Raw genomic sequence first — 115,343 nt, forward strand, 5'->3', positions numbered from 1 at the left:
GATCAACGCGACCGACGAGCAGAAGCTCCTCGCGCTGATCACCGCCAAGAACACCGTCCTGAGCGACAACGCCCGCGCCTACATCCTCAAGCTCATGGGCAAGGTCGTCTCCTCGCAGCGCTGGGGCACCCCGGCGGGCGCCCCGTCCGCCGTCAAGATCCACGTCAAGAACGGCTGGCTGCAGCGGTCGACCCACGGCTGGCGCGTGCACAGCATCGGCGCGTTCAAGGGCGGCGGCCACGACTACACGATCTCCGTGCTCACGCACGGCAACAGCACGATGAACTACGGCGTCGCCACGATTCAGGGGGTCGCCAAGGCGATCCACAAGGACCTCACGCCCCGTGCGGCGTCGGTGAGCAGGTACACGCCCACGAATCAGCCCCGTGAGGCCTTCGTGGCGGTGCCCGGGAACTGACGTTTGTTGCGGCGGGATGAAATCCGCGTCCTGCCGCGTTGGGTCTCTCGGCAGGTCAGGTCGACGGGAGGCAGCACGTGGCGCAGCAACGGGGTGGGGCCGGGCCGGAGAATTCCGGCTGGGCCAAGCGGCTCACCGGGTACGCGTGGCGGTATCCGAAGGACGTCGTGCTCGCGCTCGGCTCCTCGCTCGGCGGCATGGCCGTCATGGCCCTCGTGCCGCTGATCACCAAGGTGATCATCGACGACGTCATCGGACAGGACGGCCAGGGCGGCGGCCGGCCCATGGCGCCCTGGGCCGGCGCGCTCATCGGCGCCGCCGTCATCGTCTACGTCCTCACCTACATCCGCCGCTACTACGGCGGCCGCCTCGCCCTCGACGTCCAGCACGACCTGCGGACCGAGATGTACGGCACGATCATGAAGCTCGACGGGCGGCGGCAGGACGAGCTGTCCACCGGGCAGGTCGTCGGACGCGCCACCAGCGACCTCCAGCTCATCCAGGGCCTGCTCTTCATGCTGCCGATGACCATCGGCAACATCCTGCTCTTCGTGATCTCCCTCGTGATCATGGCGTGGCTCTCCCTGCCGCTCACCCTCGTCGCCCTCGCCGTCGCCCCCGCCCTCTGGTTCATCGCCCGCCGCTCCCGCTCCCGGCTGCACCCCGCCACCTGGTACGCGCAGGCCCAGGCCGCCGCCGTCGCCGGCGTGGTCGACGGCGCCGTCAGCGGCGTACGCGTCGTGAAGGGGTTCGGGCAGGAGGAGCAGGAGACCGGAAAGCTCAGGGAGGTCGGGCGCAAGCTCTTCGCCGGACGGCTGCGGACCATCCGCCTCAACGCCCGCTACACCCCCGCCCTCCAGGCCGTCCCCATGCTCGGCCAGGTCGCCATGCTCGCCGTCGGCGGCTGGCTCGCGGTCGAGGGGGACATCACCCTCGGCACGTTCGTCGCCTTCTCCACCTACCTCGCCCAGCTCGTCGGCCCCGTGCGCATGCTCGCCATGGTCCTCACCGTCGGACAGCAGGCCCGCGCGGGCGTCGAGCGCGTCCTCGAACTCATCGACACCGAGCCGAGCATGGCGGACGGCACCAAGGAGCTGCCCGCCGACGCCCCCGCCACCGTCGAGTTCGACGACGTCGGCTTCGGATACGAAGACGACCGACCCGTCCTCAGCGGCCTCTCCTTCGAGATCCGGCCCGGCGAGACCCTCGCCGTCGTCGGTTCCTCCGGCAGCGGCAAGTCCACCGTCTCGCTGCTCCTGCCGCGCTTCTACGACGTGACGCACGGCGCCGTCCTCATCGGCGGCCACGACGTGCGCCAGCTGACCCTCGACTCCCTGCGGTCCGCCATCGGGCTCGTCCCCGAGGACTCCTTCCTCTTCTCCGACACCGTGGGCGCCAACATCGCCTACGGCCACCCGGAGGCCACCCGCGAGGAGATCGAGACCGCCGCCCGCGCCGCCCAGGCCCACGGATTCATATCCGACCTGCCCGAGGGGTACGACACCAAGGTCGGCGAGCAGGGCCTCACCCTCTCCGGCGGCCAGCGCCAGCGCATCGCGCTCGCCCGCGCCATCCTCACCGACCCCCGCCTCCTCGTCCTCGACGACGCCACATCGGCGGTCGACGCGCGCGTGGAGCACGAGATCCACGAGGCGCTGCGGGGTGTGATGGCGGGGCGGACGACGCTTCTCATCGCCCACCGCCGCTCCACCCTCGGCCTCGCCGACCGCATCGCCGTCCTCGACGAAGGCCGCCTCGCCGACCTCGGCACGCACGACGAGCTGGAGGAGCGCTCCGCCCTCTACCGGCGGCTGCTTACCGACCCCGACGAGCTCGGCGGCGTCTCGCCGGGCCACGCCCTCCCCGCCGACCTGCCCGAGGACACCTCCGTACGCGACGAGCTCGACGCCGAGTTCGACGCGGAGCGCGGCATCACGCCCGCCCTGTGGACCGGCGACCGGGAGCCGAAGGACACCACCCTCGCCGGGATGCCGTCCACCCCCGAACTCCTCGCCCAGGTCGAGGCGCTGCCCCCGGCCACCGACACCCCCGGCATCGACGAGGCGCGGGCCGTCACGCCCGAGGAGTCGTACGGGCTGCGCAGACTGCTCGGCGGGTTCGGGGTGCCGCTCCTGTTCAGCCTGCTGCTCGTCGCCGTCGACGCGGGCATGGGGCTGCTGCTTCCCGTCCTGATCCGGCACGGCATCGACGAAGGTGTCAACGAGCTGGCGCTCGGCGCCGTCTGGGCCGCGGCCGGGCTCGCGCTCGCCGCCGTCGCCGTGCAGTGGGTGGCGCAGACCGGCGAGATGCGGATGACCGGAAGGACCGGCGAGCGGGTCCTCTACTCGCTCCGGCTGAAGATCTTCTCGCAGCTCCAGCGGCTCGGACTCGACTACTACGAACGCGAGCTGACCGGGCGCATCATGACCCGGATGACGACCGACGTCGACGCGCTGTCCACGTTCCTGCAGACCGGCCTCGTCACCGCGTTCGTCTCCGTCGTCACCTTCTTCGGCATCATGGCCGCCCTGCTCGTCATCGACGTGGAGCTCGCCCTCGTCGTCTTCGCGACCCTGCCGCTCCTGATCGTCGGCACGTACTTCTTCCGCAAGGCCAGCGTGAAGGCGTACGAACTGGCCCGTGAGCGCGTGTCCGTCGTCAACGCCGACCTCCAGGAGTCCGTCGCCGGGCTGCGCATCGTGCAGGCCTTCCGGCGCGAGCGCGCGGGCGCCGAGCGGTTCGCCGAGAACAGCGACAGCTACCGCAAGGCCCGCATCCGCGGCCAGTGGCTGATCTCCGTGTACTTCCCGTTCGTGCAGTTCCTGTCGTCCGTCGCCGTCGTCGCCGTACTCATCGTCGGCGCGGGCCGCGTCGAGGCGGGCACGCTCACGACCGGCGCGCTCGTCGCGTACCTCCTCTACATCGACCTGTTCTTCGCACCCGTGCAGCAGCTGTCCCAGGTCTTCGACGGCTACCAGCAGGCGTCCGTCTCGCTGGGCCGCATCCAGGAACTGCTCCAGGAGCCCACGTCCACGGAGGCCGCGAAGGAGCCGCTGGAGGTGCTCTCGCTGCGCGGCGAGATCGCCTTCGAGGACGTCGACTTCGCGTACGCGGCCACCGGCGAGGGCGCCCCCGAGGAGGCGCTCAGCGACGTACGCCTGCGGATACCCGCCGGGCAGACCGTCGCCTTCGTCGGCGAGACCGGCGCGGGCAAGTCGACGCTCGTGAAGCTCGTCGCCCGCTTCTACGACCCCACCGGCGGCCGCGTCACGGTCGACGGCACGGACCTCCGCTCCCTCGATCTCACCTCGTACCGCCACCGCCTCGGCGTCGTGCCGCAGGAGGCGTACCTCTTCGCCGGCACGGTCCGCGACGCCATCGCCTACGGCCGTCCCGACGCCACCGACGCACAGGTCGAGGCGGCCGCCCGCGCGGTCGGCGCCCACGACATGATCGCCACCCTGGAGGGCGGCTACCTCCACGAGGTGAGCGAGCGGGGCCGCAACCTCTCCGCCGGGCAGCGCCAGCTCATCGCGCTGGCCCGCGCCGAACTGGTCGACCCCGACATCCTGCTCCTCGACGAGGCGACGGCCGCCCTCGACCTCGCCACGGAGGCGCAGGTCAACCAGGCCACCGACCGCATCGCAGGCAAGCGCACGACACTCGTCGTCGCCCACCGGCTGACCACGGCGGCCCGCGCCGACCGCGTCGTCGTCATGGACCACGGCCGGGTCGCGGAGGACGGCACGCACGAGGAACTGCTCGCGCTCGACGGGCGGTACGCGCGGCTGTGGCGGACGTTCGTGGGGGAGCCCGTCGAGGCGGCCTGAGGCGGCAGCGGACAGCACAGGGGGGGAGGGCACGGGACAGCGCGGGAAAAGGTGAGGTTCTCCCGCAACCGCAAGGGGCCCGGGCTGCGTCCGTACACCAGTACGCTGAGGCAGGAGTGGCGGGAGGGGCAACCGTGAGCAGTGAGCGGAGCAGTGGCCGGATACGACGGCGGCGGCTGACGCTCGGCACCGCCGTGCTCGCCGCCGCCGTGCTGCTCGCCCTCGCGGGCCCCGGCACCGCCTCCGCGGAGGCCGTCACCGGCCTCTGCGCGGGCCGCAAGGTGCGCACGCTCCCCTTCAGCACCGGCCGGGTCGACGTCTTCAAGACCCGCGGCTACGTCTGCGCCGTGGTCTTCGCCAAGCACACAGGGGCCCGCAAGACGATGTCCGTCAGCGTCCAGGCCCGCGGCAGCCGGCCCGCGCGCGACAAGGGCCGGTACTCCCACCACGCGGGGCCGGTGACGGTCCACGCGGGCCACCGCTGCGTATGGGTGAAGGGGAAGATCGGCAGGCACGGCGTCAGTTCGGGCTGGATTCTCTGCTGAGCCCGAGTGACCCGATGGGCGAACTCCCCCTGGTGCGGACCCAGTTGCTCCGTTAGGTTCCGGGGCATTGCTGTGTCGACAGGGGAGGGTGCATGCGCAAGACGCTCAGATGGGTGCTGTCGCTCGTGGTGCTGATAGGCACGGCGGGCGCGGCCGGAGCGACGACGACCGGGCCGGCCACAGCCGCGGAAACGGTCACCACAGACATCAAGGACAGGCTGCTCGCCATACCCGGCATGAGCCTCATCGAGGAGAAGCCGTATCCCGGATACCGCTTCTTCGTCCTCGACTACACCCAGCCGGTGGACCACCGGCACCCCTCCAAGGGCACCTTCAAGCAGCGCCTCACCGTGCTGCACAAGGACACCAACCGCCCCACGGTCTACTACACCAGCGGCTACAGCGTCTCCACGAACCCCGGCCGCCGCGAGCCGACACAGATCGTCGACGGCAACCAGGTCTCCATGGAGTATCGATTCTTCACGCCGTCGCGCCCCGACCCCGCCGACTGGTCCAAGCTCGACATCTGGCAGGCCGCCACCGACCAGCACCGCATCCACCAGGCCCTCAAGCCCATCTACGGCAAGAAGTGGCTGGCCACCGGCATCTCCAAGGGCGGCATGACCGCGACGTACTACGAGCGCTTCTACCCGCGCGACATGGCGGGCATCGTCGCCTACGTAGCGCCCAATGACGTCGTCGACAAGGAGGACTCCGCCTACGACGAGTTCCTCGCGGGCGTCGGCACCAAGGAGTGCCGCGACCGGATCCAGGCCGTGCAGCGCGAGGCGCTGGTGCGCAGGGAACTGCTGTCGGCGAAGCTCGCGGCGTACGCCGGGTCGGAGGGCTACACCTTCAAGACCGTCGGCACCCTGGACAAGGCCTTCGAAGCCGTCGTCATGGACCTGGTGTGGGGCTTCTGGCAGTACCAGCCCGCCGCCACCGCCTGCGGAAAGATCCCGGACGCGGCCACCATGACCGACCAGGCCCTCTTCGACTACGTCGACTCGGTGGGCGGCTGGTCCTCCTACACCGACCAGGGCCTCGCCCCCTACACGCCGTACTACTACCAGGCGGGCACCGAACTCGGCGCGCCCACCATCGCGCAGCCCTGGCTCGGCGACCTGAGCCGGTACGGCTACCAGCCGCCGCGGAACTTCGTGCCGCGCGAGATCCCGATGAAGTTCAAGCCGCACGCGATGCGGGACGTCGACCGCTGGGTGCGGCACAACGCGCACCGGATGATGTACGTGTACGGCGAGTACGACCCGTACGGCGCCGAGAAGTTCCGCCCGGCGCGGGGTGCCGAGCACGACAGCCATGTCTTCACGGCGCCCGGCGCGAACCACGGGGCGACCGTGGCGCAGCTCGTCGCCGACCAGAAGGCGAAGGCCACGCAGCGGATCCAGACGTGGGCCGGGGTGCCGTCCGACTCGGGCAAGCCGCTGGCCGCGTACGACAAGAAGCTCGACCGGCGTGACGTGCGGGAGGAGCGGACGCTGCGGCCGTAGCGCGGGGTTCTTCTCGGGAGGGGGCCGACGCACCGCGTCGGCCCTTTCGCGCGTCGGCCCCTACAGCCGTACCGCGCATCCCACGGGGCGTTTCCCGTCCAGGGTCACGTAGAGCCGCGTGGCGGCGGGGCACGCGGTGCGGTCCGGCACCGCCGACGTCACGCGGTACTCCGGGCGCCGCTCGCCCGAGCCGTCGCAGGCCGTCTCGCGCACCTCCCCACGCCCCGCGCCGTACACGCAGTCCCCGACGAGGGTCCGCGGACCGCCGCCACCACCGGGGTCACCGGGATGCGGTGGCTCCAGATTCCGCATGCAGGCGTAGCCCCGCGGGACCGCGCCGTCGCCGTCCTCGTCGACGGCGGGCCTGCTCTCGCTGATGTGCAGCACGAAGTCCGTGCGCGGCGGGCACGCGGGGCCCTGCCACGCCGTGCCGTCGTGGCGCGCGACGACCCGCGCGACCGCCCGTTCACTGGTGCAGGGGACCTCCGTGGCCGTCTCGCGGCCCCGCGAACCGCAGTCGCCCAAGGCGAGGAACACGGAGCCGGTGGGGCGGGAAGTGGCCGGGTCGGAGTCGGAGCCGCCCGATTGCCGGCAGCCGGTCAGGACGGCCGGCCCGGCCAGCGCGGTCAGTGCCGCCGTGACGGCGACCAGCAGTGTGCGGACGCGGGCAACCATGGCCATCCCCCCGATGCGCGCACCCCAGCCTGGCCCGCCGGAGCGGGCGCGCGCCAGGCACGCGGGGGGCTTTCGGTCGCTCGGGGGTGGCGCGCGGGCGGTGCGGCGTACGGCTCAGTACGTCAGGCCGTACCCGATCGGGTACAGCACCTGCGCCGGGTCGTCCGCCCGCCGCACCGGCACGGGGAGCCGGCCCCGGGGCGCGGCCCGGCCCGCGATGACCCGTGCGGCGGCACGCAGTTCGACGTCCGTCCAGGAGTAGGAGGCGAGGGCGGCGTCGACGGGGGGCAGGTGGGCGATGTCGTACGGGTTGCGGATCGCGAGGGTGACGACGGGGAGGCCGGTGGTCCTGAGCGCCGCGACGAGGGTGGCCTGGCCGGCGTCGTCCGGGTGGTCCGTCGCCCGGTGGGTTCGGGCGTGGGCTTCGGCGTGGGTGTCGGTCAGGGCCGTGTTCGCCGCCTGGGTGTGGTCCCTCGTGGTGGCGTGCGTGGTGATGTTGTACGTCGTCACGAGGACGGCGTCCTGGCCTCCCTGTGCCGCCGCCACCGCCTTCTCGATCGCCGCCTCGTCGGGGGCGGTGCCGGTGGGCAGGGCCGTGGCACGGAAGCCCAGGGCGTTCAGGGTGTCCGCGAGGACCGTGGTCGGCGGGCCCGTGGTCCCGGACGGCGAACGGGGGTCGGCGCCGACCACCAGGATGTTGGGGTGGGTGGCGGGGGACAGGGGGAGGAGGCCGTCGGTGTTGAGCAGGAGGGTCGTGGTGGCTTCGGCGATGCGGTCGGCCGCGGCGAGGTGGGCGGGGGTGCCGATGGCGGTGGGTGCGGGAGCGGGGTCGTCGTCGCTCAGGAGGCCCACTTTCGCCTTCATGCGGAGGACGCGCAGGACCGATTCGTCGATGCGGTCCTCCGTCAGCTCGCCGTTCCTGACCGCGTCGATGACCGCGTGCCACGCGACGTCCGGGCGTGGCGGGTTCAGGAGCTGGTCGGCGCCCGCCTTGAGGGCGAGGACGGCCACGCGGTCGTCGCCGTACTTCGTACGGACGCCGCGCATCGCGAGGGAGTCCGTGGCGATCACGCCGTCGAAGCCGAGCTCCTCGCGCAGGACGCCGGTCAGGATCGGGTGGGAGAGCGTCGCCGGGTCGCCCGACGGGTCGAGGGCGGGCACCACGATGTGCGCGGTCATGACGGAGTCGACGCCCGCGGCGATCGCGGCGCGGAAGGGGGGCGCGTCGTAGCGGTCCCACTCCTCGCGGGTGTGGTGGATGTGCGGGAGCTCGGTGTGGCTGTCGTCCGTCGTGTCGCCGTGCCCGGGGAAGTGCTTGGCGGCGGTGGCGATGCCGGCGCTCTGATAGCCCTCGATCTGCGCGGTCACGAAGCCGGCGACGGCCTCGGGGTCGGCGCCGAAGGAGCGTACGCCGATGACGGGGTTGGCGGGGTTCACGTTCACGTCGGCGTCCGGGGCGTGGTCCTGGCGGATGCCGAGGGCGTGCAGTTCGGCGCCGGCGATGCGGGCGGCCTCGCGGGCGTGGTCGTGCGAGCCGGACGCGCCGAGGGCCATGGCGCCGGGGAGCAGGGTGGCCGGGGCGCCGACGCGGGCGACGACGCCGTGCTCCTGGTCGACGGAGATGAGTACGGGGACGGCGGGCGAGGCCTTTCGGATCCCCCGGGAGAGCTCGGCGATCTGGTGGGGGTCGCGGGTGTTGTTGGCCCAGCCGAAGTAGATGATGCCGCCGAGGCGGTAGCGGGCGATCAGCTCGGCGGCGTCGCGTACGCCGAGCTCCCGGCGGTTCGTGTCGATGTCGGCCTGGTCGGGGTCGGTCGCGCTGTGGCCGTACACGTGCATCACGAAGAGCTGGCCGACCTTGTCCTCCAGGGGCATGGAGCCGACGAGCTCGCGGAGCCTGCGGTCGCTGTCGTCGGACTGCTGCACGTGGGGCTCCCGCGGTTCGGAGGAAACTTTCAGGAGTTACGGATATCCCGAAGATTTCTGCCGGTCAAGGGAGGAGCGCGAGGGGCCGTCACCGGCGCTGTTGAAGGGGGGCGCACCGGTGACGGCGGGCTGCCGACCGCGGGCGGCGGAGAGGGTGGTCAGCGTTCGCAGCCAGCAGCGATGCCGACACCGCCTCGCGGAGACTCACCGGCAGCGTGCCGGTTGGACGACCGGGACACCCGAAGGGTTCCCGACTCGGCCCGGTATTCCGGAAGTCGGGAGTCAAGAGGGCCAGTGTGACTGGAGGGCGTGGACCGTTTCGGCGATGGCGGGGCGGCGCGAGGCTCCCGTGCGCCACAGGGCGTAGAGGCGGCGGACAGGGACTGGGTCCAAGGGGACCGTGACCGCGCCGGGCGGAATGGGGCCGCGGCCCAGGCGGGGGATGAGCGCGACGCCGAGCCCCGCGGCGACGAGCGCGACCAGGGTCGGATTCTCCTCGGCCTGGTGGGCGATGTCGGGTTCGCACCCGGCCTCGCGGAGCGTGCGGATCAGCCACTCGTGGCAGACGAGTCCCGGAGGCTGCGTGATCCAGCGCTCCGCCTTCAGCTCCTCGCGGCGTACGGACTCGCGCCCCGCGAGCCGGTGGCCCTCGGGGACCACGAGGTCGCAGATGTCATCGCCGATGAACGCCTGTTCTACGCCGGGCGGCGTCGGGAGCGGCGCGATGTCCCAGTCGTGGACGACCGCCACGTCGATCGCGCCCTTGGCCACGAGGTCGACGGACAGGTGCGGGTCGATCTCCGACATGCGGGCGTCCAGGGCGGGGTGCCGGCGCGCCAGGTCGGCCAGGACGGACGGCAGGAGCCCTCGCGCCGCCGAGGCGAACGCGGCGATCGTGAGGCGCCCCGCGGGCACCCCGCGCCGCTCCTCCAGCTCGGTCTCGGCACGTTCCACGATGGCCATCAACTGCCGGGCCGTATCGGCGAGATGAAGTGCCTCCTCGGTGAGGGCGACGCCTCGGCCGCGGCGCTCAAGGAGCGTCGTGCGGGTCTCCCGTTCCAGCTTGGCTATCTGCTGGGAGACCGCGGACGGCGTATAGCCGAGCGCGGCCGCGGCCGCGCCCACCGTGCCGTGTACGGAGACGGCGTGCAGCGCGCGGAGCCGGGCGAGATCGAGCACGGGAGCCTCCCCATTCGTCAGCGATTCGTAAGCGTTGCTTCATCCAATCATGCAGAGATTCGCGCTGGTCCTACATGATCGCGGCGGGTGATCCTCGACGCATGCGACCCGCACACATCTGTCTGGCCGTCCTCGTCGCCGCCGTCTGGGGCATCAACTTCGTGGTGATCGAGGTGGGGCTCGGCCACTTCCCGCCGCTGCTCTTCTCCGCCCTGCGCTTCCTCGTGGCGGCGCTGCCCGCCGTCTTCTTCGTGGGGCGGCCGAAGGTGGGCTGGAGGGCTGTGGTCGGTGTGGGCCTCGTGCTCGGCGTGGCCAAGTTCGGACTGCTCTTCATCGGGATGGACGCCGGGATGCCCGCCGGCCTGTCCTCGCTCGTGCTGCAGGCACAGGCCGTGTTCACCGCCCTGTTCGCCTTCGTGCTGCTGGGCGAACGGCCCGGCCGCGTACGGGTGGTGGGCATGGCCGTCGCCCTCGCGGGGATCGCGGTCGCGGGCGTCGACGAGGGCGGGACCGGGCCGCTCACCGCCTTCGCGCTGCTGCTGGGCGCCGCGGCCTGCTGGGGCGTCTCCAACATCCTCACCCGCAAGGCGTCCCCGCCGGACGCCCTGAACTTCATGGTGTGGGTGAGCACGGTTCCGGTGCTGCCGCTGCTCGCGCTCTCCCTGCTCTTCGAGGGGCCGTCCAGGGACCTCGCCGCCCTGCGCTCCCTCGACTGGTCGGGCGCGGGCATCATCGTCTACGTCGCCTGGGTCACCACGGTCTTCGGCTTCGGCGCCTGGGGGTACCTGCTGCGGCGCTACCCCGCGTCCACGGTCGCCCCGTTCTCCCTGCTCGTACCGGTCTTCGGGATGTCGTCGGCCGCCCTGGTCCTGGGCGAGTCGGTGAGCGGGCCGCGGTGGTGCGCGGCGGCGCTGCTGGTGGGCGGGGTCGCGCTGACCTCGTTCGCGGGGTCGGGCGGTCCGGCCCGCCCCCGGGTCAGCCGGAGCGGGACACGAGCCGTGACAGGAGTTCACGGCCCGGACCCAGCAACTCCGGCAGCGGTGCCGCCTCTTCGTACCAGCGCTTCTCGTACTCCCAGCACAGCCACCCCTCCCACTGCTCCGCGCTGAGCAGCGCCACGCACTCGGCGAGCGGCAGCGCGCCGGCGCCGAGGGCCAGTGGTGTCGTGTCGTCGGCGGACGCGATGTCCTTCATCTGGACGTAGCCGAGGTAGGGGGAGAGCGCGGCGAAGGTGTCGGCGACGGACTCGCCGCCGAGCCAGGTGTGCATCACGTCCCACAGGGCGCCGACCTGGCGGTGCCCGACGGTGCCGAGGACGCGGGTGGCGTCGGCACCCGTGCGGTGCGAGTCGTGGGTCTCCAGGAGGATGCGTACGCCGGCGTCGGCGGCGTGCCGGGCGGCGGTGCCGAGCCGCCGCGCGGCCGTCGCGTCGGCCTCCGCCGCGCTCTGTTCGGTGCCGCCGCCGGGGAAGACGCGGACGAAGGGGGCGCCCAGGTCGCGGGCGAGGTCGACGAGGGACCGTATCTCGTCGAGGACGGGACCGTCCTCGACGGGCGCCGCCACGCGCGCGTACCCGGCGATGCCGAGGATCTCGACGCCGGCCGCCTTGAACTCGGCGGCCACGTCGGCCCGTTCGACGAGGCCGAGCCCCGGGTGTACCGGCTCCTCGGGGTGCGCGCGGAGCTCGACGCCGTGGTAGCCGTGTTCCGTGGCGAGCCGCAGCACGTCGGGGACGGGCAGGCCGGGGACGCCGAGGGTGGAGAAGGCGAATCTCATGGTCCCGACAGTAGGCGGCGCGCGGGCAAGGTCAACCCCGCCTCGGCGGGGGCGTCACGCGGGCCGCCCGTGCAGCCGAAGCAGCCAGTCCTGTCCCACGAGGTCGACGCCGAAGGAGCGGTGCGGCTTCTCGGAGACGAGGACGAAGCCGTGCCGCCGGTAGATCCCGCGGGCCGCCGCGAGGACGTCGTTGGTCCACAGGGTCAGCTCGCGGTACCCGACGCCTCGCGCGAACTCGACGCACGCCGCCACCAGTTGGTCCCCGATGCCCAGACCCCGCGCGTCGGGTTCGACGAGCAGGAGGCGCAGCCGGGCCGTCCCCGGCGCCTCGTCCCGTACGCACATCACGCACCCCACGGGCCGCCCGTCGAGCTCGGCGATCCACACCCGCTCCAGGTGGGGGTCGTGGTCCTCGGCGAAGTCGGCGACGATGCGGGCGACGAGGCCTTCATAGTCGGTGTTCCAGCCGAACTCGGCCGCGTACACGGCGGCGTTGCGCTGCACGATCCACCCGAGGTCGCCCGGGCCCGGCTCCCTGAGCAGGACGTCCGCGCGCTTCCCGCGGCGGCGGGACCGCCCGCGGCCGCCCCCGAGGATCTCCCGCACCGTGCGCATGGCCGCCGCGAGGCGGGCCCGGTCCGCGGCGGGCACCTCGGCGAGCAGCGAGCCCACGGTTTCCCGCGACCGCTCGTCGAGCAGCTCGGCGGCGTCGCGCCCGCGCGCGGTGAGCGTGATGCGCTGACGCCGCGGGTCGGCCACCGAGGGCGCCCGCTCGACGAGGCCGTCCCGCTCGAACTTGGCGAGCAGCCGACTCAAATACCCGGCGTCGAGGGAGAGTTCGGCCCGCAGGTCGGCCGCGTCGGTACGCGCCGCGTGCGCCAGTTCATACAGGACGCGGGACTCGGTGAGGGTGTACGGGACGTACAGGTGGCGGCTGTAGTCCAGCGCGCCGATGAGGTTCGTATAGAACCGGTTGAACGCGCGCATCTCCTGGACCGGAGCACGCGACACCGACCGCGCCGCGGCTTCCTGAGGGGGCTTCGTCATACGGATCACTCCGGGTCACCTTTGACTGAGTCAACGGTACGCCGGGGGGCCGGGGGTGGGAAGCCCCGGCTCGGCCGAACGGCTCAGCCGAGGTCGCCGGCCTTGGGGAATCCGTCGGTCCTTACGGTGATCTCCCGGCCCGTCAGCGGCAGGACCAGCTCCTGCCCGAACGGGACATCAGTGGCGTCGTCATAGGTTCCGGTCCTGGTCGGGCCGCGGTGAACGGTGCAGGAACCGGCCTCGGGGTCGATCACCACATAGAGGGGGATGCCGCACTCGGCGTAGAGACGGAACTTCTTGGCGAAGTCGTTGTCCCGGCTGCTCTTCGAGACGACTTCGAGCACCGCTTCCAGGCTGTGCCACTCGAAGCGGCCACGGCTGTTGCGCTCGGCGCCGGGCGCGATGATCGCCAGGTCAGGGGCGTAGCCGTACTGACTCGACGGGAAGTCGATCATGACGTCGGAGAGAATGTCGCCGTGGGAGGCGAGCTGCTCCTTGATCTGTGGGGCCGCTTCGAGGATGACCTTCCACTGGTACTCGCCCTGCGGCGTCATGATGATCTTCCCCTCCGTGATCTCGACGCGGTAGCCGCGGGGAAGATTGACGCCGTCGAGCACGTCCCAGGCGCTGGGTGCATCCATGACCATGACTGCCATATGAGCCTCCTTTTCCCGGTGATGTCAACGACATCGAAAGGTCACGGACACGGCGTCGAGCAGGGGACACGGGCGCCCCCGGCAGGGGGCGCCGGCCGCCTCACAGGAACGCCAGCCGTGCCCCCAGCGCCGCGAACGCCACCGCGAAGGTGCGGCGGAGCCAGCTCACCACGTGGGGGCGGGAGATGACGTGGTTGCGCATGGCGGCGGCGAACCGGCCGTACGCCGCGAAGACGAGGAACGTGATCAGCATGAAGTAGGCGCTCAGCTCCGTCATGCGCAGGGCGGCGTACGGCTCGTCCGTGCTCACGAACTGGGGCAGGAACGCGAAGAAGAACAGCGTCAGCTTCGGGTTGAGGATGTTGATCAGTACGCCCGTCAGGATCGTGCGGCCCGCCGAACGCGGCTCGCTCTCCTCTTCGGCGGTGAGCTCGCTCTTGTCCCGCAGCGTGCTCCACGCCATGTACAGCAGATAGGCCACGCCCAGGTACTTGAGCGTCTGGAAGGCGACGGCGCTGGTGTTCATCAGCGCCGCGAGGCCGGTGATCGCGGCCACCATGTGCGGGACGACACCCAGCGTGCAGCCGACGGCCGCGATCACCGCGGCGCGGGTGCCGCGCGAGAGCCCGGCCGCGATGGTGAACAGGACGCCGGTGCCCGGCGTCACGCAGACGACGAGGGAGGTGAGCAGAAATTCCATGCCCCGACCCTCGGGCCACAATGGCTCCATGAACAGGTCCATTGGATCTCCTTCCCACAGGTCCATAAGTGCGGGCGGGGCCGTCGACTTCCTCCAGCTCGACACCGGGGACGCCCCTCGCGGCGGGCTCTCCGACTGGCTGGCGCGGCAGATCAGGAGCGCGATCGCCGACGGCCGCCTCACCGTCGGCAGCAGACTCCCCGCCACCCGCACCCTCGCCGCCGACCTGCGCGTGTCCCGCGGCGTCGTCACGGAGGCCTACCGGCGCCTCACCGAGGACGGCCACGTCGCGGGGCGCGGCCGGGGCGGCACGGTGGTCGTCGCCGTACCGCACGTGCCGGCGACGGCGCCGGGAGGACCGGCGACCGTGCTGCGAAGCCCGGCGGCCGCGCCGCGAAGCTCGGCGACCGCGCCGCGAGACCCAACGACCGCGCCGGGAGGACCGGTGGCTTCCGGGCGGAAAGCGGTCGGCGAGGCGGCCAGGAACCTCTTCACGGACCCGCCCGACCTCGGCGTCTTCGACGCCATCCGTGCCGCGCCCGCCCGCATCGACCTGTCACCCGGCCTCCCCGACCTCGCCGCCTTCCCGCGGGCGGCCTGGCTGCGCGCCGAGCGCTCCGTGCTCGGCGGGCTCTCACCGGCGGACTTCGGCTACGGCGATCCGCGCGGCACGCCCGCCCTGCGCGGCGCCGTCGCGCACTGGCTCTCCCGCAACCGCGGCATCCTCGCCGACCCGGACGACGTGATGATCGTCAACGGCACGGCCCAGGCACTGCGGCTGCTCGTCGACGTCCTGCGCGCCGACGGGATCTCCGGCGTGGCGGTGGAGGAGCCAGGATCACTCGGCGTACGACAGCACCTGCGGCCGCTCGGCACCCCGCCCGTCCCGGTCGACGCCCACGGCATCCGCGTCGACGCGCTGCGCGCCACGGGGGCGCCGGCCGTCCTGCTCACGCCCGCCCACCAGTTCCCCACCGGAGTCGTCCTCGGCGGCGAACGGCGCCGCGAGCTGATGGACTGGGCCCGCGACGGCGGCCTCGTCATCGAGGACGACTACGACGCCGAACACCGCTACGACCGGCCCGCCGTCCCCGCCCTGCGCGCCCTGCTCCCCGAACACGTCTGCTACGCGGGCAGCGTCTCCAAGCTCCTCGCGCCCGCCCTGCGCCTGGGCTGGCTGCTGGCCCCGCCCGCGTACCGGGAGGCGCTCGTGGACGCCAAACGCCTCATCGACCTCGGCAGCCCGGCCCTGCCCCAACTGGTCCTCGCCCACCTCATGGAGTCGGGCGACCTCGAACGCCACCTGCGCCTCATCCGCAGACACCACCGCAGGCGCAGGGACGCGATGATCGGGGCGATCCGGGAGCACCTGCCGGGCGCGGTGGTGCACGGCGCCGCGGCGGGCCTGCACCTGATGATCACGTTCGGTACGGAGGCGCGCGGAGGCCCCTACGGCGGGCTCCGCGACGCGGAGCTCGCCACCGCGGCCCTCGCCCACGGAGTCAAGGTCCACCCCTTGTCGTGGCACACCCAACGCCCCCAACCCCCCGGCCTCGTCCTCGGCTACGCGGCGACGAGCACCGCGGAGATTGCGGAGGGGGTGGCGGTACTGGGACGCCTGGTGTGAGGGCCCAGCCACCTCCTCACCCCCGCCACCGCCCCCGAACCCCCTACCGCGGCCCCGCCGTAGACCCCCGCACCATCAGCTCCCCGTGCACCGTCGCCACCCCGCCCGGGGGCGGCTTCTCCTTGCTCATGGCGATGCGGCCGGCGCGGGCGCCCGCCTCGTGGAGGGGGAGGCGGACCGTCGTCAGGGCGGGGACGGCGTCGATGCTGAACGGAAGGTCGTCGAAGCCCGCCACCGACACGTCCTCCGGGATGCGCAGGCCCTTGTCGCGCAGCGCCGCGCAGGCGCCGAGCGCCACCGTGTCGTTGGCGGCGACGACGGCCGTCAGATCGGGGGCGCGGCGCAAGAGTTCGTCCGTGGCGTCGTAGCCGGAGCGGCGGTCGTACGGGCCGTGCACCGTCAGCGCCGGGTCGTCCGCGATGCCCCGCGCGGCGAGGGCGGCGCGGTGGCCCTCCAGGCGGTGCCGGGTGGTCGTACGCTCCTCCGGGCCCGCGATGTAGCCGATGCGGCGGTGCCCGAGGGTCAGCAGGTGCTCCGTCAGCTGCTGCCCGCCGCCCCGGTTGTCGAAGGTGAGCGCCACCGCGTCGGTGTCCGGCGAGGGCGGCCGGCCGCACAGCACCACCCGCGTGCCGGCCTCCGCGAGGCGCCGCAGTTTCCCGGCGATCGCGGCGGCGTGCCCGGCGTCCTCGATCGCGCCACCCGTGAGGATCACCGCGGCGGCGCGCTGGCGCTGAAGGAGCGTGAGGTAGGTGAGTTCGCGCTCCGGAGAGCCGCCGGTGTTGCAGACGACGGCCATCCGCTCACCGCCCGCGCGGCCGCCGGGCCCGCCGATCTCGGACTGCACCGCGCCCGCCATGATCCCGAAGAAGGGGTCGGCGATGTCGTTGACGAGGATGCCGACCAGGTCGGAGGTGGCCGCGGCGAGCGAGCTCGCGGGGCCGTTCAGGACGTAGTCGAGGTCGTCCACGGCGCGCAGGACGCGCTCGCGCGTGGCGGCCGCCACGGGGTAATTGCCGTTCAGTACGCGGGAGACGGTGGCGGGCGACACCTGCGCGCGGGCCGCCACGTCCGCCAGGGTCACGGTCACGTCGTACTCCTCCGGTTGGCCATCACGTAGTCCTCCGGTCACCCATCATGCGGTCCTCCGGTCGAGCACCACGTAGTCCTGCGGTCGCACGTCACGCCGCCCTCCGGCGCACGTCACGCCGCCCTGCGGTCGCACGTCACGCCGCCCTCCGGTCACCCGTTCGCCCTCGCCCCGTCACCGCGCTCGACCAGAACCCTTGTCCGAACCTTGTCCGGCAGGCTAGCTTGCCCCCGAATAGAAAGCGCTTGCTACGCTCCTACGGAGGGACTTCCGTGACACGCAAGACGGTGCGCATCGCCATGAACGGCGTCACCGGACGCATGGGCCACCGCCAGCACCTGGTCCGCTCGATCCTCGCCCTCCGCGAAGAGGGCGGCCTCGATCTGGGCGACGGCACCGTGCTGTGGCCCGAGCCCGTCCTGGTCGGCCGCAGGGAGCACGCGCTGCGCGCCCTCGCCGCCCAGCACGGCCTTGAGCACTACTCGACCGACCTCGACGCCGTGCTCGCCGACCCGACCGTCGACATCTACTTCGACGCGCAGGTCACCTCCGCGCGCGAGGACGCCATCAAGCGGGCCATCGCCGCCGGGAAGCACGTCTACACCGAGAAGCCGACCGCCACCGGGCTCGACGCCGCCCTCGGGCTCGCCCGGCTCGCCGAGGACGCCGGCATCAAGCACGGCGTCGTCCAGGACAAGCTCTTTCTGCCGGGGCTGCTGAAGCTGAAGCGGCTCATCGACGGGGGGTTCTTCGGCCGGGTCCTGTCCGTACGAGGTGAGTTCGGATACTGGGTCTTCGAAGGCGACTGGCAGCCCGCCCAGCGCCCCTCCTGGAACTACCGCGCCGAGGACGGCGGCGGCATCGTCGTCGACATGTTCCCGCACTGGGAGTACGTCCTGCACGAGCTGTTCGGCCGCGTGCGCACCGTTCAGGCGCTCACCGCCACCCACATCCCGCAGCGCTGGGACGAGCGCGACAAGCCCTACGACGCCACCGCCGACGACGCCGCCTACGGCATCTTCGAGCTGGAGGGCGGCGCCGTCGCGCAGATCAACTCCTCCTGGGCGGTGCGCGTCAACCGCGACGAGCTCGTGGAGTTCCAGGTCGACGGCACGGAGGGGTCGGCGGTCGCCGGGCTGCGCAACTGCCGTGTGCAGCACCGGAGTGCGACGCCGAAGCCCGTCTGGAACCCGGACCTGCCCGTCACCCACTCCTTCCGCGACCAGTGGCAGGAGGTGCCCGACAACCAGGCCGACGGCTTCGACAACGGCTTCAAGGCGCAGTGGGAGCTCTTCCTCAGGCACGTGTACGCCGACGCGCCCTACCACTGGGACCTCCTCGCGGGCGCCCGCGGCGTGCAGCTCGCCGAACTGGGCCTGAAGTCCTCCGCCGAGGGCCGCCGCGTCGACGTCCCGGAGATCGCGCTGTGACCCGGCCCCCGCAGGTGCTGCTGCCCGCCGCGGGAGGCGGCACGCGCGCGTACACCCCCCGCGAGGTGCCGCCGCGCACGACCGCCGGCGGCCCCCCGCTCACCTCCCGCACGGTCTTCTCGGCCGCCCACGTGGTCGCCGACCCTTACGCGGACGTGTCACCGGACGGCCCCGCCGCCGTCGACTGGGACGCCACCCTCGCCTTCCGCCGCCACCTCTGGGCGCACGGCCTGGGCGTCGCCGAGGCCATGGACACCGCCCAGCGCGGCATGGGCCTGGACTGGGCGGGCGCGGCCGAGCTGATCCGCCGCTCGGCCGCCGAGGCCAAGGGGGTCGGCGGGCGGATCGCGTGCGGGGTGGGAACCGACCAACTGACCATCCCCGCAAGCCTCCCGCAGGTCAGGGACGCGTACGAGGAACAGCTCGCCCTCGTCGAGTCGGCCGGCGCGCAGCCGATCCTCATGGCGTCCCGCGCCCTCGCCGCCGCGGCCACGTCGCCGGGCGACTATCTGGAGACGTACGGCCATCTCCTGCGCCAGGCCACCGAGCCGGTGATCCTGCACTGGCTCGGCCCCATGTTCGACCCTGCCCTGGAGGGCTACTGGGGATCGGCCGACCTGGACACGGCCACGGACACCTTCCTGGAGGTGATCGCCGCCCACCCCGACAAGGTCGACGGCATCAAGGTCTCCCTCTTGGACGCGGACCGCGAGATCGCCCTGCGCCGCCGCCTGCCCGACGGAGTGCGCTGCTACACCGGCGACGACTTCCACTACCCCGAGCTCATCGCGGGCGACGACCACGGCTTCAGCCACGCCCTGCTCGGCATCTTCGACCCGCTCGGGCCGGTCGCCGCGGAGGCCGTGCGCGCCCTGGACACCGGCGACGTGAAGCGCTTCCGCGCCCTTCTCGACCCCACCGTCGAGCTGTCCCGCCACCTCTTCCAGGCCCCGACCCGCTACTACAAGACCGGCGTCGTCCTGCTGGCCTGGCTGGCCGGACACCAGACGCACTTCACCATGGTCGGCGGCCTCCAGTCGGCCCGCTCGCTGCCCCACCTCGCCCGCGCCTACGAACTCGCCGACGGCCTCGGCCTGTTCCCCGATCCGGCCCGCGCCGCCGCCCGCATGCGCTCCCTGCTCACCGTCCACGGAGTCCCGCAATGAGCCCCGATCCCGCCCCCGCCGCCCCCGCCCCTGCCCCCGTGTCGCTGTCACGGCTGAGCATCAACCAGGAGACCATCAAGCAGTGGTCGCTCCCGGAACTCGCCGAGGGCTGCGTCAAAGAGGGCATCGGAGCGGTCGGCCTGTGGCGGGCGCCCGTCCAGGAGTACGGGGTCGACCGCACCGCCCGCCTGATGCGGGACGCCGGGCTCACGGTGACGAGCCTGTGCAGGGGCGGCTTCCTCACGGACACCGAAGAGACGGCACGCGCGCGTGCCCTGGACGACAACCGCGCGGCCGTCGACGAGGCGGCGGCCCTCGGCACGGGCACGCTGGTCCTGGTCTCGGGCGGCCTGCCGCCCGGCGGCAAGGACCTGGCCGGCGCCCGCGAGCGCGTCGCGGACGCGCTCGCCGTCCTCGGGCCCTACGCCGAGGAGCGGGGCGTGCGCCTCGCGATCGAGCCGCTGCACCCGATGTTCGCGTCGGACCGCTGCGTGGTCTCCACCCTCGGCCAGGCTCTCGACATCGCGGAACGCTTCCCCGCGCACCAGGTCGGCGTGGTCGTCGACACGTACCACGTGTGGTGGGACGACCGGGCGCCCGAGCAGATCGCGCGGGCGGGGGAGACCGGCCGCCTGCACGCCTTCCAACTGGCGGACTGGATCACGCCGCTGCCCGCGGGTGTCCTGCTCGGACGCGGGCAACTGGGCGACGGCAGCGTCGACTTCCGGGCCTTCCGCGGCCTCGTGGACGCCGCCGGGTACAACGGCCCCATCGAGGTGGAGATCTTCAACGAGGGGCTGTGGGCGCGTGACGGGAGCGAGGTGCTGAGGGAGACGGCGGAACGCTTCCGCGCGCACGCGTAGCGGTCTGCTTCCCGCGGCCCCGGTCTACTTCCCGCGGCCGCTGCCCGTGGGGCCCGCGCCACCCTTGCCCTTCGTGCGCGCGGCCCGCTTGGAGAGCACGGTCAGGACCACAGGAATGGCCACCTCGATCGCACGCGTGACCGTCGGCGCGGGAATACCGGTCTTCTTGGAGACCGCCTTGGCCACCGGCTTGCTCAGCTTCGCGAGGACACCGAACATCATTCCTCCTCACTCATGCGTCAAACGCTACCTATGCCCCGCTCTGTCAGCACCTGGAAGCCTGCCGAAAAATTCTCGCAACACCGTGCAACCCTTCGGGCACGACGCGTGTCGTATATGGCGTCAGGGCTTCTGAGGGGGGAAATCCAGGATCTGGGGGGATCCGGGGGATCCGGGGGGATCGCGAGGTTCTGGCAGGGGAGGGGAAACCCGAAGGGGTCTGGTCCACGGGGCCAGGCCCCTTCGAAGCTCCCGAGGGCCGGAGTTGTCCACAGGCCCCGCCCGGCGTGCGGAAGTTGTCCACAGGCCCGCCGCGTTGTCGGTGCCGGGCGGTAGCGTCGGATCATGTCGAGTCCAGCTGCAGCGATGGCGGTGCTTGAGGGAGTCCTTGAGCGCATCACGTACGCCAATGAGGAGACCGGGTACACGGTCGCGCGTGTCGACACCGGCCGCGGCGCCGGTGATCTGCTCACCGTCGTCGGCGCGCTGCTCGGCGCACAGGTCGGCGAGTCGCTGCGGATGCACGGCCGCTGGGCCTCCCACCCGCAGTACGGCAAGCAGTTCACGGTGGAGAACTACACGACGGTGCTGCCCGCCACCGTCCAGGGCATCCGCCGCTATCTCGGCTCCGGCCTCATCAAGGGCATCGGGCCCGTGATGGCCGACCGGATCACCACCCACTTCGGCGTGGACACCCTCGACATCATCGAGACCGAGCCGAAGCGGCTGGTGGAAGTCCCCGGGCTCGGGCCCAAGCGGACGAAGATGATCGCCGCCGCCTGGGAGGAGCAGAAGGCCATCAAGGAGGTCATGGTCTTCCTCCAGGGCGTCGGCGTCTCCACCTCCATCGCCGTCCGCATCTACAAGAAGTACGGCGACGCGTCGATCTCCGTCGTGAAGAACGAGCCCTATCGCCTCGCCGCCGACGTCTGGGGCATCGGCTTCCTCACCGCCGACCGCATCGCCCAGTCCGTCGGCATCCCGCACGACAGCCCGGAGCGCGTCAAGGCCGGTCTGCAGTACGCCCTTTCGCAATCCACCGACCAGGGCAACTGCTATCTGCCCGAGGAGCGCCTCATCTCGGACGCGGTGAAGCTGCTCCAGGTCGACACGGGCCTCGTCATCGACTGCCTCGCCGAGCTGGCCGGGGAGGAGGAGGGCGTCGTCCGCGAGTCCCTGCCCGACCCGGACGGGGGCGACGACATCGTGGCCATCTATCTGGTCCCCTTCCACCGTGCCGAACTGTCCCTCGCGGGACAGCTGTTGCGGCTCCTGAAGACCGCGGACGACCGCATGCCCGCCTTCCGGGACGTCGCCTGGGACAAGGCCCTCGCCTGGCTGTCGGACCGCACCGGCGCCGAGCTCGCGCCCGAGCAGGAGGAGGCGGTCCGGCTCGCACTGACCCAGAAGGTCGCCGTCCTGACCGGCGGCCCCGGCTGCGGCAAGTCCTTCACGGTCCGCTCCGTCGTCGAGCTGGCCCGCGCCAAGAAGGCCAAGGTCGTCCTCGCCGCCCCCACGGGCCGCGCCGCCAAGCGCCTCGCCGAGCTCACCGGCGCGGAGGCCTCCACCGTCCACCGCCTGCTCGAACTGCGGCCCGGCGGCGACGCGGCGTACGACAAGGACCGGCCGCTCGACGCCGATCTGGTCGTCGTCGACGAAGCCTCGATGCTCGACCTGCTGCTCGCCAACAAGCTGGTGAAGGCCGTGCCGCCCGGCGCCCACCTGCTCTTCGTGGGCGATGTGGACCAGTTGCCGAGCGTCGGCGCGGGCGAGGTGCTGCGAGACCTGCTCAGTGAGGACAGCCCGATCCCCGCCGTCCGCCTCACCCGCATCTTCCGGCAGGCCCAGGAGTCGGGCGTCGTCACCAACGCCCACCGCATCAACTCCGGCGTCCCGCCCATCACCCAGGGCATGAAGGACTTCTTCCTCTTCGTCGAGGAAGAGACCGAGGACGCGGGCCGCGTGACGGTGGACGTCGCCGCGCACCGCATCCCGAAGAAGTTCGGCCTCGACCCGCGCCGCGACGTGCAGGTGCTCGCCCCCATGCACCGCGGCCCGGCCGGCGCGGGCAATCTGAACGGCCTCCTCCAGCAGGCCATCACCCCCGCCAGGCCCGACCTGCCGGAGAAGCGGTTCGGCGGCCGGGTCTTCCGCGTCGGCGACAAGGTCACCCAGATCCGCAACAACTACGAGAAGGGGCAGAACGGCGTCTTCAACGGCACGGTGGGCGTCGTCACCGCCCTCGACACCGACGAGCAGCGGCTCACCGTCCGCACCGACGAGGACGAGGAAGTCCCGTACGACTTCGACGAACTGGACGAGCTCGCCCACGCGTACGCCGTGACGATCCACCGCTCCCAGGGCAGTGAGTATCCGGCCGTGGTGATCCCGGTCACCACCGGTGCCTGGATGATGCTGCAGCGGAATCTGCTCTACACCGCCGTGACACGCGCCAAGAGGCTGGTCGTCCTGGTCGGTTCGCGCAAGGCTCTGGGACAGGCAGTGCGCACGGTCTCCGCGGGAAGGCGCTGTACGGCCCTGGATTTCAGGCTTTCGGGGCCTCAGGGACGCCGCGGAGCAGGCCCTGGAACATTTTGATCGATCAAACGAGTAGGAAACCTCACACAGCACTTCCGGAACCGGGGCGAAGGGGGCAGGATGAGCAGGTTGGCGGCACTGAGTGCCGCCAATAGGCCCAATGGTCGACCCCGAGTGCACTCTCCAGGGCCAAATGGGGGATGGTAGAGACAGTCAGGGCACCTCGAAGAAGAGGCACAACGTCGGTGAGGGATGACGTGAGCGAGAACGCTAACAACGGTGTAGTACTGCGGTACGGCGACGACGAGTACACCTACCCGGTGATCGAGTCGACCGTCGGCGACAAGGGCTTCGACATCGGGAAGCTCCGCGCCCAGACCGGTCTGGTGACCCTGGACAGCGGCTACGGCAACACCGCCGCCTATAAATCCGCCATCACCTATCTCGACGGTGAACAGGGCATCCTCCGGTACCGCGGCTACCCGATCGAGCAGCTGGCCGAGCGCTCCACCTTCACCGAGGTGGCGTACCTCCTGATCAACGGCGAGCTGCCGAAGGTCGACGAGCTGGCCACCTTCAAGAACGAGATCACGCAGCACACCCTGCTGCACGAGGACGTCAAGCGGTTCTACGACGGCTTCCCGCGTGACGCCCACCCGATGGCGATGCTGTCGTCCGTGGTCAGCGCGCTGTCGACGTTCTACCAGGACAGCCACAACCCGTTCGACGAGAAGCAGCGCCACCTCTCGACGATCCGCCTGCTCGCCAAGCTTCCGACGATCGCGGCCTACGCGTACAAGAAGTCGCAGGGCCACCCGGTCGTCTACCCGCGCAACGACCTGGGCTACGTCGAGAACTTCCTGCGCATGACCTTCTCGGTGCCCGCCGCCGAGTACGAGCTCGACCCGGTCGTGGTCAACGCGCTCGACAAGCTCCTGATCCTGCACGCGGACCACGAGCAGAACTGTTCGACCTCCACCGTGCGTCTGGTCGGCTCCTCGCAGGCGAACATGTTCGCCTCGATCTCCGCCGGCATCTCGGCCCTGTGGGGCCCGCTGCACGGTGGCGCCAACCAGTCGGTCCTGGAGATGCTCGAAGGCATCCAGGCCTCCGGCGGCGACGTCGACACCTTCATCCGCAAGGTGAAGAACAAGGAAGACGGCGTGAAGCTCATGGGCTTCGGGCACCGCGTCTACAAGAACTTCGACCCCCGGGCGAAGATCATCAAGGCGGCGGCGCACGACGTCCTCTCGGCCCTCGGCAAGTCCGACGAGCTGCTCGACATCGCGCTGAAGCTCGAAGAGCACGCGCTGGCCGACGACTACTTCGTCGAGCGCAAGCTCTACCCGAACGTGGACTTCTACACGGGCCTCATCTACCGCGCGATGGGCTTCCCGACCGAGATGTTCACCGTGCTCTTCGCCCTCGGCCGCCTGCCGGGCTGGATCGCCCAGTGGCACGAGATGATCAAGGAGCCGGGTTCGCGCATCGGCCGTCCGCGCCAGATCTACACGGGCGAGGTCCTGCGCGACTTCGTCCCGGTCGAGGGTCGCTGACCCCCGGGCGAACAAGCGGAAAGCGCCCCGCCGCCGATCCCCCCACGGGTCGACGGTCGGGGCGCTTCCCTTTTTCCCGGTGCGGATTCCCCCCACGGGATCCGGCCGGGCGTCTGTGGTTGCCCTGCGGTCTGCCGGGACGCGTACGTACGGGAGGGCCGCTCAAAGCTCCCCGGTGCACGTGCCCCGGCAACGCAATTTCCAGGAACATCCCCCAAGATGTCCCCTGATGTCAGAAGACGTCCCCCAAGACATCTTCCTGCATCGCCCCATTAGACTCTCGTCCCCCCTCAATGGTTACGTTCGGATCACTGTGATCTGCGTCTCTTGCATATGTCCCGTACATGCGCAAGAGCCCCGATATGGGGATTTCGGGAGTGGCGTGAGGATGCTGAAACGACCTTGTGAAGGGGTTATGTGAACGTCCTCAGACGGAGACTGTTGGTGACCACGAAGACCGAGGAGAACGCCATCGCGGCGCCCGCGATCATCGGATTGAGCAGACCGGCCGCCGCGAGCGGCAGCGCGGCCACGTTGTAGCCGAAGGCCCAGAAGAGGTTGCCCTTGATGGTGGCGAGGGTCTTCCGGGAGAGCCTGATGGCGTCGGCCGCGACCCGCAAGTCCCCGCGCACCAATGTCAGGTCGCTCGCCTCGATGGCCGCGTCCGTGCCGGTGCCCATCGCAAGGCCCAGATCGGCGGTGGCGAGCGCGGCCGCGTCGTTCACACCGTCCCCGACCATCGCCACGACTCGACCCTCGCCCTGCAGCCGTCGTACGACATCGACCTTGTCCTGCGGCAGGACCTCCGCGTGGACGTCGTCCGGCGCGATGCCCACCGCGCGGGCGACCGTGTCGGCGACGGCCTGGTTGTCGCCGGTCAGCAGCACCGGCACGAGGCCGAGCGCACGCAGCTCGCGCACCGCTTCCGGGCTGGTCTCCTTCAGGGCGTCCGCGACCGCGAGGACCCCGCGTGCGGTGCCGTCCCAGGCGACCAGGACCGCCGTGCGCCCGGCGGCCTCCGCGTCGTCCCGCAGCTTGGCCACCACCTCCAGGCCCGTCACCCCCGCGTCCACGAGGAGCCGCTCCCGGCCGACCAGCACCTCGTGCCCGTCCACCGTGCCGCGCACCCCGGACCCGGCGACGTTCTCGAACCGCTCCGGCGCCGGCAGCTCCCCGGCCGCGATCCCCAGGCGGTCGGCGGCGCCCGCGGCGACGGCACGGGCGACCGGGTGTTCCGAGGCGTGCTCCAGGGCGCCCGCGAGCCGGAGCAGCAGCTGCTCCTGGGTGTCCCCGGCGAGGTGCACGTCGGTCAGCTCCATGCGGCCCGTCGTCACCGTGCCGGTCTTGTCGAGGACGACGGTGTCGACGCGGCGGGTGGACTCCAGGACCTCCGGGCCCTTGATGAGGATGCCGAGCTGGGCCCCGCGCCCGGTGCCGACCATCAGGGCCGTCGGCGTGGCGAGGCCGAGCGCGCAGGGGCAGGCGATGATCAGGACGGCGACGGCGGCGGTGAACGCGGCGGTCGCGTCGCCGGTGGCGCCCAGCCAGCCGCCGAGCGTGCCGATCGCGATGAGCAGCACCGCCGGCACGAAGATCCCGGCGATCCGGTCGGCGAGCCGCTGCACCTGGGCCTTGCCGGTCTGCGCGTCCTCGACGAGCCGCGCCATCCGCGCGAGCGAGGTGTCCGAGCCGACGCGCGTCGCCCGCACCACGACGCGCCCGGAGACATTCACGGTGCCCCCGGTCACGACGGCGCCCGGGACGGCGTCCACCGGCACGGACTCGCCGGTCAGCATGGAGGCGTCGATCGCGGACGCGCCCTCGACGACGGTGCCGTCGGTGGCGACGGTCTCCCCAGGGCGTACGACGAAGTGGTCCCCGACGGCCAGCTGCCCGACCGGCACCCGCTTCTCCGTGCCGTCCCGCAGCACCGCCACGTCCTTGGCGCCCAGTTCGAGGAGGGCCCGCAGCGCCGAGCCCGCCTTCCGCTTGGAGCGGGCCTCCAGCCAGCGGCCGAGCAGGATGAACGTGACGACGCCCGCGGCGACTTCGAGATAGATCGTCGAGGCCCCGTCGCCAGGCGAGGCCGTGAGATCGAAGCCGTGCCGCATCCCCGGCATCCCGGCGTCCCCGACGAACAGCGCCCACAGCGACCAGCCGAAGGCGGCGAGCGTGCCGACGGAGACGAGGGTGTCCATGGTCGCGGCCCCGTGCCGAAGGTTGGTGAACGCCGCCCGGTGGAAGGGCAGCCCGCCCCAGACGACGACGGGCGCGGCCAGCGTCAGCGAGAGCCACTGCCAGTAGTCGAACTGCAGGGCGGGGACCATCGCGAGCACGACGACGGGCAGCGACAGGACGGCGGAGACGATCAGGCGCTGCCGCAGGGTGTCGGGCTCGGTGATGTCGGCGGTGGTGGGGGCCGGGGTGCCGTCTCCGGCGGGTGAGAGGGGCTCGGGCGGGGGCGGCACGATCTCCTCGGCCGTGTAGCCCAGCTTCTCGACCAGGGCGATCAGCTGGTCGACCGCGACCCCTTCGCCCTCGTCGTACGAGACCTTCGCCTTCTCCGTGGCGAGGTTGACCGTGGCGGTCACGCCCTCCATGCGGTTCAGCTTCTTCTCGATGCGCGACGAGCAGGAGGCGCAGGTCATCCCGCCGACGGCGAGTTCGACTTCGGTCATGACTCTTTGTACTGCTTCCGGGTGGGGGTACGGCGGCGGGCCCTGCGGTGTCGGCGCCGACACCACAGGGCCCGGGGTACCCGGCGGACCGCCGGGCAGACGTCGCGGCGGGCGCCGCGGGCCTCAGGCCTTGGCGCCGACGAGCTCGTAACCCGCCTCGTCGACGGCGGCGCGCACGGCGGCCTCGTCCAGCGGCGCCTCGGAGACCACGGTGACCCGGCCCGTGGCGGCGACGGCCTTGACGGAGGTGACGCCCGCGATCGCCGAGATCTCCTCGGACACCGCGCCCTCGCAGTGCCCGCAGGTCATGCCCGTCACCTCGTACTCGGTGGTGACGGCGCCCTGCGGCGTCTCGGCGGTGTCGGAGTGGCAGGAACCGCTGGGGGAGCAGCAGGAACCGGTCGACTCGGACTCGGCCTGCGGGAGCTCGGTCTGGGCGCTCATGTCGTTCTCCTCGGGGAGGGATGTGTACGTATGCGGCGTAGCGTGCTGGAGGGGGCCCCGGGAGCCCCGGTGGCCTCCTCGCCCCACACTCCGAGACTATACCCCTAGGGGGTATAACTCAACGAGGAGGGGCCGCGGCGGCGGACGCGGCCCCGTGAAGTCAGCCTCTGCGGCCCCGGTTGCCGGGCCGGGCGGCCACCCAGGCCCGGACGGTGTCCGCGTACCAGTAGGGCTTGCCGCCCTCGACGTGGTCGGGGTCCGGCAGCAGACCGTGCTTGCGGTAGGAGCGGACGGTGTCGGGCTGCACACGGATGTGCGCGGCGATCTCCTTGTACGACCAGAGCCTGCGGTCGGTCATCGGTGGCACCTCCCTGCGCGCACCCAGGGCGGCCGGAGAGGCCGACGGGGGAACTGGGTGCGACGCGTGGCGATCACTCAGCCTGTGCCCCGTGCAACGACACAGGGTGACCACAGGGGGGCGACTGTCGACCGCCTGTGACGCAAGCCCCGCGTACGTGAGACATGTGTGACAGGACGGGAGTGTTTGTGACAGAAGAGACGCAATGAGGCTGCTGCTACGCGCCGCACGACCGCAGGTACGAGCGGGTGCGGCGGGCGACCGGCAGCGGCCTGTCCGGGGCGCACGGGTACATGTCCTGCTCCACGATGGCGAACAGCTCCACGCCCAGCTTCTGGGCCGCGCCGAGTACGGGCCCCAGGGCGGGCACCCCGGCGGGCGGCTCGCACATCACGCCGCGCGCCACCGCGGGCCCGAACGGCACCTCCTGGGCCCGCACCTCCGCGAGGATCTCCGGGTCGACCTGCTTGAGGTGCAGATACCCGATGCGTTCGCCGTACGTCTCGATGAGCTTGACGCTGTCGCCGCCGCAGTAGGCGTAGTGGCCGGTGTCCAGGCAGAGCGAGACGAGGTCCGGGTCGGTGGCGTCGAGGAAACGGGTGACGTTCTCCTCGCTGTCGATGTGGGTGTCGGCGTGCGGGTGCACCACGACGCGCAGGCCGTACCGCTCGCGGACCTCGTGGGCCAGCCGCTCGGTCTGGGTGGTCAGTTCGCGCCATTGTGCGGGCGTGAGGACACGGTCCTCCAGGACCTCGCCGGTCTTGTCGTCGCGCCAGAAGGAGGGGATGACCACCAGGTGCTCGGCGCCCATGGCCTGCGCGAGCGCGGCGTTGTCCGCGACGTGGGCCCAGGTCTTCTCCCAGACGGCGGGCCCGTGGTGCAGGCCGGTGAAGACCGTGCCCGCGGAGACCTTGAGGCCGCGGCGGGCCGTCTCCGCGGTCAGTTCGGCCGGGTCGGTGGGCAGATAGCCGTACGGGCCGAGCTCGATCCACTCGTACCCGGACTCCGCGACCTCGTCGAGGAAGCGCCACCAGGGGACCTGCCGAGGGTCCTCGGGAAACCAGACGCCCCACGAGTCGGGCGCCGAACCGATCCGGATGCGGGACAACGTCGTCATTCGGCCAGACTCCAGGCCGTGTCGGAAGAGTGTCAAGCAGTAGTCCGAATGTAAGGACAAAATGTTGACAGGGTTGCTGGGGCGGGATTAGACCTGGGGGCACACGGACGCGACGAAGGGGCGTGCAGGGTGACCGATCCGTACGACGTCATTCCGTACGACGTCATCACGATGGGGCGGATCGGGGTGGACCTGTATCCCCTGCAAGCCGGGGTGCCCCTCGCCGAGGTGACCGCGTTCGGGAAGTTCCTCGGCGGCTCGGCGAGCAACGTCGCGGTGGCCGCGGCCCGCCTCGGACGCCGCGCCGCCGTCATCACCCGCACCGGCGAGGACCCCTTCGGCGACTATCTGCGCGGCGCCCTGCGGGAGTTCGGCGTCGACGGCCGCTGGGTGAGCCCGGTCGCGGACCTGCCGACACCGGTGACGTTCTGCGAGATCTTCCCGCCGGACGACTTCCCGCTGTACTTCTACCGGCTGCCGAAGGCGCCCGACCTGGAGATCCACGAGGCCGAGCTCGACCTCGACGCGATCGCCGCGGCACGGATCTTCTGGATGACCGGGACGGGCCTGTGCGCGGAGCCCAGCCGGTCGGCGACGCTGGCGGCGCTCGCCCACCGCGCGCGGTCCGGGACCACCGTCTTCGACCTGGACTGGCGGCCGATGTTCTGGGCCGATCCGGCCGACGCGCGGCCGCACTACGCCGCCGCCCTCGCCCACGCCACCGTCGCCGTCGGCAACCTCGACGAGGTGGAGATCGCCACGGGGGAGCGCGAACCGCTCGCCGCCGCAGGGGCGTTGCTCGACGCCGGGGTCGACCTTGCCGTCGTCAAGCAGGGCCCCGCCGGAGTCCTCGCCATGAACAGCGCGGGCGAGGCGGCGCAGGTGCCGCCGCTCCCGGTGAAGGTCCTCAACGGCCTCGGCGCCGGCGACGCGTTCGGCGGGGCGCTGTGCCACGGGCTGCTCGCGGGCTGGGAGCTCGAACGGATCATGCGGTACGCCAACGCGGCGGGGGCGATCGTCGCCTCCCGCCTGGAGTGCTCCTCCGCGATGCCGTTTCCCGGCGAGGTCGCCCTGGCAGTGGAAGAGGGGGCCGTCGGATGAATGTGTACGCCCGCCGGAGGCACCGTTCACGGGACTCCGCCCCGGACCCCGCTCCTCAATCGCCGGAGGGGCTGTCCTTGTGGGCACTGTAGACATCGGCTCCCTTGCCCGTACACGGGCCCTGCACCCCGAAGCCATCGCCGAAGCCGCCGCCCGGCGGCGACGGCGGCCGCTGCTCGGGCGGACCGGGCGGCTGATGATCGTCGCCGCCGACCACCCCGCCCGCGGCTCCCTCGGCGCGGGCGGCGTGCCCTTCGCCATGGCCAACCGCGCGGACCTGCTCGAACGGCTCTGCCTCGCACTGTCGCGGCCCGGCGTCGACGGCGTCCTCGCCAGCGCCGACGTCCTGGACGACCTGCTGCTCCTCGGCGCCCTCGACGGCAAGGTCGTCATGGGGTCGATGAACCGCGGCGGCCTCGCGGGCGCCGCCTTCGAGCTGGACGACCGGTTCACCGGGTACCGGGCCGAGGACATCGACCGGCTCGGCTTCGACGCGGGCAAGCTGCTGCTGCGGGTCGACTACGACGATCCGGGGTCGCTGCGGACCCTGCACTCCGCCGCCCGGGTCGTCGACGCCATGGCCGAGCGCCGGCTGCCCGTCTTCGTCGAGCCGTTCCTCACCCGCCGGGGCGGGCGCGACGGCACGGGCCCGCCCCGCAACGACCTGGGCGCCGAGGCCGTCACGCGGTCCATCGCCATCGCCTCCGGCCTCGGCGGCACCTCCGCGTACACCTGGCTGAAGGTGCCCGTCACCGAGAACCCCGACGACATGGCGCGCGTCATGGAGACCTCGACGCTGCCCGCGGTGCTGCTGGGCGGCGACGTCGGGGGAGAGGGCGGGGACGCGGACGCCGCGTACGAGAAGTGGCGCGGCGCCCTGCAACTGCCCACCGTGCAGGGACTCGTCGTCGGCAGGGCGCTGCTCTATCCGCCCGACGGCGATGTGGCGGGGGCGGTCGACACCGCCGTAGGACTGCTGTAGCGGGGCAGACAGGCCGTGGCGGCGCAGGCAGGCTGGGCAGAGAGGCCGAGGAGGCCCACATGACGTACGTACCGAAAGGGAGTGCGGCCGACGGTCCGTACGCCCTGGACATCGATCCGAAAAGGGCCGGGTGGACCTACTCCCACCTGCGCGTCGTCGAGCTCGGACCGGGCGGGCTGCACTCCTTCGCCACCGGGGAGAGTGAATGGATCGTGCTCCCGCTGACCGGCGGCTGTACGGTGCAGACAGCAGACGGGATCATCGAACTGCTGGGCCGCGAGAGCGTGTTCAGCGGAGTCTCCGACTTCGCTTACGTGCCCCGTGACGCCCGGATCCAGATCGCCTCCGGCGCGGGAGGCCGCTTCGCCCTGGCAGGAGCGAAGTGCGAGCGTCGACTCCCCGCCCGCTACGGCTCCGCGCCGGAGGTACCCGTCGAGCAGAGGGGCAGCGGCGGCTGCGCCCGCGAGGTCCGCAACTTCGCCTCCGCGGACGCCTTCGACTGCGACCGGCTCATCGCCGTCGAGGTGATCACGCCCGGCGGCAACTGGTCCTCGTACCCGCCGCACAAGCACGACGAGCACCGCCCCGGCGTCGAGGCGGAGCTTGAGGAGATCTACTACTTCGAGATCGAGGCGCCGGACGGCCGCGACGGATTCGGCTACCAGCGCGTCTTCCCGTCCAGGGAGGGCGGCACCGACGTCCTCGCGGAGGTCCGCACCGGCGACGCCGTGCTGGTGCCGGACGGCTGGCACGGCCCGTCCATCGCCCAGCCGGGCCACGCGATGTACTACCTGAACGTGATGGCGGGGCCCGGCCAGGAGCGGGAGTGGCGGATCTGCTTCCACCCCGACCACACGGAGGGATACCGATGACCAGGCTGACCACGGCCCAGGCCCTTGTGCGCTTCCTGTCCCGGCAGTACACCGAGCGGGACGGCACGCGGCAGCGGCTGATCGGCGCGACCTGGGGCATCTTCGGACACGGCAACGTGGCCGGCATCGGCCAGGCGCTCGTCGAACACGCCGAGGAGATGCCCTTCCACCAGGGCAGGAACGAACAGGCCATGGTGCACGCCGCCGTGGGGTACGCCCGGCAGTGCGGCCGTCTCGCCACCCACGCCGTCACCACCTCCATCGGCCCCGGCGCCACCAACCTCGTCACCGGCGCCGCGCTCGCCACCGTCAACCGGCTGCCCGTCCTCCTGCTGCCCGGCGACACCTTCGCGGCCCGGCCCGCCGACCCCGTCCTCCAGCAGCTCGAAGTGCCCTACGCGGGCGACGTGTCGGTCAACGACTGCCTGCGGCCCGTGTCGAGGTACTTCGACCGCGTGACCCGCCCCGAGGCGCTGATCCCCGCCGCGCTCGCCGCGGTGCGGGTGCTCACCGACCCCGCGGAGACCGGCGCCGTCACGCTCGCCCTGCCGCAGGACGTGCAGGCGGAGGCGTACGACTGGCCGGACGAGTTCTTCGCCGAGCGGACCTGGACCGTCCGGCGGCCGGCCCCGGACCCGCGCGAACTGTCCACCGCCGCGGCCGTGGTGCGCGCGGCCCGCCGCCCCCTGGTCGTCGCGGGCGGCGGCGTCCACCACAGCGCCGCCGAGGACGCCCTGCGGGACTTCGCCGACGCCACCGGGATTCCCGTCGCCTCCACCCAGGCGGGCAAGGGCTCGCTGCGCCACGACCACCCCTCGGACGTCGGCGGCATCGGGCACACCGGCACGGCCACCGCCGACGAACTCGCCCGCGCCGCCGACCTGGTGATCGGCGTCGGCACCCGCTACAGCGACTTCACCACCGCGTCCGGCACGCTCTTCGAGGCGCCCGGAGTGCGCTTCCTCAACCTCAACATCGCCCCCTTCGACGGCCACAAGATGGCCGGCGACACCCTGATCGCCGACGCCCGCGCCGGCCTCGAAGCGCTCACCCAGGCGCTGGACGGCCATCGCGTCGAGCCCGCGTACGCCGTCGAGTACACGGACGGCAAGGAGCGCTGGGAGCGGCGCGTCGACGCCGCGTTCCAGGCGGACGAGCCGGACGCGCGCCCGACCCAGGTCCAGGTCGTCGGCCTGCTCGACGCGTTGGTGACGGACGATGACGTGATCATCAATGCCGCCGGATCGCTCCCCGGCGACCTGCACAAGCTGTGGCGGGCCCGGTCGCCGCGGCAGTACCACGTCGAGTACGGCTACTCCTGCATGGGATACGAGATTCCCGCGGCCATCGGCGTCGCGCTCGCCGCGCCGGAGCGGCCCGTGTGGGCGCTGGTCGGCGACGGCACGTACCTGATGAACCCGACCGAGATCGTCACGGCCGTCCAGGAGAACCTGCCGATCAAGGTCGTCATCCTGCAGAACCACGGCTACGCCTCCATCGGCGGGCTCTCGGAGTCCGTGGGCGGCGAGCGGTTCGGCACCGCGTACCGCTTCCGGGCGCCCGACGGGTCGTACACCGAGGGCCCGCTGCCCGTCGATCTCGCGGCCAACGCGGCCTCGCTCGGCATGCGGGTCCTGCGCGCCGGGACCGTCCGTGACCTGCGCGAGGCGCTGCGCGAGGCGCGCGGTGCAGACCGTCCCACATGTGTCTATGTGGAGACGGAAACGGCAGACACAGTGTCGGGGCCGCCCCCGGCACAGGCGTGGTGGGATGTGCCCGTGGCCGAGACGGCGACCCGGATGTCCGCGGTCAAGGCCAGGGAAGAGTACGACCGGCACGTCGCAGCCCGGCGCCGCCACCTGTGAGAGTAGGGATGCTTGTCATGACGAAGACCGTCAATCACTGGATCGGTGGAAAGCCCGTCGAAAGGGCTGAGGGAGCGTCGGGTGCGTACGGCCCGGTGACCGATCCGGCGACCGGCGTCGTCACGACGCGGGTCGCGTTCGCCTCGGTCGACGAGGTGGACGCGGCGGTCGGCGCGGCCCGCGAGGCCTTCGCGACCTGGGGCACGTCCTCGCTCGCCAAGCGCACGGCGATCCTCTTCAAGTTCCGCGCGCTGCTCGACGCCAACCGCGACGCGATCGCCGAGCTGATCGTCGCCGAGCACGGCAAGGTGCACTCCGACGCGCTCGGCGAGGTCGCCCGCGGCCTGGAGATCGTCGACCTGGCCTGCGGCATCACGGTGCAGCTGAAGGGCGAGCTGTCGACGGAGGTGGCGTCCCGCGTGGATGTCGCGTCGATCCGCCAGCCGCTGGGCGTCGTCGCGGGCATCACGCCCTTCAACTTCCCGGCCATGGTCCCGATGTGGATGTTCCCGCTGGCCATCGCGTGCGGCAACACGTTCGTGCTCAAGCCGAGCGAGAAGGACCCGTCCGCGTCGATGAAGATCGCGGAGCTGCTGAGCGAGGCCGGTCTGCCGGACGGCGTCTTCAACGTGGTGCACGGCGACAAGGTGGCGGTGGACCGTCTCCTGGAGCACCCGGACGTCGCGGCCGTCTCCTTCGTCGGCTCCACCCCGATCGCCCGCCACATCCACGCCACGGCCGCCGCCAACGGCAAGCGCGTGCAGGCCCTGGGCGGCGCCAAGAACCACATGCTGGTCCTGCCGGACGCCGACCTGGACGCGGCCGCCGACGCCGCCGTCTCCGCGGCCTACGGCTCCGCGGGCGAGCGCTGCATGGCCATCTCCGCCGTCGTCGCGGTCGGCTCGATCGGGGACGAGCTGGTCGCCAGGATCAAGGAGCGCGCCGAGAAGATCAAGATCGGCCCGGGTACCGACCCGACGTCGGAGATGGGCCCGCTGATCACCGCCGCCCACCGCGACAAGGTCGCCTCGTACGTCACGGGAGCGGCGGCCGAGGGCTGCGAGGTCGTCCTCGACGGCACCGGCTACACGGTCGAGGGCCACGAGGACGGCCACTGGATCGGCCTCTCGCTGCTCGACCGCGTCCCGACGACCGCCAAGGCCTACCAGGACGAGATCTTCGGCCCGGTCCTGTGCGTGCTGCGCGTCGACACGTACGACGAGGGCGTGGCGCTCATGAACGCCTCGCCGTTCGGCAACGGCACCGCGATCTTCACCCGGGACGGCGGCGCGGCCCGCCGCTTCCAGCTGGAGATCGAGGCGGGCATGGTCGGCGTGAACGTGCCGATCCCGGTGCCGGTGGGCTACCACTCCTTCGGCGGCTGGAAGGACTCGCTCTTCGGCGACCACCACATCTACGGCAACGACGGCACGCACTTCTACACGCGCGGCAAGGTCGTCACCACGCGCTGGCCGGACCCGTCGGACGCGCCGGCCGGGGTGGACCTGGGCTTCCCGCGCAACCACTGAGGCCCGCCCGCAGGGGCGGCAGGGGTGCGGTTCTACGATGCGTGTGCACTGCATGAAAGGCCGTGAGCATGCCGCACATCGACATCGACTACGCCGACACCCTGTCCGGCGTCCTGGATCTGCCCTCCCTCGTGGCGGAGCTGCATCCCCTGGTCGTGGAGCGGGTGGACTCGGTCGGGGTCGGCAAGACGTTCTGCCGCTCCTCGGAGGCCTTCGTGGACGGCAGGCCCGACGCGCCCTTCGTGCACGTCACCGTGGGCCTGCTGCCGGGGCGCGGGCCCGCCGTGAAGGCGGAGCTCTCCGACGATGTGCTCGCCCTGCTCGGCAAGCATCTGTCGGGGGTGGAGGGCGCGACGTACTCGGCGGAGGTCCGTGACCTCGATCCGTCCTACCGGCTCCATCCGATGCACTGACCGGTGCCGTTCGGTGACAGTACGTACAGCAGGGCCGTCCGGATTCCGGACGGCCCTGATTCTTTTTTGACGCTCCGCTTGCGGTTCCCGTGCACAGGGTGCAATTCGGGCAGCTAAAGCCCCCGCGTTCATACGCCTGCAATATGAAGGTCATCTTCGGTGGCGGCATGTTCATTGAGGCCCGCCTCGGCAAACTCTTGGGAATGCGAGGCGACTTGGAGTGGGGCCGTGCTGCGGATTCCGTAGGTAAGTGACCGTTGACGTTCCGGTTGTCCCCGGGGTTCGATGACGCGCCGGGAGCCACAGAAAGACGCAGCTCAACCAGGTTTCGGAGGCGATAGGGCTCCCGCCGCACCCCTCACGCATCTCCTGCCGCACGAGTCGATCGGAACCGCGCTCCATGACCGATACGCTTCGCCCGCCCCAGTCCGCCACCACCGAAGCCCTTCCGGTGGCCCCTCCGGTGCCGGTGGCCGTCCCGGGCGATCCCCAGAAGCTCAAGCGTTCCATCGGCGTCGTCGGCGGCACCCTCCTCACGCTGTCGTGCGTGACGCCCGCCTCCACGCTCTTCGTCGTCGTCCCCGACCTCTTCTCCTCGCTCGGCACCGCCACCGCCCTCACCATCGCGATCGGCTCGCTGCTCTGCGTGGGCGTCGCGTTCTGCTACTCCGAACTGGGCACCCTCATCCCCAGCGCGGGCGGCGAGTACGCGATGGTCTCCACGATGGCGGGCCGCCTCGCCGGCTGGCTCGTCTTCGTCCTGTCCCTGCTCGTCGTGATGATCGTGCCGCCCGTCATCGCCATGGGCACGGCCGACTACCTGGCCCCGGTCGTCCACCTCGACCCGTCCTACGCGGGCGCGGGCGTCATGATCTGCGCGACCCTCGCGGGCCTCCTCGACCTGCGCGCCAACGCGTGGATCACCGGCATCTTCCTGGTCCTCGAAGTCGTCGCGGCGGGCGTCGTGGCCGTCCTCGGCTTCGCCCACGCCGAGCGCGGCCCGGGCAGCCTGGTCGACCTGACGGTGGCCTCCGGCTCCGGCTCGGGCGGCTCCGGCGGCGTCGACACCGTCACCGCCATGCTCATCGTCTCCGGGCTCGCCATCGCCCTCTTCGTCACGCAGGGCTTCTCCACGGCCGTCTACCTCTCCGAGGAGATGGAGAACCCCCGCCGCAACGTCGCGCGCACCGTCCTCGCCACCCTCGCCATCTCCGCCGTGATCATCCTGGTGCCGGTCATCGCCATCACCATGGGCGCGGAGAGCCTCACCGCGCTGACCGAGGGCGACATCAGCGCCATGGTGGCCGCCTGGTCCAACTCGGCGGTCGGCACGTTCGTCAGCCTCTGCGTCGCCCTCGCGATCATCAACGCGGGCATCGTCATGGTCATCCAGAACTCCCGCGTCCTGTTCGCATCGGCCCGCGACAAGGCCTGGCCCTCCCCGGTCAACAAGGCCCTGTCCAAGCTCGGCGCGTCCGGCGCCCCCTGGATCGCCACGCTGCTCGTCGGCGTCCCCGGCGCGCTCCTCTGCTTCGTCAACCTGGACACGCTGTACGGCGTGACCGGCGTCTCCGTGACCGGCATGTACCTGCTGGTCGCCGTCGCCGCGCTGCTGGCCCGCCGCGGCACGCACGGCCATGCGGCGGCCTGGCGGATGCCGCTGTGGCCCGCGGTGCCGGTGGTGCTGATCGCGGTGCTCGCGTACGTACTGAGCCGGCAGGAGATGGCGTACCTCGGCTGGACCGGCGGGATCGTGGTGGCCGCCACCCTGTACTGGGCGCTGTACCTGCGGCCGCGACGCGACACGCGGTGGCTGGTGAGCGTGCCGGAGGACGGCCAGGGCTGACCCGGAGCGGCTGCGCGGCGCACCTCATCCGCCCACGCGCCGCTCCACCTCCGCCCAGTCCGCCGGGTCCAGCTCGACGGAGGCCGACCCGCCGAGCAGGTCACGGTCCTTGAACCCGCTGGACGTGGAGACGCACACCACGGGCCCCTCCACGGCGGTGGCACCCAACTGCCGGTACCCGGCGAGCCCCGCCGCGGCGGACAGCTCCGGCCACAGCCCGCCCCGCGCCAACTCGTCCCGCGCGGCCACCATCTCCGCGTCCGTCACGAGCAGCGCCGCGCCCCCGCTCTCCCGCACGGCGACGACCCCGCGGTACCCGCCCACCGACGAACTGATCGCGTACGCGGCCGTCTCGCCGACCGGCACCGCCGTCGCGGGCACCCCGTCCCGCAGCGCCGCGGCGAGCGGGCCGCCGACCGCCGGCTCGCAGGAGTACAGGCGCGGCACCCGGTCGGTCACGCCGAGAGCGACCAGCTCCGCGAAGCCCTTCCAGACGCCGAAGAGGAGCTCGCCGTACCCGGTGGGCAGGAACACCGCGCCCGGTACGCCGAGTTCGAGGTAGATCTCGTACGCGAGGGTCTTGTACCCCTCGGGTCCGAACGCGTGCCCGGTGTGCGTGGGCGTCACGTTGCTGACGGGGTGGTAGCCGAACCGCTCCACGATCCGCCGCAGCAGCGGCCACCGCGCGTCCACGGGCACGGGCAGCACCACGGCGCCGTACGCCCGCAGGAACGCGTCGACCGCGGGCGGCGTGTCCGCCGAGGTGAGCACGGCACAGCGCAGCCCCGCCCGCGCCGCGTACGCCGCCGCCGAGGCCCCGTGGTTCCCGGACGAGGCGACGACGACGCCCTCCGCGCCCGCGCCGACCGCCGCGCTCACGGTGACGCGGTTGATGCGGTCCTTGTGGCTCCAGGTCGGATTGCGGGACTCGTCCTTGATCCAGAGGCCGTCTCCGAAGGGCACGAGGGGCGTGCCGCCCTCACCGAGCCCGGGCGCGTGCAGCGGCGGCAGGAGCGGGGCCCACCGGTCGTGACCGTGCGCGGGGCGGGGCGCGGCGGTGAAGAGGTCGGCGGGCACCTGGTCGTAGGCGTAGTCGACCTCGACCGGATACGACACGGTGTCCGTACTGGTGACCGGACACCCGGCCGTGAGCGGCGGCCACAGCGGGAAGCGGACGGCCGGATCGCCCAGCGAACGCTGGCCGGTGGCGAGAGAGGCGGAGCCCAGGGATGTCATACCACCATGGTGGTACGCGGGGCGCGGAGTCTACTCCCCGGGGAGGCCGGGGGGTTCAGACCGGTGGCTGCCGCCAATGTCGGTCCGCGCCCGTACGGTGGACGGCATGGATCTACGACTGCCCAGGCCCAGGTTCCCCGTGCCGCGCGGTCCGCGCCGGCTGCTCGCCACCGCGGCCGCCGTCGCGGTCCTCGCCGGCGTGGGCACGTGGTCGGCGGTCGCCTCGGACGACGGCCCCGCCGTGCGCAGGGCGGACCGCGTGGTCGACACCGGCGGCGCCCGGATCGACACCTCGTACTTCACGGCGGGTGACCCGGACGAGAAGCGCCCCGCCGTCCTCATCGGCCACGGCTTCGGCGGCAGCAAGAGCGACGTGCGCGAGCAGGCGGAAGACCTCGCCAAGGACGGGTACGCCGTCCTGACGTGGTCCGCCCGCGGCTTCGGCCGGTCCACCGGCAAGATCGGGCTCAACGACCCCAAGGGCGAGGTCGCCGACGTGTCGAAGCTGATCGACTGGCTCGCGACCCGCCCCGAGGTGCGGCTCGACAAGGACGGCGACCCCCGCGTGGGCGTCACCGGCTCCTCGTACGGAGGGGCGGTGTCACTGCTCGCCGCAGGCCACGACAAGCGGGTGGACGCCATCGCCCCCCAGATCACGTACTGGAACCTCGCGGACGCGCTGTTCCCCGACGACGTCTTCAAGAAGCTCTGGGCCGGCATGTTCATCAACACCGGTGGCGGCTGCGAGAAGTTCGAGAAGCGGCTGTGCGCGATGTACGAGCGCGTCGCCGTGGCGGGCAAGCCCGACGCGGAGGCCCGCGAACTGCTCGCCGAGCGCAGCCCGGCCGCCGTCGGCGACCGCATCGAGGTGCCGACGTTCCTCGCCCAGGGACAGACCGACTCCCTCTTCCCGCTCGGCCAGGGCGACGCCATCGCCAAGGCGGTACGCGCGAACCACGCACCCGTGGCCGTCGACTGGATCGCCGGCGGCCACGACGGCGGAGACCGCGAGCGCGACCGCGTCGAGCAGCGCATCGGCACGTGGTTCGACCGCTATCTGAAGGACGACAAGGGCGTGGACACCGGCCCGGCGTTCCGCGTCACCCGCACCGGAGGGATGGACTCCACCGACGGTGCGGCGCGGCAGCGGGGCGCGAGCGACGACCGCTATCCGGGCCTGCGGAGCGGGCCGCGCGCGGTGCCGCTCGGCGGGCGCGAGCAGACCTTCGACAACCCCGCGGGCGCGAGCCCGCCCGCGATCTCCGGGCTCCCCGGGGCCGGCGGCGGCTCGCTCTCCCGGCTCTCCTCCCTCGGCGTCGGCGTCTCCCTGGACTTCCCCGGCCAGTTCGCCAAGTTCGACTCGAAGCCCCTCGACAGCGACCTCCGCATCACCGGCACCCCGACCGTGCGCGCCCACGTGAAGTCCTCCAACGGCGACGCGGTGCTGTTCGGGAAGGTCTACGACGTGGGGCCCGACGGCAAGCAGCAGGTCCTGCCCTCCCAACTCGTCGCCCCCATGAGGGTGACGGACGCGAAGGACGGCAAGGACGTCGAGCTGACCCTGCCCGCCGTCGACCACGAGGTGCAGAAGGGCCACCGCCTCCGCCTCGCCCTCTCCTCGACCGACCTCGGCTACGCATCGCCCGTCGAGCCCGCCAAGTACACCGTCTCCCTGAAGAGCGACCTGAAGGTGCCGACCGCGCCCGGCGTGGAGACCGCCGCCGCACCGCTGCCCTCCTGGGTGTGGTGGCTGCCCGCGGCCGGGGCGGTCGTCGCCCTCGCCCTGCTCGCCACCGCGCGCAGGCGCACCACGGCACCGGCACCCGACCCGGAGCTCGCCGAAGTCCCCCTCCGGATCACCGACTTGAGCAAGCGGTACGCCAGGTCCAGCGACCGGTACGCGGTCCGCGACGTCTCCTTCACCGTGGAGAAGGGCCAGGTCCTCGGCCTCCTCGGGCCGAACGGCGCGGGCAAGACCACCACCCTGCGCATGCTCATGGGCCTCATCAGGCCCGACGCGGGCGAGATCCGCGTCTTCGGCCACGCGATCAGGCCCGGCGCGCCCGTCCTCTCCCGCGTCGGCGCGTTCGTCGAGGGCGCCGGATTCCTGCCCCACCTGTCCGGCCGGGAGAACCTGGAGCTGTACTGGAAGGCCACAGGACGCCCCGCCGAGGACGCCCACATGGAAGAGGCGCTGGAGATCGCAGGGCTCGGCGACGCCCTGGCCCGCGCCGTGCGGACGTACTCCCAGGGCATGCGGCAGCGCCTCGCCATCGCCCAGGCCATGCTCGGCCTCCCGGACCTGCTGATCCTCGACGAACCGACCAACGGCCTCGACCCGCCGCAGATCCGCGAGATGCGCGAGGTCATGATCCGGTACGCGCGCGGCGGCCGCACGGTCATCGTCTCCAGCCACCTCCTCGCCGAGGTCGAGCAGTCCTGCACACACCTCGTCGTCATGGACCGCGGACGGCTCGTCCAGGCCGGCCCGGTCGCCGAGATCGTGGGCTCCGGAGACACGCTCCTCGTCGGCATCGCGACGGACATCCCCGACCCGCTCGTCGAGAAGGTCGCCGCGCTCCCCGGCGTCGCGTCGGCCGTGCGCGCCGACGACGGCATCCTGCTGCGCCTGGACGGCACGGAGCACGCCAGTGCCGTACGGCTCCTGCCCGAACTGGTCCGCCTCGACGTGCCCGTGGAATCCATGGGCCCGCACCGCCGCCTCGAAGACGCGTTCCTGACCCTGATCGGAGGCACCGCATGACCGCCCCCACCCTGGAGCGCCCGACCGCGCCCGGCTACCGCGCGGGCCGCACCCTGCCCCTGCGGGTCGAGGCGGCCCGCCAGCTGAAGCGCCGCCGCACGCTCGTGATGGGCGGCATCATGGCGCTCCTCCCCGTCGTGCTGGTCATCGCGTTCGCCGTCGCGGGCGGCTCACCGGGCTCCCGCAGCGGCGAGGTGACGCTGATGGACACGGCGACGGCGTCCGCCACGAACTTCGCCGCGACGTGCCTGTTCGTGTCGGCGGGCTTCCTCCTCGTCATCCCCGTCGCGCTGTTCTGCGGGGACACGGTCGCCTCCGAGGCGAGCTGGTCCTCCTTGCGCTACCTGCTCGCCGCGCCCGTGCCGCGGGCCCGCCTGCTCTGGTCCAAGATGGCCGTCGCCCTCGGCATGAGCGCCGCCGCGATGGTGCTGCTGCCGCTGGTCGCGCTGGCGGTCGGCGCGCTGGCGTACGGGTGGGGGCCGCTGGAGATCCCGACCGGCGGCACCCTCCCCGCGGGCACGGCGACCCGGCGCCTCCTGATCGTCGTCGCGTACGTCTTCGTGTCCCAACTGGTCACCGCGGGGCTCGCCTTCTGGCTGTCGACGAAGACCGACGCCCCGCTCGGCGCGGTGGGCGGCGCGGTCGGCCTGACCATCGTCGGCAACGTCCTGGACGCGGTGACCGCCCTCGGCAGCTGGCGCGACTTCCTCCCCGCCCACTGGCAGTTCGCCTGGGCCGACGCGATCCAGCCCCGGCCGGAGTGGGGCGGCATGATTCAGGGCTCGGCGGTCTCGGTGGCGTACGCGCTGGTGCTGTTCGCGCTGGCGTTCAGGGGGTTCGCGCGGAAGGACGTGGTGAGCTGAGGCGGACGGGGTGAGCTGAGGCGGACGTGGTGAGCTGAGGTGGGGCCGCCGGGCCCCGGGGACGCCGTGCCCCTCACCCCTCCCGGCCCCCGCACAGCTCCCGCTCCGCCCGTACCGGGTCGTTCGGGAAGCGGAAGGAGGTGAGGTCGGCGGCTCCCGTCAGGTTTCGCCAGAACCGGCCCGCCGTCAGTGGCGCGCGCGTGGCCGCACGCAGTTCTGCGAACGGGGCGCAGCGCAGGGCGCGCCGGGCGGCGTCGACGCGGGCGGGGTCCAGCCCGGCGGGCAGGTCGCCGGGGACGCCGCGCTCGGCGACGATCCACTCGTCGGGGAGCCGCTTGTCGTGTCCGACGCGGCCGACGAAGCCCTCGGAGTGGGCCGCCAGCGGGTAGGCGAGCCCGATCGGGTCGAGGGCGGCGCCGGTCAGCGGGATCACGGAGCCGCTGAAGCCGAGCGTGTTGTAGACGCCGGTCACACCGGGCTGCCGGGCCGTGACCGGAGTCTGGGCCAGGAGCAGCGTGGGCGCGCCGGCCCGCACCCGGTCCCGTACGAGTCCGGCGTACGACTTGTTGCCCGGATGCCCCGCGAAGTCGTGGTGGAGGGGGTGCGGCGCGGCGTTCTGCCGTACGTACACCCCGCGTTCGTCCGCGACACCGCTCCGCCCGATGTACCCCTCGTACGGCACCCGCAACGCGCCCGCGCACACCGCGGCCCACACGCCGGCCACCACGGCGACGACGCTCCACGCGCGCGTGACGGGCACGAGGAAGACGGGCAGCAGCATCAGGAACAGCCCGGGCAGGAACATCCGCCCGTGCATGAAGTCGCCGCCCACCTTGATGACGTACGCCCAGCAGAGGGCACCGGCGACGAGGGGCGCCACGAGGGGCGCCACGAAGGGCGCGGCGAGAGGGACCGCAGCCGGAGGAAGTGCTGTGCGGCGCCGCCCGGCGACGAGCGTGGCGTACACGGCGCCTCCGCCGATGGCTACCAGCGGCACCCACAGCACGTAAGGCCCGGCGAAGTCCGAGAGGTAGTCGAATCCCCGCCCCCACAGGCTCCGTGACGCCTCCTTCGTGACACCGGGCAGCGGCATCAGATGCCCGTAGTACCCCATGCGGAAGATCTCGTACGAGACGGGCAGCGCACCCGCGACCCCGGCCCCCGCGAGCACCCCCCGCCGCGTGGTGGGCCGCACGGTCACCCACTGGGCGGCGAGGAAGACGGCCGACACCAGCGCGAGATCGGGCCGCACGAGGGGGCCGAGCCCCAGGACCGCACAGGTCACCGGCGAGCGCGGCCGCGTGACGAGGGCGAGCCAGGACCCCGCGATCCAGCAGGTGGCGAGGCCGGTCTCCAGACCGGAGGTGGCGAAGTCCCAGACGGGCGGCAGCGCGAGCAGCACGAGGGCGCCACAGGGCAGCAGGAACCCGTTCCCGCCGCGGAGCGGCAGCGTCCCGTGGAGCCGGAGGACCGCGAGCGAGGCCAGCGCGAACCCGGCGACGGTGAGCAGCAGCCCCCCGTACATCGCCACCGTCGCGATGTCGGCCCCCGTCGCCCCACCGGCGACGAGCAGCCACTGCCACAGGGTGCCGGTGGACGATTCGGCGCGTTCCCCGGGGTTGAAGACGGGACCGTTGCCCGCCAGCACCTGCCGGACCGTACGGACGTAGATGTGCCCGTCATCGGACATCCACCGCCGCTGGAACCCGGCGACGCCGATGACGAGGGCCGGCAGCAGACAGGCGGCGAGCCGGACGCGGCCCCGCCATCGCTCGGGCGCCGCTCCGGGCGACGGCCCGGCGACGGTTTCGGACCCACGGACGGACGCATACGCAGAGGTCGTCATGACCGCTACATCGGCGCAGGTCAGCGACGGCTTGAGCCACGCACACCCGTCCGCACATCCGTCTGCTCGACCGCCCGGACGCTCAGGTGCGCGGAGCGGAACGTGTCCACCCCATTGAGTTTTCCTTACGTGTCAGTAAGTTGACCGACGAAGCACGCGCCGAGCACCTGCACATCCGCTGAGAACCGGAAGCCGGGGAGCCGTCATGGGCGTACGCAAGGACCTGAAAAGGGCACAGCGCCGCAGCGACCTGGCGGACCGTGCCGAAGTCGAACTCATCAGGGACGAACACGGCACCGTGCGCGAGGCCCGCACCGCCCCGCTCGTGGCGCCCGCCACCACGGGCAGCACCGCCGACATCCCGTTCACCAACGCCGTCGAGGCCCCCGACGCCGTGGTCCTGCGCCGCAAGGAGGGCGGCCAGTGGCGCCCCGTGACGGCCGCGGCCTTCGCGCGCGAAGTGACCGACGCGGCGAAGGGGTTGATCGCGGACGGCCTCGAACCGGGCGGCCGCGTGGCGCTGATGTCCCGCACCCGTTACGAGTGGGCGGTCCTGGACTTCGCGATCTGGGCGGCGGGCGGCCAGACCGTACCCATCTACGCCACGTCCTCGCCGGAACAGATCGAGTGGATCATGCGCGACTCGGGCGCCCGCTTCCTCATCGCCGAGACGGCGGAGAACGCGGCGACGGCCGAACAGGCGCTGGCCGCCCTCCGGTCGTCGACGGCCACGGACGTCGCGGCCGCCGACCCGCCGCGCATCCGGCACCTCGACGGCGGCGCGATGGCGGAACTGACCGCCCTGGGCAGGGCATTGCCGGACGAGGAAGTGGCCAAGCGCAGAGCGGCACTCACCCCGGACTCCATCGCGACGCTCGTCTACACCTCGGGCACCACGGGCCGCCCCAAGGGCTGCGTCCTCACGCACGGCAACCTGCACGCGGAGGCGGCGAACACCGTCGACCTCCTCCACCCCGTCTTCAAGGAGATCACGGGACAGGTCGCCGCCACGCTCCTCTTCCTGCCGCTCGCGCACATCCTGGGCCGCAGCATCCAGATCGCCTGCATGCTCGCCCGCATCGAGCTCGGCCACTGCCCCAGCATCAAGCCCGAGGAACTCCGCCCGGAACTGCGGGCGTTCAGACCGACCTTCATCGTCGGCGTCCCGTACCTCTTCGAGAAGATCCACGAAACCGGCCGGGCGACCGCCGAGAAGATGGGCCGCGCCTCCTCCTTCGACCGCGCGGAGCGGGTCGCGGTGCGCTTCGGAGAGGCCTACCTGAACAAGTTCCTGGACAAGAAGGGGCCGGGCCCGTCGCCGGCCCTCTACGCCGGCTGGGCGCTCTACGAACTCCTCGTCTACCGCCGCATCCGCAAGGAGGTCGGCGGCCGGCTGCGCTACGCGATCAGCGGCGGCTCACCCCTGGACCGCGACCTCAACCTCTTCTTCTACGCCGCCGGAATCATCATCTACGAGGGGTTCGGCCTGACGGAGACCACGGCCGCCGCCACCATCACCCCACCGCTCAGGCCCCGCCCCGGCACGGTCGGCCTGCCCGTCCCCGGCACGGCGGTACGCATCGCGGACGACGGAGAGGTGCTGATCAAGGGCGGCATCGTCTTCGGCTCGTACTGGAACAACCCGGCCGCGACGGACGCCGTCCTCGCGGACGAGTGGCTCGCCACCGGCGACCTCGGCGCACTGGACGACCACGGCTACCTCACGATCACCGGCCGCAAGAAGGACATCATCGTCACCTCCGGAGGCAAGAACGTCTCACCCGCCGTCCTGGAGGACCGCCTGCGCAGCCGCGCCCCGGTCGGCCAGTGCATCGTCGTCGGCGACAACCGCTCGTACGTCGCCGCGCTCGTCACCCTGGACCCCGAAGCGGTGCGGCACTGGCTCACTGTCCGCAAGCGCCCGGCGGACACACCACTCGCGGAGCTCGCCCACGACCCACACATGATCGCGGAGATCCAGAAGGCGGTGGACCACGCGAACTCAGCGGTCTCCAGGGCCGAATCGATCCGCAGGTTCGCGATCGTGGAAGGCGAGTTCACGGAGGACAACGGCCTGCTCACCCCGTCCCTGAAGATCAAACGCCATGCGGTGACGGCGGCGTACGCGACGGAGATCGAGGCCCTCTACGGCGGCCGCGGCGGCTGAGGCGCACGGCGAGTTGGTGAGGCCAGCGGCGCCGCTGGCCTCACAGGGGCAACGCCCGGGCGGGCGGCCGGAGTTCCCGCAAAAGGGACGCCTCTCGATGCCCCCTGCCGGGTGGTGCGGCTTCAGCACGGGACCAAAGTCCCGTCCTTGATCTCATTCGCGTAACCCCGGACGATCACCTTTGGTCGACTTCTACACGTGTGTAAAAGTATGCGCGGCACCCCGGGCGGGGATCCCCTTCGAGGGCTCGGGGTGCCTTCGTATGCACAGAAACGGGAGGGACCCATGAAGAAGAGCACACGGACGGCGCGGCGCACGGTCGGCGGCCTCATCGCGGCGGTGACGGCCGGAGCCGTACTCGGGGCCACGGCCCCCGCGGCCGTCGCAGGCGAGGCGCCGTCGACGGCGGCACGGGCGGCCGCCGTGGTCGAGAAGGCGACCGGAACCGCGGATCTGACCGCGCTCGACGGCCGCCGGGGCAGCGCGCGGACCGACGAGGGGAACGTCACGGTCACCGCGCCCGCGAAGGCCGACGGTGACGTGCTGATCGACGCGCCGAACGCCGACGTGTCACTCGGCGTCACGAAGGCGGGGGGAGTCACCGGCGTCGCGGCCGGCGCGGGAACGGTCGTGTACCCCGACGCCGCACCCTCGACGGACATCGCCGTGCAGCCCACGGCGGACGGCGCCGCCCGCACCCTGGTGACGCTCAAGGACCGGAAGGCCCCGACCACACACGACTTCTCGCTGACGCTCCCCGACGGGGCGCGGCTGATGGAGGACGGAGAGGGTGGCTTCCTGATCGCCAAGAGCCACGGCGAGGACACCGAGGTCCTGGGCGCGATCGACGCCCCGTGGGCCAAGGACGCCAACGGCAGGGCCGTGCCCACCCGTTACCGCCTCGACGGCGACAGGCTGACGCAGACGATCGACGCCGACGCCGACACCGCGTTCCCGGTGGTGGCCGACCCGAAGGTCTCGCTCGGCTGGTCCATCTACCTCCGCTTCAGCAAGAAGGAGGTGAAGGACATGGCCAAGACCCCCATGTACCACTTCGCGGCGACGGCCACCGTCATGGCCTGCGCCAAGATCCCCAACGCGGTGGCGGCGGCGGGCTGCGGCGCCGCCCTGACCGCCCAGGCCGGCTCACTGCGCGGCCAGATGCAGGACGCCGCCAAGGCCAACCAGTGCGTGGAGTGGAAGGTCAGCTACGTGGGCGTCATCACCAACTGGAAGCGCTACAAGTGCTGACGGCGAACGAAGAGAGGAACAGGAACACAGAGATGGCCCCGAAGGCGAGCATGAAGACGAGCACGAAGATGAGCGCGAAGAAGGACCTGCTGGTCCTCACCGTCACGTACCTCGCGCTCGTGGCCGTCGCCTGGGCAGTCATGGACTGGAACACCGCCCGCTGGATGCTCCTGCTGCTCCCGGTACTGCTGGCGGCCCGCGCCCTCACGCTCCGAGGCCGGGGGAGTCACCACACCCCGAGGTGACCGACCCCCGCACGCTGCCCGGGGGACCCGGGGGGCGTGCAGGGACGGCACCCATGGCCCGGCCGAGGGCGGCGCCCAGGACCGTCACTGCCCGTACGTCATGGCCGTACGCCCTGGGATGGAGCGGGCCTCCCCTGGGGTGGAGCCGCCCTCCGACTCCCAGGCCTCCGTACCGGTTCCGGTGCGGAGGCCCGCCCCTGTGGCGGCCGTGAGCTGTCCCGCCGCCTCGGCCGCCATGAGGGCGCTGCCCGCGCGGCGGTCCTGTGGGTCGCAGGCCGCGGCCATGAGCCGGGCGGCGCCGTCCGCGTCGGTCTCGGGAGGGATGATCAACAGGTCCCAGCGCCCTACGCGGTAGGAGCGCAGCATGAGTTGGTGGGCGTCCTGCTCGTCCAGGAACCACCCGACGTTGACCGTATGACCGTGGACCGGCACCCTGTGCGGGATCACCGGCCAGTGGGTGGGATTGACCGTGACGCGCGTGATGCGTCCCCACGGCGCGTCCAACCGGTCGCACAAGGCGGGCAGTTCACGGTTCAGATCCCGCGAGCGGGGCCACCAGGCGCCGTCGACCAGCCCGGACGAAGGACCCGGTGACGGCCCCGTCGGCCCCGACGGCTTCAAGGAGAGGCGGGCGGGCGCGTCGTCGGCGGTGAGGGTGCCCAGGGGGGTGGGCGGGGAGCGTCGTTCGGTGATCACCATCATGGTGTCGACCTGTCCCCGGGCCCGATGCACACGACCCGGTGCTTGGCCGAGGGAGATACCGGCAGAGGAAGCCGGTCAAGAAATGCCCTCGGTACTGTCAGCGTACTCCGGTGGAAGCCCGGATCACGGGTGCGCGACGGCTCCCTGGCTCCTCGGCTTGCCAGGCCCTGGCTCAGGACGCTTTCCGCCCGTCTTCGGCCCGGGCCTCCGCTCCCGTCTCCGCAGGCCACCGGACGGGCATCCGATCACGGCCGCGTCGGGGCTGGCGGGGGAGGCGCGCCGCGTGGCGAAAAGCCCTCGCTGCCTCCTGTCTCCGGCCGTGCGGTGTGCTTCGCTGGCGAGCCCCGAAGGCGGAGCCCGTGGGGCCGGTGGAGGCCGTGGAGACCGCGGAGACCGTGGAGCTCGCGACTGAGCCGGGCCCGGAGATAAGGAGGAGGGCCGTCAGCATGTCCCTGTCGCCCTCGTCGCTCCTCACGCCCCTGCTGGCGGCCGCGTCCTGGCTGACCAGCCCGCTGTCCCCGGACGACTATCTCGGCCTGCTCGACCCGCTGCTGTCGGCGCGGCATCCCGCGGGCCGGGTCACCGCCGTGCGGGCGGAGGGCCCCGCGGCGGCCACCCTCGTGATCCGGCCCGGACGGGGCTGGGCGGGACACCGCCCCGGCCAGTACCTGCCGGTGGGCGTGGAGATCGACGGCGTACGACATTGGCGTACGTACTCCCTCACCTCCCCACCGGACGCGCCGGACGGCACCGTCGCCGTCACGGTCAAGGAGGACCCGCGCGGCCGGGTCTCCCCGCACCTGGTGCGCCGCACGCCGCCCGGCACGGTCCTGCGACTGGGCCCGGCCCAGGGCGAGTTCGTGTTGCCGGACCCGCCGCCCGAACGGGTGCTGTTCGTGACGGCCGGCAGTGGCATCACGCCCGTGATGGGGATGCTGCGCACCCTGGCCCGTCGCCGTCAGGCACAGGCCCCCGACGTCGTACTCCTCCACAGCGCTCCGACACCCGAACAGTGCCTTTTCCACGCCGAACTGACCGACCTCGCGGCCCGGTCGCGCCGGCTCACGCTGCACCTGACGTACACGCGCACGGACGGCCGGCTGACCCCGGACCGTATCGCCGGGCGCTGCGCCGACTGGCGTGACCGGGACGCCTGGGTGTGCGGTCCACCGGGGCTCCTGGCCGCGGCGGAACGGCACTGGGCCGAGCGGGGAGACCATGAGCGACTCCGCCTGGAGCGCTTCCGTCCGGCTCCGCTGCTCCCGCCCGGCCCCGGAGCCACGGGCGGCCGGGTGCGGTTCGGCCGCACCGGCGTCGAGGCGGACGCCCCGGCGGCCGTGCCTCTGCTGGCGCTCGGTGAGGCCGCGGGCGTGGTGCTGCCGTACGGGTGCCGTGCGGGCGTCTGTCACGGCTGTCTCGTCCCGCTCGTGGACGGGAGGGTCCGCGATCTGCGGACCGGTGAAGTGCACGGCGAACCGGGCGGCTTGATCCAGACCTGTGTCAACGGAGCCACGGGCCCACTCGTCCTGGACGTATAGGACCTCCCGAGGAGGCAACTCCCATGGCCACCACCACCCCGACAACAACGACCATCCCCGTCACCGCCGAAGAGACCCCGGAAGGGACGGAAGAGGCAGGCGAAGCGGCACGGGAATACGCCGCACCGCACGCACCGCACGACGCGCACGCAACGCACGCCGCGCGCATCGAGGAACCAATCGAGGAACTGGGAGCGGAACTGGACCGCCTCCGCGCCGAGATCATCGCGGCGCGCGGCAAGGACGACGCCCGCTACATCCGCAAGGTGATCGCCGTCCAGCGCGGCCTGGAGACGGGCGGCCGACTGGCCCTGGCGGTCTCCCTGTTCCCGCCCGCCTGGCTCGCCGGCACCGCCATGCTCACCGTCGCCAAGACGCTGGAGAACATGGAGCTGGGCCACAACGTCCTGCACGGCCAGTGGGACTGGCTGGGCGACCCGGCCATCCACTCCACCACCTGGGAATGGGATTTCCTCACCCCCGCCGACGCCTGGAAGCACACCCACAACCACCTGCACCACACGTACACGAACGTCGTGGGCCGCGACCGGGACCTCGGCTACACCGTCCTGCGCATGAGCCCCGACCAGCCCTGGCGCCCGTTCCACCTGCTCCAACCGCTGTACGCGGGGCTGCTGGCGCCCGTCTTCGAATGGGGCATCGCCCTGTACGACCTGGAGGCCGACGCGGTGCGGGACGGCCGGAAGAGCCCGCGCGCGTTCCTCGTCGACCTGGCGGAGCTGCTCGGCAAGGCGGCACGCCAGTCCGCCAAGGACTACGTCCTGTTCCCGCTGCTCGCCGGCCCGTCCGCGCTGCCCTGCCTGCTCGGCAACCTCACCGCCAACAGCGCACGCAACATCTGGGCGCACACCATCATCTTCTGCGGCCACTTCCCGGGCGAGGTGCGGACCTTCACCGAGGAGCAACTGGAGGGCGAGAGCCGCGCCCAGTGGTACCTGCGGCAGATCCAGGGCTCGGCGAACATCGAGGGCGGCCCCCTGTTCCACATCCTCACGGGCAACCTCAGCCACCAGATCGAGCACCACGTCTTCCCGGACCTCCCCAGCAACCGCTACGCCGAGGTGGCCCCGCGCCTGCGCGAACTGTGCGAGAAATACGGCCTGCCCTACGTCACGGGCCCTCTCCGGAAGCAGTACACATCAATGTGGCACCGCATCCTGCGCCACGCGCTGCCCCGCTGACACGCACTGCCCCGCTGAACCGGCACTCCCTCAGCGCCGGCGACCACCCCCGCGGCCGGACCATCCGGACCCCACACCGGCCGAGTGCGCGGCGAGGAGCGCGAGCCCGACCAGCATGAGACTCGTCGGACTGAAGACCGCCTCGGTCGACGTCTCGGTCGCGTGGATGACGAAGGCGATGACAAAGAGCACGGCCGCACCGAAAGCCAGCATGTGTGTCCTCCTGCCGATGAACGGCGAACCACAGGCCACTCCGGTGGCTGCACCGCTGGCAGCCGTGTACCCCGCCGCCCGGTGATCAGGCAGCCGAAACCCCACCCCCGGACAAACGGAAATCTGTCCTGACTGGGGTAGACATTCGGCTGTGGTGTGGTTACGTTTATCTCGTAGCTGAGATCGACCCGGGCCCGGCAGACACGAACTGCCGGGCGGTAGTACAGGCAGTACCAGGCAGTACCAGTAGTACGCAGGACGGTGCGGCGGTGGAGTCTCGAAGCCAGAGCGTTGCAGGACGGCGACGGGGCTGACGGCCGGACCGGGTGGCCCGCAGTGATCAGGGGCCGCCGTGAACAGATAGTTGATCAAGAGGGAAGAACGGAGGAGCTGAAAGCCATCAGGATCGCCCGGGCGGAATGTAGGCCCGGGTACCGCAGGACATCGTTAGTGAGGTGGTCTCCGGTCACGCAACCGCGATCCCCGCAGTGCCCATCCGTTCTCGGACGGTCACGCGGACACAGAAGGCCGGCGCAGCACTAGGGCCGGCAGATGGTGTGAGCAGTTCCTTCGGGGCCCGGGTGCCAGTACGGCACCCGGGCCCCTCGACGTATGCCCAGAGAGGCGTGATGACAGCAGACCATTCCTTCGGCCGTCTCGACGACGATGATTACCCCGCCTACACGATGGGCCGGGCCGCCGCCATGCTCGGCACCAGCCAGAGCTTCCTGCGCGCCATCGGGGAAGCCCGCCTGATCACCCCGCTCCGATCCGAGGGCGGCCACCGCCGCTACTCCCGCTACCAGCTGCGCATCGCCGCCCGCGCCCGGGAACTCGTCGACCGCGGCACCCCCATCGAGGCCGCCTGCCGCATCATCATCCTTGAGGACCAGCTCGAAGAAGCCCGGCGCATCAACGCCGAATACCGCCGCGCCGCCGAAGCCTCCCCGGCAGCCGCGCTCTGAGGCGACCATCGAGCCACGCACACGCAATGAGGCCCGACCGGCACACGCGCCGGTCGGGCCGCCGCGCGGAGGCGCTTGCTGTCGCAGCGACGTGCCCCCGGACATGAAGAAGCCCCTCACGCGTTTCCGCAGGTGAGAGGCCATGTGCGCCCCCGGCAGGACTCGAACCTGCGGCCAAGCGCTTAGAAGGCGCCTGCTCTATCCACTGAGCTACGGGGGCCGGGTGTGGCCGGGTGGCAGGGGGTTCGGATGTGGGGGTGATCCGTGACCTTGCCGGGGACAAGGATAGGGCTCCCGGGGCCCTGTCCCTGGTGCTTCGCCTCCGCGCCGTGATGTGGAGGTTCGGTGAAGCGGTCCTGATAATCGCAGGCAGGTGCGAATCTCGCATCGCTTTTGGCGTCTCGCGCCCCGGGTGTTGTGCACTCGTTATGCCTGCGCCCCAGTCGCCCCTTCCATCCCCTGTGTCCGATCGGCGCGCAGAGACGCCCATATGCTTCAGAAAGCCGCCAAAATTGGGCATTCTTCGCATGTGGTGACCTTGGACGTACGGCCTCAATTGCTTGACGCACTCTCCGCCCTGCGCGAGCGTGTAGCCGCCGCACGCTTTCCGCTCCCCCTGCCAGGGGCGCCACGCGCGCGTGCCAACCGGGACGAGTTGCTGGCACAGCTCGATGACTATCTGGTGCCCCGGCTCAGGGCACCCGAAGCGCCCCTGCTCGCCGTCATCGGCGGATCCACCGGCGCCGGCAAGTCCACCCTCGTGAACTCCCTGGTGGGGCGGCAGGTCAGCGAGGCGGGTGTGCTGCGGCCCACCACGCGTACGCCGGTGCTCGTGTGCCACCCGGACGATCACCACTGGTTCTCGGGGATGCGGATCCTGCCCGACCTCACGCGCGTGTGGGTGCCCCGGCAGGACCCCGGGGAGGGCGGCGACGGGGACGACGAGGGCGACGGCGAAGAGGACGTACAGGCGCTCGTCGGCGAGGACGAGCGGGCCCTGCGGATCGAGACCGCGCACAGCATGCCACGCGGCCTCGCCCTCCTCGACGCCCCCGACATCGACGCGCTCGCCGCCGACAACCGCGTCCTCGCCGCCGAACTGATCTCCGCGGCCGACGTGTGGGTCATGGTCACCACCGCCTCGCGGTACGCCGACGCCGTGCCCTGGCATCTGCTGCGTACCGCCAAGGAGCACGACGCCACCCTCGTCACGGTCCTCGACCGCGTGCCGCACCAAGTGGTGACCGAGGTGTCACGGCAGTACGGGGCGCTGCTCGCCAGGGCGGGCCTCGGCGACGTGCCGCGCTTCACCGTGCCCGAGCTGCCCGAGTCCGCGGGCGGCGGCGGGCTGCTCCCCGCCACCGCCGTCGCCCCCCTGCGCGCCTGGCTCACCCACCGCGTCCAGGAACCCACGGCCCGCGCCCAGGCCGTCGCACGCACCGCACGGGGCGTCCTGCGGTCCCTCGACTCCCGGCTGCCGGAACTGGCGAGCGCCGTCGCCGCCCAGCACGCCGCCGCGCTGCGGCTCACCTCCGCCGTCGACGACGCGTACGAGAACGAGCACGCGCGCGTGCACCGGCGGCTCCAGGCGGGCGGTGTGCTGGCCGGTGGCGCCCTGAAGCGGTGGCGCAGCTACCCGCTCGACTGCGGGGCCGGGGAACTCCTCGACGCCATCGCCGAGAGCCTGGAAGCGCTGCTGCTGTGCGCCGTCACCGCCGCCGACGAGCGCATCGACGAGGCCTGGCGGCGCGAACCTGCCGCGGGCGCCCCGGGCCTCGCCGACCGCGACCCGGAGGCGGAGAGCGCCGAACACCGCATCGGGATGGCCGTCCGCAGATGGCGGCGCGTCCTGGAGGAGTACGCCGAGGACGAGGTGCGCGGGCTGGAAAGGGTCGACAAGAACGCCCTTCCCGACCCCGAAGTCGTCGCCGCGCTGCTCGCCACGGCGCTGCTCGGCGGGCGCCGGGCGCGTTCGGCCGGCGAGGTACTCGCCGAGCGGATCGGCGCCCAGGGTGCGGTCCGGCTCCTCGACCGCGGCGGGCGCCTGCTGACCGAGTACCTGGAGAAGGTCCTCGCCGCCGAACGGGAGCGGAGGCTCGCCCCTCTCGACGCCCTCGAAGTGCACTCCGAACCCCAGGCGGAGCTCATTGCCGCCCTGTCCGTACTGCAGAAGGAGAGGTGACCGCGGTGACCGCTGTCACTGATCACGCCGATCGCGCCGATCACCCCGGCCCCGGCGACCGGACCGACCACGAGAGGCGCAAGGAGTCCCCCGGCAGCGAGGGCGGGGGGGAAAGGGCCTGGGACGACGGACTGATCGCGCGGCGCGTTGCGGGCGGCTCACGGGGCTCCCGCACGGGCGCGGACAGCGGTACGAGTACGAGTACCGGTACCCGCAGCGGCACCAGCATCAGCACCGGTACTGGCACCGGCGCCGACACGGGAATCCGCTCGTACGCCCCCTCAAGCACCCCCACTTCTTATGAAGCACCCCTGCGCGCCCGGCTCGACGCGCTCCGCGAACTCGTCGGGCTCTCCCGCACCCGCCTCGACAGCGGCACGCTCGCCGAGGCCGGCCGGATCCTGGACGAAGCGGCCGCCCGGCGCAGGCTCTCCGAACGGCACACCGTCGTCGCCATCGCGGGCGCCACCGGAAGCGGCAAGTCCACGCTCTTCAACTCACTCGCCGGTGTGATGATCTCCGACACCGGCGTGCGCAGGCCCACCACGGCCGCACCCATCGGATGCAGCTGGACGGACGGTGCGGCGGGGCTCCTCGACCGGCTCGGGATCCCCGGGAGGCTGCGCCGCCGGCCGCTCCAGGGTCCCGGCGCCGACGAACTCCAGGGCCTCGTACTCATCGACCTGCCCGACCACGACTCGGCGGTCGGCGAGCACCGCGAGCAGGTCGACCGCATCCTGGCCCTCGTCGACGCCGTCATCTGGGTCGTCGACCCCGAGAAGTACGCCGACGCGATGCTCCACGAACGCTATCTGCGGCCCATGGCCGGGCACGCCGAAGTCACCTTCGTGGTGCTCAACCAGATCGACCGCCTCCCCGGAGACGCCGCCGACCAGGTCCTCGACGATCTGCGGCGGCTCCTCGACGAGGACGGCGTCGCGCTCGGCGAGCACGGGGAACCGGGCGCCACAGTGCTCGCGATCTCCGCGCTGACCGGCGCGGGAATGGGCGAACTGCGCGAGACGCTCGGCCAGTTCACCCAGGAGCGCGGCGCGGCGGCCCGCCGCATCTCCGCGGACCTGGACGCCGCCGCGGAACGGCTGCGTCCGGTGTACGTCTCGGAGGCGCGCGGCGGCCGGAACCGCGGGCGGATCGGGCTCAGCGAGGAGGCGCGCGACGAGTTCGCCGACCAGCTCGCGGAAGCGGTCGGCGCCACCGCCGCCGGGGACGCGGCGGAGCGCGCCTGGCGCAGACACGCGGGCAAGGCGTGCGGCGACCCCTGGCTGCGGCTGTGGCGCCTGTACGAGGCCCGGCGCTCCCCGCAGGGCGTCCTGACGCCGACCGCCCACGTCCCCACCGACGAGGAGGCGACGGCGCGTCAGCGCGTGGAGCAGGCCGTGCGCACGGTCGCCGACCAGGCGGCGACGGGCCTGCCCGCGCCCTGGGGCCAGGCGGTGCGGGAGGCGGCGGTGCGCGGCGCCGAAGGGCTGCCGGAGGCGCTCGACGAGCTGGCGGTGACGGCGGGCGTGCCGACCGGGCGGCCGCCGCGGCCCGGCTGGTGGCCGGTCGCGGTCCTCGCCCAGGCGGCGATGACGCTGCTCCAGATCGTGGGCGGGCTCTGGCTGGTGGGGCAGATCATCGGGATCGCCGCGCCGAACCTGGGTGTGCCGGTGCTGCTGATGCTGGCGGGGATCGTGGGCGGCCCGTGCGTGGAGTGGCTGAGCCGGATGGCGGCGCGGGGGCCCGCGCGCCGGTACGGCTACGACGCGGAACGGCGGCTGCGGGATGCGGCCGCCGGATGCGGGCGGGCGAGAGTCCTCGATCCGGTGGCGGCGGAGCTGCTGCGGTATCGCGAGGTCAGGGAGCAGTACGTGCGGGTGACGGGGGCGCGTTCCTCGATGGGGTGACGGAGTTTTCCACAACCGGGTGGTTGCCCACAGGGCTCAGCGGGATCGGCGGGACCGGTGCAGTCTGAGATCGCGGCCGTGAGAGCGCGGCGGCGGACACGGACGAGCGGGGGAGAGGTTCGACGATGAACGAGACCTTGGTGACGGTGGTGGGGAACGTGGCGACGACTCCGGTGTACCGGGAGCTGCCGTCGGGACCGGTGGCGCGGTTCCGGCTCGCGGTGACGTCGCGGTACTTCGACGCCGCGAAGAACACGTGGAACGACGGACACACCAATTTCTTCACGGTCTGGGCCTGGCGGGCGCTCGGCACGAACGTGCAGGGATCGGTGTCCGTGGGTGAACCGGTCATCGTGCAGGGCCGGTTGAAGGTCCGCGACGAGGAGCGGGGCGGGCAGCACTGGACGTCGGCGGACATCGAGGCGGTGGCCGTCGGACACGATCTGTCGCGCGGCACCGCCGCGTTCCGCCGGGTGGGCCGGGCCAACCCGACGCTGACGGAACCGACGACCGGTCGGGACGAACGCACCGCCGGGGAACGGGAGAAGGAGCCGGCGCCGACGGGGTGACGGATCGGCGAACCGATGGCGTTGATTTGTCGATAAGCCCAGCTCGGAGCGGTTGTTGGGGATAACGATTCCGAGTCGGATCCGCTGTCCCATGAGATGCGTGGGGTTCGTGATCCACCGCTTCCTTAGGATGCCGGACGTAGCTCACGGGGCAGTCGGCAGGAGATGCCACGCAGGTGGCAGGCGCTCCTGCCCCTTTCAGTCTGCTGGCGGGACCACCCCCCACGTTGTGAACGGGTCCCGCCCGGAGGGGAATTCAGTGTTTTCTGCGTTGTCCATACGTAGCCGACGCGTCGTTCGGTTCGCCGCGGTGACCGTGTCGGCGGGCCTGGCCGTGGCGGGCGGAGTCGCCCTCGCGGGCCCGGCCGCGGCGGAAGAGGTGCCACAGCACCGGGGCGGCGCGATCGCGACGCTGGGCGGGCTGCAGACGTACGACCAGGCGGTCGTCCGTGACAACGGCAGCTCGCAGCAGGTGCCCGCCGGACTCTTCGAGATGTCCGTGGAGGGCGGCGGCACCCTGCAGACGTACTGCATCGACATCCTGAACCCCACGCAGAAGGACGCCAAGTACCAGGAGACCCCCTGGAGCGGCACCTCGCTGAACGGCAACCGTGACGCGGGCAAGATCCGCTGGATCCTGCAGCACTCCTACCCGCAGGTGAACGACCTCGCGGCGCTGGCCCGCAAGGCGGGCGTGGGCTCCCTCACCGAGCAGACCGCCGCGGCCGGCACCCAGGTGGCGATCTGGCGGTACTCCGACGGCGCCGAGGTCGACGCCCTCGACCCGCAGGCCGAGAAACTCGCCGACTACCTGTACAAGAGCGCGCGCGGCAGCGCGGAGCCCAAGGCCTCGCTGACGCTGGAGCCGCCCGCCGTGTCGGGGCGTGCGGGGGAGCGGCTCGGCCCGGTCACCGTGCGGACCGACGCCGAGTCGGTGACGGTGACGCAGCCCGCGGACTCCGCGGCGAGCGGCGTGAAGGTCGTCGCCAAGAACGGCAAGGCGGTGCAGTCCGCCGGCGACGGCAGCCGCCTCTACTTCGACGTCCCGAAGGACGCGCCGGACGGTTCGGCCGCACTCTCCGTGCAGGCGTCGACCACCGTGCCGGTCGGCCGGGCCTTCGCCTCCGAGACCAGGAGCCAGACGCAGATACTCGCGGGCTCCAGCGAATCGACGGTGTCCGCGACGGCGACCGCGGACTGGGCCGCCGAGGGCGCGCTGCCCGCGCTCTCCGCGGAGAAGAACTGCGCCGAGAGCGGCATCGACATCACCGCGGTCAACAAGGGCGACAAGCCCTTCACCTTCCGCCTGATGGGCTTCAAGCACACGATCAAGGCGGACTCCTCACAGACCGTGACGATCCCGCTGCAGGAGGACCAGCCCTACGACTTCACGATCAAGGGGCCGAACGGCGTCGAGAACCGCTTCAAGGGCGTGCTCGACTGCCGGACGGCCGGCGACACGACAGGCACCAAGGCCCAGCCCGTCTCCGAGCCGAGCCCCGCGTCGGCGGGCGGCACCTCCGGCGGCGGCGACCTGGCCGAGACCGGCAGCTCCACCAACACCCCGATGATCCTCGGCATCGCCGTGACACTCGTCGTGCTGGGCGGCGCAGCGGTCTTCCTCCTCCGCAAGAAGGACGACCCGGCCCGAGCGGCGGCCCCCTCCACCTCGCCGGAGGAGTGAGGCACCGGCGGCCCCGCAGTCCCGGCGGACAACCATCCGGTTTCCGCCGGGGGGTGGACGTCAGGCAAGATGGGGTGTTTTTGCCGAGCCCGATCATGCAACTGGCCCCTGACCAGCGGCAGAACCGCTAACCAGGGGCCAAGTGCGGGCCATGGGCCGTCTGTGGGCCGTCAGGCCGCCGAGGCGAGGACCAGAGCGGGCCTTCGCAGGAAGACGGCGGACACGGCCGTCCGCGTCCGGGCCTCACTGCTCGGCATCAGGTGCGTATAGATCCGCAGCGTGAAGCCGGGATCGGAGTGCCCCAGGTAGACACTCAACGCCTTGATGCTCTCACCGGCATCCAGAAGCACCGAGGCGTAGAAGTGCCGCAAGGCGTGCATGCCGTCGTCCGGCGCGGCCGCATAGCGCTTCTCGCCGGGACCCTTGGGCGGGATGACGCCCGCGAAGGCCAGAGCGGGCTTCCAGACGTAGTCATCGAAGTAGCTGCGCCAGATGGCCTTTCCGACACCGCTGGTGAAGACGAGCCTTCGCGTCACCAACGGCCCGTCCGGCGTCTTCCACGGCAAGGCGACTTCGACCGGCGGGAAGCGCTCCATGTGCTCGCGAAGCCCCGTCGCCACAACAGGGCTGAGCGGCGTATCCCGGAGCTTGCCCCGCTTAGGCGGAGCGAAGACCAGCGTGCCGCGTACGCGCTTGATCTGCTGGCGGACGTGCACCCAGCCGGTGTCGAAGTTGATGTTCTCCTCAGCGAGGCCGAACACCTCTCCTTGGCGGAGTCCGCAACCACCGCCCGCGTCCACCGTGGCGGCATACCGGTCGGGCAGCCCCGCACGAACGGCGAACACCCGCTCTTCGGGCCAGGGCTGGATCAGCCGGGGTTCAGGCTCGGGAGCCTTGACCGATTGGGCGTGGCAGGGATTGGCCCTGATCACTCCGTCATCAACCGCAGCGTTGAACAGCGACGACACCGAGTCGTAGATGGCCCGGCGGTACGTGGCGTTGGGTAGTGCCAAGGTGAGCGTGTTCAACCAGGTGCGCATGTGCTCGGGCTTGAAGGAACCCATGGGCCGCGTACCCAGGTAGGGAATCGCATGCAGCCGGATGCGCCTGTCCACGACTTCCTGACTGCCCAGGTCTGTGGTCAACCCCGCTAGCCACTTCATGGCGTACTCACGAAACGTGATCTGCCCGGCCTTCGGGTCAATGAACTGGCCCGTGTCCATGTCGGCCTTGACCCGCGTCAACCACTTCTCGGCGAGTCCCTTTTGCCGGTCGGGGAAGCTCTTGGACTGTTCCGTGCCGTCGGGGCCTACGTACCGGGCGCGGTACCGCAGACCAGTGCCGTAGCGGTCAGACTTGACCTTGCGGGTACGGCCGTCAGGACCCGTTTCGACCTTGTACCAGCGGTCTTGGATGTGTCCGGCCATCAGGCAGCGGCCCCCTTGATCTGGGAGTCCACCCAGGCGCGTACGTCGTCGGGGTCGAATCGGAGATGCCGACCAACGCGGAAGCCGCGGGGGCCCGTACGCTTACGGCGCCATTGATAGACCGTCTCAACGCTGGGCAGCTCGAACATCTCCACCAGGTCGTCAGGAGTCAAGAAGCGGCGGGGAAGCGGAGTCGCCATGGTCACTCCTCCCCCTCGGCACCGCCATTGGCCTGCTCTTCGCGGGCCAGTTCACGGTTCTGTTCAATGTCGCGGCGGATGTTGGCGGCCAGCCAGGATTCACCGGGGGTGTGGCCATGCCCAGCGTAGGTCCAGTGGGCGAGGGTGAGCACGGTCGCTTCGGGGTGGTCGTCGGGGTCGGGCAGGCCGAGGGTTTCGCGTTGCTGTGCGGCGCGGTAGTCGGCGCGGACCTGTCGGAGGGCGCCGAGGGTGGTGGAGTAGTAGCGGGACTTCGTACTGAAGTGGCCCCGGAAGCCGAGCATGTGAGCCCAGCGGGCGAGCCCGCGTTCTGGGTAGGCGGCATGTAGGTCGGCGCAGGCATGTATGAGGCGGCGTGCGTGGTCGGGTACGTCGAGGGTGCGCAGGTCGGCGCCGATGCCGGTGCCCTCGCAGGAGGTGCACAGGACGGGCGTGCCGTCCGTGCGGCGGACGTGCGGATAGCCCCCGCTACCGCCGCAGGCTCGACAGCACACGGACCGGTCCACGGTCCCGGTCGTTTCGGCGGCCTTGGTGGCGTACTTGGCCACGTAGGAGGCCACCGCCTGTTCGGTGAGGTCTTCGCCGTGGCCGAAGGCGCCGATGGGCTGCACGTCGAGCTGGGTGCCCCAGCGCAGGGTTCGGGCCGGTTGGTCACCGGACGGGGGCACGTCGACCTGGACGCGGGCCGCGGCGGCCCGGATCGCGTCATCGAGCAGGGCGAGGGTGGCCCAGGCCGGGGGCGGGGAGTCGGGCCCTTCGGGACCGTCGAAGCGGATGACGGCATGGAAGTGCACGGCCCCGCGCTTCTGGTACTCGGCGACCTTGCCGAAGGAGACCCGGCAGGCTTCGCGGGCGGCTTTCAGGGTCAGTCCGGCCCGGCGTGCGATCTCGCGGCGGAGGTAGATCGTGAAGTAGCGCCACAGGTCGGAGGCGTGGTTGTTCCACAGCACCGCCCCCGCGTAGTCGTAAGTGGCCGTATCCAGGGCGGTGCCGAGTTCCGGGGCGTCTTCACCGTGGTGTTGTCCGCAGCGGCAGGGCCGGTTGCCGGGCCGGTTGTGGACGGGGCCGAAACTGGGGGCGGTGAGGGTGACGAAGACGCGGGGGTGTTCGCGGATGGTGGGTGGGGTGCCCTTGGCCGGGTCTCCGACGAGTCCGGCGCGGATCAGGTGGTAGGTGTCGCCCGCATAGGTCCAGGCGCAGGAGGGGCAGCGTGAGGCACGGCGGTTGCCGCAGGCCACCCGGAGCATGCCGCCGGGTTCGTGGTCGGTGGTGTAGGCGTGCAAGACGGTCTTGGTGGCCGGGTCGATGGTCTTGGTACCGCCGGTCAGCCGGATCGGGTCGGCGCATCCCCCGGTGCGGCGGATCTGCTCTTGCCAGCGGTCGAAGCCGTCGGCCGCGGCCACCCTCAGCACGTCGGTGAGGGTGGCCGGGTCGAGGCCCGCCAGGGTGGCGGTGTCGGTCATGCGATCACCGACCGGCCTTGGCGAGCGTGGCCGGGGCGGTGTGGCCGGTGCCGTTGCAGGTACGGCAGGTGGCGCGGACGGTCACGCGGGAGCCGTCGCGGTGACGGTCGCCGGTGGTGATGGCCACCACGGGGAAGCCGTCACAGTTGCGGCAGACCGGACGGTTCGGGGCGTGCTGCGGCATGATGGAGGAGCCCTTTCGGATCGTTGATCAGGAAAGTGGTGGAGCCGTCCGGGGCGGCGGAAGTTTGGCGACCGAGGCCGCCCCGGAGGGCCGTTACTTGTAGCGGCGGGCCTTGGACCGCGCGGGCCGGGGCCGGGGCCGGATCGGGTGTCGGCGGGGCGATCGGCCTTTGGTGATCGGCCGGGCACTGCCCCTCTTCGAGCTGCGATTGAGGGTGTAGCTCAGGCCGCACGTGGCCGACAGGACCGCGATGATCGATGCGGCGATGACTTGGACGACGAAGGCAATCACCAGCAGGATGAGCACGGTCCCCGCGGTGATGACCAGGGTCAGCAGGATCGGGCCCTTGTAGGAGCGGGGCGCTTCCTGCACGAGCACGATCGACTTGGGATCGGTGCCGGGCGGACAGCGCTGGTAGAGCTCGGTGGGGATGTGTCCGGCGCGGAACTGTTCGTCGGGCAGTTGCATGGGACTGCTCCTTGTCAGACCGTGCAGCGGTGCGTACGGGCGGCGAGCTCAGCGGCGGAGCGGTCGTGGTATTCCGCGGAGAAGCCGCAGCGGGGCGCGGTGCAGGCCGCGGAGTGCCTGTCGTGGCCGCGTCCGTCGTGGAAGGTGGCGACCTTCGCCGGACCGAACCGGCGGACGTCGCGGAAGCGGCGGTGAACGGGCATGGTGGATCTCCTCTCAGCTCAGGCGAGTTGCGTGACGATGGTGGTGGCGAGTGCTTCCGGGACGCCCAGGCGGGCGCGCAGGGTGGCCGCGTCGATCCGGTTTCCGGTCCGGGCGTGGTGCTCGGTGGCGACCTTGCGGGCGTGCTCGATGAGCGCCGGAGGAACCTCAGGAGCCGATGCTTCGGGCAAGGCCGGGGCCGGGTCCGGTACAGGGATCTCTTCGGGTTCCGGAGCCGGGTCCGGGGAGGGAATGTCGGGTGCGGGGGACGGGGCTGCGGGCGCCGGCGGAACCGGCACCCGGTCCCCGGCGGGGATGGGTGGGTGGGCCAGGAGTGTGCCGCCGAGGAAGGCCAGCGCGGGCCATCCGGCGACGCCGAACCGCAACCAGGCCGGGGGATGCTGCATGTCGAGGAATCCGGCGGTGGCGACGTTGGCGCCGAGTGAGGCGACCAGGGCGACCAGGAACCAGCACCAGGCCAGCCGGGACGGCCCACCGCTACGCAGCCGACGCCAGGCGGCGACCAAGAGCAGGTCGACCGAGATCGGGTAGGCCCAGGCCTTCCAGCCGTCCTGTCCGGCGGCTGCGGCCAGGTCATGCAGGTGGGCGAAGGACAACGCACCAGCGATCACGGCTTGCACGAGCACCGCGTCCAGACGGATCGAGCGGGTCATGTCCTCACCTCCTTCCGCGGGGTTGAGCCGGGGGTGGGGCGGGGCGTCGTGTCCGGCCGCCCGGCCCCGGCAGGCTTCATTGGGTGGCTTCGCCCGAGCCCCAGCACGTCGTGCACAAGGCGGTTTGTTCGTCGGTGGTGGCGCGGCCCTTACGGGTGCCGACCCGGACGGCTTCGGTGATCTCGCCTTTGCCCTTGCAGTCCGGACACTTCTTCACGCGGGGCCTGCGAGCGGCCATGAGGTGATCTCCCAACTGGCGTGCGGCATGGGTGGGGTAGGGACCTGGCGTGAGGCGGTCACGCCGACCGGGGAGGCGGGAGGGGTCGTTACTCGGTGACCGGCCGCGGAGCGACTCGCGGCGTCGCGGGCTCCGGTACGGGCTCGGAACGAACGACCGGCCGGAATGGGGCCAAGAAAGCCAGCTCAGGAGTGAGGTGAGCAAACTCCTGGCAGACGGCCGCAGCCTCAGCGGGGGTCATGGCAGGGGTGCGGATGCGGGACCAGCCGCCGGAGGAGTCCCCGGCCACCGCGACGCCGGGACGGTCCGGCGGGATCGTCGTCACGGCCTGAACCGCTTCGGGGGCGATATCACCCAGACCCATGTCACCGGTCTGCTTGTCATTGACGCGATGGACGACGCGGCCGGTGAGCTGGGCGCGGAGCGTGGTGGCGCCCCTGCCTAGTTCGGAGCCGAAGCGCTGCCCGCAGACCTCCAGGTAGATGCCGATCGCCCGGGCCATCTGGGAAAGGCGAACCATTTGCATGACCATGCGGTCCCGGCGTTCCTCATCCCTCTTCGCGGCCACCAGGAAGAGTTCGGCTACCTCGTCGACCAGGACCACCAGCGGCACCGGCCGGACCCGTTCGGGGAGGTCCCACAGGTCCGAGACGCCGTGCAGGCTGAGCAGGTCGAAGCGGTCTTCCATCTCGCAGACCAGCACATCCAGCAGTTGCCCGGCTTCTTGCGGGGTGGTCGCCAGGGCCGACAGGCGAGGCGCGTACCGGCTCTGTTCCACACCGCGCTTGCAGTCGATCCCGACCAGGCCCACCGGCAGTTTCGCGAGCCCGGCCACCAGATTGCGCTGGTACATCGACTTCCCCGACTGGTTGGCGCCCAGCGTCAGGCCGTGCGGCACCTTGGCATAGTCCCGGGCGAACACCGAGCCGTCCTCCCGTAGTGCGACGGCGACGACCATCGGGCCCTCAGCCTTGGAGCGGCGCGGCATGCGTACCCGGTTGAGCACGTCATAGCCGGTCATCCGCAGTTCGACGAAGCCCGGTCGGGTCTCTCGCACGATCACCGAGCGGACTCCCCAGGCGTGCCGCAGCCGTTCCGAGGAAGCCGCCACATCCGCCGGTTCCAGCCCCGCGGGAAGTCGTAGCAATATCCGCAGTCCGGTCGAGGTGGGCCGCACCCGGCGGACCTTCGGAGGCTGAGGCCGGACCTCCCGGCGGGTCAGGTTCCGTGTCATGAACGCCCGCATGCCCGAGGGCTGCACCGTCAGCCCGCATACCTCCATCGTGGACCGGTAGGTCAGGATGAACCGGCCCCAGGTCAGCGGCAGGCCGATCAGTGACCAGTACACGCGCGGCGCACAGGCCTTCGCGAAGGCGAGTCCACTGACGCTGGCCGCGACTACGGCGAGCAGTAACCAGGTTCCAAGGTCCATGGTCAGGACCCCGCGGTAATCGCGACCGCACGGAAGCTGATCCCGTGCCGCTTCTGGCCGTTGAACTCGTTCTCCCAGTCACGCGCCTTGAGGCCGACCACCGAGACCGGCGTGCCCGGCGTCAGGTCCTGCGGGATCCCCGTTTCGGGCACGGTCACCTGGTAGAGGTTGCCCTCTCCCTCGTCCGAGACCAACAGGCCCACGGTCGACATGCCCGCGCCGGTCTCCCGGTCCACGGCCCGCTCCCCGGTCTTCTTGTTGACCATCTTCGGCTCCGGCGCGGTCGCCACGAACACGATGGCAGTCGAGAGATCGATCTTGAAGGACGGCATAGAGCACTCCTTGAGTCAGACCCAGCGAGAGCATGGGTCGCAGCTTCTCTACGAAAGTAGGCGCAGAAAAACTGTGAGTCAAGAAGTTCTGCGAGTAGCAGTGCGGCTGCATCTCTGCGACTCTGAACGTGACACTTAAGGAGGACCACATGACCAGCGGTTTCGGCCTCGTCGTCCGGTTCGAGCTGCGCGACGCAGAGGCGGCAAAAGCCTTCGATGCTCTGGTAGAGGAGACGCTGAAGGGCATCCGAGCGCACGAGCCGGGCACGCTTCTCTACGTCGTTCACGCAGTGCCGGACGAGCCCAACACCCGGTTGTTCTACGAGCTGTATGCCGACCGAGCCGCGTTTGACCAGCACGAGCAGCAGGAGCACACCCGCCGCTTCCTGGCAGAGCGGGAGAAGTACGTGGCCGAACTGTCTGTCACCTTCGTCCAGAGCCAAAGCTCAGCCGGGGTGTGGACGTGACGCCAGAAGAGCGACGAGCCTTCGGCGCACGGGTCGCTGGTCTGCGCGAAGAGCGCGGCTTCACTCAGAAGCAGTTGGCGGCCGAGATCGGACGCACCGCAAGTTGGCTATCCCAGGTGGAACGCGGCATCCAGCCGGTCAACCGACTGGATGTGTTGCGCCTGTTGGCGGATGGCCTCGGAGTCTCCGTACAGGAGTTGCGAGCCGACGCACCGGCGGAGGCGCCTGTGGAGGAACCCGCTGTCGAGATTCCCAACGATCTCGACCAGGCCCGGTTGGTCATCTCGGGGCATCCCGTTCCAGAGGTCATTCTTGATCCAGCCACCCCCGGACCCGCCAACGTGGAGGAGCTGCAACTCGCGGTGGACAGGGTGTGGGAATTGACCCACGCGAACGAGTTCGCGGAGTTGAGTTCAATGCTGGGGCCGCTAGTGCCGCGAATCGAGCGTGCCGCGCGGACTTCCGCACTGAGTGAGCAAGGGAGGCTCTGGGGTCTGCTGAGCCGGACTTATCAGGCTCTCGCCGCAGCATTCGTACGACAGGATGAGGCGGATGCCGCGTGGGTAGCGGCTGACCGTGCCATCCGAGCGGCCGAGCAGTCGGGTAACCACCTGGACGTGTTTGCGAGTGTCTTCCGACTGTCTCAGGCTTTCGTACGGCTCAAGCACCTTGACCAGGCCGAACACTCCGCAACCACAGCCCTCAATGCGCTGGAACGGCACTACGACGAAGCCGCAGAAGAGCCCAAGGCGCTGTCGGTCATCGGGGCACTGCACCTAGCGTTGGCTCTTATTCACGCAAGAGCAGGAGAGCGGGCCCGGGCACGGCAGGAGATGAAGAGAGCGCGAGAGGTTGCCGCCAAACTGGGGGAGGATCGGAACGACTTCAATCTGGAGTTTGGGCCGACCAACGTAGAGATCCAAGCCGTCTCGATCGCAGTCGAGCTTGGGGATGCTGGCGAAGCCATTGAGGTCGGCACTGCGCTAGACACGTCTGCCCTGTCCTTGGAGCGCCGAGCCCGACTGAACATGGATCTTGGCCGCGCTTATGGGCAGAGGCGTCAAGTCGGCGAAGCCTTGGGGGCGCTGCTGGACGCGGAGGCACTGTCTCCCGACCTGATCCACACCCACGTAGCAGCCAGGGACACAATCCGAGACCTTCTTCTTTTCGCCGGTCGCACAGCGCCCCCGGAGCTGAAGGAGCTTGCCGAACGGGCGGACGCACGTCCCTGAGCTGTTACAAGTTTCTCTACCTCATCAAGTTTCTCTACCTCATCAAGGCCCCGCCCGATGGGCGGGGGAGGGTGTCCCGCCCTTGCTCCCGGGGGCTCCGACCCGTGAAGTCCGGCCGATGCCTCAGCCGTGGCGCACCCTTAGATGAACAGACGCCCTTAACTACCGCACGGGGGCCTACAGCCCTCCCACGCTCCACCTTCCCCTAGGTCAGCACCACAGCGGCGGCACGGCACCTTCGGCCCGTCGAGGCCCAAGGCCCAGGCCTGCCGGGAAGGGGATGGGAGTCTCTTGGCCTTCGGCCATCCGGAGCGCTGGCCCCACAGCTCTTCCGGCCGCCGCTACAGGGATCACACCCCACCGGCCCACACGCGGGCCGGTGGGGGCTCGGGGGCTCGGGGCTTCGCTCCTGCCTTCGGCCCGCGCCGCCCCGGCCCCCGGCCCCCACCACCTATCGATGCCTTGGGATGATCCTGTTCCACGCTCTGGCCCGCCGAGGGCCGATGCCCCGGATCGAGCCTGATTCCCCATCCCACCCCAACGCCCTGTCCTTGTGCCCCACAGCGCCAAGGTCCCGGCACGAGCAGGTACCGCCCCGGTGATCGGCAATGCAAGGTTGGCCACGGGCCCCTACAAGACGCTTTGGGGATCAAAAGCAGGTGCGCCACGGCTGAGGCATCGACCGAACCCCCAGGCCGCCGTAGGGAGGGGCGGTGGGGGCTGGGGCGGTCGGCTCCACGGCTTTAGGCAGCCACTTTGGGGCGAGCCTCTAAGATCATGGCCCCGATTCGGACCTTGCGGGCAGGTCCACTGACTGCCCGAATCGCGATGAGCTTAAGGGGCCATGATCACTCGCCCCAAAGCAGCTCCCGCCCAAAGCCGCTCCACCAGCCACGTAGTTCGGGCACCAACTAGAACTGAGGCCTGCTAGGAATCCAGCATGGATGCAGCTCTTGTAGGACTGCTGGGCACGAGCATCGGTGCTGTCACGGGCTTCGGCGGTGCATGGCTGGCTCAGCGCGGCCAACTACGGCTCTTCCGCGAGCAGCGCTCGTATGAGTCCGAGGTCCGGTGGGTGAACGAGAAAAGGGAGCTGTATCGCGATCTCTTGATGGCTATGTATGGCTGGCGCGATGCCCTGATAAGCATCTGGCGGGATGAGGGCTCGGACGCGCTCTTTGACACTCGGGACGAGGCGATCAAACTGAGCCTTGAAGTCGCACTGATCGCTAGGTTTCCTGCAAGAACCGCTGTGCAGGAGGCTCATGCAGCACTGCTAATGGCCCAGCTGGGGATCTTGCCACGTGCACAGCGAACGCCTGGGCCGCCACCGCTTGGCGACGTCTGGCGCAAGCTGACAGCCATGGAGGAGGCGCTACGGTCGGAGCTCATGCAGGTGTGACCTCTTCCGGATGGCCGTGCCGCAGGCATGCCAGACACAGCGAAGAGCTGCACACCGCCGGGCCGTCTGTGGGCCGTGCGAGGTGGCTCAAGAGCACCTACCGACGACAAGCAGTGACAGATCAACTACGGAAGCTGTTCGCGAACGCACAGGTCACGGGCCCCCGACCATACTGGTTTCCTCCGGGGGGTGGCCGTCAGGCAAGATGGGGTGTATCTGCCCACTCACTGATTGCCGGACGGTTTCTCTTGGCTGAGTACATCTACACCATGCGCAAGACGCGCAAGGCGCACGGCGACAAGGTGATCCTCGACGATGTCACCTTGAGCTTCCTTCCTGGCGCGAAGATCGGTGTCGTGGGCCCCAACGGCGCCGGTAAGTCCACGGTGCTGAAGATCATGGCCGGCCTGGAGCAGCCGTCGAACGGCGACGCGTTCCTCTCGCCGGGGTACACCGTCGGCATCCTCATGCAGGAGCCGCAGCTCGACGAGTCCAAGACCGTCCTGGAGAACGTCCAGGACGGCGCCGCCGAGATCATGGGCAAGCTCAAGCGGTTCAACGAAGTGGCCGAGCTCATGGCCACCGACTACTCCGACGACCTCATGGAGGAGATGGGCAAGCTCCAGGAGGACCTGGACCACGCCAACGCGTGGGACCTGGACGCCCAGCTCGAACAGGCCATGGACGCGCTCGGCTGCCCGCCCGGCGACTGGCCCGTCACCACCCTCTCCGGTGGCGAGAAGCGCCGTGTCGCGCTCTGCAAGCTCCTCATCGAGGCGCCCGACCTGCTGCTCCTCGACGAGCCCACCAACCACCTCGACGCCGAGTCGGTGAACTGGCTGGAGCAGCACCTCGCGCAGTACGCGGGTTGCGTCATCGCCGTCACCCACGACCGGTACTTCCTGGACAACGTCGCGCAGTGGATCCTGGAGCTCGACCGCGGCCGCGCCATCGCCTACGAGGGCAACTACTCCACGTACCTGGAGAAGAAGCAGTCCCGTCTCAAGGTCGAGGGCCAGAAGGACGCCAAGCGCGCCAAGCGGCTCAAGGAAGAGCTTGAGTGGGTGCGGTCCAACGCCAAGGGGCGGCAGGCCAAGTCCAAGGCGCGTCTGGCGCGGTACGAGGAGATGGCCGCCGAGGCGGACAAGATGCGGAAGCTGGACTTCGAGGAGATCCAGATCCCGCCGGGCCCGCGACTGGGTTCGATCGTCGTCGAGGTCGAGAACCTGTCGAAGGCTTTCGGTGACAAGGTCCTCGTCGACGACCTCAGCTTCTCGCTGCCGCGCAACGGCATCGTCGGCATCATCGGTCCGAACGGCGCGGGCAAGACCACGCTGTTCAAGATGATCCAGGGCCTGGAGCAGCCGGACTCCGGCAAGATCAAGATCGGTGACACGGTCAAGGTCAGCTACGTCGACCAGGGCCGCGCCAACATCGACCCGAAGAAGACCCTCTGGGCCGTCGTGAGCGACGAGCTCGACTACATCAACGTCGGCCAGGTCGAGATGCCCTCGCGGGCGTACGTCTCCGCCTTTGGATTCAAGGGCCCGGACCAGCAGAAGCCGGCCGGGGTGCTCTCCGGCGGTGAGCGCAACCGCCTCAACCTGGCGCTGACCCTCAAGGAGGGCGGCAACCTGCTCCTCCTCGACGAGCCGACGAACGACCTGGACGTCGAGACCCTGTCCTCGCTGGAGAACGCGCTCCTGGAGTTCCCGGGCGCGGCTGTGGTCATCTCCCACGACCGGTGGTTCCTGGACCGAGTGGCCACGCACATCCTGGCGTACGAGGGCGACTCCAAGTGGTACTGGTTCGAGGGCAACTTCGAGTCGTACGAGAAGAACAAGGTCGAGCGCCTGGGCGCCGATGCGGCCCGTCCGCACCGCGCCACCTACAAGAAGCTCACGCGAGGCTGAGGCGGCTGTGGCTCGACACATATACCAATGCCCGCTGCGCTGGTCGGACATGGACGCCTTCGGGCACGTCAACAACGTCGTCTTCCTGCGGTATCTGGAGGAGGCACGCATCGACTTCATGTTCCGTCTCGCGCCCGGTGACGGGTCGCCGTCGTTCTCCGGCGGGTCGGTCGTGGCCCGGCACGAGATCGACTACGTACGGCCGTTGGTGCACCGGCACGAGCCGGTCACCGTCGAGTCGTGGGTGACGAAGATCGGTGCGGCGTCGCTGACCATCGCGTACGAGATCAAGGACGCGGACCAGGTGTATGTGCGGGCCTCGACCGTCGTCGTGCCCTTCGACCTGGAGGCGCAGCGGCCGCGGCGGATCACCGCCGAGGAGAGGTCGTTCCTCCAGGAGTACGTCGACGACGGTGCCGACAGTGGCTCGGGGGCGCTCGCCGCATGACCGCGCGGCTCCACTTCGCCGATGCCGGGGAGGCGGCGGACCTCGCCGCCTTCCTGGCCAGGCTGATCCACTACGACAAGGCAGCCGCCGTACGGCTGCAGGCCGCCGGGGACACGCTCGCCGTGTTCGGGCGGCCGCCGTCGTTCGAGGTGCTCGTCGTCCGGACGGCGCGGCTCGCCAAGCCGTACGAACACGGGCTCGACACCGCGCTGGACGTCACCGTGTCGGCCGGTGAGTTCCTGGAGCGCGTCGGTGAGGCGGCGGAATCCGCGGGGGCGGCGGGGATCGCCGGCGTCCCGGAGGCCGTCACCGGGCCGCCGTGGGCGGGCGTGCTGCCGCCGCGCGGCGGCTGGCGGCCCGAGCCGGGGCTGCCGGCTCCGGACGCGGTGCGGTCCCTGGTCAAGCAGGCCGTGGCCGAATTCCGGTCCCGCGTCGAGGAGTTGCCCGCCGAGCGGCGGGTGCGGTCCGAACTCGACCGGGTGGGGCGGGAGATCTGGTCCCGGCCCGTCGGCGACACGGAACTGCCCGTACGGGCCGCGCACGCGGCGCAGACCCTGGGATTCCTGCGCGGAGAAGCGCTGGCGCTGCTGTCGTCCGGGGCGTGGCTGCGGTTGCGTACGGCCTATGGATCCGTCGTCGTGCGCCGGGCGGGTGCTTCGGGGCTCTCCGTCACACCCGCCTAGCCGCTGTTCCCGGGCCGGAGGTCAGCCCTCGGAGTTGACCATGGACGCCGCCGCGTACGTCAGATAGTTCCAGAGCGTGCGCTCGTGCTCCTCGGAGAGGCCGAGCTGGTCCACCGCCGCGCGCATGTGCTTCAGCCAGGCGTCGTGCGCGGCCCTGTCGACCGTGAACGGCGCGTGCCGCATGCGCAGCCGGGGGTGGCCGCGGTTGTCGCTGTACGTGCGGGGGCCGCCCCAGTACTGCATCAGGAAGAGCGCCAGGCGCTCCTCGGCGGGGCCCAGGTCCTCCTCCGGGTACATCGGTCGCAGCAGCGGGTCCTCCGCGACCCCCTGGTAGAAGAGGTGCACCAGGCGTCGGAAGGTCTCCTCGCCGCCGACCTGTTCGTAGTAGGTCTGCTCCTGAAGCGTGCCGCGCGGGATCTCGTTCACGCGTTCCATGGTCTCAGACGGGACGGCCGAGTACGGAAGGCTTAGGACCATCGCCTCGCATCGGCGGCGACGGCGCAGCACAGTGGACCCATGGAACCCGATCCTGTGCTGCTCGCCGAGGCCCGGACCGCCCTCGTGCGCGAGATCGAGGCGAGCGGGGTCTGGCGGGACGACCCCGGCTGGCGGGAGTCGTTCAGGGCCGTGCCGCGGCACCTGTTCGTGCCCTACTACTACCTGGGCGTGGTCGGCGGATACGAGCGGCTGTGGGGCGAGGACCCCGACGACCGGCGCCGTACCCGCTGGCTGCGCGGCGCCTACGCGGACGCCCCGCTCGCCACCCGGGTGCGCGACGGGGAACTCGTCTCGTCCAGCAGCCAGCCGTCCCTGATGGCGAAGATGCTCGTCGAACTGGACGTACGCGAAGGCGACAGCGTACTGGAGATCGGCGCCGGCACCGGCTACAACGCCGCCCTGCTCGCCCACCGCCTCGGCGACGACCACGTCACGACCGTCGACCTCGACCCGGAGATCACGGAGTCCGCGCGGCGGCACCTGACGGCCGCCGGGTACCGCCCCGCCGTGGTGACCGGCGACGGCGCGGCCGGCTGCCCCGAGCGCGCGCCCTACGACCGGATCATCGCCACCTGCACCATGAGCTCGGTGCCCGGGGACTGGCTCGCCCAGTGCCGCCCCGGCGCCCGCATCCTCGCGCCCCTGGCCACGGGGCTGGTCGCGCTGACCGTACGGGACACGGAGCACGCCGAGGGGCGCTTCCTGCACACGCCCGCCTACTTCGTGCCGCTGCGCGGCGGCGGCGCGAGGGCCCCGCAGGAGCAGCACATCGGCGGACTGCCGCGCAAAGCGCTGCAGAACGAGCTGTTCCGCTTCCTCCTGGAACTGACCGCGGGCAGCCTCGATCCGCACGAAGCGCTCGCGCTGTGGCAGCGCGAGGGGCGGCCGGTGCGCGAGCGCTTCGGGATCACGGTGAGCGGGGCGTACGAATGGGCCTGGCTGGACGACCCCGAAGGGCCGTACGTCTGGCCGCTCTGACGGCCGTCCCCGACGGCTCGCCCCTGTCCCGCCCTTGTCTCGTCTCAGTCCCGGCGGATCGTGATCGTCGTCCAGGCGCCCACGTGCACCTGGTCGCCGTCCTGGAGCTGGACGGGGACGAACGGCTGGATGGGGTCCTCGCCGCCGTTGACCGTGGTGCCGTTCGTCGAGTTCTGGTCGACGACCGCCCAGCTGCCGTCGGGCTGCTGGACCAGGACCGCGTGCTGGTGCGAGACGCCCGGGTCCTCCGGCGGCACCGACAGGTCGATGTCCGGGGTGTCGCCCGTGGAGTGCCGACGGCGGCCGATGCTGATCTGGTTGCCGGACAGCGGGCGCTGCTGCTCGGGCGAGTACGCGGGCAGGTTCAGCCCCGACGCCTCGGGGCCGCTGCGCTGCATCATCGCCATGAAGTACTCGCGGTCGGGACCGATCGTCACCGTCCAGGTGCCGGGCCCCTGCTGGGCCTGCGGCGGCTGCGCGGCGCCTTGCTGGAAGGGCTCCTGCTGCTGGAAGGACTCCTGCTGGGACGGGGCGGGGGACGAGGAGGGCGGCGACAGCACCCAGTCGTCGTCCCCGCCACCGAACGACGGGCCACCGGTGCCACCGGTGCCGCCCTGGCCGGGCGGCGGGGGCGGACCCTGCGGGCCGCCCGTCTCCTGCGGGAACGCGGGGGGCGCGGGCGGGCCCGGCTGCTGGAAGGCCTGGGGGGCGCCGGGGGGTGCCTGGCCCGGGCCCTGCTGACCACCGGGCTGGTGTCCGGGCTGACCGTGGCCCTGCGGGCCGGGCTGGCCCGGCTGACCGTGGCCCTGCGGACCCGGCTGCCCCGGCTGACCGTGGCTCTGAGGGCCATGTCCCTGGGGGCCGTGGCCCTGCGGACCCGGGCCGGGCTGGCCCGGGATCGGCTGGCCGTGGCCCTGGGGGCCCGAGCCCTGCGGGCCGGGTCCTTGCCGGCCAGGCCCCTGAGGACCGGGACCGTGCGGACCGGAATTCTGGGGGCCGGGGCCTTGCGGGCCGGGGCCGTGCGGACCGGAATTTTGGGGGCCGGGGCCCTGCGGACCGGGCCCGTGCGGACCGGAATTCTGCGGGCCAGGACCCTGGGGACCGGCACTCTGAGGCCCCGGCCCCTGCGGACCCGGACCCTGCTGGCCGCCACCGGGGCCACCAGGACCACCGGAGCCACCGGGACCACCGAGCCCCCCGGGACCCCCACCATTCCCGAACGGCGGGATCGGTTCCGCGGGGCGGTTGACCTGTGAGGGGCGCGAGCCCTGGTACTCGTAGCCGGGCGGCGGCTGCTGCTGGAACTGCTGCGGCGGGTTGGGGCCCGACGGCATTCCGGGGCCGGGGCCGGGGCCCCGCCCGGGACCGGAGCCGGGGCCGCCGTGCGTGGCAGGCAGCGGCGGGTTCGGCGCGGCGGGCGTGTACGACGTCGCCGTGTTGGTGAGGAAGTTCCAGCGGCACTCCTCGCAGAACGGCGCGTTCGCCTCGCGGGGCGTGCGGCACTGCGGGCAGAGCTGTCCCTCAGGAGCCGGGTCGGGCACCGCGGCCAGATGCGGGCGACCGGGCGCGGCCTGCGGGAAGCCGGGGTCCTGGCCGGGCGGCGGCGGAGGATAGCCGTACCCGGCCGGGGGCGGCGGCGGGGGAGGCGGCGGTACGGCACCGGCCATGCGGTGACCGCAGACCTCGCACCAGTCGTCGGAACCCGACTGGTGTCCGTTCGGGCAGGTCGGCATGTCGGCGCTTCCCCCTCTCCTTCTCCGGCCCGAGGGCCGTACGTACTGCTTCTGTACCGTCCGCGACGCCGGAGCGCCGCGCTGCTGCTCCGCCGCGAGCGGCTAGTGCTTCACGAGCGGCTACTGCTTCTTCACGCGAACAGTTTTCGTCGACCGGGTCTCAAGTGTCATCTCGTCGGCCTCGGCGACCTTCGCCTTCAATCGAACAGTACCTGCCGCGGCATCCACGACGTCCACCACCTTCGAAAGCAGTTTCGCCGTATCGGCGTTGCCCGAGGCGCTCGCGAGCTGGACGGCACGGCCCAGTTTGGCCGTCGCCCCGTCGACATCTCCCGATTTGCGGGCGTCCAGTCCCTGCTGGATGACTTGCGCCAGTTCGGCCTGGCCGGTGTAGTGCGCGACCTGCGGATTCATCGAGGTGGAGGCCGCCATGTCGTCCGTCCACACCGCCCGCACGAGGCCCTGCGACAGCGTCTGCGCGCTGCCGTCCCCCTGCGGCACGACCAGCGAGACGCGGGCCGCGAGCATCTCCTGGCCCAGCGCGGCGGCCGGCACCTGCACACAGATGTGGTAGTCGCGGGACTCGTCGCCCCAGGACCCCGTGGGGTAGTCCCCGGCGCGCGGTCCCGACTCCGTGCGGCGGTCCGTCAACTCCTCGACGCGGGGCGCGACTTGCTTGACGAACTTGATCTCCACGCCCATCGGCGTCCACAGCCGCAGGCTGACGTCGGCGACCTCCTTGCCCATCGCCGTCTCCATCATCCGCGTGAAGTCGGCGGCGAGCCCGGCCGGGTCGGCGACGATGTCGGCGGTGCCGAGCAGCGCGGAGGCTATCCCTGTGACCTCCTTCACCTCCCAGTCCGTGCCGACGCCGCGGGCGTCGCAGGTGAAGCGGCCCACGCAGGAGTCGAGCGCGGCCTTGAGGTCGTCCGGCGACTCGTGTTCGTTGCGCCCGTCGGTGAGCAGGATGCCGTGCCGCACCGCGGACGGGGCGATGTCGGCGGAGGCCAGGAGCCGGTCGGCGAGGCGCAGCCAGGTGCCGATCGCCGTGCCGCCGCCCGCGCTCAGCCTGCGCAGCGCCTGCTTGGCCTGCTCACGGGTCTGCGGTCCCGCCACCGCGAGGCGGCCGCCGCCCGGATAGACCTCCTTGGCGATGTGCGTGCCGCCGATCACCGCGAAGTGCACGCCGTCGCGGAGCGCGTCGATGGCGGCGGCCGTGGCGTCCCGCGCACCCCGCATCTTCGTCGGCGGGTAGTCCATCGAGCCGGAACAGTCGACCATGATCGCCACGGCGGCGTCCGGGCTCTGTCCCGCGGAGTACAGGTGCGGTGCGCGCACCGCCGATCCGATCGTCCCGCCACCGGTCGACGTGACCGTGGCGATGGCGTTGACCTCCCGGCCGCCCTCCGGGAGGTACTCGTTCTGGTAGACCTCCACCGAGAACTGCGGCACGTTCGGTTTCGAGAAATTGGCCATGGAACTGCTCCCCCTCAGATCCTGAAAACCTCACGACCTCACGAGCCGGTACGGCCCCCCGCCCGGCTCCGGGTCGCTCCTGCCTTCTGTCTAGGCCGATCCTGCCCCTTGCGGCACGTACGGGAACGGGACGACGGCCACTGTTACGTTGTCGTGGCCCCCGCCGTCCAGCGCGTGACCGACAAGGACCTGGGCGCTGTGCAGCGGCCGGTCCGCGGCGTCGGCGGGCACCGCGTCAGCCATCTCGTCGACGGCTTCCGCGTAGTTCCACAGCCCGTCCGTGCACACCACCACTACACCCGCACGGTCCGGCTTGAAGGAAGCGGTGTGCGGCTCCAGTTCGTACGCGTCGGCGCCGAGCCAGCCCGTGATGGCGTGCGCGCGTTCGTCGGCGTAGGCCTCGGCCTCGTTCATCAGCCCCGCGGCGACCATCTGCGCGGCCCACGAGTCGTCCTCGGTCAGGCGGACGGTGGGGCCGCTGCGGTCGTCGGGGACCCAGTAGGCGCGGCTGTCGCCGACCCAGCCGACGACGAGCAGGCCGCCGGCGACGACCGCGCCGACCAACGTGCAGGCCGGCGCGTTCTGATGGGGGCTGTGCTCGCGGGCCGAGGCGGGCTCGGCGGCGAGCGCGTTGACGGCGTCGGCCGCGGCGAGGATCGCCTCGTGCATCGCCTGCTGCGGGTGGGTGCCGCGCGGCAGCGCGGCGAGCAGCGACTCGTTGGCGGCGCGGGACGCGGCGAGCGAGGCCTCGTCCGGGCGGGTCGCCGAGGAGACGCCGTCGCAGACGATCGCGACGACGGCGGGGGAGCCGTCGGCCAGCGCGGCCGCGGAGATCGCGAAGGCGTCCTCGTTGCGGTGGTGGCGCAGGCCGCGGTCGCTGACCGCGGCGACCGCTTCGAGCTCCTGCTCCATGTGGTCGCGCTCGCGCGGCTGGGCGTGCCCGCAGTTCTCGCAGTACCCGTCCGGGTCGACCCGCCCCGAACGGCAGGCCACGCAGAGCTTGGTGCCGGCGGAGGGCGTGGGGTCGGGCGCGTCCGTACGAGGGTCAGGGGTGGCCGGGGTGCCGGGGGCGGCCGCGGTCCCGGGGGTGGCAGCCGCGGCCTCCGTGGCGGACGGGGCGGGGGCGGGCAGCGGGTACTCGTCCGGCTCGCTCATGCCGTCCGGATGCTCCGGGGGGGCCGCCCCGGGGCCGGCGGGCAGTTCGCCGCCCGTCGAGTCCGTGCCCCGCAGCTCCGTCGGGAGGTGGGTCGGCACCGGCGTGTCGGAGCTGTCGACCTCGGGCGCGACGGGCCACTCCGACGGGTCCCCGTCGGGAACGGCGGGCCCGGACCGCGCGGATCCGTTGGGGGAGACGTCCGGCCGCGGTGGCACCGCCGACAGGTCGAACCCGCACGCACCGCAAAACAGGTCACCCGACTCCAGCGGCTCCTCACAGCTGGGGCAGGCAGACAGCTGGGGCATCTGCGACATACTCACACCCACGTCCGGGGGCGGAAACGGTTGGCCCGCTCCACCAGTTCGATCCTCTCATCGCCACCCTGTGCGAGCCGGGCCAGCGTCCGGTACGAACGCTCCAGACCGAACCGGAGTCCGCGCTCGTCCAGGTCGCTGCCGAGCAGTACGGTCCGCGCCCCGGCGGTGACCGGTGGTGCGGAAACGTGACCAGAGTGCCTACCGGAGAGTACCCAGTCGAGCGCCGTCCCCAGAACCTCGGTCGAGAGCCGCTCCCTGCGCACCGCGTCGAGTCCGAACCCGGCGAGCGCCTCGATCTGGCCCGCGGCCGCCCTCAAGTCGTCCAGGAGGGCGAGGTCCGAGGAGGCCGCCGCCGTGCCCGGAGCCATCCGCTGCCGCAGCCGCGCCCGCACCGCCGCGACCCGGGCCGCGGTGTAGTGGATCGACGACTCCGGCACCGACTCCAGGGTGCGCACGGCACCGGCCCTGTCGCCGGCGGCGAGCTGCACCCGGGCCAGGCCGAACGCGGCGCTCACATAGCTGGGGTCGGTCGTCCACACCAGGCGGTAGTACTCCGCTGCGTTGTCCAGCTGGCCGAGGACCTCCGCGCAGACGCCGAGCGCCAGCTTCGGCGCGGGCTCGCCGGGGAACGCGTCGTAGACCGCGTCGAAGGAGAGCGCCGCGCTCTCGAAGTCGCCGGTCGCCAGGGCCGCGACGCCCCGGTACCAGACGACCCGCCAGTCGTCCGGGTGCTGGAGTTCGAGCTCGGCGAGGGTCTGGGCGGCGGGCGAGAGTTCACCCATGGCGAGCCGGGCGCGCAGACCGCGCAGCCGCAGTTCGAGGGAGTCGGCGGGCGCCGCGCCAAGCGCGGTGATCAGCTCGGCGGGCGCGGACGCGATGAGACCGGCGAGGAAGCCGGCGTTCGGGTCGTTCGGGTCCACGAGGGGGACGGGCAGCGCGAGGGCCGTCGCGGTGGCGTCGATGGCCCGCACGATCCCGGTGGCGCCGGCGCCCTCCGGCAGGGCCCTGCCGTTGTCCGGGCCGGTGGCCTCGGCGCGGGCCCCCAGCCGCGACACCTCCCCGCTCAGCTCCGCGAACAGCTCCGTGTCCGGGACCTTCACCTCGGGCCCGAACAGCGTCGAGAGCGCGGGCCGCGGCAGCCCCGTCTGCAGCGCCACGACCTCCCGCAGGACGCCCGTCAGCTGCTCGGCCATCTCCTGCGCGGAGGCGAAGCGACGGGCCGGGTCCGGGTCGGTGGCGCGGACCAGGAGGCGGTAGAAGGACTCGTACTTCCGGAAGACCTCGATGTTGTCGGGGTCGGGCAGGGAGTCCACGAACACGTTCGTATAGCCCTGGAAGTCGAAGGTCAGGACCGCGAGCGTACGCGCCACCGTGTAGAGGTCGGAGGCCACCGAGGGGCCCACTTCGGCGACTTCGGGGGCCTGGTAGCCGACGGTGCCGTAGATCGCGGACTCGTCGTCGTCCATCCTGCGGACCGCGCCCATGTCGATGACCTTGAGCTGGCCCTCGGTCTGGATGGCGTTGTCGACCTTGAAGTCGCAGTACAGGAGATTGCGGCTGTGCAGGTGGCCGAGGGCTTCGAGGGCCTCGATGCCGTACGCGCACGCCTGCTCGACCGGCAGCGGGTCGCGCCGGCCGTCCGGGGTGCGGCGGCCGTTGGCGATCTCCTTGAGGGACTTGCCGCCGACGTACTCCATGACGATGTAGCCGTCCATGGAGCCGGTGCGCTGGTCGAGGTGTTCGACGAAGTTGTAGATGCGGACGATGTTGGAGTGCTCGATCTCGGCGAGGAAGCGGCGCTCGGAGATCGCCGCGGCCATCGCGTCCTGGTCGCCCGTGTCGAGGAGGCCCTTGAGGACCACCCAGCGGTCGGACACCGCGCGGTCGATGGCGAGATAGACCCAGCCGAGGCCGCCGTGCGCCAGGCAGCCGACGACCTCGTACTGGCCGTGGACGATGTCGCCGGTGTTCAGCTTCGGTACGAAGGAGTAGGGGTGGCCGCACTTGGTGCAGAACCCCTCCGTGCGCCCCGGCCGGTCGCCGCGCGCACGGCCCACCGGTGCCCCGCAGTCGGAGCGGGAGCAGAATCGCTTCCGCTCGGGCACCTCGGGGTTCTTCTGCACCGCCCCGCGCGGGTCGGGGCGCGGCACGTCCGGCACGGTGACCAGGCCGACGCCGAGCCGCCCGCGCGCCGAGGACGAGGCCGCCGAACCGGAGCTGCGCACCGACACCGAACGGGACGTGGAACCACCCGAAAGGGACCGTGAGAGCCGGCCCGAGACCGACCTGCGGGACGACTGCGAGCGGGACGAGCGCGAGGACGACCTCGAAGACGAGCGGGACGAGGAGCGTGCGCTGGAGCTGCCGGAGCTCCGCGAGCTCTTGCCGCCCGCCGTGATACCGGTCGGCGGCGACCCCACCATGCCGTTCGGCGCGACGACCGGGGCGAGCCCGCAGGTGTCGCAGTACAGCTCACCGCCGCCGAAGTCGTCGTAGCTGCCGGTGCATGTGGGGCGCTGACACTGACGCTCGCTCACGATTCCCCCGTACGGTCGGCGGGCCCGCCCTGCTGCGGGACCCTCGGCACGAGCACTTCGGCGGCGGCCTGCTGATAGCGCAGGACCGCCTGCTCCGCCACGCGGAGGTCGCAGGGCGCGCTCCACAGCATCCGGCGCGCCGCGTCGTACCGCTCGATGAGCAGGGGGTCCTCGGCGTGGCCGTGCCGGGCGACCTTCGCCTTGTACGCGTCGAGCCGGCCGCGCAGCTCGGCGCGGACCGCGAGCGGCGCCGTGACGGCCCCCAACGACTCGCGGGCGCGCAGCAGTTCGTCCTCGGCCTTCTGCTCCAGGGACTCCAGGAGCGGGGAGAGGCGGTGCCACTGGCCGTGTCTGCGGTACTCGGCGGCGGTCGCCAGCTGTTCCTGCAGGGCGGTCGGCGGGCCGCTGACGGCGGGCACCTCGGAGGCGGCGATCTTCGCGAGGACCTCTCCGCGCGCGGAGCGTGCCTCGGCGAGGGTGCGATCCGCGCGGGAGAGCACGTCGCGCAGCTTGCCGAGGCGGGCCTCCGCGTCCTGGCGGACGGTGAGCACCGCGTCGATCTCGCGGCGCACCTCCTCCAGGGCGCGTGCCTCGCGGTCGTACCGGTCGGTGGCGGGGCGGCCGCCGCCGGGCGCCGAACTGCCCTGCGCGGGCCGCCAGAAGGCGAGCGGGTCGGAGACCACCTGTTCGCGCAGCGCGGTCAGGGCGCGCGTGATCCGCTCCAGGTCGTCGCCGGAGGGGTGCTCCCCCGGCCGTACGCCGACGGAGTGCGCGAGCTGGCGGGTGCGGGCCAGTTCGGCGGCGAGCAGGTCGATGCGGGCGGGCAGCGCGGACCACACGGCGTCGGCGGCGACGACCATGTCGAGGGAGTGCGCGTACAGGTCGTTCATCCGGGTCACGAGCTCTTCGAGCGTGAAGCGCTCGGTGAGCCTGGCGGGGCCGGTGATCGACGAGGACGCGCCCGACGAGGTGCCGCCCGCGACGGTCACGGACTCGCCGCGCAGCAGTTCGGTCAGCTCGGCGAGGTCGTCCCTGCTGGGCCAGCGCCTGCGCTCACGCACCTCGTGTGCCGCGCGCAGGGCGCCCGCGTAGGCGTCGAAGTAGGCCCAGAGCAGCGTGATCCGGCTCTCGGTGGCCGCCCAGCGCTCCTCGGTGACGCCGGTGAGCCGGGCGCCTTCGAGGAGGCGGCGGCCGGCGTGGTCCTGGAGGGCGAGGAGCGAGGTCTCGATCGCCTCGTGCTCGGCGTCGAGCCGCGCCAGCGCACGGTCCACCTCTTCCCGGTCCATCACCGGACCCGGGGGTCCCGTGACGCTCATCGATCACCTCTCCGCTGTGCGGTGCTGTAACTCTTCAGTCGTACCAGGTCGGTTGTCGGCTCCGGGTCAGTCCCGGTACGCGGGGTCCGGCGGGCCCGGCGACTCGCCGAGGCCGCCCTTGAGCCACTTGTCGTAGGACTTCTCCCAGCCGTCCTTCGTGTCCTTGCGGTAGTCGTCGAGGACCTTGTTGACCCGGCGGACCAGATCGTCCGAGCCCTTCTTCATCGCCACGCCGTAGTGCTCGGTGGTGAACGGCTCCTCGCCCTTGAGTTCGACCGTCGGGTCCTGCGCGGCCTGGCCCGCGGCGAGTGCGCTGTCGGTCACCACGGCGTCCACCTCCCCGAGCTGGAGCCGCACGAGGCAGTCGAGCTGGTTGGGCACCGTGGTGGAGATGTCGGCGCCGTAGGCCTTCTTCTTGAGCTCGTCCTCGGCGATGGAGCCGGAGGCGGTGCAGATCTTCTTGCCGGCGAGCGAGGAGTTGTAGCCGGTGATGTCCTTCCGCTTCTTCGGGGCGAGGACCTGCTGGCCCGTCTCGAAGTACCCGGTGGAGAAGTCGACGTCCTCCAGGCGCTCGCAGTTGACGGTCATCGTGCGGACGACCATGTCGACCTGACCGCTCTGGATCGCCTCTATGCGCTGGTTGGTGGGTATGGCGCGGAAGACGATCGCGTCGCGGTCGCCGAAGATCTCCTCGGCGATCTCCCGCGCGAGGTCGATGTCGAAGCCTTCGAGCTCGCCGCCCGCCTTGTTCGGGTCGCGGTAGCCCCAGCGGTAGCTGTTCTGGTCGACGCCGACGATGAGCTTCTTGATCTCGCGGTTCTTGATCCTGTCGATCGTCGGGCCGTCCTTGGGCGAGGGGCGCAGGCTGCGGTCGTTGCAGTCGTCGGCATCCGCCCGCGCGGGCGCGGCCACGGTGGTGCCGGGACCTTCGCGGTCCGCCGCGCCCCCGCCGGCGCCGCGGTCCGGGAGGGCCAGGACGAGCGAGCCCGCCAGGGCGCAGGCGAGGCCCATCGCGCCCACGCCGCCCCAGCCGCGCAGCCTGGCCGTGCCGCGCAGCCCCGCCGTGCCGGGTCGTGTCCGCATCGTCTGCGCGCCCCCTTCCACCTCTGGCCCCATCACCTCTGGCTCCATCACCGGTACTCCGAAAGCCTGCGGCCGATGCCGAGCACGGCGCCCGCCGCGGCGAGGACCGCGAGGACGGCGGCACCGACCGCGAGGCCGCTCATGGCGCCCCTGCCGTCCTCCGCCGCCCGCTGGAACTCGCGCTGCTCGTGCGCCAGGGCCCGGTCGAGGGCCGCGTCCACGTTGTCGAAGCACTCGCCGGTCGGCTCGTCGGCCCTGGCGCCGATGACCTTGTCGAGGGCTCCCTGATAGTCGCCGGAGTCGTCGCTGGAGCGGGCCACCTTGTGGCGGTCCTTCCAGACGCCCACGTTCTTCGCGGCCTCGGCGACCGGGTTCTCCCCGGCGTCGTCGTCGGCGAGCTCGGCCGCCCTGCCGAGCAGTCCGCTGTCGGCGCCGCCCAGCTGCTTCATCTGCGCGCGGTACGCGACGTCGAACTTGTCCTCCGACTCGCCGCGCACCTCGGTGGTCTCGGCGCCGCGGCTGACCAGGGTGAGGTTCTCGTTGCCCCGGGCCTTCAGGGAGCTGATGCGGGCGTCGTTGAGGACGTTCAGGGACCGGACCCCGTCGTCGTACGACTCGTTGAGCCCGGAGCGCGCGAAGGTGTGGCCGACGACGAGCCAGAGCAGCACGACGGTGGCGGCCGCCGTCGCGGCGAGCAGGCCGTGGTTGAACACCCGGTTCGTACGCCGGTAGTTGCGGCGCTGGGCCCAGCCGAGCGCGGAGAGCGCGAGGACGCCGAGGGCGATGGCGAACCAGGGGTACGGCTTGGCGTTTCCGTAGTCGGAGCTCAGCCGTGCGTTCTCCGACTTGTAGAGCTTCTCGGCGGCCGGGAGCATCTGCGTCTGCATCTTGTCGTTCGCGTACCGCAGATAGGCGCCGCCGAGCGGGAGGCCCTGGCGGTTGTTTGCGCGGGCGCGCTCGATCAGGCCGGTGTACTCGGGGAGGAGCTTGTTCAGCTTGCCGACGGAGGCCGCGGACGACGAGTCCGAGCCCGCGTTCGACGCGGCGGTCGCCAGCTTCTCCGAGGCCCGCTTGATGTCGCGCTCGTACCGCGCGCGGACGGCGGCGGGCTCCTGGCCGCCCGCGAGGAAGCCGCTGGACGCCGCGGTGTTGGCGTCCGCCAGCGAGCGGTAGATCGCGGCGGCGTCGGCGCTCAGCGGCTGGCTGCGGTGCAGCACGTCGTCCGCGGCGGCCGAGCGCTCCGTCATCTGCCAGGTGGTGACCGCCCCGAACGCGACGACGAGCAGGGCCAGCACGGCACCGATGATGCGCAGCCTGCCCGGCTCCGTCGTCGCGGCGGCGCGCAGCCGGTCGACGCCTTCGGACCACGCGGTGCGGCGGCGCGCGGCGGTGGTGGCCGCGGGCGGTGCGGGCGGGGCGCCCGGCGTCTGCGGCGGCACGGTCGGCATCGTCGGCGCGGGCCGGCCCGGTGTCTGCGCGGGCGCGGTCGGTGCCTGCCCGGGCGGGCCCGGCGGCACCGCGCCGCCGTTCGGCGGATGTGTCACCTTGACCTCGACCTCCCCCTCGGTCATCGGACGGTTGTCTCCGCCCGGCGCGTGCGGAGCGGGAAGAAGTGCACGGCCGCAAGTATTGCCGCAGGGACCGACATCCGCACAGGCCTTCACTCGATCTTGTGCGTATCCCTGCTTCTGAACACGAGATTGGGGGTCGTTCGGTTCCCGCCCGCGCGCACGGCGCAGGCGGGAAGCACATCAGGCAACGCGCGCGCCGTCCTCATAATGGCCCCGCACGCGCGCGTACACCTCGGCCGGCGCCCCCACCTGGTCGAGACCCAGCAGCGCCGCGCCGAGCACCGGGCGCGCGACGACCACCCGGGGCACCGCCTTGGGCGCCCGCTCGGCCAGCAACGCCCGCACCCGGTCGTCCAGTTGCGGATGGCGCGCGGCGAGGACGCTGCCGCCGAGCAGCACCGGCGCCTCCTCGTCGAGCAGCCCGAGCCGCTCAAGCGCCACGGTCGCCATGGCCACGACCTCGTCGGCCATCCGGTCCACCAGCGACCGCGCCACGGCGTCGCCCGCCGCCGCGGTGGCGAACAGGACCGGCGTCAGCTCGTGCCTGCGCACCGGGGCGACGCGGCCCAGGTGCAGCGCCTCGATCAGCGCGTACATGGACGCCAGGCCGAAGTGCGCGGGCAGCGTCTCGCGCAGCGCCGTCGCAGGGCCGCGGCCGTCCTCGGCGCGCGCGGCGTGCCACAGCGCCTCCTCGGCGAGGCCGCCGCCCCCGCCCCAGTCGCCGGAGATGCGGCCGATGGCGGGGAAGCGGGCGGTGCGTCCGTCCGGCAGCATGCCGACGCAGTTGATGCCCGCGCCGCACACCACGGCGACACCGCGCGGCTCGGCGTCCTCCAGGAGCCCGGCGCGCAGCACGGCGAAGGTGTCGTTGCGCACGTCGACCGACGCACCCCACGCGCGCCGCCGCAGCGCCTCCGCCAACTCCCGCTCCTCGACGAGCAGATCGGCATTGGCGAGGCACGCGGACACATGTCCCACGGCGTCGACACGCGCCTCCGCGAACGCCCGCGTCACCGCGTCCGCGAGGACGTCCACGGCGGTCTCGACGCCGACCCGCGGCGGCTGGAACCCGCCGCCGCGGGCCGCGCCGACGACACGTCCGTCGGCCGCGACCACCGCGACGTCGGTCTTGCTGTTGCCCGCGTCGATCGCGAGCACGCTCGTGCCTACGCCCACGCCAGGTGCTCCCGGTTGTGCGCGATCAGGCTGTCGGTGAGCTGCTCGGCGTACGCGTACTGGCCGACGAGGGGGTGCGCGAGCAGCGCCTTGAAGACGCGCTCGCGCCCGCCGTGCAGCGCGGCCCGCAGGGCCAGGTCCTCGTACGCGGTGACGTTCGCGACGAGCCCCGCGTACAGCGGGTCGAGCTCCGGCACGGCGAGCGGCTTGGCGCCCGTGCCGTCCACCGCGGCCTGCACCTCGATGACCGCGTCGTCCGGCAGGAACGGCAGCGTGCCGTTGTTGACGGTGTTGACCACCTGGTAGGGGCTGCCGCCGTTGCCGAGCAGCGAGGCCGCCAGGTCCACGGCGGCCTCCGAGTAGAAGGCACCGCCGCGCTTGGCGAGCAGCTCCGGCTTCTCGTCGAGCGCCGGGTCGCCGTACATGTCCAGCAACTGCCGCTCCATGGCCGCTACTTCGGCGGCGCGCGACGGCTTGGTCCGCAGCTCGTCGACCACGGCGTCGTGCTGGTAGTAGTAGCGCAAGTAGTACGAGGGGACGACGCCGAGCCGGTCGACGATCGCACGCGGCATCCGCAGGTCCTCGGCGACCGCGTCCCCGTGCTCGGCGAGCAGCTTGGGCAGGACGTCCTCGCCGCCCGGGCCCCCGAGACGTACACCCGTCTCCCACGTCAGGTGGTTGAGCCCCACGTGATCGAGGTGCACCTCGGCGGGCGTGACGTCGAGCAGCTTCGCGAACTTGCGCTGGAAGCCGATCGCGACGTTGCACAGCCCGACGGCCTTGTGCCCGGCCTGGAGCAGCGCGCGCGTCACGATGCCGACGGGGTTGGTGAAGTCGATGATCCAGGCGTCCGGGTTGGTCCTGCGCACGCGTTCTGCGATGTCGAGGACGACGGGCACCGTGCGCAGGGCCTTCGCCAGGCCACCCGCTCCCGTGGTCTCCTGGCCGACGCAGCCGCACTCCAGCGGCCAGGTCTCGTCCTGCTGGCGTGCCGCCTGCCCGCCGACGCGCAGCTGCAGCAGCACCGCGTCGGCGTCCGCGACGCCCGCGTCCACGTCGGACGTGGTGACGATGCGGCCCGGGTGCCCCTGCTTGGCGAAGATGCGCCGCGCGAGGCCGCCCACCAGCTCCAGGCGGTCGGCCGCCGGGTCCACGAGGACGAGCTCCTCGATCGGCAGGGTGTCCCTCAACCGTGCGAATCCGTCGATGAGTTCGGGTGTGTAGGTCGACCCTCCGCCGACCACTGCGAGCTTCATATCGGTTCTCAGCCCTTTACTCCGGTGAGGGTGACGCCTTCGACGAAGGCCTTTTGTGCGAAGAAGAAGACGACGATGACGGGGGCCATGACGAGCAGGGTCGCCGCCATGGTCATGTTCCAGTTGACGCTGTGGGCGCTCTTGAACGACTCCAGGCCATAGCTGAGCGTCCACGCGCCGGGGTTCTGGGCGGCGTAGATCTGCGGCCCGAAGTAGTCGTTCCAGCAGTAGAAGAACTGGAAGAGGGCGATGGCGGCGATGCCGGGCTTGGCCATCGGCACGACGATCTTCACCAGGGTGCGGAACTCACCGCACCCGTCGACCTTCGCCGACTCGATGTACTCCTTGGGGATGGTGAGGAGGAACTGCCGAAGGAGGAAGATCGAATACGCGTCGCCGAACGCCATCGGGATGATCAGCGGCCACAAGGTGCCCGACAAATGAAACTGCTGAGCCCACACCAGATACATCGGGATCACGATGACCTGCGGCGGCAGCATCATCGTCGAGATGACGAGCAGCATCGCCGTGCGCCGGCCGCGGAAGCGGAACTTGGCGAGCGCGTACGCCACCGGGATCGCCGAGCAGACCGTGAAGAGGGTGCCGAGACCCGCGTACATGAGCGAGTTGCGCCACCAGTCGAGGAAGCCCGGCGTCTCGAACACGGCCTTGTAGTTCGACCAGTGCCAGGAGTCGGGCCACAGCTCGCCGCTCATCGCCTGCGAGTCGCTCATCACCGACGTCAGGAAGACGAAGACGAACGGCAGGACGAACAGCAGTGCGACGGCTATGGCGACGCTGTGCACGGCGATCCAGTGCAGGATCCGCTTGCGGCGGGCGCGGGCCGCGGCGGGCCCCCGGTGCGGGGCGGTCCGTTCGGCGGACGCCGTCGCCGACGCGGGCGCGCCGAGAGTCGTGGATGTCATCGAAGTCCTCAGTCCTCAGTCCTCAGCCGCGAGCAGCCCGGAGCGCTTGCGCATCAGGAGCATCGTCACGGCCATGGCGATGGCGAAGAGCACGAGCGAGAGCACGCACGCCGCACCGGTGTTGAAGTTCTGGAAGCCCATCTGGTAGACGAGCTGGGGGACCGTGAGGGTCGAGTGGTCCGGATAGCCGGGCTGGATGACGGACCCGGGGCCGATGTTGACGCCGGATGCGACCTTCCCCGCGACCAGGGCCTGCGTGTAGTACTGCATGGTCTGCACGACGCCCGTGACCACGGCGAACATCACGATGGGCGTGATGGCGGGCCAGGTGACATAGCGGAATTTGGCGAACGCCCCCGCGCCGTCCAGTTCGGCCGCCTCGTACTGCTCCTTCGGTACGTCGAGCAGCGCGGCCATGAAGATCACCATCAGGTCGCCGATGCCCCACAGAGAGAGCAGCACCAGGGAGGGCTTGGCGGTGTCCGGGTCGTTGAACCAGTTGGGCCCCGAGATCCCGACCGCGCCGAGGACCTCGTTCACCGGTCCCGTGCCAGGGTTCAGCAGGAAGACGAAGGCCACGGTGGCGGCCACCGGCGGGGCGAGGTAGGGAATGTAGAAGGCGGTACGGAAGAACCCGGCGCCCGTCTTGATCTTCGTGATGAGCAGCCCGAGCGAGAGCCCGAAGACCACCCGCAGCGCCACCATGATCACGACGAGCCAGAGGGTGTTCCACAGGGCCGGCCCGAACAGCGGCATTTGATCGAACACGTACTTCCAGTTCCGGAGGCCCACGAAGGTGGGCTCCTTGATCTGGTTGTAGTGCATGAACGAGAAGTAGACGGTGGCGATCAGCGGATACGCGAAGAAGACGCTGAAGCCGACCAGCCAGGGGGAGAGGAAACCGAGCGTGCGCAGTCTGCGGCGCGCGGGGTTGGAGAGTGTCATTGCCATGGCGGGGTCCTCAGCTCTTCAGCTCTTCGACTGGAGGATGTCGGCGTCGATCTGCTCGTCGAGCTTCTCCAGGCCCTTGCGCAGGTCACCGACGCGCCCGGCTTCGACGGAGTACGCGAAGTCCATCAGCGAGACGACATACGCGCCGCCGTTGACGGAGGGCGGCAGGGCCTTGCTGTGCTTGTTCTCCAGGATGTCGAAGAAGGCCCGGAAGGTCGGATCGGCGTCCAGGTCGGGCGACTTGAGCGCCGCGAACGTGGAGGGCACGTTGTGGATGGCGTTCGCGAAGCTCACGACCTGCTTCGTGTCGGCGGTCAGGAACCGCACCAGCTCCCAGGCGGCGTTCTGGTGCTTGCTGCTGTGCGCGATGCCGGCGACGGTGCCGGTGATGAAGCCCCGCCCGTACGTGTCGGCCTGGTCGTCGGGGACGGGCAGCGGCGCCACGCCCCAGTTGAACTTCGCCTTCGCCTCGTTCAGCATCAGGCCGCGCCACTCGCCGTCCAGAAGCATGGCGACCTTCCCGGTGAGGAAGGCGTTCTGGCTGGACATCTCGTCACCGAACGTGAGCCGGAACTTCTCCAGTTCCTTGAACCCACCCTGCCCGTCCGCGAGTTGGTGCGCGGTCTTGAAGAAGTCGTACGTCGCGGGCTCGTCGGCAAGCCGTGACCTGCCCTCGGCGTCGAAGTACTTCGGCCCCCACTGCGCGAAGAGCCGGTCGGGGCTGTTCTGGTAGGAACGGAAGCTGGGCATGAACCCGACGCGCTTGTACGAGCCCTTGTCGCCCCCGCTGCCGCCGCGCACGGTCAGCTTCTCGGCGGCCTTCTTGAACTCGGACATGGTGCGGGGCGGCCGCTCGATGCCGGCTTCGGCGTAGGCGTCCTTGTTGTAGTACATCCCGAAGGCGTCCGCGAGCAGCGGCAGGGCGCACTGGTTGCCGCGGTAACTGGTGTAGTCGAGCAGCGTCTTGGGGAACGTCTTGCGCTTGTCGAGGCCGGTCTTCTTCATGAACGGGTCGAGGTTCACCCACATGCCGGAGTCGCAGTACTGCCCCACGTTGTTGGTGGTGAACGAGGACACGACATCCGGGGCTTTGTCGCCGCCCGCGCGCAGGGCCTGGTTGACGGTCTCGTCGGAGACGTTCCCGGTGGCCTTCACGTCGATGTTCGGGTGCAGCTTCTCGAACCGGTCGATGCTGTCGTTGATGGCCTTGACCTCGCCGGGCGTCGCCCAGCCGTGCCAGAACTTCAGGGTGACCGGCTCGGTCGGGTCGTCGTTCGCGCTGCCGACGCTCGGGTTGGCGCAGCCGGAGAGCAACAGACCGGCTGCGGCGAGCGCCGCGGACGCGCAGGTGGGCATGCGCCATCGCGGCATGGCGGGCTTCCTTTGCGGGAGGGGAGTCGGGGGAGTCGGGTAAGTGCAGGGGCCGGCTTCAGGCTGTGTCGAACACCTGGTCGCGGGCCTGGGTGAGGGCCGAGCGCAGGGCGCCGGTGAGGATCGGGTCGCCGTCGAGTTCGCTGATGCGGATCTGCGGGCGGGGCAGCGCGAGCCCGGTCAGCTCCTCCTCGACCCTGGCGCGCAGCTTGTCGCCGCCGGCCTGGGAGACGGAGCCGGAGAGCACGACGAGTTCGGGGTCCACGACGGCGACGACGGCGGCGATGCCGGTGGCGATGCGCCGTGCGACCTCGGCGAGTGCGGCGTCGTCGGCCATGACGTCGGCCAGGGTCGCGCCGCCGCCGGCGAGTTCCCGCACGACATACGCGGAGACGAGACTCTCGAACCCCCCGTCACCGCTGTCGTCGTTGGCGCCTCTCCGTACCAGCGGGGCGCCCGGCAGCGGCATGTAGCCGATCTCGCCCGCGCCGCCGGTCGCGCCGCGCAGCAGGGTGCCGCCGAGCACGATGGCGGCGCCGACGCCCTCGTCGAGCCAGGTCAGCACATAGTTGTCGTAGTCCTGGGCGGCGCCCTCGTACTGCTCGGCGACGGCGGCCAGGTTCACGTCGTTCTCGATGTCGACGGGTGTGCCGAGGACGGCGGCGAGATCGTCGCGCAGCGTCCGCGAGTGCCAGCCCGGCAGGTGCGGGGCGTAGCGCAGCTGGCCGGTCCGCGGGTCGATGGCGCCCGGGGTGCCGATGACGGCGGCCCGCAGGTCCTCGTGGCCGAGCCCCGCCTGGCGCAGGGCACCGTCGACGGCCTCCGCGACCAGCTGGGCGGTGCGGTGGCGCACGTCCTCGGCGACGGCGTCGGCCTCGACGCGCGCCTGGCCGAGCACGGCGCCGGTGATGTCGGCGACGAGCGCGGTGATGCCGTTCGGGTCGGCGGACAGCGCGGCGACGTGGCCGGCGCGCGGGTCGATCTCGTACAGCAGGGCGTTGGGTCCCGGGCGTCCGCTGAGGCTGCCGGTGGTGTGCACGAGGCCGGCGGCTTCGAGCCGCCCCAGGAGCTGGGAGGTGGTGGGCTTCGAGAGCCCGGTCAGCTCGCCGATGCGGGTGCGGGTGAGGGGGCCGTGCGCGACGAGGAGGTCGAGCACGGCGCGGTCGTTCATGGCGCGCAGGACGCTTGGCGTGCCAGGGGTACCCGGCGTACCCGGCGTACCCGGTGAGCCCGGGGTGCTGCCTGCTGCCATGACGCCCACCTGCCTGCCTGTCGGCCGCTAACTGTTAGGAAACTTTCCAATTGGTGAGGACCGTACGGGTGGCGTGAATGGGGCGTCAATAGTGGGCGCCGCCGTGGCAACCAAGTCGTTACCTGGGGGCTTCGGTGACTTCGGTGGGCCGGTGCCTTCGATGGGTACCGGGGCCGCCCGGTTTTTTGCGGAGTGTGGCGGCTCCGGGCCGGCAGTAAAGGGCGCTCCCTGCGGTCGCGTCGGCTGCGCCGATTCCGCTGCGCTCCACCCTTGACTGTCGTCCCTGCACCGCACGTTGACTGTGACCCGGACGGCCAGGGGTGGGGCCGACGGGATCGCAAAGCTGGGTCATCGGCTTTCGCTGCCGGGTGCGGACCGGTCCAACGTGTGTCGCTGTCACGGTCGCTGCTCGGTCAGACCCGGCTTCGCTGCTCGGGTCATCGGCTTGCGCTGCCGGGTGCGGACCGGCTCAACGTGGCGTGCCCGGCACGGTCGAAGTGCCGCAGGACCTGCGGGCCACCGGGGCCGGGCACCTACTTTCAGAAAGTTGTGAACGGACAGGCCGCGCGCCCCCCTGCCACACCCCGCACGCCCTCACCCCCGGCCATCTCCTGCGGGTTCCTGCCTCCACGAGCCCGGATGCCGGGGGCGCATTCAGTGCGGATGGGGGGCGTGCGGCGAACGCATTCGCAACTTCGCGAAAGTAGGTGCCCGGGTGGGGTGGTCTCTGCCCCCGGCCAGGCGGCGCATTGGCTGCGAAGAGGGGGCGCGCGGCTACCTCATTCACCACTTCGCGAAAGTAGGTGCCCGGGTGGCGGCCTCACCCTCTCGGCCGGGCGGCGCATTGGTTGTGAAGAGGGGGCGCGCGGTCTGTCCATTCGCAACTTGTTGGAAGTAGGTGCCCGGTGGCGGGTGCCCTCGGTCTGCCCGGCACTTCGACGGTGGCGGCTGTCCACGATGGTCCGGTCCGCGCCCGGCGATGAAGGGGGATGGCCCGGCCAGCCGGGCCGCGTGGGTGGCCGAGCTGTGACCGTGACGTCGGCCCACGATGAGCCGGTCCGCACCCGGCAGCGAGAGCCGATGGCCCGAGCGGCGTGGCCGGGCCTGACCGAGCCTCGACCGTGACAGCGACACACGATGGGCCGGTCCGCACCCGGCAGCGAGAGCCGATGGCCCGAGCGGCGTGGCCGGGCCTGACCGAGCCTCGACCGTGACAGCGACACACGATGGGCCGGCCCGCACCCGGCAGCGAGAGCTGATGACCCGGCCAGCGAGGCCGCGCGGGAGGCCGAGCAGCGACCATGACAGCGACACACGTTGGGCCGGTCCGCACCCGGCAGCGAGAGCCGATGACCCGAGCGGCGTGGCCGGTCCTGACCGAGCCTCGACCGTGACAGCGACGCACGTTGGACCGGTCCGCACCCGGCAGCGAAAGCCGATGACCCATCCCAGCGATCCCGTCGGCCCCACCCCTGGCCGTCCGGGTCATAGTCAACGTGCGGTGGAGGGACGGCAGTCAAGGGTGGAGCGGAGCGGAATCGGCGGAGCCGACGCGACGCAGGAGCGCCCTTTACTGGCGGCCCGGAGCCGCCACACTCCGCAAAAAACCGGGCGGCCCCGGTGACCGGAAAAGGCACAGGCCCACCAAAGTCGCGCTCGTCCTACTTCGACAGATTCGGCGGAGGCGGGGGTATCGGGGAGGCCGCCAGGGACTGGGGGGACGTGGCGGAGGCGTAGGCGGAGGGGGGTGCCATGGAGGCGGAGGGGTCGGAGGGGTCCTCCGGGGGCGTCAGGGGCAGGCCGCCCACGATGCGGATGCCCGCCTCGTCGAACGCCCGCTTGATGCGCCAGCGCAGCTCCCGCTCCACCCCCAGTGCCTGCCCCGGCATCGTCTTCGCCGAGACACGGATCACCATCGAGTCGAGGAGGACGCTGTCCAGGCCGAGGATCTCCACGGGACCCCACAGCTTCTCGTTCCACGGCTCGTCCTTGGCCATGGTCTCGCCGACCTCCGCCAGCGTCGCCTTCACCTTGTCCAGGTCCTCGTCCGGGCGGACCGTCACGTCGACGCCCGCCGTGGACCAGCCCTGGGAGAGGTTGCCGATGCGCTTGACCTCGCCGTTGCGGACGTACCAGATCTCGCCGTTGTCGCCGCGCAGCTTCGTGACGCGCAGGCCGACCTCCACGACCTCGCCGGAGGCGACACCCGCGTCGATCGAGTCGCCCACGCCGTACTGGTCCTCAAGGATCATGAAGACGCCGGAGAGGAAGTCCGTCACGAGGTTGCGCGCGCCGAAACCGATCGCGACGCCCGCCACACCCGCGGAGGCCAGCAGCGGGGCCAGATTGATCTTGAACGCGCTGAGGACCATCAGCCCGGCCGTGCCGAGGATCAGGAACGAGGCGACCGAGCGCAGGACCGAGCCGATCGCCTGCGAGCGCTGGCGGCGGCGCTCCACGTTCACCAGGAGCCCGCCGAGCGCCGTGCCGTCCACGGCCTGCGCCGTGCGGTTCATGCGGTCTATCAGCTTGGTGATGGCGCGGCGCACCAGGACGCGCAGGACGACGGCGATCGTGACGATGAGCACGATGCGCAGACCGATACCGAGCCACGTGGACCAGTTCTGCTCGACCCAGCTGGCCGCATTCGTGGCGCTCTCCTGGGCGTCCTCAAGCGTGGGCGGCTTGGTCTGTGGCGTGTCGTCCGGGTCCGTTCCGGCTGCCGACAGGACGGACAAGAACACGGCAGGTACCTCCAGGTATCGCGGCCTGCCCGGCGAACGGAGAACCGCCATCGAAGCGGAACCGGCGGAGTGGGGGGAGCCGGGCAGACTCACCACACTAACGGGGCATCGTGTGTGGATCGTTGTCATGTTCGAGGGAGAGACGGTGCTCACTCGGGAAGAACCAGGGGGGAGAAGGCAGAGACGGCGGTCACGTCCGCTGTGGTCGAAAACACTTCAAGGCCGTTACGAGCACATGCTGGCGCTACGACCAGGCATGAGGGGAGACTGGCTTGCAGATCGTCCCGGCGCGAGCCACGCGCCGCCGGCGTACAAGGAGGCATCCGTGCCGCATGTCCTGGTCCTCAACGCGTCGTACGAGCCCCTCGGCGTCGTACCGCTCCGCCGCGCGCTCGTCCTCGTACTGGAGAACAAGGCTCTCTGCCTCGAGGAATCCGGCGCCTTCATGCACAGCGCAACGCGCACCGTCCCCGCACCCAGCGTGGTCCGCCTCAAGCGGTTCGTCCGGGTCCCTTACAGGGGGCCCGTTCCACTGACCAGGCGGGCGCTCTTCGCCCGCGACGGCGGCCGGTGCATGTACTGCGGTGGCGTCGCAACCAGCGTCGACCACGTCATTCCCAAGAGCCGAGGCGGCCAGCACGCCTGGGACAACGTGGTGGCTTCCTGCCGCCGCTGCAACCACGTCAAGGCCGACCGGCACCTCATGGAACTCGGCTGGCGGCTGCGGCACAAACCCGCGCCGCCGTCGGGTCTCGCATGGCGCATCATCGGGACCGGGCATAGGGATCCGCGCTGGCTGCCGTACTTGCAGCCGTTCGGCGCGGACGACGCGATGGCTCGGATCGACGGCATTTCCGCCTAGCGATCCGGGCCTTCGTTGTGTTTCCGGAGGCGTACGCGGTCGTCGTCAGTCCTCGGCGACCGCGTACGCCTCCACGGACCACAGCGAGTAGCCGAAACGCGTGGCCCGCTCGTCGCCCTGCACGCGGATGTAACGGGTGTCACGCGCGTCCATGCGGACCGCCTCGCGGCCGCCCCTGCCGTCCCGCACGGTGGCCGCCGTGCGCCAGGTCCGGCCGTCGGCGGACGTCTGCACGCGGTAACCCGCCGCGTACGCGTCCTGCCAGCGCAGCACCACCTGGCCGAGCCTGACCGGCTCCGCGAGCTCCACCTGCCACCACGCGCCGTCCTCGGCCGGCGACGACCAGCGGGTCCCCGGATCGCCGTCGACGGCACCCGACGCGGGGAAGTCCTTCGTCTCGTCGCCCGACGACGACGCCTTCGCGCCGCGCGCCAGGTCGGGCCCCGCGGTGCGGGGGAAGGCGCGGACCGTGACCGTACGGGTCTCGTCGCCGAAGGTGAGCGGAATCTCGTACGTCCCCGCGCGCGTGCCCGCCGGGACCGTGATGGCGACCGGCACGGCGACCTCCGTACCGCGCGGCAGGGTGGATCTTTCCGGGGCCCGCACCTCGATGCCGTTCGGCGCCTTCGCCCGGAGCCGTCCGCTGACGTCGCCGGGGCGCAGCGGGAGCAGCTTCGCGGAGATCCGCAGCGGGCCGCCGCCGATCTCCGCGTCGGCCTCGGCACGGGACAGCGACAGGCGGGCGGCGGGGGTGTCGGCGAACCAGGGGACGAGGTGGCGGACGGTGCCGTCGGCGACCACGGCCCGGACCGCGTCGGCGCGCACGCCCGCGCCGGTTCCGCCGCCCTCGCCCGCGCCGGTTCCGCCGCCCCCGCCCTTCGTGAGGCCGAGCTCGGTGAAGCCCTTCTCCGACAGGGCGCCGATCCGCTGCCAGCCCTTGCCAGGGACGTGCGCCTCGACGGTGCCCCGCGTGCCGGGGTCGGTCAGCGCCGTCACGGCGGCGAGCGTGCGGTTCCGGCCGAATTGGGCCGGCGCGCCGTCCGAGGCCCGCTTCCCTTCGGTCCCCGCCCACGCCGCGTACGCCTTCTGCGCGCGTGCGAGGAACGGGTCCAGGACGCCTTCGCCGACGGTGACGCCGCTGCGCCCGAGCTCCTTCCGGAGCTTCGCGAGGGCGCGCGAGCCGTGCCAGGCCGCCGCGCCGTCGCCGGCGGACTGGGCGGTCAGGAGGTCGACCGCCGTCTCGCCCGCCTCGCCGTAACGCGCCAACTGCTCGATCCAGGGGCGCACCTCGCCGTCGAGCGGGCTGTCGGCGAGGCGCTCGGGCGCCTCCCGCATCACGGTGAAAGCGGCGCGCAGGCGCTTGGCGGCACGGTCGTACCGCGCCCTGTCGGTCGTCGTGCGGGCGCGCCACACCTCGCTCATGAGCGGCCGCAGGTACGCCGATTCCTCGGCGCCGAGGACGGACGAGGCGTCGTTGCCCGCGAGGGCCCGCAGCGCGCCCCGCGCCTTCGGGTCGCCGCCCGCGAGGTCGTCGATGGCGGCGAGCCAGGACTCGTGGGGGCGGTAGGCGCGCGGGTTCCAGGCGTAGTCGGCGGCCGTGAAGAGGGGGATGCGGGAGGCGGAGGGCTGCTCCATGGCGTTGCTGAGGAGGGCGGCCGAGCCGGTGGCGACGGCGGGCTGGCGGCCGGTGTAGGGGCCGAGGAAGATGCGGTCCTGCGCGAAGTCGTTGACGGGGTAGTTGTCCATCGTGACCAGCGGGTGCGCGCCGAACGCCTCGCGGGCGCCCGCCAGTTCGCGCCCGGTGATGGTCCTCGGGACCACGCCGACGCCGGTCCAGGCCACCTCGACGCGGGGGTCCAGCGCGCGGGAGAGGGCCGCGCGGTACTCGGTCGTCCCCTTCTGGAAGTACTCGGTGGGCATCAGGGAGAGCGGGTTCGCGCCCGGGTGGCGGGCGGCCAGGTGCGCGGCGACCGCGTTGGCGACCCGTGCCTGCGCCTTCGCGGCGGCCTCCGGTCCCGACCCGAAGGTCTCGGCGTCCCGCTCGCAGTGCCACTCGCTGTAGCTGACGTTCTGGAACTGCAGCTGGAAGGCGCGCACCCCGAGCGCCCACATGGCGTCGATCTTGCGGGTGAGGTCCTTGACGTCCCGCTCGGACGACAGGCACATGGCCTGGCCGGGCGAGACGGCCCAGGCGAGCGTGACGTGGTTGGCGCTGGCGCGCCGGGCCAGCGCGCGGAAGTCGGCCCGCTGGTCCGCCGGGTAGGGCTCGCGCCAGCGCGCCTGGCGGTAGAGGTCGTCACCGGGGGCGTAGAGGTACCGGTTCTGCTTGGTGCGGCCCATGAAGTCGAGCTGGGCGAGCCGCTGCTCGCGGGTCCACGGGGTGCCGTAGAAGCCCTCGGTCATGCCGCGCACGGCGGTGCCGGGCCAGTCCCTGATCCGTACGCCGGGGACGAGGCGGGTGCCGTGCGCGCCGCCGACGATCTGCCGCAGGGTCTGTACGCCGTGGAAGAGGCCGTCCGCGCCGGCTCCCGCGACGGCGACGGTGTCGCGTCCGCCGACCCGGCCGACGGCAAGACGGTAGCCGCCCGCCGGCAGGTCGCCGCGCTCGCGGGCGCCGAGGGAGCGCAGCGCCTCTTCGGCGCCGGACCCGCCGGCGCGGACGACCAGGGTGCCGCCCGCGGGCAGCGGCCCGCCGTCCCGCACCTCGGTGATCCGGCGGGCGCCCGCGTCGCGCAGGAGGGCGCGGAGGGCTTCCAGGGCGTACGGGTCGGAATCGGCGCCGTCCGGCTCGCTCCGGGGTGTCCCGCCGCCGGCGGTGACGAGCACGACGTCGTCGCCGACGGTGACGGCGCTGCCGGCCGCGGTCATCGACTGGGGGCGCGGCCAGACGGACGGCAGGCCGGATGCGGCGGCCTCGCGGCCGTCCTTGCCGCCGCCGTCGGGGGACGTGGCGGGGACGCCGGGCCGGCCGGGCGCTCCCGGGGCCGCGAGGGCGCCGTGCGCGCCGCCGAGCGTGCCCGCGATCACGGCGACCGCGATGGCGGCCGCGCCCTTCCTGCGCCGCACCTGCACGGCCCTCGCCCCTGTCCTCGTCCCTCGGGGTCCTTGCGGTCCCTTGCGTCACATGTGGCAGTGAGCCCACCACTGAGGCGCCGGAGGTGTCAACGGGAAGCGGTACCGGGCGGGGGATTCTTCGCGGAACCTGCCCGAATTTCCGGAACGGGGGACTAGAGGGCGCCGATGCCGGACGTCTTCCCGGAAGCGGAGGGGCCGGAGCCTGTTCTTCCGGGGCGGGACGGGCTGCGGGACACAACTTCCGTACGAGGAAGTGAGTGTGACCAGGGTCACGTTGTGGCACCGTATACGTCTGCGAGTCCGCGCACTGGGTAGGGCTGCCGAGACCTGCCCCCTGAAAAGGAGCTCCCACGTGGCCGCTTCCGCCAATCTTCTGCTGTCCGCGCTCTCCAAACAGGTCCCCCACTCCGACAAACAGGTCTCCCACCCCGACTCGGGCCTCGACGGCTCCTTCTCCTGCGGCTGCGGCGAGCCGCCCCTCACCAGCGAGCCCCCGCTCGCCGACGCCGCCCCGCTGACCAGCGAGCCGCCCCTCGCCGACGCCGCGCCGCTGACCAGCGAGCCCACCTCCACCGGTATGGCCTCGGGCCTGGACACCATGGCGGTCTGATGCCCCTTTCCCGGCTGGCCGCTTCGTACGGCGTGGCCACCTCCTACTCTCCGTCCCCGGGGCGTACCGTCCCGGCCTCCGACGCCGCGGTGATCGCCGCCCTGGCCGCCCTGGGTGTGGACGCAAGTACTCCGGAAGCCGCCGGGGCCGCGCTGGCCGCCCGCGAGACGGAGCTGTCCGCGCGCCTGCTCCCGCCGACCGTGGTGCTCTGGACGGACGCCCCCTTGCCCCCGCCCCTCGCGGAACTGCCCGCGGGGTCACGGGTGCGGGTGGACCTTGAGGAGGGCGGAACGGCCGAGTGGACCGTGCCGGGCGGCCCGGGTGGGCCCGGCGGCGCGGCGCGGCCGCCCGAGTCGCTGCCGCCCGGGGTCCACCGGCTCCGTGTGCGGTGTCCCGGCCGGAGCGACGCCGAGGCCCACCTCATCGCCGCGCCCCGCCGGATCAGGACCCCGGAGCGGCGCGCGCACGGCCTGCTGGTCCAGCTCTACTCCCTGCTGTCCCGGCACTCCTGGGGCATGGGGGACCTGAGTGACCTCGCCGATCTCGCCGCGTGGTCCGGCCGCGTCCTGGGCGCGGGCTTCGTCCAGGTCAACCCGCTGCACGCGGCGGTGCCCGGTGCTCCGGAGGGGCCGGGAAGCGATCCCTCCCCGTACCGGCCCTCCTCGCGCCGCTTTCCCGACCCCGTGCACCTGCGCGTCGAGGCGGTCCCGGAGTTCGCGTATCTGCGGGGCGCGGCGCGCGAGCGGGCCGAAGAGCTGTGCCGGCGGGCGGCGCGGCTGCGCGAAGGGGTGCTGGAGCAGGGCGAGTTGATCGACCGTGACGCGGTCTGGGCCCTCAAGCGCGAAGCGCTCGAACTGCTCCACGCCGTCCCCCTCGGCCCCGGCCGCCGCGCCGAGTACAACGCCTTCCTCGCCGAGCAGGGCCCCGCCCTGGAGGACCACGCCACCTGGTCGGCCCTCGCCGAGATCCACGGCCCCGACTGGCACTCCTGGCCCGCCGACCTGCGCGACCCGGACTCGCCCGGCACGGCCCGCGCCCGCCGCGAGGCGATGGACCGCGTCGACTTCCACAGCCGCCTCGCGTGGCTCACCGACACCCAGCTGGCCGCCGCCCAGCGCGCCGCCCGCGAGGCGGGCATGGACATCGGCCTCGTGCACGACCTCGCGGTCGGCGTGCATCCGGGCGGCGCCGACGCCTGGGCGCAGCAGCGGCACTTCGCCCCGCGCATGTCGGTCGGCGCCCCGCCGGACGCCTTCAACGCGCGCGGCCAGGACTGGGGCCTGCCGCCCTGGCGCCCCGACCGCCTCGCCGAGTCCGGCTACGCGCCCTACCGCGCCCTCCTGCGCGGCCTGCTCCGGAACGCGGGCGCGCTCCGCATCGACCACGTCATGGGCCTGTTCCGCCTCTGGTGGGTCCCGGAGGGCCGCGAGCCCACCGAGGGGACGTACGTGCGGTACGACGCCGAGGCGATGCTCGCCGTCCTCGCCCTGGAGGCGCACCGCGCGGACGCCCTCGTCATCGGTGAGGACCTCGGCACGGTCGAGCCGGGCGTCCGCGAGACCCTGCGCGAGCACGGCGTGCTCGGCACCTCCGTGCTCTGGTTCGAGCGGGACTGGGAGGGCACGGGCCGCCCGCTGCCCGCCGACGCCTGGCGCGCCGACTGCGTGGCCACCGCCACCACGCACGACCTGCCCCCGACCGCCGCCCGCCTCACCGGCGAGCACGTCCGGCTCCGCCACGACCTGGGCCTGCTGACCAGGCCGCTGGCGCAGGAGCGGGCCGAGGCCGCCGCGGACGTGCGCGAATGGCTCGGACTGCTCTGCCGGCTCGGCATGCTGCCCGGCGGGATCGGCTGCGAGGAGGACGAGATCCGCGCCGTGCACCGCTTCCTCCTGGCCACCCCGGCCCGCATGATCGGCGTCTGGCTCCCGGACGCGGTCGGCGACCGCAGGCCGCAGAACCTCCCCGGCACCTGGGACCAGTACCCCAACTGGCGCCTGCCCGTGGCCGACGCCACCGGACACCCCGTCACCCTGGAGGAACTCGCCGCCTCACCGCGTCTGCACGCCCTCATGGCGGTGTTCCGCGAAGGGGAGCGCCGAGGGGGCGCGGAGGGCGCGAGTGCTCGTACGGCACCCCCGGGCGCGCACCCCGTTTAGGAGTTCGCTACGTTGGCACCGTGGACAAGAAGAACGCACTGCGCGCCGGCGCCCTGGCCTCCGGCACGACGCTGATGATGCTGCTCATGTCGTCCCCTGCCCTCGCGGCCGTGCGTGACGACGGTGACGACCCGGGCCCCGGCCTGAGCGTCATCGACACGCTCGGCCTGTATGTCGCCGCGCCCATCGTGCTGTTCCTGGTGATCGCGGGCCTCGTGATGGTCGGCGACAAGTCCCGCAAGCAGCAGAAGCAGGGCTGACCCGCAGCTCCCTGGCTTTTCGCGCCGAGGGCGCCCTCCGACGACGTCCGTAGTACGTCGCCGGAGGGCGCCCTCGGCGTGCTTTCCGTGGTTCCCGGTCATGGCCGTTCGGCCGTCAGATAGCGCTGGAGCGTCGGCGCCAGCCAGTCCGTGAGCTCCTCCCGCGTCAGCGCCGCCGACGGCGGGAACCGCAGGACGTACCGCGTCAGGGCGAGCCCCAGCACCTGCGCGGCACAGAGCGCCGCCCGCGTCGGCGCCTCGGCCGGGTCGGGGCAGACCTCGCGCGCGACCGGCAGCAGCTGCTCCGCGAAGACCGCCCGCATGCGCTCCGCGCCCGCCTCATTGGTGATGCCCACCCGGAGCAGTGCGGTGAGCACCTCGTCGCCCTCCCAGACGCTGAGGAAGTGCCTCACCAGGACCCGCCCCACATCCGCCGCGGGCACCTCCGCGAAGTCAGGCAGCCGCAGGTCGACCGAGGTGGCGGCGGCGAAGAGGCCCTCCTTGTTGCCGTAGTAGCGCATCACCATCGACGGGTCGATGCGGGCGTCCTTGGCGATGGCGCGGATCGTCGCACGCTCGTACCCGTCCGCGGCGAAGCGCTCGCGGGCCGCGGCGAGGATGCCGGCACGGGTGGTGTCGGAGCGGCGGGCCGCCGGGGTCGTTTCCGTCATGCCGGCAAACGTAGGCCAACAAACGTAGGCCAACAAGCGTTGACAGTCCGTGGGCGCGGTCGTACGTTGGCCAACAAGCGTTGACCAACAAGCGTTGACCCATCCGTGTTGGCATCAGGAGGCGGCCATGGACGGCACGACCGGCGGCACGAAGAAGAACGCGCATCCCACCGACGGACCCGGCACCGTCGTGGTGGTCGGGGCCGGCCCCACCGGGCTGCTGCTCGCCGGGGACCTCGCCGCCGCGGGTGTCCCCGTCACCCTCGTGGAGAAGCGGGCGCCCGGCATCAGCAACCTCTCCCGCGCGATGGTCCTGCACGCCCGCACCCTGGAGCAGCTGGACGCGCGGGGCCTCGCCGACGAGCTGGAGGCCGAGGGGGAGCCGCTCGACAGGCTCCGCCTCTTCGACCGTCTCTCGCTCGACCTCTCGCGGTTGCCGTCCCGCTTCCGGCACCTTCTCGTCCTCCCGCAGTATGAGGTCGAGCGCGTCCTGGAGCGGCGCGCGGTCGACGCCGGGGTGCGCTTCGCGTACGAGACCGAGGTGGCCGGACTCACCCAGGACGCGGACGGCGTGACGCTCCGGGTCCGCGGCCCCGGCGACGAGCCGGGCACCCTGCGCGCCGCCTACGCCGTCGGCACCGACGGCCTGCGCAGCGCCGTGCGCGAGGCGGTCGGACTGCCCTTCCCCGGCAGGTCCGTCATCCGCTCGCTCGTCCTCGCCGACGTCAGGCTCGCGGAGCCCCCGGAGACGCTGATCGCCGTCAACGCCGTCGGCGACGCCTTCGCCTTCATCGCACCCTTCGCCGACGGCTACCACCGCGTCATCGGCTGGGACCGCTCGCGCGACGTCCCCGACAGCGCGCCGCTCGGCCTCGACGAGGTCAAGGGCATCGTCCGCCAGGCGCTCGGGAGCGACTTCGGAATGCACGACGCCCGCTGGATGTCCCGCTTCCACAGCGACGAACGGCAGGCGCCCGCCTACCGCGTGGGCCGCGTCTTCCTCGCCGGGGACGCCGCGCACGTCCACTCACCGGCCGGCGGCCAGGGCATGAACACCGGACTCCAGGACGCCGCGAACCTGAGCTGGAAACTGGCCGCCGCGGTCCACGGCCGCGCCCCGCACGAGCTCTTGGACAGCCTTCTGGACACCTACGAATCCGAGCGGTACCCGGTCGGAAGGGCGGCGCTGCGCAGCAGTGGCGGGCTCGTCAGGATCGCGATGGCCAAGCACCCGTGGACGCGCGCGGCCCGCGCCGCGCTCGCCGCCTTCGTCAACCGCGTGCCCGCGGTGCGGGCCGGGGCGGCGGGCCGGGTCACCGGCGTCGGGATCGCGTACCGGTCCCCGAAGGGCGCCCACCGGCTCGTCGGGCGGCGGGCACCGGACGTCGCGCTCAAGGAGGGGCGGCTCTACGAGGCCCTGCGCGCGGGCGAGTTCGTGCTCATCGCGCCGGAGGGCGAGGAGAGGTGGGGGACGGGTCGTGCCGTGTCCGCCCACTGGTCGAGCGGCCGTCGCACGACGGTCCTGGTCCGCCCCGACGGATACGTGGCGTGGGCGGCGGACGACGCGGGGGCGGGGGAAGTGGCGGCGGCGCTGGAGGCGTGGGGCGCGGCGTAGCCCACCGCACCCATCACCATTCGCACCATTCGGTTCTCCTTCAAAGAACCGGCGAAAAGATTCGATGGACCTGATGGGTTCGGGGGTGGCACGGTGTTCCCGCACCTCACCGAGACACGGCGAGACAAGGCGAGACACCCCACACCCCCGCCTCCGCGGGGAGAGAGGCAAGGGATACCCCGTGGCCGTCCTGGACCGGACCTCCGCTCACACTGCCGCGTCGGCCGCCACGAAGGCGGCCGCGCGCCCCATCGGCGTCGGCCTCGCCCTCGCGGCCCTCGCCACGGTCGTCTGGTCGGGCAGCTTCGTCACCTCCCGCGCCCTGCACGACAGCGTGCCGCCCGTTCAGCACGCGTTCTGGCGCTGGGTCATCGCCGTCGCGGCGGTCGCGCCGTTCGCGGCACGCCGGACCTGGCGCCAGCGGAAGGCGCTCCGCGAACACTTCAAGTTTCTGCTCCTCGCCTCCCTGTTGGGCGTCACCGTCTACAACACCCTCGTGAACCAGGCGGGCATGACGACCACCGCGGGCAACATGGGCATGATCATGGCCGCGTCGCCCGTCCTGATGGCCCTCTACGAACGCCTCGGCGGCACCCGGCTCGGCGCGCGCCGCGTCATCGGCATGCTCGTCGCCTGCGCCGGGGTGCTGCTCCTGGTCGGCAAGGGCTCGCTCACCATGGACTTCGCGGTCGGCGACCTCTGGATCATCGCGGCCGCGCTCTCCTTCGGCTCGTACAGCGCGCTGCTCAAGCGCAAGCCGGCCGGCATCGGCGGACTCCCCTTCCTCTTCTCGACGTTCGTGCTCGGCGCGCTGATGCTGCTGCCGGTGTTCCTGGTCAGCTACGCGGTCCAGGGCGGCTTCCGGCCCACCCTCGGCACGGTCTCCCCGCTCCTCTACGTCGGCGTGGTGTCGTCGGCGGTCGCCTTCTTCGCCTGGAACAAGGCGATCTCGATCATCGGCGCCGCCCGCGCGGGGGTCGTCTACTACCTCCAGCCGGTCTGCGTCGCCCTGCTCTCCTTCGCGGTCCTCGGCGAGGCGATGGGGTGGCTGCAGGTGCTGTGCATGGGGCTGATCCTGGGCGGGGTCGTGCTCGGTGCGGCCCGCACGAAGTGATGCTCCTGACCAGTCGCTACGTTGGGCTCATGAGCGAGTGGGACATCAAGAAGCTGCAGATCCTGCGCACGCTGAGTGAGCGGGGCACCGTCACGGCGACGGCGCGGACGCTGCGGATGACGCCGTCGGCCGTCTCGCAGCAACTGTCCAACCTCGCCAAGCAGCTGGGCGTACCGCTCCTGGAAGCACACGGGCGGCGGGTCCGCCTCACCGACGCCGCGCATCTCGTGCTGCGGCACGCGGAAGCGGTGTTCGCCCAACTGGAGCGCGCGGACGCGGAGTTGACGGCGTATGCGCAGGGGGAGGCGGGGGAGGTGCGGGTCGGCGCGTTCTCGACGGCCGTGCCCGCGCTGGTCGTGCCCGCGGTGCGGGCGCTGCGGGAGGCGGCGCCCGGCATCTCCGTACGGGTGCGGGAGACCGAGGCGGCCCAGGCGTACGAACTCCTCGCGGCCGGCGAGGTCGACATCGCCCTGTCCCTGGCCGTCCAGGCGCCCGCCGGTACCGACGCGGACACGCGGTTCACGCGGGAGTCACTGCTCGCCGACCCGCTGGACGTGGCGCTGCCCGGCGACCACCGCCTGGCGTCGGCGGAGGGGCTGCGCCTGGCCGACCTGGCCGCCGAACCGTGGATCTTCGGCGGCAGCGGGCCCTGGTCCGAGATCACCCGGGCCGCGTGCGAGGGCGCGGGCTTCACTCCGGAGCAGGCGCACTCGGCGTCCGGGTGGACGGCGATCCTGGCGATGGTGGAGGCGGGGATGGGGGTGGCTCTCGTGCCGCGCATGGCTGCGGTGAGTCGCGCTGGTGTGGCCATGCGCGCGCTCTCTGCGGATCATCCGACTCGGCATGTGGTCGCTGCGGTGCGGCGGGGGGCGGCGGGGGGTGCGGCGGTGGCCCGCGTCCTCGCCGCCCTGCGGTCGGCGGTCCCGCCCCGGGGCTCGGCCCCCGCCTGACCCCACTCCCCTGCGGCCCGCGTGCAGCCGTTCGCGCAGTTCCCCGCGCCCCTGGACGCCCGCCTCGGCCGTTCTCTGTCTGCGGGTTGTGGGTGGCTGGTCGCGCAGTTCCCCGCGCCCCTGGGGGGGGGGTCTCGCCGTCTTTCGGGTGCGGGTTGTTTGTGGCTGGTCGCGCCGTTCCCCGCGCCCCTGAGTTGGCCCCCACCCGCCCCTTGGCTGCCGGTAGGCAGTTCAGGGGCGCGGGGAACGGCGCGAGCAACCACGTGCGGCCCGCAGGGGAACGCCCGGATGGAGCGGGCCCCTGCGGGGGTGGAGGTCAGGCGTCTGCCGCGCGGGCGTGCAGGGCGCGTTCCACGCCTGCTCGGGACTCCGTGACGAGGCGGCGCAGCGCCGCCGACGGCTCCGCGGCGGACAGCCACGCGTCCGTCGCGTCCAGCGTGGCCTGGGACACCTGGAGCGACGGGTAGAGCCCGATGGCGATCTGCTGGGCCATCTCGTGGGAGCGGGAGTCCCACGCGTCCTTGACCGTGGCGAAGAACTTCTCCGTGTAGGGAGCGAGCAGCTCGCGCTGGTCGGTCTGGACGAAGCCGCTGATCACCGCCTCCTGGAGGGCGTTGGGGAGGGAGTCGGACTCGACGACGGAGGCCCACGCCGCCGCCTTCGCCTCCGCGGTCGGCAGCGCCGCCCGCGCCGCGGCGGCGTGCCGCTCGCCCGCCGCCGTCCTGTCCCGCTCCAGCTCCGCCGCGATGCCCGCCTCGTCGAGCCGCCCGGTCGCCGCGAGCCGCGCCACGAACGCCCAGCGCAGCTCGGTGTCCACGGCCAGTCCTTCGATCGACTCCGAGCCGTCGAGCAGGCGCTCAAGGAGGGACAGGTCCGCTTCCGTGCGGGCCGTCGCGGCGAAGGCGCGGGCCCACGCCAGCTGGTGGTCGCTGCCGGGCTCGGCCGCCCGCAGGTGCTCCAGCGCCGCCTCGGTCCAGCGGGCCAGCGCCGCGTCCCTGCGCGCCGGGGCCGCGTACAGGTCGAGGGCCAGCTTCACCTGGCGGTGCAGCGACTGCACGACGCCGATGTCGGACTCCTTGCCGATGCCGGAGAGGACCAGGGAGAGGTACGCGTGCGTCGGGAGCTCCGCGTCCCGCGTGGTGTCCCACGCCGACGCCCAGCACAGCGCCCGCGGCAGCGACGCCTCGAAGTCGCCGATGTGGTCCGTGACGAAGGCGAGGGACTCCGCGTCCAGGCGGACCTTCGCGTACGACAGGTCGTCGTCGTTGAGGAGGATGACCGCCGGGCGGCGCTTGCCGACCAGCGCGTCCACGGCGGTCAGTTCGCCGTCGACGTCCAGCTCCACGCGGTCCGTGCGGACCAGCTTGCCGGACGTGTCGTCCAGGTCGTAGAAGCCGATCGCGATCCGGTGCGGACGGAGCGTGGGCTCACCCTTGGCGCCCTCGGGGAGCGCCGGTGCCTCCTGCTTGACGGCGAAGGACGTGATGACCCCGGAGGTGTCGACGTCCACGACCGGACGCAGGATGTTGATGCCCGCCGTCTCCAGCCATTTCTTCGACCAGGTCTTCAGGTCGCGGCCGCTGGTCTCCTCCAGCGCGCCGAGCAGGTCGGACAGGCGCGTGTTGCCGAACGCGTGCCGCTTGAAGTACGCCTGCACGCCCCGGAAGAACTCGTCCTCGCCGACATACGCGACGAGCTGCTTCAGGACGCTCGCGCCCTTCGCGTACGTGATGCCGTCGAAGTTGACGAGGACGTCGTCCAGGTCGCGGATGTCGGCCATGATCGGGTGCGTGGACGGCAGCTGGTCCTGGCGGTACGCCCACGTCTTCATGGAGTTGGCGAACGTCGTCCAGGAGTGCGGCCACTTCGAGTCCGGCGCGTACGCCTGGCAGGCGGCCTCGGCGTAGGTGGCGAACGACTCGTTCAGCCACAGGTCGTTCCACCACTCCATGGTGACCAGGTCGCCGAACCACATGTGGGCGAGCTCGTGCAGGATCGTGGCGGCCCGCACCTCGTACGCCGCGTCGGTCACCTTCGAACGGAACACGTACTGGTCGCGGATGGTCACCGCGCCCGCGTTCTCCATCGCGCCCGCGTTGAACTCCGGCACGAAGAGCTGGTCGTACTTGGCGAACGGGTACGCGTAGTCGAACTTCTCCTGGAACCAGTCGAAGCCCTGCCGCGTCACCTCGAAGATCGCGTCCGAGTCGAGGAACTCGGCGAGCGAGGGACGGCAGTAGATGCCGAGCGGCACGGACTGGCCGCCCGGGCCCTCGTACGACGAGTGGACCGAGTGGTACGGGCCGGCGATCAGGGCCGTGACGTACGTCGACATGCGCGGCGTCGGCTCGAAGGACCAGAGGTCGTCCTTCGGCTCGGGCGTGGGGGAGTTGGAGATCACCGTCCAGCCGGACGGCGCCTTCACCGTGAACCGGAAGGTGGCCTTCAGGTCCGGCTGCTCGAACGACGCGAAGACGCGGCGCGCGTCAGGGACCTCGAACTGCGTGTAGAGGTAGGCCTGTTGGTCGACCGGGTCGACGAACCGGTGCAGTCCCTCACCGGTGTTGGTGTACTCGCAGTCGGCGACGACCCGCAGCTCGTTCGGGCCGGCGTGCAGGTGCCGCAGCGCGATGCGCGAGTCGCGGAACACCGCGGCCACGTCCAGCGCGTGGCCGTTCAGGACGACCTCGTGGACCGCGGGGGCCACCAGGTCGATGAAGGTCTCGGCCCCCGCCTCCGCGGAGTCGAAGCGCACCGTGGTCACGGACCGGTAGGTGCCTCCTTCCTGCGCGCCGGAGAGGTCGAGATCGACCTCGTACGAGTCAACGGTGAGCAGCTTCGCCCGCTGCTGCGCCTCTTCGCGGGTCAGATTGGTGCCGGGCACGCGGTCATCTCCTCGTACGACGTGTCGCGTCTTCGTGGGTGCGACTTGTGGTGTTTCCGGCCATCCTTCCATGCCGCTCCGGATGGCCGCCCGGGCCATTGTTCTCCCGCTGCGGTGCGGCTACGCTCCGCGCGTCCGCACCGGTCCCGGCAGGCCGCAGACCACGGCCACGAGGACGGTCAGGAACCACAGGGGGACACGGAAGATGCTGGGGACCGAGAGACCGGTCGGCACCGGCCGCGCCGCACGACGGCCATGACCGACGTACTCGTGGCGGGCGCGGGCATCGGCGGGCTCACCGCGGCGCTCAGCCTGCACGCGGCGGGCATCGACGTCCGCGTGGTGGACGCCACCGACCAGCTGCGCCCCGCCGGCGTGGGCATCAACCTCCTGCCGCACGCCGTACGGGAGCTGACCGAACTCGGGCTCGGCGACCAGCTCGCGGCGACCGCCGTAGCGCCCGACGTGATGGTCCACTTCGACCGGCACGGCAACCGCGTCTGGGCCGAGCCGCGCGGCCTCGCCCTCGGCTACCGCTGGCCCCAGTACTCCATCCACCGCGGCGCCCTCCAGCTGCTCCTCCTCGACGCGGTCCGCGACCGGCTCGGCGACCACGCGGTCCGCACCGGCACCGCGTTCGTCCGGCTCGCCGAGCACGAGGGCGGCGCGCTGCGGGTGATCCTGCGGGACATGGCGCGCGCCAGGGAGTACGGCGTGCGGGTCCGGGCCCTGGTCGGAGCCGACGGGCTGCACTCGGCCGTACGGGCCGTGCTGCACCCCGGCGAGGGGCCGCCGCTGTGGAACGGCATCCGGATGTGGCGCGGCATCGCCGAGTGGCACCCGGTGCTCGGCGGGCGGACCGTCGCGGTGGCGGGCAGCAACGCCACCGCGAAGCTCGTCGTCTACCCGATCTCCCGGCGGGCCCTGGAGCGGGGCAGGACGCTGCTCAACTGGGTGGCGGAGGTGCGGTTTCCGCCGACGCACCACCACGGGATGGCGGGGCCCGCCGACTGGAACCGCTCCGGGCGGCTCTCCGACGTCCTGCCGCACTACACCGGCTGGCGCATCGGGGACCTGGACGTGCCCGCGCTGCTCGCCGCCACGCGGCACATCCTGGAGTACCCGATGGTCGACCGCGACCCGCTGGCCCGGTGGGGCCGCGGCCCGGTCACCCTGCTCGGCGACGCGGCGCACCCGATGTACCCGGTGGGGTCGAACGGCGGCTCCCAGGCGATCCTCGACGCCCGCGTCCTCGCGCGCTGCCTCGCCCACACCGCGCCGGACCGGGAGGCGGGGCTGCGGGCGTACGAGGAGGTGCGGCGGGAGACCGTCAACGCCATCGTCCTCGCCAACCGCGACATGCCGGCCGACCGCATCCTCCAGACCGTCGCGGAACGCGCTCCGGAGGGCTTCCACCGCGTGGAGGACGTCCTGACCCAGGAGGAACTGGCCGAACTGGACGCGGCCTACCGCAGAACGACGGGCATGGACGTCGCGGAACTGAACGGGCGCGGGTCGTGGGGGGTGGGGTGGGACGGCGCGTGAGCGGGGAACGGCACGCGTAGCGCCACGTCCGGAAACCGCCAGCCCCGCACCGCGCCACGCGCGAGGCTCGCCCCATGACCACCACGCACACGGGCACCACGGCCCCCACGTCCACCGTCCCCGCGTCCACCGCCCACACCCCGCTGCCCATCGCCCCCGAAGTCCTCGCCCGGCTCCGTGACACCGACGACGCGGGGCGGCCCTGCGTCCCGTACGTCGAGGCGGAGGGCGGCAGTCCGCTCCGCTGCTGTCTGCGGCCCGCCGCGCCCGGCGAGCGCATCGCCCTCGTCTCGTACGCACCCCTGCGCCGCTGGGCCGCCGAGACCGGCGCCACCCCCGGCGCCTACGACGAGCAGGGACCCGTCTTCATCCACGCCGACCCCTGCGAGGGGCCTTCGGGACAGCGTGCCGGGTATCCGTTCTCGCGGGCCGGGGCGCTGCGGACGGTCCGTCGCTACAGCGCCGAGGGGCGCATTCTCGGGGGCCGCCTCCTGGAGATCCCCGAGAACCCCGAGGATGAGGAGCGGGGCTTCGACGCCGCGTTCGACGAGGCCTTCGCCGACCCGCGGGTCGCCCTCGTGCACGTCCGTGCCGTGGAGTACGGCTGCTTCCACTTCGAGGTGCGCCGCCCCGGACCGGCCGCGGCCTGACACAGGCTCTCAGGCCCCGTCCGCGCCCACCGCCCGCGCGAACTCCCGTACCCGCTCCGTCTCCCCGTCCCGGTGCCACACCATCCCGAGCACCGAGTCCGGCAGCCCGTCCACCGGCACGAAGACCACGTCCTTGCGGCCGTGGTACTCCGCCGTCGGACGGCACAGCAGCATCGCCCCCCGGTCCGCCGCGACCAGCGTCAGCCCCTCCTGGAGCGTGCGGACCGCCGGGCCCGGCGCGGCGGAAGGGGCGTGCGCCTCGCGCCAGTACGCGGGCGCAGGGGCCGTCGCCGCGATCAGCGGCACCCCCGCCAGCTCCGCCGCCGCGAGCGACTCCCGCCCGGCGAAGGCGTGCCGCACCGACACGGCGACGGTCTGCCGCTCGCTGGAGAAGACCGGGCCGAGCGCCAGATCGGGCTCGGCGACCGGCAGCAGCACGATCGCCGCGTCCACGGCCTTCTCCCGCACCGCGCCGAACGGGTCGGAGAAGGGGATCTCCACGATCTCCGTGGCACAGCCCGGGTGCCGCTCCTGGAAGGCCGCGATGGCCCGCATCAGGCGGTCGTCCGCGGTCCCCTGGAAGCCGATCCGCAGCGTGCCCTCGACACCCCGCGCCGCCGCCCTGGCCCGCCCGACGACCGATGCCAACTCGTCGTACGACGGACGGAGTTCGGCAAGGAAGCGTTCCCCTAGTGTGGTCAGTGCGACCCGTCGGCTCGTACGCTCCAGCAGGCGCGCGCCGATCCGCCGCTCCAGGGCGGCGAGCAGTTGGCTGACGCGGCTCTGCGAGACGTACAACCGCTCGCCGGCCCGTCCGAAGTGCAGCTCTTCGGCAAGCACCAGGAAACACTCCAGTTCCCGGATCTCCAGCCCGTTCCCGCTCATGGCGCGCGGCCCCTTTTCCTTGATCGTCCCGGTCGTCGATCATCGCTGATCGATGAACCCGGCTCATACAAGGATGAGATCTTCCGCGTTGTTCCCCGGCGGGTACCCCCACAGGGTGGATGCCATGTCACAGACCACACAACTCCCCACAGCACCTGCCGCTTTGGAGCGGCGGCGCGGCGGTCCCGCCGTCCTCGCGGTCGCCGCCGCCACCTTCTCCGTCGTCACCACGGAGATGCTCCCCGTCGGACTCCTCACCTCCATCGGCTCCGGCCTGCACGTCTCGGACGGCACCGCGGGCCTCGCCGTCACCCTGCCCGGCCTCGTCGCGGCGCTCGCCGCCCTGCTGCTGCCCGTCGCCGTGCGCCGCGCGGACCGGCGCACGGTCCTCGCCGTCCTGATGGCGCTGCTCGCCGCCGCCAACGTGGCCTCCGCGCTCGCGCCCGCCTTCGGCGTCCTGCTCGCCGCCCGCGTCCTGGTCGGCGTCTGCATCGGCGGCGTGTGGGCCATCGCCGCCGGGCTCGGCGTGCGGCTCGTCGACGAGGAGGGCGCGGGCCGGGCCACCGCGGTCATCTTCAGCGGCATCGCGGTGGCGTCCGTGCTCGGCGTCCCCGCGGGCACGCTTCTGGGCGAACTGGCGGGCTGGCGCTGGGGGTTCGCGGCCCTCGCCGTGCTCGCCCTCGCCGTCGCGGGACTGCTCGCCACGGTCCTGCCCCGGCTCCCCGCCGACCAGGGCATCGGACTCGGCGCGTTCCCCGGCCTGCTGCGCATCGGCAGGCTGCGGGCCGGGCTCCTCGCCGTCATCCTCCTGGTCACCGGCCACTTCGCCGCGTACACGTACATCCGCCCCGTCCTGGAGCGGGTGCCCGGCATCGGCGCGGGCCTGGTCAGCGGGCTGCTCCTCGCCTACGGGATGGCCGGCATCGTCGGCAACTTCGCGGGCGGCGCCGTCGCGGCCCGCGACCCGCGCAGGGCGCTGCTCTCGATCTGCGCCGCGCTCGGCGCCGTGGTGCTGCTGATGGTGCCCGCGGGCGGCTCGCTCGCCGCGTCGGTGGCGCTGCTCGTGGCGTGGGGCCTGGCCTACGGCGGGGTCTCGGTCTCCGCCCAGAACTGGGTGATGGCCGCCGCCCCGCACGCCCGCGAGGCGGCGTCGGCGCTCTTCGCGGGGGTCTTCAACGTGGCGATCGCGCTCGGCGCCTTCGCGGGCGGCCGGGTCGCGGACAGCCGCGGGGCCGGTGGCGTGCTGTGGCTCGGCGGCGCTCTCGCCGGGCTCGCGCTGGTGGCGGTGGCGTGCGCGAAAGGGACGGGGACAGCGAAGGGGACCGGGGCGGCGAAGGGGGCGGCCACCGGGAAGAGGTGACCGCCCCCACAGGCGTACGGCTGCGAGAACTCAGCCCTTGAGCTCCGCCGCGACCAGCTCCGCGATCTGCACGGCGTTCAGCGCCGCGCCCTTGCGGAGGTTGTCGTCGGAGATGAAGAACGCCAGGCCGTTCTCGACGGTCTCGTCGTTGCGGATGCGGCCCACGAAGGAGTCGTCCTTGCCCGCGGCGACCAGCGGCGTCGGGACCTCCGTGACGACGACGCCCTCGGCGGCCTCAAGGAGCTCGGTGGCGCGCGCGGGGCTCAGCGGACGCGCGAAACGGGCGTTGACCTGGAGGGAGTGGCCGGTGAAGACCGGGACGCGCACGCAGGTTCCCGACACCTTCAGCTCCGGGATCTCCAGGATCTTGCGGGACTCGTGGCGGAGCTTCTGCTCCTCGTCCGTCTCGTTCAGACCGTCGTCGACGACCGAGCCCGCCATCGGCAGGACGTTGTACGCGATCGGCGCCACGTACTTGTCCGGCTCGGGGAACTCGACCGAGGAGCCGTCGTGGGTGAGCTTCGGCGCGTCCTCGCCGACCTTCTTGACCTGCTCGAAGAGCTCGTCCACCCCGGCGAGACCGGAGCCGGACACCGCCTGGTAGGTGGCCACGACCAGCGCTTCGAGGCCCGCCTCGGCGTGCAGCGGCTTGAGGACCGGCATCGCGGCCATCGTCGTGCAGTTCGGGTTGGCGATGATGCCCTTGGGGCGGTCCTTGATCGCGTGCGGGTTCACCTCGGAGACGACGAGGGGGACCTCGGGGTGCCGGCGCCAGGCCGAGGAGTTGTCGATCACGACGGCGCCCTGCGAGGCGACCTTCTCGGCGAGGGCCTTCGAGGTGGCGCCGCCGGCCGAGAACAGCACGATGTCCAGGCCCGTGAAGTCGGCCGTGGAGGCGTCCTCGACGGTCACGCCATCGAGGACCGTCCCGGCACTGCGGGCCGACGCGAACAGGCGCAGCTCGTCCACCGGAAACTTCCGCTCGACGAGGATCTTGCGCATGACCTTGCCGACCTGACCGGTGGCTCCGACGATTCCGACCTTCACGGGGATGTCCTCCATATGTGCGTGCGGCCTCGTGACCTCGGCCGGTCTGTGGGGGGTGGCTCCATGATGCGTCTGTCCAGGGCCGCCTTGTCCAATCCATTGTCCGAGGTGCGGGACGCCACATTCGCCGCGCGCCGCCGTGAACGTTTCGGAGGTCCGGGGCGTCCTAGGGGAAACCGGGGAGGGGAGGGGCACGTTGCTGCGCAGAAAATCGCGCCGCGCGCAGGCGGAGGCCGGGGGAGCGGACCCGCTGGATGCGGCCCAGGAGGACCGGGTGCGGGCCGTGCTCGCGCTCGGCGGGGTGCCGCACGCGGATCTGCCGGACGGGGTGCAGCAGGTGCGGCTGAAGCTCCTGGAGCGGGCCGCGGACGGGCGCGAGGCGCCGCGTGACGTGTCGGCGTGGGCGGCGGTCGTCGCCTCCAACCTGGCCATGGACTGGCACCGGGCCCGGCGCAGGCAGGAGCGGCTCGGCGAGCGGCTCGCGGTGCTGTGGCGGGAGGCCACCGACGAGGACGGCGCGGAGGCGCGGGCCACCTCGCTGGCCGTCGCCCAGGGCCTCGGCGAGCTGCCGGACGCCCAGCGGCAGGTCGTCGTCCTGCGTTTCTACGCCGACCTGCCGGTCCGGGCCATCGCCGACGAGCTCGGCATCCCGGAGGGCACGGTCAAGAGCAGGCTGCACACGGCGGTACGGCTCCTGCGGGCGCGGCTGCACGAGGGGGAGGTGGTGTGACGGTGCCGGAGAGGGAACGCGACGCGCTGATGCCGGCGATCACGGGTGAGCCGGTGTCCGAGGAGGACCTGCGCGACCCCGACTTCGCCGCCGAGCACGCGGCGGCCGTCGCGGACGTCGCCCTGCTGAAGGAACGCCTTGGGAACGTGGCCGAGGCGCTCGCGGCCACCGCCGAGCCTGTGGAGCCGGTTGTTCCGCTGAGGCCGCGCGCGGCCCGCCGTCGCGGAACCGTCGCGCTCGGCGCGGTGGCCGCCACGGTGGCCGCCGCCATGGTCGGCGGGCTCGCCTGGCTCGCGGTGGACGCCGGACCCGGCGCCGCCGACAACGACGCGGCGGCGGGCAGCGCCCAGGAGGCGGCGCCGGACGGCAAGAGTCGGCAGGGCGGAGGCGACGACGGGGAGGGGAAGCTTTCCCCGGAGGGCTTCGTGGCGTGCTCGCGGGTCATCGTGGAGGGCACGGTCACGGCGGTCGACGCGGTGCCCGGCGCCGCCCGGCACCGCGTCTCGCTCGACGTG

Annotated in this window: 95 protein-coding genes, 1 tRNA gene and 1 pseudogene (2 of these 97 running past the window's edge); 49 read left to right on the forward strand and 48 right to left on the reverse strand. The window is 71.9% G+C overall.

Translation table 11 applies throughout. The features are described 5' to 3' along the window. The 4 genes from AB0H82_RS01280 to AB0H82_RS01295 form a co-directional block, all read left to right on the forward strand. A protein-coding gene (locus tag AB0H82_RS01280; RefSeq protein WP_362987460.1) for a serine hydrolase crosses the window boundary here: on the forward strand, positions 1-418 show its final stretch. 521 nt of this gene lie to the left of the window's left edge; the window shows 418 of its 939 coding nt (coding positions 522-939); its start codon lies off the left edge, out of view; it ends in the stop codon at positions 416-418. Positions 419-495: 77 nt separating this feature from the next. Next, positions 496-4,248, forward strand: coding sequence for an ABC transporter ATP-binding protein (locus tag AB0H82_RS01285; RefSeq protein WP_362987462.1), 3,753 nt, complete (start codon positions 496-498; stop codon positions 4,246-4,248). A gap of 134 nt (positions 4,249-4,382) precedes the next feature. After that, positions 4,383-4,793 carry a hypothetical protein gene (locus tag AB0H82_RS01290; protein WP_362987464.1) on the forward strand — a complete coding sequence of 137 codons (411 nt, stop codon included), beginning with the start codon at positions 4,383-4,385 and terminating at the stop codon, positions 4,791-4,793. Between the two features lie 92 nt (positions 4,794-4,885). Further along, positions 4,886-6,304 (forward strand): aminopeptidase, encoded by a 1,419-nt coding sequence (locus AB0H82_RS01295; protein ID WP_362987466.1) that lies wholly within the window; start codon positions 4,886-4,888, stop codon positions 6,302-6,304. A gap of 60 nt (positions 6,305-6,364) precedes the next feature. Here the strand turns inward: AB0H82_RS01295 and AB0H82_RS01300 are convergent, their stop codons facing one another. The 3 genes from AB0H82_RS01300 to AB0H82_RS01310 form a co-directional block, all read right to left on the reverse strand. Continuing rightward, on the reverse strand, positions 6,365-6,979 hold the full coding sequence (locus AB0H82_RS01300) for a hypothetical protein (protein WP_362987468.1): 615 nt from the start codon (positions 6,977-6,979) through the stop codon (positions 6,365-6,367). Between the two features lie 114 nt (positions 6,980-7,093). Beyond that, entirely contained in the window at positions 7,094-8,854 is a 1,761-nt protein-coding gene (locus AB0H82_RS01305; RefSeq protein WP_362987727.1) for a glycoside hydrolase family 3 protein, read from the reverse strand. 333 nt (positions 8,855-9,187) lie between these two features. Continuing rightward, positions 9,188-10,084, reverse strand: a complete 897-nt coding sequence (locus AB0H82_RS01310) for a LysR family transcriptional regulator (protein ID WP_362987470.1) — start codon at positions 10,082-10,084, stop codon at positions 9,188-9,190. 101 nt (positions 10,085-10,185) lie between these two features. Between AB0H82_RS01310 and AB0H82_RS01315 the strand changes: the two are divergent. Next, positions 10,186-11,025, forward strand: a pseudogene (locus AB0H82_RS01315) (EamA family transporter); the annotation flags it as partial. A gap of 34 nt (positions 11,026-11,059) precedes the next feature. On the opposite strand, the gene AB0H82_RS01320 reads toward AB0H82_RS01315, so the two are convergent. The 4 genes from AB0H82_RS01320 to AB0H82_RS01335 all read right to left on the reverse strand — a co-directional run bounded on the left by AB0H82_RS01320 (position 11,060) and on the right by AB0H82_RS01335 (position 14,263). Further along, the gene (locus AB0H82_RS01320; protein WP_362987472.1) at positions 11,060-11,860 is read right to left on the reverse strand and encodes a sugar phosphate isomerase/epimerase family protein; all 801 of its coding nucleotides are present in this window, start codon (positions 11,858-11,860) and stop codon (positions 11,060-11,062) included. A gap of 54 nt (positions 11,861-11,914) precedes the next feature. Continuing rightward, positions 11,915-12,907 (reverse strand): helix-turn-helix domain-containing GNAT family N-acetyltransferase, encoded by a 993-nt coding sequence (locus AB0H82_RS01325; protein ID WP_362987473.1) that lies wholly within the window; start codon positions 12,905-12,907, stop codon positions 11,915-11,917. A gap of 83 nt (positions 12,908-12,990) precedes the next feature. Further along, positions 12,991-13,563, reverse strand: a complete 573-nt coding sequence (locus tag AB0H82_RS01330) for a Uma2 family endonuclease (RefSeq protein WP_362987475.1) — start codon at positions 13,561-13,563, stop codon at positions 12,991-12,993. 100 nt (positions 13,564-13,663) lie between these two features. Next, positions 13,664-14,263 (reverse strand): LysE family translocator, encoded by a 600-nt coding sequence (locus AB0H82_RS01335; protein WP_362987476.1) that lies wholly within the window; start codon positions 14,261-14,263, stop codon positions 13,664-13,666. 28 nt (positions 14,264-14,291) lie between these two features. Here AB0H82_RS01335 and AB0H82_RS01340 point away from each other — a divergent pair, with 28 nt between their 5' ends. Beyond that, the gene (locus tag AB0H82_RS01340; protein ID WP_362987478.1) at positions 14,292-15,890 is read left to right on the forward strand and encodes a PLP-dependent aminotransferase family protein; all 1,599 of its coding nucleotides are present in this window, start codon (positions 14,292-14,294) and stop codon (positions 15,888-15,890) included. A 43-nt stretch (positions 15,891-15,933) separates the two neighbouring features. Here the strand turns inward: AB0H82_RS01340 and AB0H82_RS01345 are convergent, their stop codons facing one another. After that, entirely contained in the window at positions 15,934-16,977 is a 1,044-nt protein-coding gene (locus tag AB0H82_RS01345) for a LacI family DNA-binding transcriptional regulator (RefSeq protein ID WP_362987481.1), read from the reverse strand. A 272-nt stretch (positions 16,978-17,249) separates the two neighbouring features. On the opposite strand from AB0H82_RS01345, the gene AB0H82_RS01350 reads away from it, so the two are divergent. Genes AB0H82_RS01350 through AB0H82_RS01360 form a run of 3 tightly spaced genes read left to right on the forward strand, consistent with a single transcriptional unit; the run spans position 17,250 to position 20,436 of the window. Further along, positions 17,250-18,407 (forward strand): Gfo/Idh/MocA family oxidoreductase, encoded by a 1,158-nt coding sequence (locus tag AB0H82_RS01350; protein WP_362987483.1) that lies wholly within the window; start codon positions 17,250-17,252, stop codon positions 18,405-18,407. After that, positions 18,404-19,573, forward strand: coding sequence for a dihydrodipicolinate synthase family protein (locus AB0H82_RS01355; RefSeq protein ID WP_362987485.1), 1,170 nt, complete (start codon positions 18,404-18,406; stop codon positions 19,571-19,573). The genes AB0H82_RS01350 and AB0H82_RS01355 overlap by 4 nt, the downstream gene beginning before the upstream one ends. Beyond that, the gene (locus tag AB0H82_RS01360) at positions 19,570-20,436 is read left to right on the forward strand and encodes a sugar phosphate isomerase/epimerase family protein (RefSeq protein WP_362987487.1); all 867 of its coding nucleotides are present in this window, start codon (positions 19,570-19,572) and stop codon (positions 20,434-20,436) included. Before AB0H82_RS01355 ends, AB0H82_RS01360 begins: the two co-directional genes overlap by 4 nt. Before the next feature lie 24 nt (positions 20,437-20,460). Here the strand turns inward: AB0H82_RS01360 and AB0H82_RS01365 are convergent, their stop codons facing one another. Next, on the reverse strand, positions 20,461-20,658 hold the full coding sequence (locus AB0H82_RS01365) for a hypothetical protein (protein ID WP_362987489.1): 198 nt from the start codon (positions 20,656-20,658) through the stop codon (positions 20,461-20,463). Positions 20,659-21,000: 342 nt separating this feature from the next. On the opposite strand from AB0H82_RS01365, the gene AB0H82_RS01370 reads away from it, so the two are divergent. Then, the gene (locus AB0H82_RS01370) at positions 21,001-23,253 is read left to right on the forward strand and encodes an ATP-dependent RecD-like DNA helicase (protein ID WP_362987491.1); all 2,253 of its coding nucleotides are present in this window, start codon (positions 21,001-21,003) and stop codon (positions 23,251-23,253) included. A gap of 197 nt (positions 23,254-23,450) precedes the next feature. Beyond that, positions 23,451-24,749, forward strand: coding sequence for a citrate synthase (locus AB0H82_RS01375; RefSeq protein ID WP_190415400.1), 1,299 nt, complete (start codon positions 23,451-23,453; stop codon positions 24,747-24,749). Between the two features lie 413 nt (positions 24,750-25,162). Here AB0H82_RS01375 and AB0H82_RS01380 read toward each other — a convergent pair whose 3' ends face one another. The 4 genes from AB0H82_RS01380 to AB0H82_RS01395 all read right to left on the reverse strand — a co-directional run bounded on the left by AB0H82_RS01380 (position 25,163) and on the right by AB0H82_RS01395 (position 29,346). Further along, complete coding sequence (locus tag AB0H82_RS01380; RefSeq protein ID WP_362987493.1) at positions 25,163-27,427, reverse strand: heavy metal translocating P-type ATPase; 2,265 nt, start codon at positions 27,425-27,427, stop codon at positions 25,163-25,165. A gap of 123 nt (positions 27,428-27,550) precedes the next feature. After that, the gene (locus tag AB0H82_RS01385) at positions 27,551-27,871 is read right to left on the reverse strand and encodes a heavy-metal-associated domain-containing protein (RefSeq protein ID WP_362987495.1); all 321 of its coding nucleotides are present in this window, start codon (positions 27,869-27,871) and stop codon (positions 27,551-27,553) included. A gap of 160 nt (positions 27,872-28,031) precedes the next feature. After that, on the reverse strand, positions 28,032-28,229 hold the full coding sequence (locus AB0H82_RS01390) for a MerR family transcriptional regulator (protein ID WP_150168108.1): 198 nt from the start codon (positions 28,227-28,229) through the stop codon (positions 28,032-28,034). Positions 28,230-28,446: 217 nt separating this feature from the next. Beyond that, complete coding sequence (locus AB0H82_RS01395; RefSeq protein WP_362987498.1) at positions 28,447-29,346, reverse strand: sugar phosphate isomerase/epimerase; 900 nt, start codon at positions 29,344-29,346, stop codon at positions 28,447-28,449. A 150-nt stretch (positions 29,347-29,496) separates the two neighbouring features. Between AB0H82_RS01395 and iolC the strand changes: the two genes are divergently transcribed. The 7 genes from iolC (at position 29,497) to AB0H82_RS01430 (ending at position 37,954) form a co-directional block, all read left to right on the forward strand. Beyond that, on the forward strand, positions 29,497-30,447 hold the full coding sequence (gene iolC / locus AB0H82_RS01400) for a 5-dehydro-2-deoxygluconokinase (protein WP_362987728.1): 951 nt from the start codon (positions 29,497-29,499) through the stop codon (positions 30,445-30,447). Positions 30,448-30,526: 79 nt separating this feature from the next. After that, entirely contained in the window at positions 30,527-31,429 is a 903-nt protein-coding gene (locus AB0H82_RS01405; RefSeq protein WP_362987500.1) for a deoxyribose-phosphate aldolase, read from the forward strand. Between the two features lie 59 nt (positions 31,430-31,488). After that, positions 31,489-32,301, forward strand: a complete 813-nt coding sequence (gene iolB, locus AB0H82_RS01410) for a 5-deoxy-glucuronate isomerase (protein ID WP_362987502.1) — start codon at positions 31,489-31,491, stop codon at positions 32,299-32,301. After that, positions 32,298-34,166, forward strand: a complete 1,869-nt coding sequence (gene iolD, locus AB0H82_RS01415) for a 3D-(3,5/4)-trihydroxycyclohexane-1,2-dione acylhydrolase (decyclizing) (RefSeq protein ID WP_362987504.1) — start codon at positions 32,298-32,300, stop codon at positions 34,164-34,166. The genes iolB and iolD overlap by 4 nt, the downstream gene beginning before the upstream one ends. A 17-nt stretch (positions 34,167-34,183) precedes the next feature. Further along, a complete protein-coding gene (gene mmsA / locus AB0H82_RS01420; protein WP_362987506.1) occupies positions 34,184-35,695 on the forward strand; it encodes a CoA-acylating methylmalonate-semialdehyde dehydrogenase in 1,512 nt (503 codons plus the stop codon). Positions 35,696-35,763: 68 nt separating this feature from the next. Further along, the gene (locus tag AB0H82_RS01425; RefSeq protein ID WP_362987730.1) at positions 35,764-36,108 is read left to right on the forward strand and encodes a 5-carboxymethyl-2-hydroxymuconate delta isomerase; all 345 of its coding nucleotides are present in this window, start codon (positions 35,764-35,766) and stop codon (positions 36,106-36,108) included. A 400-nt stretch (positions 36,109-36,508) separates the two neighbouring features. Beyond that, positions 36,509-37,954 carry an APC family permease gene (locus AB0H82_RS01430; RefSeq protein WP_362987508.1) on the forward strand — a complete coding sequence of 482 codons (1,446 nt, stop codon included), beginning with the start codon at positions 36,509-36,511 and terminating at the stop codon, positions 37,952-37,954. 24 nt (positions 37,955-37,978) lie between these two features. Here the strand turns inward: AB0H82_RS01430 and AB0H82_RS01435 are convergent, their stop codons facing one another. Then, positions 37,979-39,190 (reverse strand): pyridoxal-phosphate dependent enzyme, encoded by a 1,212-nt coding sequence (locus AB0H82_RS01435; protein WP_362987510.1) that lies wholly within the window; start codon positions 39,188-39,190, stop codon positions 37,979-37,981. 106 nt (positions 39,191-39,296) lie between these two features. Between AB0H82_RS01435 and AB0H82_RS01440 the strand changes: the two genes are divergently transcribed. Together AB0H82_RS01440 and AB0H82_RS01445 are read left to right on the forward strand one after the other, a co-directional pair. Continuing rightward, the gene (locus AB0H82_RS01440; protein WP_362987511.1) at positions 39,297-41,954 is read left to right on the forward strand and encodes an alpha/beta fold hydrolase; all 2,658 of its coding nucleotides are present in this window, start codon (positions 39,297-39,299) and stop codon (positions 41,952-41,954) included. Beyond that, positions 41,951-42,817, forward strand: a complete 867-nt coding sequence (locus AB0H82_RS01445; RefSeq protein WP_362987513.1) for an ABC transporter permease — start codon at positions 41,951-41,953, stop codon at positions 42,815-42,817. The genes AB0H82_RS01440 and AB0H82_RS01445 overlap by 4 nt, the downstream gene beginning before the upstream one ends. A 73-nt stretch (positions 42,818-42,890) precedes the next feature. Here the strand turns inward: AB0H82_RS01445 and AB0H82_RS01450 are convergent, their stop codons facing one another. Next, complete coding sequence (locus AB0H82_RS01450) at positions 42,891-44,663, reverse strand: hypothetical protein (protein ID WP_362987515.1); 1,773 nt, start codon at positions 44,661-44,663, stop codon at positions 42,891-42,893. Positions 44,664-44,868: 205 nt separating this feature from the next. Between AB0H82_RS01450 and AB0H82_RS01455 the strand changes: the two genes are divergently transcribed. From AB0H82_RS01455 to AB0H82_RS01465, 3 genes are all read left to right on the forward strand, one after another. Further along, positions 44,869-46,830: a long-chain fatty acid--CoA ligase gene (locus tag AB0H82_RS01455; protein ID WP_362987517.1), complete on the forward strand. Its 1,962-nt coding sequence runs from the start codon at positions 44,869-44,871 to the stop codon at positions 46,828-46,830. A 285-nt stretch (positions 46,831-47,115) separates the two neighbouring features. After that, positions 47,116-48,081: a hypothetical protein gene (locus tag AB0H82_RS01460; protein ID WP_362987519.1), complete on the forward strand. Its 966-nt coding sequence runs from the start codon at positions 47,116-47,118 to the stop codon at positions 48,079-48,081. A 50-nt stretch (positions 48,082-48,131) separates the two neighbouring features. Beyond that, positions 48,132-48,326 carry a hypothetical protein gene (locus AB0H82_RS01465; RefSeq protein ID WP_362987521.1) on the forward strand — a complete coding sequence of 65 codons (195 nt, stop codon included), beginning with the start codon at positions 48,132-48,134 and terminating at the stop codon, positions 48,324-48,326. Between the two features lie 84 nt (positions 48,327-48,410). On the opposite strand, the gene AB0H82_RS01470 is transcribed toward AB0H82_RS01465, so the two are convergent. After that, on the reverse strand, positions 48,411-49,025 hold the full coding sequence (locus AB0H82_RS01470; protein ID WP_362987731.1) for a DUF5994 family protein: 615 nt from the start codon (positions 49,023-49,025) through the stop codon (positions 48,411-48,413). Positions 49,026-49,474: 449 nt separating this feature from the next. Between AB0H82_RS01470 and AB0H82_RS01475 the strand changes: the two genes are divergently transcribed. Then, entirely contained in the window at positions 49,475-50,566 is a 1,092-nt protein-coding gene (locus AB0H82_RS01475) for a ferredoxin reductase (protein WP_362987523.1), read from the forward strand. A gap of 23 nt (positions 50,567-50,589) precedes the next feature. Next, positions 50,590-51,768 (forward strand): acyl-CoA desaturase, encoded by a 1,179-nt coding sequence (locus tag AB0H82_RS01480; RefSeq protein ID WP_362987525.1) that lies wholly within the window; start codon positions 50,590-50,592, stop codon positions 51,766-51,768. A gap of 30 nt (positions 51,769-51,798) precedes the next feature. Here the strand turns inward: AB0H82_RS01480 and AB0H82_RS01485 are convergent, their stop codons facing one another. Beyond that, positions 51,799-51,981 (reverse strand): hypothetical protein, encoded by a 183-nt coding sequence (locus AB0H82_RS01485; RefSeq protein WP_362987527.1) that lies wholly within the window; start codon positions 51,979-51,981, stop codon positions 51,799-51,801. Between the two features lie 629 nt (positions 51,982-52,610). Between AB0H82_RS01485 and AB0H82_RS01490 the strand changes: the two genes are divergently transcribed. Beyond that, entirely contained in the window at positions 52,611-52,946 is a 336-nt protein-coding gene (locus AB0H82_RS01490) for a MerR family transcriptional regulator (RefSeq protein ID WP_362987529.1), read from the forward strand. A gap of 147 nt (positions 52,947-53,093) precedes the next feature. Here AB0H82_RS01490 and AB0H82_RS01495 read toward each other — a convergent pair. Further along, positions 53,094-53,166 (reverse strand) — tRNA-Arg (locus tag AB0H82_RS01495). A gap of 270 nt (positions 53,167-53,436) precedes the next feature. Here AB0H82_RS01495 and AB0H82_RS01500 point away from each other — a divergent pair. The 4 genes from AB0H82_RS01500 to AB0H82_RS01515 all read left to right on the forward strand — a co-directional run bounded on the left by AB0H82_RS01500 (position 53,437) and on the right by AB0H82_RS01515 (position 59,288). Next, complete coding sequence (locus tag AB0H82_RS01500) at positions 53,437-55,128, forward strand: dynamin family protein (RefSeq protein WP_362987531.1); 1,692 nt, start codon at positions 53,437-53,439, stop codon at positions 55,126-55,128. A 5-nt stretch (positions 55,129-55,133) separates the two neighbouring features. After that, positions 55,134-57,035, forward strand: a complete 1,902-nt coding sequence (locus AB0H82_RS01505) for a GTPase (protein ID WP_362987533.1) — start codon at positions 55,134-55,136, stop codon at positions 57,033-57,035. A gap of 125 nt (positions 57,036-57,160) precedes the next feature. Continuing rightward, entirely contained in the window at positions 57,161-57,604 is a 444-nt protein-coding gene (locus tag AB0H82_RS01510; RefSeq protein ID WP_362987535.1) for a single-stranded DNA-binding protein, read from the forward strand. Positions 57,605-57,875: 271 nt separating this feature from the next. Then, positions 57,876-59,288 carry a Cys-Gln thioester bond-forming surface protein gene (locus AB0H82_RS01515; RefSeq protein WP_362987538.1) on the forward strand — a complete coding sequence of 471 codons (1,413 nt, stop codon included), beginning with the start codon at positions 57,876-57,878 and terminating at the stop codon, positions 59,286-59,288. Between the two features lie 170 nt (positions 59,289-59,458). On the opposite strand, the gene AB0H82_RS01520 is transcribed toward AB0H82_RS01515, so the two are convergent. From AB0H82_RS01520 to AB0H82_RS01565, 10 genes are all read right to left on the reverse strand, one after another. Then, positions 59,459-60,715 (reverse strand): site-specific integrase, encoded by a 1,257-nt coding sequence (locus AB0H82_RS01520; protein ID WP_362987539.1) that lies wholly within the window; start codon positions 60,713-60,715, stop codon positions 59,459-59,461. Continuing rightward, the gene (locus AB0H82_RS01525; RefSeq protein ID WP_362987541.1) at positions 60,715-60,915 is read right to left on the reverse strand and encodes a helix-turn-helix domain-containing protein; all 201 of its coding nucleotides are present in this window, start codon (positions 60,913-60,915) and stop codon (positions 60,715-60,717) included. The genes AB0H82_RS01520 and AB0H82_RS01525 overlap by 1 nt, the downstream gene beginning before the upstream one ends. Positions 60,916-60,917: 2 nt before the next feature. Next, on the reverse strand, positions 60,918-62,396 hold the full coding sequence (locus AB0H82_RS01530) for a replication initiator (protein WP_362987543.1): 1,479 nt from the start codon (positions 62,394-62,396) through the stop codon (positions 60,918-60,920). 4 nt (positions 62,397-62,400) lie between these two features. Continuing rightward, positions 62,401-62,580 carry a hypothetical protein gene (locus tag AB0H82_RS01535; RefSeq protein WP_362987545.1) on the reverse strand — a complete coding sequence of 60 codons (180 nt, stop codon included), beginning with the start codon at positions 62,578-62,580 and terminating at the stop codon, positions 62,401-62,403. 93 nt (positions 62,581-62,673) lie between these two features. Next, on the reverse strand, positions 62,674-63,048 hold the full coding sequence (locus AB0H82_RS01540) for a hypothetical protein (protein WP_362987547.1): 375 nt from the start codon (positions 63,046-63,048) through the stop codon (positions 62,674-62,676). A 14-nt stretch (positions 63,049-63,062) separates the two neighbouring features. Further along, positions 63,063-63,251 (reverse strand): mobile element transfer protein, encoded by a 189-nt coding sequence (locus AB0H82_RS01545; protein WP_362987549.1) that lies wholly within the window; start codon positions 63,249-63,251, stop codon positions 63,063-63,065. An 18-nt stretch (positions 63,252-63,269) separates the two neighbouring features. Beyond that, positions 63,270-63,923: a DUF2637 domain-containing protein gene (locus AB0H82_RS01550; protein ID WP_362987551.1), complete on the reverse strand. Its 654-nt coding sequence runs from the start codon at positions 63,921-63,923 to the stop codon at positions 63,270-63,272. 76 nt (positions 63,924-63,999) lie between these two features. Next, entirely contained in the window at positions 64,000-64,161 is a 162-nt protein-coding gene (locus tag AB0H82_RS01555) for a hypothetical protein (protein WP_362987553.1), read from the reverse strand. Positions 64,162-64,249: 88 nt separating this feature from the next. Further along, the gene (locus AB0H82_RS01560) at positions 64,250-65,593 is read right to left on the reverse strand and encodes an FtsK/SpoIIIE domain-containing protein (protein WP_362987555.1); all 1,344 of its coding nucleotides are present in this window, start codon (positions 65,591-65,593) and stop codon (positions 64,250-64,252) included. A gap of 2 nt (positions 65,594-65,595) precedes the next feature. Then, positions 65,596-65,925, reverse strand: a complete 330-nt coding sequence (locus tag AB0H82_RS01565; protein ID WP_362987557.1) for a hypothetical protein — start codon at positions 65,923-65,925, stop codon at positions 65,596-65,598. Between the two features lie 149 nt (positions 65,926-66,074). Between AB0H82_RS01565 and AB0H82_RS01570 the strand changes: the two genes are divergently transcribed. From AB0H82_RS01570 to AB0H82_RS01595, 6 genes are all read left to right on the forward strand, one after another. Then, positions 66,075-66,392, forward strand: a complete 318-nt coding sequence (locus AB0H82_RS01570) for an antibiotic biosynthesis monooxygenase (RefSeq protein WP_362987559.1) — start codon at positions 66,075-66,077, stop codon at positions 66,390-66,392. Further along, a complete protein-coding gene (locus tag AB0H82_RS01575) occupies positions 66,389-67,624 on the forward strand; it encodes a helix-turn-helix transcriptional regulator (RefSeq protein WP_362987561.1) in 1,236 nt (411 codons plus the stop codon). The genes AB0H82_RS01570 and AB0H82_RS01575 overlap by 4 nt, the downstream gene beginning before the upstream one ends. Positions 67,625-68,564: 940 nt before the next feature. Beyond that, a complete protein-coding gene (locus AB0H82_RS01580) occupies positions 68,565-69,026 on the forward strand; it encodes a hypothetical protein (protein ID WP_362987563.1) in 462 nt (153 codons plus the stop codon). A 248-nt stretch (positions 69,027-69,274) separates the two neighbouring features. Continuing rightward, positions 69,275-70,939, forward strand: coding sequence for an energy-dependent translational throttle protein EttA (gene ettA / locus AB0H82_RS01585; protein WP_362987565.1), 1,665 nt, complete (start codon positions 69,275-69,277; stop codon positions 70,937-70,939). A gap of 7 nt (positions 70,940-70,946) precedes the next feature. Continuing rightward, on the forward strand, positions 70,947-71,387 hold the full coding sequence (locus AB0H82_RS01590; RefSeq protein ID WP_362987566.1) for a thioesterase family protein: 441 nt from the start codon (positions 70,947-70,949) through the stop codon (positions 71,385-71,387). Then, positions 71,384-72,070, forward strand: a complete 687-nt coding sequence (locus AB0H82_RS01595) for a hypothetical protein (RefSeq protein WP_362987567.1) — start codon at positions 71,384-71,386, stop codon at positions 72,068-72,070. The genes AB0H82_RS01590 and AB0H82_RS01595 overlap by 4 nt, the downstream gene beginning before the upstream one ends. Positions 72,071-72,091: 21 nt before the next feature. Here the strand turns inward: AB0H82_RS01595 and AB0H82_RS01600 are convergent, their stop codons facing one another. Then, positions 72,092-72,505: a globin gene (locus AB0H82_RS01600; protein ID WP_362987569.1), complete on the reverse strand. Its 414-nt coding sequence runs from the start codon at positions 72,503-72,505 to the stop codon at positions 72,092-72,094. Between the two features lie 81 nt (positions 72,506-72,586). On the opposite strand from AB0H82_RS01600, the gene AB0H82_RS01605 reads away from it, so the two are divergent. Further along, a complete protein-coding gene (locus tag AB0H82_RS01605; RefSeq protein WP_362987571.1) occupies positions 72,587-73,546 on the forward strand; it encodes a methyltransferase domain-containing protein in 960 nt (319 codons plus the stop codon). A 44-nt stretch (positions 73,547-73,590) separates the two neighbouring features. Here AB0H82_RS01605 and AB0H82_RS01610 read toward each other — a convergent pair whose 3' ends face one another. The 14 genes from AB0H82_RS01610 to AB0H82_RS01675 all read right to left on the reverse strand — a co-directional run bounded on the left by AB0H82_RS01610 (position 73,591) and on the right by AB0H82_RS01675 (position 94,411). Continuing rightward, the gene (locus AB0H82_RS01610; RefSeq protein ID WP_362987573.1) at positions 73,591-75,279 is read right to left on the reverse strand and encodes an FHA domain-containing protein; all 1,689 of its coding nucleotides are present in this window, start codon (positions 75,277-75,279) and stop codon (positions 73,591-73,593) included. A gap of 120 nt (positions 75,280-75,399) precedes the next feature. Continuing rightward, positions 75,400-76,755, reverse strand: a complete 1,356-nt coding sequence (locus AB0H82_RS01615; RefSeq protein WP_362987575.1) for a VWA domain-containing protein — start codon at positions 76,753-76,755, stop codon at positions 75,400-75,402. Between the two features lie 90 nt (positions 76,756-76,845). Continuing rightward, positions 76,846-78,225 carry a PP2C family serine/threonine-protein phosphatase gene (locus AB0H82_RS01620; RefSeq protein ID WP_362987577.1) on the reverse strand — a complete coding sequence of 460 codons (1,380 nt, stop codon included), beginning with the start codon at positions 78,223-78,225 and terminating at the stop codon, positions 76,846-76,848. Between the two features lie 2 nt (positions 78,226-78,227). Then, positions 78,228-80,765 carry a tetratricopeptide repeat protein gene (locus AB0H82_RS01625; protein ID WP_362987579.1) on the reverse strand — a complete coding sequence of 846 codons (2,538 nt, stop codon included), beginning with the start codon at positions 80,763-80,765 and terminating at the stop codon, positions 78,228-78,230. Continuing rightward, positions 80,762-82,081 (reverse strand): hypothetical protein, encoded by a 1,320-nt coding sequence (locus tag AB0H82_RS01630; protein ID WP_362987580.1) that lies wholly within the window; start codon positions 82,079-82,081, stop codon positions 80,762-80,764. The genes AB0H82_RS01625 and AB0H82_RS01630 overlap by 4 nt, the downstream gene beginning before the upstream one ends. A 66-nt stretch (positions 82,082-82,147) precedes the next feature. After that, positions 82,148-83,164 carry a glutamate ABC transporter substrate-binding protein gene (locus AB0H82_RS01635; protein ID WP_362987582.1) on the reverse strand — a complete coding sequence of 339 codons (1,017 nt, stop codon included), beginning with the start codon at positions 83,162-83,164 and terminating at the stop codon, positions 82,148-82,150. A 47-nt stretch (positions 83,165-83,211) separates the two neighbouring features. Then, the gene (locus AB0H82_RS01640) at positions 83,212-84,612 is read right to left on the reverse strand and encodes a hypothetical protein (RefSeq protein ID WP_362987733.1); all 1,401 of its coding nucleotides are present in this window, start codon (positions 84,610-84,612) and stop codon (positions 83,212-83,214) included. A 303-nt stretch (positions 84,613-84,915) separates the two neighbouring features. Beyond that, complete coding sequence (locus AB0H82_RS01645) at positions 84,916-85,911, reverse strand: BadF/BadG/BcrA/BcrD ATPase family protein (RefSeq protein ID WP_362987584.1); 996 nt, start codon at positions 85,909-85,911, stop codon at positions 84,916-84,918. Next, on the reverse strand, positions 85,902-87,167 hold the full coding sequence (locus AB0H82_RS01650; RefSeq protein WP_362987586.1) for a 6-phospho-beta-glucosidase: 1,266 nt from the start codon (positions 87,165-87,167) through the stop codon (positions 85,902-85,904). The genes AB0H82_RS01645 and AB0H82_RS01650 overlap by 10 nt, the downstream gene beginning before the upstream one ends. 8 nt (positions 87,168-87,175) lie before the next feature. After that, positions 87,176-88,093, reverse strand: coding sequence for a carbohydrate ABC transporter permease (locus AB0H82_RS01655; RefSeq protein WP_362987588.1), 918 nt, complete (start codon positions 88,091-88,093; stop codon positions 87,176-87,178). Positions 88,094-88,108: 15 nt separating this feature from the next. Next, a complete protein-coding gene (locus tag AB0H82_RS01660; protein WP_362987590.1) occupies positions 88,109-89,044 on the reverse strand; it encodes a sugar ABC transporter permease in 936 nt (311 codons plus the stop codon). Between the two features lie 18 nt (positions 89,045-89,062). Then, positions 89,063-90,415 (reverse strand): ABC transporter substrate-binding protein, encoded by a 1,353-nt coding sequence (locus AB0H82_RS01665; protein ID WP_362987592.1) that lies wholly within the window; start codon positions 90,413-90,415, stop codon positions 89,063-89,065. Positions 90,416-90,473: 58 nt separating this feature from the next. Next, positions 90,474-91,667 carry an ROK family transcriptional regulator gene (locus tag AB0H82_RS01670; protein WP_362987594.1) on the reverse strand — a complete coding sequence of 398 codons (1,194 nt, stop codon included), beginning with the start codon at positions 91,665-91,667 and terminating at the stop codon, positions 90,474-90,476. Positions 91,668-93,328: 1,661 nt separating this feature from the next. Next, entirely contained in the window at positions 93,329-94,411 is a 1,083-nt protein-coding gene (locus tag AB0H82_RS01675; protein WP_362987596.1) for a mechanosensitive ion channel family protein, read from the reverse strand. 325 nt (positions 94,412-94,736) lie between these two features. Between AB0H82_RS01675 and AB0H82_RS01680 the strand changes: the two genes are divergently transcribed. After that, positions 94,737-95,273, forward strand: coding sequence for an HNH endonuclease (locus tag AB0H82_RS01680; RefSeq protein ID WP_150184145.1), 537 nt, complete (start codon positions 94,737-94,739; stop codon positions 95,271-95,273). Positions 95,274-95,318: 45 nt separating this feature from the next. Here AB0H82_RS01680 and AB0H82_RS01685 read toward each other — a convergent pair whose 3' ends face one another. Then, positions 95,319-98,345 (reverse strand): beta-N-acetylglucosaminidase domain-containing protein, encoded by a 3,027-nt coding sequence (locus tag AB0H82_RS01685; RefSeq protein ID WP_362987598.1) that lies wholly within the window; start codon positions 98,343-98,345, stop codon positions 95,319-95,321. A gap of 355 nt (positions 98,346-98,700) precedes the next feature. On the opposite strand from AB0H82_RS01685, the gene AB0H82_RS01690 reads away from it, so the two are divergent. The 3 genes from AB0H82_RS01690 to AB0H82_RS01700 are packed head-to-tail and all read left to right on the forward strand — an operon-like array spanning position 98,701 to position 101,377. Next, positions 98,701-98,958: a hypothetical protein gene (locus tag AB0H82_RS01690; RefSeq protein ID WP_362987600.1), complete on the forward strand. Its 258-nt coding sequence runs from the start codon at positions 98,701-98,703 to the stop codon at positions 98,956-98,958. Then, on the forward strand, positions 98,958-101,117 hold the full coding sequence (malQ, locus tag AB0H82_RS01695) for a 4-alpha-glucanotransferase (protein WP_362987602.1): 2,160 nt from the start codon (positions 98,958-98,960) through the stop codon (positions 101,115-101,117). The genes AB0H82_RS01690 and malQ overlap by 1 nt, the downstream gene beginning before the upstream one ends. A 20-nt stretch (positions 101,118-101,137) precedes the next feature. Further along, the gene (locus AB0H82_RS01700) at positions 101,138-101,377 is read left to right on the forward strand and encodes a hypothetical protein (RefSeq protein WP_150167792.1); all 240 of its coding nucleotides are present in this window, start codon (positions 101,138-101,140) and stop codon (positions 101,375-101,377) included. 98 nt (positions 101,378-101,475) lie between these two features. Here the strand turns inward: AB0H82_RS01700 and AB0H82_RS01705 are convergent, their stop codons facing one another. Then, positions 101,476-102,048, reverse strand: a complete 573-nt coding sequence (locus AB0H82_RS01705) for a TetR family transcriptional regulator (RefSeq protein WP_362987605.1) — start codon at positions 102,046-102,048, stop codon at positions 101,476-101,478. A gap of 127 nt (positions 102,049-102,175) precedes the next feature. On the opposite strand from AB0H82_RS01705, the gene AB0H82_RS01710 reads away from it, so the two are divergent. The 3 genes from AB0H82_RS01710 (at position 102,176) to AB0H82_RS01720 (ending at position 105,727) form a co-directional block, all read left to right on the forward strand. After that, positions 102,176-103,663 carry an FAD-dependent monooxygenase gene (locus tag AB0H82_RS01710; RefSeq protein WP_362987608.1) on the forward strand — a complete coding sequence of 496 codons (1,488 nt, stop codon included), beginning with the start codon at positions 102,176-102,178 and terminating at the stop codon, positions 103,661-103,663. A gap of 250 nt (positions 103,664-103,913) precedes the next feature. Beyond that, positions 103,914-104,777, forward strand: coding sequence for a DMT family transporter (locus tag AB0H82_RS01715; RefSeq protein WP_362987735.1), 864 nt, complete (start codon positions 103,914-103,916; stop codon positions 104,775-104,777). Between the two features lie 29 nt (positions 104,778-104,806). Then, positions 104,807-105,727 (forward strand): LysR family transcriptional regulator, encoded by a 921-nt coding sequence (locus AB0H82_RS01720; RefSeq protein WP_362987610.1) that lies wholly within the window; start codon positions 104,807-104,809, stop codon positions 105,725-105,727. Between the two features lie 316 nt (positions 105,728-106,043). Here AB0H82_RS01720 and pepN read toward each other — a convergent pair whose 3' ends face one another. Then, the gene (gene pepN, locus AB0H82_RS01725; RefSeq protein ID WP_362987612.1) at positions 106,044-108,611 is read right to left on the reverse strand and encodes an aminopeptidase N; all 2,568 of its coding nucleotides are present in this window, start codon (positions 108,609-108,611) and stop codon (positions 106,044-106,046) included. 255 nt (positions 108,612-108,866) lie between these two features. Between pepN and AB0H82_RS01730 the strand changes: the two genes are divergently transcribed. Both AB0H82_RS01730 and AB0H82_RS01735 read left to right on the forward strand, forming a co-directional pair. Continuing rightward, the gene (locus AB0H82_RS01730; RefSeq protein ID WP_362987614.1) at positions 108,867-110,156 is read left to right on the forward strand and encodes a flavin-dependent oxidoreductase; all 1,290 of its coding nucleotides are present in this window, start codon (positions 108,867-108,869) and stop codon (positions 110,154-110,156) included. A 74-nt stretch (positions 110,157-110,230) separates the two neighbouring features. After that, on the forward strand, positions 110,231-110,806 hold the full coding sequence (locus tag AB0H82_RS01735; RefSeq protein WP_362987616.1) for a DUF1203 domain-containing protein: 576 nt from the start codon (positions 110,231-110,233) through the stop codon (positions 110,804-110,806). A gap of 9 nt (positions 110,807-110,815) precedes the next feature. Here the strand turns inward: AB0H82_RS01735 and AB0H82_RS01740 are convergent, their stop codons facing one another. Continuing rightward, a complete protein-coding gene (locus tag AB0H82_RS01740; protein WP_362987618.1) occupies positions 110,816-111,691 on the reverse strand; it encodes a LysR family transcriptional regulator in 876 nt (291 codons plus the stop codon). Between the two features lie 124 nt (positions 111,692-111,815). Between AB0H82_RS01740 and AB0H82_RS01745 the strand changes: the two genes are divergently transcribed. Then, positions 111,816-113,051: an MFS transporter gene (locus AB0H82_RS01745; RefSeq protein WP_362987620.1), complete on the forward strand. Its 1,236-nt coding sequence runs from the start codon at positions 111,816-111,818 to the stop codon at positions 113,049-113,051. Positions 113,052-113,081: 30 nt separating this feature from the next. Here the strand turns inward: AB0H82_RS01745 and AB0H82_RS01750 are convergent, their stop codons facing one another. Continuing rightward, the gene (locus AB0H82_RS01750; protein WP_362987622.1) at positions 113,082-114,098 is read right to left on the reverse strand and encodes an aspartate-semialdehyde dehydrogenase; all 1,017 of its coding nucleotides are present in this window, start codon (positions 114,096-114,098) and stop codon (positions 113,082-113,084) included. 196 nt (positions 114,099-114,294) lie between these two features. On the opposite strand from AB0H82_RS01750, the gene AB0H82_RS01755 reads away from it, so the two are divergent. Both AB0H82_RS01755 and AB0H82_RS01760 read left to right on the forward strand, forming a co-directional pair. Then, a complete protein-coding gene (locus tag AB0H82_RS01755; protein ID WP_362987624.1) occupies positions 114,295-114,828 on the forward strand; it encodes a sigma-70 family RNA polymerase sigma factor in 534 nt (177 codons plus the stop codon). Beyond that, positions 114,825-115,343: the 5' portion of a hypothetical protein gene (locus AB0H82_RS01760; protein ID WP_362987626.1), read on the forward strand. Its footprint extends 222 nt past the window's final position; 519 of the gene's 741 nt are visible here — the first part of the coding sequence; its start codon is at positions 114,825-114,827; the stop codon falls past the right edge of the window. The genes AB0H82_RS01755 and AB0H82_RS01760 overlap by 4 nt, the downstream gene beginning before the upstream one ends.

The organism is Streptomyces sp. NPDC050732 (genome assembly GCF_040654255.1).
Taxonomy (GTDB): domain Bacteria; phylum Actinomycetota; class Actinomycetes; order Streptomycetales; family Streptomycetaceae; genus Streptomyces.

Bases quoted from the DNA above. Each gene is read 5' to 3' on its own strand.
- AB0H82_RS01305 (WP_362987727.1), bottom strand. From the start codon at position 8,854: ATGCCCCTGGAGGACAAGGTCGGCCAGCTCTTCGTGATGCACGTGTAC.
- AB0H82_RS01560 (WP_362987555.1), bottom strand. From the start codon at position 65,593: ATGGACCTTGGAACCTGGTTACTGCTCGCCGTAGTCGCGGCCAGCGTC.
- AB0H82_RS01510 (WP_362987535.1), top strand. From the start codon at position 57,161: ATGAACGAGACCTTGGTGACGGTGGTGGGGAACGTGGCGACGACTCCG.
- AB0H82_RS01490 (WP_362987529.1), top strand. From the start codon at position 52,611: ATGACAGCAGACCATTCCTTCGGCCGTCTCGACGACGATGATTACCCC.
- AB0H82_RS01500 (WP_362987531.1), top strand. From the start codon at position 53,437: ATGCTTCAGAAAGCCGCCAAAATTGGGCATTCTTCGCATGTGGTGACC.
- AB0H82_RS01595 (WP_362987567.1), top strand. From the start codon at position 71,384: ATGACCGCGCGGCTCCACTTCGCCGATGCCGGGGAGGCGGCGGACCTC.
- AB0H82_RS01665 (WP_362987592.1), bottom strand. From the start codon at position 90,415: ATGCCGCGATGGCGCATGCCCACCTGCGCGTCCGCGGCGCTCGCCGCA.
- AB0H82_RS01550 (WP_362987551.1), bottom strand. From the start codon at position 63,923: ATGACCCGCTCGATCCGTCTGGACGCGGTGCTCGTGCAAGCCGTGATC.
- AB0H82_RS01720 (WP_362987610.1), top strand. From the start codon at position 104,807: ATGAGCGAGTGGGACATCAAGAAGCTGCAGATCCTGCGCACGCTGAGT.
- AB0H82_RS01330 (WP_362987475.1), bottom strand. From the start codon at position 13,563: ATGGCAGTCATGGTCATGGATGCACCCAGCGCCTGGGACGTGCTCGAC.
- AB0H82_RS01740 (WP_362987618.1), bottom strand. From the start codon at position 111,691: ATGAGCGGGAACGGGCTGGAGATCCGGGAACTGGAGTGTTTCCTGGTG.
- AB0H82_RS01300 (WP_362987468.1), bottom strand. From the start codon at position 6,979: ATGGTTGCCCGCGTCCGCACACTGCTGGTCGCCGTCACGGCGGCACTG.
- AB0H82_RS01535 (WP_362987545.1), bottom strand. From the start codon at position 62,580: ATGCCGCAGCACGCCCCGAACCGTCCGGTCTGCCGCAACTGTGACGGC.
- AB0H82_RS01295 (WP_362987466.1), top strand. From the start codon at position 4,886: ATGCGCAAGACGCTCAGATGGGTGCTGTCGCTCGTGGTGCTGATAGGC.
- AB0H82_RS01730 (WP_362987614.1), top strand. From the start codon at position 108,867: ATGACCGACGTACTCGTGGCGGGCGCGGGCATCGGCGGGCTCACCGCG.
- AB0H82_RS01710 (WP_362987608.1), top strand. From the start codon at position 102,176: ATGGACGGCACGACCGGCGGCACGAAGAAGAACGCGCATCCCACCGAC.
- AB0H82_RS01705 (WP_362987605.1), bottom strand. From the start codon at position 102,048: ATGACGGAAACGACCCCGGCGGCCCGCCGCTCCGACACCACCCGTGCC.
- mmsA (WP_362987506.1), top strand. From the start codon at position 34,184: ATGACGAAGACCGTCAATCACTGGATCGGTGGAAAGCCCGTCGAAAGG.
- AB0H82_RS01475 (WP_362987523.1), top strand. From the start codon at position 49,475: ATGTCCCTGTCGCCCTCGTCGCTCCTCACGCCCCTGCTGGCGGCCGCG.
- AB0H82_RS01485 (WP_362987527.1), bottom strand. From the start codon at position 51,981: ATGCTGGCTTTCGGTGCGGCCGTGCTCTTTGTCATCGCCTTCGTCATC.
- AB0H82_RS01385 (WP_362987495.1), bottom strand. From the start codon at position 27,871: ATGAGCGCCCAGACCGAGCTCCCGCAGGCCGAGTCCGAGTCGACCGGT.
- AB0H82_RS01530 (WP_362987543.1), bottom strand. From the start codon at position 62,396: ATGACCGACACCGCCACCCTGGCGGGCCTCGACCCGGCCACCCTCACC.
- AB0H82_RS01620 (WP_362987577.1), bottom strand. From the start codon at position 78,225: ATGTCGCAGATGCCCCAGCTGTCTGCCTGCCCCAGCTGTGAGGAGCCG.
- AB0H82_RS01640 (WP_362987733.1), bottom strand. From the start codon at position 84,612: ATGCCGACCGTGCCGCCGCAGACGCCGGGCGCCCCGCCCGCACCGCCC.
- AB0H82_RS01615 (WP_362987575.1), bottom strand. From the start codon at position 76,755: ATGGCCAATTTCTCGAAACCGAACGTGCCGCAGTTCTCGGTGGAGGTC.
- AB0H82_RS01545 (WP_362987549.1), bottom strand. From the start codon at position 63,251: ATGCCCGTTCACCGCCGCTTCCGCGACGTCCGCCGGTTCGGTCCGGCG.
- AB0H82_RS01425 (WP_362987730.1), top strand. From the start codon at position 35,764: ATGCCGCACATCGACATCGACTACGCCGACACCCTGTCCGGCGTCCTG.
- AB0H82_RS01455 (WP_362987517.1), top strand. From the start codon at position 44,869: ATGGGCGTACGCAAGGACCTGAAAAGGGCACAGCGCCGCAGCGACCTG.
- AB0H82_RS01340 (WP_362987478.1), top strand. From the start codon at position 14,292: ATGAACAGGTCCATTGGATCTCCTTCCCACAGGTCCATAAGTGCGGGC.
- AB0H82_RS01630 (WP_362987580.1), bottom strand. From the start codon at position 82,081: ATGAGCGTCACGGGACCCCCGGGTCCGGTGATGGACCGGGAAGAGGTG.
- AB0H82_RS01655 (WP_362987588.1), bottom strand. From the start codon at position 88,093: ATGACATCCACGACTCTCGGCGCGCCCGCGTCGGCGACGGCGTCCGCC.
- AB0H82_RS01580 (WP_362987563.1), top strand. From the start codon at position 68,565: ATGGATGCAGCTCTTGTAGGACTGCTGGGCACGAGCATCGGTGCTGTC.
- AB0H82_RS01365 (WP_362987489.1), bottom strand. From the start codon at position 20,658: ATGATGTTCGGTGTCCTCGCGAAGCTGAGCAAGCCGGTGGCCAAGGCG.
- AB0H82_RS01520 (WP_362987539.1), bottom strand. From the start codon at position 60,715: ATGGCCGGACACATCCAAGACCGCTGGTACAAGGTCGAAACGGGTCCT.
- AB0H82_RS01605 (WP_362987571.1), top strand. From the start codon at position 72,587: ATGGAACCCGATCCTGTGCTGCTCGCCGAGGCCCGGACCGCCCTCGTG.
- AB0H82_RS01460 (WP_362987519.1), top strand. From the start codon at position 47,116: ATGAAGAAGAGCACACGGACGGCGCGGCGCACGGTCGGCGGCCTCATC.
- AB0H82_RS01390 (WP_150168108.1), bottom strand. From the start codon at position 28,229: ATGACCGACCGCAGGCTCTGGTCGTACAAGGAGATCGCCGCGCACATC.
- AB0H82_RS01370 (WP_362987491.1), top strand. From the start codon at position 21,001: ATGTCGAGTCCAGCTGCAGCGATGGCGGTGCTTGAGGGAGTCCTTGAG.
- AB0H82_RS01565 (WP_362987557.1), bottom strand. From the start codon at position 65,925: ATGCCGTCCTTCAAGATCGATCTCTCGACTGCCATCGTGTTCGTGGCG.
- AB0H82_RS01440 (WP_362987511.1), top strand. From the start codon at position 39,297: ATGGATCTACGACTGCCCAGGCCCAGGTTCCCCGTGCCGCGCGGTCCG.
- AB0H82_RS01650 (WP_362987586.1), bottom strand. From the start codon at position 87,167: ATGAAGCTCGCAGTGGTCGGCGGAGGGTCGACCTACACACCCGAACTC.
- iolD (WP_362987504.1), top strand. From the start codon at position 32,298: ATGACCAGGCTGACCACGGCCCAGGCCCTTGTGCGCTTCCTGTCCCGG.
- AB0H82_RS01395 (WP_362987498.1), bottom strand. From the start codon at position 29,346: ATGACGACGTTGTCCCGCATCCGGATCGGTTCGGCGCCCGACTCGTGG.
- AB0H82_RS01360 (WP_362987487.1), top strand. From the start codon at position 19,570: ATGAGCCCCGATCCCGCCCCCGCCGCCCCCGCCCCTGCCCCCGTGTCG.
- AB0H82_RS01540 (WP_362987547.1), bottom strand. From the start codon at position 63,048: ATGCAACTGCCCGACGAACAGTTCCGCGCCGGACACATCCCCACCGAG.
- AB0H82_RS01465 (WP_362987521.1), top strand. From the start codon at position 48,132: ATGAAGACGAGCACGAAGATGAGCGCGAAGAAGGACCTGCTGGTCCTC.
- AB0H82_RS01555 (WP_362987553.1), bottom strand. From the start codon at position 64,161: ATGGCCGCTCGCAGGCCCCGCGTGAAGAAGTGTCCGGACTGCAAGGGC.
- AB0H82_RS01430 (WP_362987508.1), top strand. From the start codon at position 36,509: ATGACCGATACGCTTCGCCCGCCCCAGTCCGCCACCACCGAAGCCCTT.
- malQ (WP_362987602.1), top strand. From the start codon at position 98,958: ATGCCCCTTTCCCGGCTGGCCGCTTCGTACGGCGTGGCCACCTCCTAC.
- AB0H82_RS01480 (WP_362987525.1), top strand. From the start codon at position 50,590: ATGGCCACCACCACCCCGACAACAACGACCATCCCCGTCACCGCCGAA.
- AB0H82_RS01735 (WP_362987616.1), top strand. From the start codon at position 110,231: ATGACCACCACGCACACGGGCACCACGGCCCCCACGTCCACCGTCCCC.
- AB0H82_RS01745 (WP_362987620.1), top strand. From the start codon at position 111,816: ATGTCACAGACCACACAACTCCCCACAGCACCTGCCGCTTTGGAGCGG.
- AB0H82_RS01320 (WP_362987472.1), bottom strand. From the start codon at position 11,860: ATGAGATTCGCCTTCTCCACCCTCGGCGTCCCCGGCCTGCCCGTCCCC.
- AB0H82_RS01445 (WP_362987513.1), top strand. From the start codon at position 41,951: ATGACCGCCCCCACCCTGGAGCGCCCGACCGCGCCCGGCTACCGCGCG.
- AB0H82_RS01670 (WP_362987594.1), bottom strand. From the start codon at position 91,667: ATGGCAGCAGGCAGCACCCCGGGCTCACCGGGTACGCCGGGTACGCCG.
- AB0H82_RS01570 (WP_362987559.1), top strand. From the start codon at position 66,075: ATGACCAGCGGTTTCGGCCTCGTCGTCCGGTTCGAGCTGCGCGACGCA.
- AB0H82_RS01450 (WP_362987515.1), bottom strand. From the start codon at position 44,663: ATGACGACCTCTGCGTATGCGTCCGTCCGTGGGTCCGAAACCGTCGCC.
- AB0H82_RS01470 (WP_362987731.1), bottom strand. From the start codon at position 49,025: ATGGTGATCACCGAACGACGCTCCCCGCCCACCCCCCTGGGCACCCTC.
- AB0H82_RS01325 (WP_362987473.1), bottom strand. From the start codon at position 12,907: ATGACGAAGCCCCCTCAGGAAGCCGCGGCGCGGTCGGTGTCGCGTGCT.
- AB0H82_RS01600 (WP_362987569.1), bottom strand. From the start codon at position 72,505: ATGGAACGCGTGAACGAGATCCCGCGCGGCACGCTTCAGGAGCAGACC.
- AB0H82_RS01335 (WP_362987476.1), bottom strand. From the start codon at position 14,263: ATGGAATTTCTGCTCACCTCCCTCGTCGTCTGCGTGACGCCGGGCACC.
- AB0H82_RS01435 (WP_362987510.1), bottom strand. From the start codon at position 39,190: ATGACATCCCTGGGCTCCGCCTCTCTCGCCACCGGCCAGCGTTCGCTG.
- AB0H82_RS01635 (WP_362987582.1), bottom strand. From the start codon at position 83,164: ATGCGGACACGACCCGGCACGGCGGGGCTGCGCGGCACGGCCAGGCTG.
- iolB (WP_362987502.1), top strand. From the start codon at position 31,489: ATGACGTACGTACCGAAAGGGAGTGCGGCCGACGGTCCGTACGCCCTG.
- AB0H82_RS01380 (WP_362987493.1), bottom strand. From the start codon at position 27,427: ATGACCGAAGTCGAACTCGCCGTCGGCGGGATGACCTGCGCCTCCTGC.
- AB0H82_RS01610 (WP_362987573.1), bottom strand. From the start codon at position 75,279: ATGCCGACCTGCCCGAACGGACACCAGTCGGGTTCCGACGACTGGTGC.
- AB0H82_RS01660 (WP_362987590.1), bottom strand. From the start codon at position 89,044: ATGGCAATGACACTCTCCAACCCCGCGCGCCGCAGACTGCGCACGCTC.
- AB0H82_RS01525 (WP_362987541.1), bottom strand. From the start codon at position 60,915: ATGGCGACTCCGCTTCCCCGCCGCTTCTTGACTCCTGACGACCTGGTG.